This is a genomic window from Rothia sp. P4278 (assembly GCF_048512945.1).
Lineage (GTDB): Bacteria > Actinomycetota > Actinomycetes > Actinomycetales > Micrococcaceae > Rothia.
Genome location: NZ_JBLXXU010000002.1, coordinates 346030 through 461372, shown reverse-complemented (window position 1 = coordinate 461372; position 115343 = coordinate 346030). Strand labels below are relative to the sequence as shown.

Below are 115343 nucleotides of genomic sequence, written 5' to 3'. Positions count from 1 at the left end.
TAGGTGGTAGCAAGACAACCAGGCAAGACTGCAAACCCATCTGAATAGTAAAAAGAATCCCGTTATCCAAGAACCGGGCCAACATAATCGACAGGAACATCACTAAGCCAGCCTGCCAAATCCCTTGACCCAGAACTATCATCATGAGGTCACCCATCAAAATACCCAGCGTCACCCCAAAAGAAACCTCAAGGATACGGCGGGCATGCGTAGCACCCGTGATATAGCCCAGCGACACAATTGCAGCGGTCGCGGCAAAAATCGGTTGCCTATGGCCCAGAACTTGCTCAGCAAAGAGATAAGCGCCAATACCAGAGACCACAATCTGAAGGGACTGGAAGAACCCCTCCCTCATACGAATCACACCCAGGCGACCCCGGTGCGCTGCCTTCTTCCTGATGACACTAACCTGCTGACCAAAACACATGCCTACCATTCTAGTAGGAGCCCATCACCACCCCACCTTCCCAGTCTTAACGCCCACTGTGCGCCCTCTGTTCACCCACCGTTTACTCAGTGCTAGCCCACCTGCTACCTAAGCTCCCTAAAGTCGTAGACGTTAGATACCTGACCAACTGTTCAACGGTTGTCGGCCCCACTCAAACACGGTCGGCACAAGAGAGCACACAAACCAAAGGATCCTCATACCGTGAAGGCTAAGTCACTCGCTCGCTGGAGCTCACTTGCATTTGTTGGCGCACTCGCCCTCACCGCTTGCGGCTCAGATAACGCAACCGGAACCGGCTCCAGCGCCGGTGGTAGCTCGTCCTCCCTCCCCTCAAGCGCCCTGACCGGTGTTGGCGCATCCTCACAGCAGGCAGCCATCACCGCCTGGGAAACCGGCTTCGCCAACATCGGCGGTACCGTCCAGTACTCACCCGATGGCTCCGGTGCTGGCCGTGAGGCCTTTCTGGCTGGTGGCGCCGCTTTCGCAGGCTCCGACCGCGCCCTCAAGACCGAAGAGTGGGAAAAATCCAAGGAAGTCTGCGGCCCCGACGGCGCAATCAACATCCCGGTCTACATCTCACCCGTTGCTATTGCCTTCAACCTGCCCGGCATTGACTCCCTCAACCTCGATGGCGAAACCATGGCCAAAATTTTCAAGGGTGAAATCACCACCTGGAAGGATGCAGCTATCGCCTCCCAGAACGAGGGCGTCACCCTGCCCGACACCAAGATCACCGTGGTACACCGCTCCGATGACTCCGGTACCACCGAGAACTTCACCGAGTACCTGCAAGCCGCCTCCAACGGCGCCTGGGACGTAGAAGCAGACGGTAACTGGCCCTCCCAGTACTCCGGCGAATCTAACAAGGGCACCTCCGGTGTTGTCTCCACCACCTCATCTACCGAGGGCGCTATCACCTACGCTGATGCCTCCGCTATCGGCAACCTCGGCAAGGTAAACGTCAAGGTCGGCGATGATTACGTTGAGCTCTCCGCAGAGACTGCCGCAAAAGCCGTTGAACTTTCAGAGCGGGTAGGCGGCATGAACGAGAAGGACATGGCAATCCAGGTCAACCGCACCCCCGAAGACCCCACGGCCTACCCCGTAGTCCTGGTCTCCTACCACATCGTCTGCTCCGGCTACTCAGATGAGGACAAGGCAAGCCTAGTCAAGGCCTACGAGAGCTACGTCGTCAGCGAGCAGGGCCAGAAGGACGCCGCAGACGCAGCCTCATCTGCCCCTCTGACATCGGCGCTGAGCACTGATGCCCAGAAGGCAGTCGAGTCCATCACCGTTACTAAGTAACTCTCACCCCGCCAACGGTGCGGCTAGTTGTGATAACTAGCCGCACCGTCCCAGTAAGACAAGGCCAAAGGCTCAAATCAATTACTATGTCAACTACCGAAGTATCGCAGCATGGCCCAGCAGGTGGCCGCGCGAAAACTCAAGACCTGCCCGCTGTCGGCAACCCAGCGGCCGACAAAATTTTCTCGGGTATTTCCCTGGGTGCGGGTGTCCTAATCCTAGTCGTTCTTGCAGCTGTTGCTATCTTCCTGGTGGCTCAGGCTCTACCGGTCTTCACCTCTGACCCGGCTGAACTGCCCAGCGGTAGTTTTGTTCAGTACATCGGGCCGCTGGCTATCGGCACACTGATTGCCTCGGCTATCGCCCTACTCCTTGCCACCCCTATCGGTATTGGTGTAGCGCTCTTTATCTCCCACTACGCCCCGCGTAAGCTGGCCCAGAGCATCGGCTACGTCATTGACCTGCTAGCAGCTATCCCCTCCGTTATCTTCGGTGCCTGGGGCGCCTCGGTGCTAGCGCCCAAGATTGTTCCTTTCTACGACTGGCTAGCAACCTACTGTGGTTTCCTGCCCATCTTTGCCGGTCCCGCCTCGCAGACCGGTAAAACCATCCTGACCGCGGGCATCGTGCTGGGCATCATGATTCTGCCCATCATCACCTCCATGTGCCGTGAGATTTTTGTTCAGACCCCGCTCCTGCAACAGGAAGCCGCCCTGGGGCTAGGTGCAACTCGCTGGGAAATGATACGGATGACGGTCCTTCCTTTTGCCCGCGGCGGCATCATCTCATCGGTCATGCTAGCCCTAGGTCGCGCCCTGGGCGAAACCATGGCTGTGACCCTGGTACTAGCCTCCGGCCCACTGACCGCTTCACTCATCACCTCAGGTAACCAAACCTTCGCCTCGGAAATCGCCCTGAACTTCCCCGAAGCCTACGGGCTACGCATGTCAGAGCTGATTGCCGCCGGTATGGTGCTCTTCGTCATCACCCTCATGGTCAATATCATGGCCCGCATGATTGTGTCCCGCTACAAGGACTTCTCAGGAGCTAACTAATGTCTGTAGCTAGCAGCAAATCCCGCTTTACCAGCCGCCAGGCCCCCCGCTGGCTTGCTCCGGCTGTTGGTCTGGGCGCTCTTATCCTGGGCGCTGCAGCCAGCTCCCTCATGGGTTTCTCCATAGCAACCTTCGCTGTTTTCTCCGCGCTCATCTTTGTCCTGGCCGGGCCACTAGCCCTAGGCTCCATTGAAGGCAAACGAAAGGGTCAGGACGCCTTTGCCAGCTACCTGGTCTATGGCACCTTCCTTCTAGCTCTGCTACCCCTGGTGTCGGTTCTCTACACCGTACTCGCCCGGGGCATCCCCGGCCTCTCCGGTAACTTCCTGAGTACATCCATGAAGGGCGTCACCGGCGTCCACGACAACGCGGCAGCCGAGGGCACCGGACCGGTACTGGGCGGTATCTACCACGCCATCCTTGGCACCTTAGAGATCACCCTGCTTGCCACCGTGATCTCTGTGCCGATTGGCCTACTAACCGCTATCTACCTGGTTGAATACGGCCAGGGTAAATGGTTGTCCAAAGCAATTACCTTCTTCGTGGACGTTATGACGGGTATCCCCTCAATCGTGGCCGGTCTTTTTGCCGCCTCTTTCTTCGCCCTTATCTCGGGTGACCCTATGAACCGTATGGGTCTGGTCGCTGCGGTAGCGCTATCGGTGCTCATGATTCCCACCGTAGTTCGTAACGCCGAAGAAATGCTCCGAATCGTGCCCAACGAACTGCGTGAAGCGGCCTACGCGCTGGGCGTGCGTAAATGGCGAACCATCATGAAAGTCGTCATCCCTACCGCAATCTCAGGTATCGCATCCGGTGTCACCCTGGCTATCGCCCGAGTTATCGGTGAAACCGCCCCGATTCTGGTAACCGCAGGCTTCGTCACCTCCATCAACTGGAACGCCCTGGGCGGCTGGATGGCCACACTACCCACCTACATCTACTACCAGATCATGTCACCGACCAGCCCCACCGCAGCCGGAGTTTCCGAGACCCGCGCCTGGGCGGCGGCACTGATTCTGATTCTGATTGTGATGATCCTGAACCTAACAGCCCGCCTTATCGCCAAATTCTTCGCCCCCAAGACCGGGCGTTAAGCACCCGGCCCGAGCGGCCTCCCTCTTTAGAGACTTCATCTTGAAAAAGGAAAACACATGTCAAAGCGTATCGACGTTGAAAACCTGAACGTGTACTACGGTGACTTTCTCGCGGTAGAAGATATCACCATGGCCATTGAGCCACGAACAGTGACCGCCTTCATCGGCCCCTCCGGCTGTGGCAAGTCAACCTTCCTGCGCACCCTCAACCGCATGCACGAAGTTATCCCCGGCGCCCGGGTCGAAGGCAAGGTCCTGCTCGACGGGGACGACCTCTACGGCAAGGGAGTAGACCCCGTGACCGTGCGCTCGCAGATCGGCATGGTTTTCCAGCGGCCTAACCCCTTCCCCACCATGTCAATCCGTGAAAACGTCTTAGCAGGGGTCAGGCTCAACAACCGCAAAATTTCTAGGAGTGACGCCGATGAGCTGGTTGAGAGCTCGTTGCGCGGTGCTAACCTCTGGAAGGAGGTTAAGGATCGTCTAGATAAGCCGGGTTCCGGCCTGTCGGGCGGTCAGCAGCAGCGCCTGTGCATTGCCCGCTCCATAGCGGTCAAACCTGATGTAATCCTGATGGACGAGCCCTGCTCCGCCCTGGACCCTATCTCTACACTGGCCGTGGAGGATCTTATCAATGAGCTGAAAGAAGAGTTCACCGTGGTGATCGTGACCCACAATATGCAGCAGGCCGCTCGCGTCTCAGACAAGACCGCCTTCTTCAACATTGCGGGAACGGGTAAACCGGGCAAGCTCATTGAATATGCCCCCACCCAGGAAATCTTCAACAACCCCCGAGAAAAGTCCACCGAGGATTACGTCTCAGGCCGTTTCGGCTAAAAAATAAAAGAAGCCCAGCTCCCAGACGGGAGCTGGGTTCCTTTTTTACTCTCCGCGCATCTTGCGGCGTACCCAGCCGCGTAGAGTGGCGTTTTCTTCTGCCTCAATCAGAGAATCAGCCAGCTCCGCGTTCCTACGCTCGAGTTCATCGGCGCGGGCTTGGGCACGGTCGCGCTGGAGCAGACGCTGGTAGTCCCAGGAAAGCGCTCGGTCACTTTCAGCGCGAGCTAGGGAGGCTGCCAGCGAAATCTCGGCAATATCGTCACGAACCAGCAGATTAGTGAGATTCCATTCACCGGTAAAAAGCGTGGGAGTACTGTCTAGATTTTGGATAGTTGGGGCCAGATGGCTACTCTTGTGGGTTAAGACAGTGGATACGGCATCCCACCACTGAGCTGAGAAAGCACTCAGGCGGTTTGTGCGTGCTTGCAGGCTTGCAGAAAGCTCAGGGCGTAGCTGAACTACCTCGTGCAGTGCCTCAAGGGGGGCTGCTGAGTTTAAGAGGGCCAGGGGTATAGCGTAGTTCTCTGCACCGTACTGGCTCATCATTCCTCGTACCCGCATGTCGGTAAAAGCATCGGGTAGCAGGGCTACGAAAGGAATACCCGCTGAGAGGGAAAATACCCCGGGGTGGTAGCGGGTCGAAAAACCGATGTAAGCTCCCCTGTGTACCTGGACGGCGTCGTCTGCATGGACGACCGGTAGCTCAATTGGGTTCGAGAACATGTGTGAGGCAATCTCTCGGTGAACCGCTACATCGCCCTGTTGCTCCTGCTGGGGCTGGCCCATATGGGGCAGGAAGACGGTACCTAGGCCGTACTGGCGGTGCATATCGTCCAGAATCTGACCGATTATCCGGGACTGCCCGGAGTTCAAGCCGTTGAAGGTGGCACAGATATAGTTCTCGGGCAAATCAACAATCGGGCGTCCGGGTAGGGAACGTTGCTTATGCTGGTAGAAAGTAGCGTCATCTGCGATGAGGTTAGCTTTAAGACCGCGGGACAGGGCCCAGCTGTAGGAGCTAGATTCGCGCAGGCCAACGAGCTGGGCTATATCGAGCATCTCGTGCAGAACCTTTGCATCGGCTTCGGTAAGAACCGGTCCCAGAGACTGACCCGAAATAACCAGGGGTATTTGATAGGCCTGAGCGATCAGAGCATAGGCAACCCGCTCGTAGAGTAGCCAGCCATAGGTGGAGTTCATATTGCCGCCACCAGCTATAACTATGCCGTCTACTGCTGATACATTCCGCACAAAATCTGTGATTTCTGACCGTGCTGGTGCACCTGCTAAATGAGCGCGGAGCTCAGCAATATAAAGCTCACGTTCAGCAGGGGGCCAGGGTACCTGCAGAGTTGCCATATAGTCGCTTGCGGACCCAATATATTGCCTGGAATGTTCGACGTCACGGGTTGCGATGACAACATCGAACCCACGGCGGGTCAGCTCGTCAGCGGCTGCAATGCCCATAGCCTCGTCTCCCACATGGTACTGAACCTGCCCTAGATCGGCGAGCACAAGAATACGTGGCATGGTTAGCGGGTTCCTTTCACCAGGCGAGCCAGGCGGGATTTGAGCGAGAGCGCCCGCTCGATGCGGTTAAGCTGCTCTGTGGTGGTACGGGTTATTTCTTCTAACCGGTCCAGCTTACTGTTGATAGCTGCCAGCTCGTCAAGGACACGGTTGGTCAAATCAATATTATGCCCTACTCTGCCATCGACTTGATTTGCTAGGTGTGCCTGGAAGAGGTAGGAGCCTAACCGACCCTGCTGTGAGAGGTCTTCGCGGATAGCCCGCGCACGAACCTGCCCGTCGAAGATATCGTGGAGTATCTGCCCTGCATGGATGCTGTTGGCATTAGAACCATCTGCTTGGGGCCTCTTGGACCAGTGAGCGAGGTTCTGGTCGATAAAGTGTACCGGGTAGCGGGAGGCTACCCGGATATTGAACTCCCAGTCTCCGGTGACGGGTAAGGATTCGTCGTAGTAACCTAGCTCTTCGTGCAGACTCCGGCGGTAGAGGATAGAGATGGGGACAGCTCGGTTGATACGCATGAGGTCTTGAATCGTGATGTCGTTGAGGGAACCCCAGAAAGGCCGTGATTCGATGAATTCTAAGGTGCCCTGATCGGTGATACGTTCGAAATATTCATCAGTGCGTACGGTGACTATCTGCCCGTCGGTTTCTTCCAGGGCCGCTACGGTAGTTTCCAGGAAAGTTGGTTCCCAGAGGTCATCATCGTCATGAATGGCTATATAGGTCGATTCTGTGGCTTTGATGCCCAGATTAGATGCGGCCTCCATACCCTTTGATGAGCCCGAATGGATGACCTGGACCTCCCTAAGGCCCTGAGCTTCTGCCACCAGTTGCTCTACGACTTTACAGTCCCCACCGTCGTTAACGACTGCCACCGTGTAGTCCGTGTAGGTCTGTTCGGCGATATTAGCTAGCGCTCTCCTCAGAAAGAGAGGCCGATCTTTGGTGCGAACGATAATTGCAACTTTTGGCATGGCACTTTCAGCTTGTTTGGGGCGAGGTTCTCTTCCCAATATATCGAATGGTGACTGACTCCGCGATGTTGGGGTTTGCACCTGTTTATGGGGAAAGACCCTGAGCTAAAGCAGGGGTGAGAGAGCCAAGAACAAAACTGCTGAGAGTATGAAGCAGGCCGGCAGAGTGATGACCCATGTGAAAATAATGCGCACAACAATTTTGAGACGCACTGCTGCGAACCGCTGGTTAACCCCGGAGCCTAGAACTGCCGATGCTGATAGGTGGGAGGACGATACCGGAGTGTTCAGGAAGAACTGCAGAAGCACGAGCGCTAAAGCGGTGGAGCTTTGGGCGATAGCCCCTCGCAGGGGGTCAACTCTGACCATCTGGTGAGCGAAGGTGTAGCCGATACGGGAGCTTCCGCGGGCCGTGCCCAGGCCCAACACCATGGCCAGGAAAATCGCCGATATAACGTAGGTCGTTGGAGCGACATCCAGCCCTGCCGAGAGGAGTAGAACCGCGTATATCACCACAGCTCGCTGCCCCGTTTGTACGCCGTGCACCAGGGATATAAGGGAGTTCGCCAGGGACAGGATAATACGGGAGAATCTGTTGACGGTGGCGGGGTAGGTGCCTTGAAGTAACCCGTAGAAAGGGAAAACAGCGGCCCAGGAGAAACAGAAAAGGACAAGGGGAACCAGGATCAGGGGAATGATGAGGAAGGTGGTGAGCGGTTCAGAAAAGGGGTTAAAACGGCCAAGCCCTACTGTTTGTGCTGCCCAGGCAGCCCCCGCAAGGCCACTGATGAGCGCGTGGGTTGAGGACGAGGGCATACGGAACCACCAGGTGATGAGCCCCCACATGACTGCGGCGGTGAGGGTTGCCAGGATCATGCCCAGGCCGGTCTTGCCCTGGGGAACAGTAAGCCAGTGTGTTGTCACCGATCCCAGAGCAAGGCCGGTGAGGGCCATGCCCAGAAAGTTAAAGAGGGCGCTAGTGCGTAAAGCTACCTTGGGTGTGAGCGCTCGTGTCTTGACGGGGATCGCTGTTGCGTTGGGAGCATCGTGAAAACCTGTCACAAAGGTGAAGCCGATGAGGGCTATACAGCTAAGGGCGAAGAGAAGCAGGGTCACTAGGATTCCTGAACGATGATACGACCGATTTCTGTGGCGACGGTGCGCATGGCTTCGGAGGCTTCAACCAACTTATGGATAAACCGCCTAGTTTGCAGATAGCGGCTCTGCTTGTAGCGGCCCTGGATATCGGCATCGTACTCCTCCGCGATTCTTACGGCCTGTTTGGTGATGCGGAGCATGGTTATCCAGTAGTTGTCCATATCGCGCAGGGTGCTGAGTTTGGGGATGATGCCTGTGGTGAGTACGGCCTGACGCTGAATGAGGTCAAGAAGGGTCGCGGCCTTAGGAGAGAACCTGACAATGCCGTAGAGGTGAAGAATATTTGCGGCGGAGGTGAGCTTTTCAACGGCGGTGTTGAGAGAAACAGCGAGTGCGTAGATATCTTCGCGGGCAATAGGTGTGGAGAAGGAGCTACGGACCGCTGTCATGGTTGCTAGAAGCATGTCGAGTGTTTCAGCTTCGTGGGTGAGTGTTCTTTCGAGCAGTTCGGGGTAGCGGCCTTCGGGGGAACCCACCATTTCGGAGAGCAGGGCAGCGGAAGCTGAGACCTGTTCGGAGAGGCCGGCAAGGGCTTTTAGCGAAGTGTTTTCTTGGGGGAACATGCGCTGGAGCATTTGCCGTTTCTCCTGATGATGCTGTCTGGTCTGCTTGTGCTTATGGTACCGCCAGAAAGTTAACAAATGCTGGGGTGGCGCTACCCTTGGGCACGCAAAAGCCGGACAGCCAGCCCAAGAGGGTGGTGCCCGGCCTAAGCCGTATGAAAGTTGAGGGATGCCAGGCTGGGAGCGCCTCTCGGCGGTAGGCCGCTCGAAGCGGCTAAAGATTTGGAGCCCGGGGCTACCTTAGCAGCCTGACATCTTGTAATACATCTTTCTCCTCTGCGGTGCCTCTGTCAAGCTGTGTACGGGGTCTTTGTGGGGCCTCTAGTGAAAGCAGAAGCGGCCGCTTAGTGCAAGTTCTTCTCTCCTGTGTCACCAGTGTGTGGCGGGGGCTAAATATTTGGGTAATAAGCTGGGTTACTATTGACTAAGAATGTGATGTACGACATTGTTATTGTACGCTCGCACTTTTACACACCGTGAATCACTGATTCAAAGGAATCCTTCAATGAATGAAAAATACACACCCAAGAAGGTAGCTCGCGCCAGCGTGGCATCTGTCCTGGGCTTGGGTATGGCCCTAACTTTGGGTCTGCCCGCAGCAAGTGCCCTAGAAGATGCCCGGCTCTTCCAGGGCTCGGTAGACGATATGGTGCAATCTGGCCATCAGATTGGCGACCAGGTTATTAGTCCCTCCATGCAGGCCGCTGAAGGCCAGGTGAGCGTCTTCGTCCAGTTCCGCGGTAAGGGAGCTTACGAGAGTACTCAGCCGGACTCTGTTCTGCAGGGTGAGCAGGCAACTGCCGTTGACGCTCAGGCGCAGGTGCAGGCTATTGCCGCAGCTGTTGAAAAGCAGGGTCAGTCAGCTGCAGCTGCCGCAGGTGCAGATGTTATTTACACTGCCCACAACACCGTACGCGGTGTTGCCTTGCGCGGTGACGCCGCTAAGATTCGTGAGCTTGCCTCGCGTAGTGATGTAGTTAAGATTTCCCCCATCGTTGCCAAGTACCCTTCAAATGTCGGCTCAGCCATTGATACCAAGGCCATTGCCTCCTGGCAACAGACCGGTTTCACCGGTGAAGGTGTCAAGATCGCTGTGATCGATACCGGTATCGATTACACCCACACCCAGTTTGGTGGTCCCGGTACCAGCGAGGCTTACGCTAAGGCTTCAGCTTCGAGCGAGATGCCAGCGGCAGATTCTGGCCTCTACGACCCCGAGAAATTTATTGGCGGTTATGACCTAGCTGGTGATGACTACGGCAGTAAAACTCGCGTCCCTCAGCCAGACGGTAACCCCCTAGACTGCAAGGCCGCCGGTCACGGTACCCACGTTGCTGGCACTGCAGCTGGTTACGCGGTCAACCCCGACGGTAGCACCTTCAAGGGTGACTACACCAAGATCACAGAAGACCAGATGCGCGATATGAAGATCGGTGCTGGCACCGCTCCCGGTGCTCAACTTGTTGGGCTGCGTGTCTTTGGCTGTGAGGGCTCAACCGATCTGACGGGCCTGGCTCTTGACCGAGCATTGGACCCTAACGGCGACGGTAAATACGATGACCGTGTTGATGTGGTCAACATGTCACTGGGCTCCGACTTTGGTGCCATTGATGACCCTGAGAACGCCATGGTTGATGCTCTGACCCGCTATGGAATTCTAAGCGTTGTCGCCGCCGGTAACTCTTCAGCAGCTAAGGGTAATGGGGACACCTACTCTGTCTCCGGTAACCCAGCAAACGCTGTATCCGCCCTGGCGGTAGCCAACTCGATTGGTTCGACTACCTATGTGGATAAGGCAGAGGTAACGGCTCCTAGTGACCTTGCTGGCCAGGTAAAGGGCTCCTACTCGGTTAGTTTCGATTATGCCGCTGCTTCTGAGGAAGAGCTTAGCGGCACCGTTGTCGCAGCGCCCGAGAATAACAAGTTTGCCTGTGACGCATTCCCCGCAGGCACTGATTTTGGTGGCAAGTGGGTCTTTATTGATTGGACCGATAACTTCGAGACCTTCCCCTGCGGCTCTAAGGTCCGTTTCGACAACCTAGAGAAGGCAGGAGCCAAGGGCGTTGTCCTGGCTTCTAACCTGGAGATCGAAAATATCGGCATTGCCGGTAACGCAACAATCCCCGGTATCCGCCTCAGCAAGAGTGATGCCGAGAAAGTTCGCCCGGCAGCCCAGGCCGGCAACCTAAAAATTAAGCTCCAAAGCGACTGGGTGGGTTCTCTGGTTGTAGACTCAGAGCAGTTTGACCGGGTCAATGAATCCTCAGGTAGGGGCGTTCACGGCTCCCAGGGCTTCACCAAGCCCGATGTTGCCGCCCCCGGTACCAACATTGGCTCAGCAGCCGTGGGTAGCGGTAACGGTAAGGCTATTTTCACCGGAACTTCAATGGCTAGCCCCCACGTAGCCGGTATCGCCGCTCTGGTCTACCAGGCTCACCAGAACTACTCAGCTCCCCAGGTCAAGGCCGCGATCATGAACTCTGCTGTTCACGACCTGAAAACCGCTGACGGTGCTGTCCAGTCCGTTGAGCGTGTAGGCTCCGGCCGCGTTGATGCTCTCCAGGCCGTCAACCAGAATGTGCTGGTCTATAACTCAGACACCCCCGCGCAGGTTTCCGAGAGCTTTGGTGTGGTTGAGGTCCTCCCCACGGCCGGTGTTCAGAGCTACACCCGCGACCTGACCGTAGAAAACTACGACTCAGTAGCTCACACCTACGCACTGTCCTTCGAGGCTTCCTCAAAGACTCCCGGTGTCACTGTCTCTACCCCCGGTAGCGTCACCGTTCAGCCCGGCCAGAAGGCACAGGTAACTGTGACTGTGACTGTTGATCCTGCTCAGCTGGCTAAGACACTTGACCCGGCAAGTAGAGCTGAACAGCTTGATTTTGCCCGCCAGTATCTGAGCATTGAGTCAGGTCGCCTGCTCCTGACTGAAGGTGATCAGCAGACCCGTCTGCCTATTCAGATCGCTCCTAAGCCTGTTGCTGATATGAAGGCTGCATCCTCAAGCATTGAATTTGCTAACGATGCAAGCCAAGCAAAGATCGACCTTGAAGGTAGCCCTGTAGATCAGGGCGGTTACACCTCCCTGGTTGGTGCCTATCAGCTGGGCGCTAAGAGCGACCGTATTCAGAGCTCACGTCTTGGTGCTCTGACCAGCCAGCGCGTTGACCTGCAGTACGTGGGCGCTTACAGCAACGTTCCTGAGCTCGAGGCCTCCGGCGGAGATGTAGCCAAGGACGGCATCATGACCATCGGCCTTTCAACCTGGGCTAACTGGGAAAACCTCACTCCGACTACAGCAGTAGAAGTGGGAATCGATCTGGACGGTGATAACCGTGCTGACTACGTTGTGATGACACAGCGCCTCCCCGGCCTGGACTATCCGCTGGTTTACACCACCGGCTACGATAAGGGTCAGCTGACTCTGCTGGATGTTCAGCCCCTTAACGGAGCCTTAGGTGATGTTGATACCAACACCTTCGATAGCAACGTCATGGCGCTACCTGTTAAACTGTCGGCTATTGGTTTGGATGAAGCTAAGGCCAAGAACCTGCGCTATTCTGTCTCTACCTACTCCTGGTACGAACCATCCACCGTGGACCAGACCGACTGGATTAGCTACAACCCCTACTCACCTGAGCTCACTTTCTCTGGTAAGAGCTCAGATGCCCAGGGCCTGTTTGTCGATGCACCCGATGCCGACATCACCGTAGACCGCCAGGGTCCCGGTAGCGCTACAAACAATGAGGCCTTGCTCCTGCACTTCCACAACGCCAGCGGTGACCTAACCGGCACCAAGAGCGGTGAAGATGGCGCTAAGGCTGAGGTCCTCAACGTCACCGAGACTAGCCCCTCCGTAGTTGAGGGCAAGCCCCGTTTCACCGATGTGAAGCCCGGCGACCAGTTCTACAAGGAAATCTCTTGGCTGGCTGACCAGAAGATCACCACCGGTTACCCCGATGGCACTTTCCGCCCGCTGAACAAGGTTGAGCGCGGCGCTATGGCAGCCTTCTTCTACCGTATGGCTGGCTCACCCCAGTACACCGCACCCAGCGAATCACCTTTCTCTGATGTACCTACCAGCCATCAGTTCTACAAGGAAATCGCCTGGATGCACGATATGGGTATCACCACCGGTTACCCCGATGGCACCTTCCGCCCCCAGGCTAACGTCAACCGTGACGCTATGGCAGCCTTCTTCTACCGCATGGCCGGGGAACCTGCCTACGCGGCACCGGCTGATTCTAAGTTCAGCGATGTGAAGCCCGGTGACCAGTTCTACAAGGAAATCTCCTGGCTGAACTCGGTTGGCATCACCACCGGCTGGGAGGACGGTAGCTTCCGCCCCGTCACCCCGATTGCCCGTGATGCTATGGCAGCCTTCATCTACCGTTACGACCAGAACGTAGTAAGCCGCTAAGGCCGCCTAGGGGCTAGCCGGTAAAACTTTTACCGGCACCCCAGCAGGTAGATAGGTGAGGGGTCCCGGCCCGCTAGAAATAGTGGACCGGGGCCCTTTGCCGTGCCCAGAAAGTAAGCCAGGCAGAAGCTATTGCCTACAAGGTAGGGCGAACGGCTAGTCGAGGGTGCCCGCCCGCCAGAGCGCAGCGGCTTCTTCAAGTTCCCCTGCCGTACCCAGGAGCTTGCGGGCCGCGGTGCGGAGCCGCTGAGCTCGGCTTGCCCCTTCGGCTTTGACCTCGGGGGAGGGCAGATGGAGAGGATCTGCGCTGTGCCTGTGACCGTGGTCGGTAAGCGACTGTCCGTGCCTTAGTTCTAGGGCAATATCGTCCTGCCCCAAGGAGAGTACTCGGCAAAAAGCGGCAAAGCGTTCCAGCGCTATATCAAAATCACCGGTATAGGCACCGGCCAGAATGGCATCAACGGTGGAGCAGATTTCTTCGGCAGTCGGAGGTGAGGGCACACCAGCGAGGGCCTGGGCCAGGTAGTTGGAGTGCATACCGCGCTCGTAGTAGTAGCTCATGAGCTGAGCGTTTGCGCGGATGATGCCGCGTAGGGCGTAGATACGCCAGAGGGCCCCTGCCACCGTCACGGGTGCAGCTTGTGCCCAGAGCTGGGCGACCGCTTCGATGCCGAACTCGTCGGTAAAGTGCACCAGCCGTTTGGTGACGGAGGGGTCTTCGTTAGCCCGGCCGCGGGCAAGAAGAGCGCGGGCGGAGGCTTGGGCGGCGGCTGTGAGGTCTTCTGGGCTGGTGTCGCCTTGGAAGCGCTCGAATTTTTCGGTGGAGAACTTGATGGGGCGGTGAAAGCGGGCGGCTGACATAGCTGCTAGTTTAGCCCTAGTTGCTGGGTGCCTGCCGAGCGGATGGCCCAGCAGGTGAATAAGGTTTTGTGGGTACGGTGCTCAGCGTGTATAGTGGTAAGCGCTGAGTTCGTCTCAGTGGAGCGCCTTTAGCTCAGTTGGTAGAGCATCGGACTTTTAATCCGTGGGTCGTGGGTTCGAGCCCCACAGGGCGCACAGCTAAACCCCGGTCTTCCTAGGAAGACCGGGGTTTTCTTATGCTTGGGCTGGTAGTGCGCCTGTTCCTGGAGCTAGTTAGCTTTCAACACGCATTTTATCGCTCCACGGGGCGTACCCCCGCGGGGTCTTCTGCCCCGTACTCAGCCCAGGAACCGTCGTAGACGGCAATCTGCTGGTAGCCAGAAACATAGGCGGCCAGGGCATCCACGCAGGCGGTGACACCGGAACCGCAGGTGAAAATCAGTAGCTCTTTGCCATCGGCAACCTCATCGACAGCCTTTTTAACTTCATCGGGCTGACGGAACCTGCCCCGTTCATCGAGCAGGCTGGTGAAAGGTAGATTGACAGAACCGGGGATATGCCCGGCCCGTAAACCGGGGCGCGGTTCCGGTGCCTTGCCGGCAAAACGCTCAGCGCTGCGGGCATCAATAACCTGTGCTGAATCGTGACCCGCCATGGCCTTGGTGGTCAGGGCATCCACGAAAATCTCTCGGTCTTCTGCAAGGAAAGAGCCAGGGACGAAGGGGCCACGATCTAGAGGGAGCTGTTGGTAGCCAGCTTCTACCCAGGCGGGTAGGCCGCCGTCCAGAACAGCCACGTTGTCAAAACCCATGGCCACAAACATGAACCAACCACGGGCGGCAGAGAACATGCCCTGCCTGTCATAGACCACCAAAGCTGAGTCCTTGTTAATTCCCAGAGCCCGTGCCCTGTCTTCAAACTCGGGTGCACTGAGCATGGTGTGAACGCCTTGGGAGGCGCTGAATTGACCGTCAATATCGAAAGCGCGGGCACCGGGGATCCCCTCGCTTGCTCCTGCAAAGTCACCGACCGACGCGTCCAGAACAATCAGGTTAGGTGCCGTTAGATGAGCGGCAAGCCACTGTGCCCCTACGATAGGGAAGGTCAGCTTAAGAGGTGCAGTCGCTACAGACATAGTGTTCCTTTGCTCAGTGGAAAATCCTAGGGACCATACTACCGCCCCGAAAAGATAAAACCGTGGACTAGACTTTAATCCAGCAATTCCGCAACCCCCTTAGGCGTGCCAGAGTAAGAGAGCACGTCAGCACCAGTAGAAAGCCAATAGATGCCTATTCAGCACCCCAGCCATATTACCGTTCTGACTACCGGGGGGACCGTGGATAAAATCTACTCCCTAGAGGGGGAACTTATTATTGGCCCGCCCAGCGTTCCCGAGCTCCTGGGCCCTGTGCTCAGCGACATCAACTTCACGGTACAGAGTGTGCTGAAACTCGACAGCCTGGACATGACCGATCGGGACCGCGCAGTTCTTGCCTCCGCTCTCGAAGCGGTAGAGACCCAGCACGTCATGATCACCCACGGTACGGACACTATGCCCGAGACTGCTCGCTACCTGCAAGCGAACAAAAAGGCACAGGGCAAGGTCGTTGTGCTCACCGGGGCCATGCAACCGGCTTCTATGCGGGCCTCTGACGCCAGCTTCAACCTGGGGTCAGCGGTAACTGCCCTGGGGCTTTTAGAACCTGGTATCTACATTGCTATGAGCGGGCGAATCTTCCCCGCGACCACAGTCCTTAAAGATAAGGCGCGGGGAATCTTCACCCAGGGTAACTAAACCCTACCGGGGGCGTGGCCTAGACAGCCCGGCCCGGTGTCAGAATATTGTTGGGATCCAGCGCCGCCTTAATGGCGCGCTGGGCCGCAAGAGTAGCCGGGCTGAGCTGTTCGAGCATGCCCTGCATCTTCAGAGAGCCGATGCCGTGTTCACCGGTGACGGTACCGCCTAATTTGAGCGCTTCAAGGCCGATTCTGTCTAAGAGCTCGTGGGCCTGTGCCTGGCCTTCCTCCCCATCTGCTGAGTAGACAGCCGGGTGTAGGTTGCCGTCCCCTGCATGGGCAGAGATTGTGACTTTACGGCCGTACTCGGCTTCTAGCTCCCGGATTTTTGCTACGAAGAGGGAGAGCTTCTCTAGCGGTACGCCAGTGTCACCAAAGACCAGGTAGCCCTCTGCAATGGTGGCTGAATGAACCAGTCTGCGGGTTTCCATGAGATCTAGCCCGGGTAGAGCGGCAGTCTCAATCGCACCACCCTGAGCACACCGCTGTGCAAAGGCCTGAGCCTGTTCTAGGGCACGTGGCCCGGTGGTTTTACCCATGACGATAGCGGCCTTCGGAATGGTCAGACCCCTGCTGTGGTGCTTCTCAATCATGGTCGCTGTCTCGGCATCTACAAGTTCCAGGCTTTCGGGCTTCTCCTGGCTGGAGGCAATGGCAATGATGGTATCCGTGGCCTCTTCAAACGAATCAAAGTGTGCGGAGAAGGTTGCTGGCTCCCCCTCAGGAACAGGCTTGAGCCGGACCGTCGCCTGGGTAATAACACCCAGGGTGCCCTCCGAACCCACAAAGAGCTGGGTCAGGTTAAGGCCGGTGACATTTTTAGCTGTACGGGCACCGGTATGAATGACACTGCCGTCGGCAAGAACTACTTCAAGGGCTACAACCGAGTCAGCGGTAACACCGTGAGCAAGACAGCGCAGTCCGCCGGCGTTGGTGGCAATGTTACCGCCTACCGTTGAGATAGCCGCCGATGCCGGGTCCGGCGGGAAGAAGAGCCCGTGTTCCTGGGCAGCCCTATCTAGATCAGCTGTAATGACACCTGCCCCAACTACCGCCAGGCGGGCCAGCGGGTCAAGAGACAGGGAAGTCATTTTTTCCACCGAAAGCACCAGGCCGCCGGCGTAAGCAACTGCCCCACCCGCTAGCCCGCTACCGGCACCGCGGACCGATACCTTAACCCCGTGCCGGTTGGCCCAGGCCAGGGCGGCAGAAACATCCTGGGTGGACTCAGCCAGCAGGACGGCCAGCGGTAGCTCGGGTGTGGCTTCGGAGTCATCTTCCGGGTAGCGGTCAAAGTCAGTTGGGTCAGTGAGTACAGTACAGGAAACGGACTGAACTAATTCTTGGAGTAGTGCGGACATCTTTGTTCTTTCTCTCTTGGAGCTATATCACTCTTAGTGTAGGTTCTAAGAGGAAGCTTGTGCGCATATCCAGACCTTTATGACATGGTCCGGCCTAGCCCCTCGGTGCAGGTGCCGCCAGAGAATAAGGGAACAAGCAGAAAAGGAAGCTAAGGAGCAGACTCGATGTCAGATCAGCCTAACTACACCTACCCTAATCAGCCTCAGCCGCCCCAGTACACCGGCCAGTACCAGCAGGCCCCCCATACTGGGCAGTACCAGCAGGGGTCAGCTCCCGGCTACGCTCAGGCTTATGGCCAGCAGCTCCCCGAACACATGGAGAAGCCACTGGTTCCCAAGGTACTTAAAACTGCGGCTCTTCTGGTGTACTTCATGGCGGGCTTATCTATTATCTCTGAGCTGTTAGGTGTCTTCTTCTACCAGGAGATCCAGGCACAGGCAGCGGATCGTTTTGCCTCTCTCTTGGGCGTTACCGATTTCCAGAATGGGGTAGCATCACAGGACGCCTTTGAGACACAGGTACAAACGGTAGGCACGGTCATAGGGCTATCTTTCTCCCTACTTATTAACGGTGCGGTTGCCTTCATGGCCTACCTCATGGTCAAGGGCCATAACTGGGCGCGTATCGTACTGACCATCTACACCGCACTGACTGCTATGGAGGTCTTCGGTGTAATCCTGTGGTTCGTCTTCTTCCACTGGTCCATGCTCGTAAGTTTTCTGGCTGCTGTACTGGCAATCGCTGCCCTCTGCTTTTTCTGGCAACGCCCCGCGAACGAGTACATGCAGCGCAGCCGTATCTACAAGCAGTGGGTTCAGCAGCAGTCCTACCTTGCTTCTCGCCCCTAAAAGCAGCCCTGTTTGCTGTTAGGCAGGGTTGAAAGGCCAGGCGACCAGTAAACTGGTGGGGTAAGCTCCCAAGCATGTGCTCCTTCTGCCTGTGAGCGCGCTGGTATTTGCCAGCGTCAGACAGGGGAGCACAGTATGCTTGGGCACACCCCGGAGGCTAGTTCAAGAAGAACCGGCACCCCTACCAAGGAATCGAAAAGCGAAACGTAGCATGGGCAAGACGAGCAGGGTCATTTATCAACCGCGTGAGGCGGTGGATTATCGTCTCATCGATATGGCACCCTATATCCAGTCAGGACGACTCGTGCCCGTTGGTGCGCGAAGCAAACTGAGCCTCTACCTCAAAGACCTCTGGGGGCGCCGTAGCTATATCTGGTACGACTCCCGGACCAAGGTCAGGACCCAGAACAACGAGCACCGGCTCGGTACCCTCTGGCTTCTGGTCAAGCCCCTACTCGACATCGTTTTTTACGGCCTGCTCTTTGGTGTAGTGCTCAAAGCATCGCGGGGTATAGATAACTACCCGGCATACATCATCATCGGTGTTTTGATGTTCCAGTACATCTCAAGCGTTATGAATAACGCTGCCGGCGTGATGAACCAGAGCAAGCCCATGATGAGGGCTTTTTCCTTCCCCCGCATGGCGATACCGCTCTCGATGCTGGTGCGGCAGACTCTACAGATGGGCCCTATCCTTGCGGTTATGATTGTGGGTCTTATTGCTATCCCGCCCCACCAGTACCCCTCACTGACCTGGGCCATGTTTATCCCGGTTTTTGCACTTAACTCAGTCTTCCTTTTTGGGCTGTCGCTGATTATTGCCCGCTACGCATTTATTCTGCCCGATATTAAACAGCTCTTGAGCTTTGTGACCCGCGTACTCATGTACGGTTCGGGCATTATCTTCCCCATCGAACGGTTCGTGAACCACCCCGTTTTGGCCCAGGTAATTCAGGCCAACCCGGTCTACATTTTTATTGACCTGTACCGGCAGGTCCTACTCAACAACAGCTGGGGCTCACTTGAATCGTGGGCCGGTGCAGGTGCTTGGACGGTTGGCACCCTGCTGGTGGGCTTCTTCATTTTCTGGCGTGCAGAGGAGGTGTTCGGCCGTGAGCTCCGCTAACCAAGAGAAGCTGGGGAGCTTTGCCCCCGGTAAACCCTACGACGATGACCGCTTCCTGCAACCGAATATCGTGGTCAATAATCTTTCCGTTGATTACAAGGTATCGGCCGGACTTTTTGGCCGCCGCAAGCAAGAGACAGTACACGCCCTGCAACCCTTTTCTTTTGCGGCCTTTGAGGGCGAGTTCATCGGGCTGGTAGGGCGCAATGGCTCGGGCAAGAGTACCCTGCTCAGGGTTATTGCCGGCCTTGAATCGCCCACGACCGGCACGGTTTACGCTTCGTCTCGGCCTTCTCTTGTAGGTGTGAGCGCAGCCCTTAACCCGGAGCTAACCGGGCGGCAGAACATCATTCTAGGCTGCCTGGCTATGGGGTTGAGAAAGAATCACATTGATGAGGCCATGCAGAAAGTCATAGACCTAGCGGGCATCGGTACCGCTATCGACCGGCCCATGCGAACCTACTCATCGGGCATGGGCGCCCGCCTGCGCTTCGCTATTTCGCTGGCGGCCAAGCCCCGCATCATGCTGGTTGACGAAGCCCTCTCCACCGGTGATGCCGCCTACGCAGAACGCTCAGCCCAGGCCATGAAAGAGGTCCTCGACCAGGCTGGAACGGTCTTCCTGGTCACCCACGCTGCCCAGACCATTGAAGAGCTCTGCAACCGCGCTATATGGCTGGACTACGGCGAGTTCGTCATGGACGGTGACGCCCGCCAGGTAGCCCGCAAATACCGCTGGTTTGCTCACAACCTAGCTCAGGGAAACAAGGAAACAGCCGCCCAGCTCCTTGCTGAGGCCAAAGCTCTGGGAGCACAGGGGTATGTTGCGGATAGCCCCGAAGAGACAGACGAGCGCTAAACCGTCACAGATCCCCCCACCACCGGCAGATTACAAGGTAAAGAACCGATGTCCCCCCATACTATTATGACTATCTACGGCACCAGGCCCGAAGCTATCAAGGTTGCTCCCATCATTAAAGCCCTTGAAAGCTCAGCTGACTTTACCCCGGTGGTTGTTTCCACCGGCCAGCACCGGGACATGCTAGAGCAGGTGCAAGAGATCTTCCATATCAGGCCGGACTATGAGCTGGACATCATGCAACCTGGCCAGGGGCTGAACCAGATTGCCCAGAAGATTATGGGCGGGCTAGACCGGGTTCTTCAAGAGCAGAAGCCTGCGGCTATTATCGTCCAGGGTGACACCACCTCGGCCCTGTACGGCGCATTGGCGGCTTTTAACCTGCAGATCCCTGTGGTGCATATGGAGGCGGGCTTACGTTCGGGTGATCTGGCCTCTCCCTTCCCAGAAGAGGGGAACCGTAAGCTTATTAGCCAGATAGCATCGCTTCATCTGGCTCCGACCGATAGCGCCCGGCGGAACCTGCTCCATGAAGGTGTCGGGCAGGGCGACATCCGGGTTACCGGGAACTCCGTCATCGATGCCTTGCTGTCTGTGGTGGAGAGGGGCCAGCCCAGCAACCAGCAAGATATTGAGGGTGTCTTGAACTCGGGGCGCAGAATTATTGTGGTCACCAGCCACCGCCGGGAAAATTATGGCCGCCCCATGGAAAATATTGGCCGTGCCCTGGCCCGTTTGGCTCAGAGCTACCCAACCGACCTGTTTGTCTTTCCCGCCCATAAGAGCCCGGCCACCCGGCAGACCATCCTACCTCTGCTTGAAGACCTGCCTAACCTGATGGTGATTGAGCCACTGGACTACCAGGAGTTTATCTGGCTGCTAGAAGCCAGCTACCTGGTGCTCACCGACTCCGGGGGCTTGCAGGAAGAGGCTCCGAGCCTGGGTAAGCCGGTACTGGTCCTGCGGGAGACCACAGAACGCCCCGAGGCTGTTGAGGCTGGTACGGTGCTGCTTGTCGGTACCGGTGAGGAGGACATCGTTGCAGAGGCTTCAAAGCTCCTAGATTCTGAGGACACCTATCGGGCCATGGCTGTTGCCACCAACCCCTACGGTGATGGCAAGGCCGCTGAGCGAACTGTTCAGGCGCTCAGCTTCTTTCTGGGCCTGACCGACAGTGAACCCGAGGAGTTTGCTGTGGGTTTAGCGCCAGAGCCCTTTGGTGTCAATGACGGCTTTACCGGCTAAGGCTCTTGCGGGCACCTGCTTGAACCGGTCGTGGTCAACGAGCAGGAGCACCAGATCCGCCTGGGCTATGGCGGGGTCACAGTCTGTCAGCTCAACCTGCCCCAGCTGGCTGAGGTGGGCTGGGAGCCGGTCGATGTGGGGCTCAACTACCAGCAACCGTGCCCCCGGAATCTGGTGAGTCAGCTCCGTGAGGATTTCCAGAGCGGGGGATTCCCGCAAATCGTCAATGTTGGCTTTAAAGGCTAGGCCAAGTACGGCGATGGTGGGGCGATCCAGGTGGGCGCTTTCTGCCTGGACCTGCTCAATAACCCAGCCCGGTTTTGAGTCGTTGACCTGACGGGCCGTTCTAATCAGCCGCGAATTGTGGGGGTCGGCGGCAACAATGAACCAGGGATCGACTGCGATGCAGTGCCCGCCAACACCGGGGCCAGGTTGCAGGATGTTAACCCGCGGGTGGTGGTTGGCTAGGTCAATCAGCTCCCACACGTTCACACCAAGCTGGGCGGCAATCATCGACAGTTCGTTGGCGAAGGCGATATTGACGTCTCTGAAGGAGTTCTCGGTCAGCTTGACCATCTCTGCGGTGACATCGTCTGTGGCTAGGATTTGGCCGGTGCAGAACCGTGCGTAGATCTGCTGGGCCCGCTGGGTAGCGGTGGGGGTCTGCCCGCCGATTACCCGGTCGTTGCTGATCAGCTCTTGGAGTGCCTTACCGGGCAGGATACGCTCGGGGCAGTAGGCAAAGTAGATAACAGGTTTCCCCCCGGGGTTTTCCTGCCCATCTGCCACCAGGTCGGGGCGCAGCGAGATAATGTGCTGGGCCAGTTTCTGGGTGGTTGTGGGGGGAGAGGTCGATTCAAGAATAATCAGCTCCCCGCCCCTGAGCTGGGCAGCGATACTACTAGCGGCGGCCATGATGTAGCTGAGGTCGCCGTCTTTCTGCTCGGTAAAGGGGGTGGGAACAGCGATGATGTAGGTATCTGCCGGGGGAACTTGGGTGGTGACGGTCAGGTTGCCGCTTGCCAGGGCGCTTGTGAGGGCTTGGTCAAGACCAGGCTCCACAATGGTGACACGACCCTTGCTGATGCTCTCAACGGTTGCAGGGTTGATGTCCACGCCGATCACACGCGCCCCGCTTTGAGCTAGGACGACAGCTGTCGGCAGGCCAATGTAGCCCAGACCGATGAAGGCAATAGTGGGGGAATCCATGACTACTTATCAAAACTTTCAGAAGAAATCTTCGGTATTACACTTAATTTACCTCAGTGCAGTAGTTTATACCGTGGATGTCGGCTAAACCCCACAAGCAGCTCGTGAGATTACTTGGCGGCAGAGCTGTAGTATTAAACTGGCGATAACTCCACCCCGTAGCCTGGGGAAGAACCCCCATAAGGTTTCGATGCAAAAAACGAAGCAGCCAATGAGTAAGGAAGACTATGTCTGACCAGAGGAAAGTTCTCACAATTGTTGTGCAAGCAACCACAGCGTTGGATCCTGAGTCAGAGATATACCGCTATATCATGCGTGCTTCCTTGCTGTGGGAAAACAGCTACAGTATCGAGGTTGTAGACCAACAGCTGGATGTTCATCGGCTACGTGAACTGGTTCAGAGCCTCGACAGCAAATATGTTATTTTTATGGACTCGAGCCACATCATAAGGCCTGACTACCTGGAAAAGATGCTTGAGTACCTGAACCAGAACAGTGTATTCCTTGCAGAGCCTAAAATTTATACTGGCGCGCTACCCCAGACCGATATCATCAAAGAAAATGACTTGGATTATTACTACAGTCGAGACACAGATATCTTCGGCATAGCCTTCAACACAAGTCGTTTATCTCATATTCTAGATGTATTTCGCGATATTGATATACATTCCCTATACATTGCCTACCGCCTGTACTGGGGTATTGAAAAAATTACCCCTCTGGAAGCTGGTTACTCTGTCTCATCTGTTACTAAGGTAGCAAATGGTCTGAAGATAAACCGTGGAATAAAGAGAATTCTCCCCGTCGCCTCTACAGGCTCGCTGGAGATGCGACTGTATATACTTCGGTTGGTGATACTTTTCTTGCGGGGGGTCCGCCAGAAAAATTCAACCGATATATCTATCATCCATCTCAAGGAAATAATAAACTTTTATCGCCTGGATGAGATTTATAAGTATTCGGAAGCGTTACATTCATTTGAGACAGGTTTCTTGATCTGGCTTGCAGACTCCGTCCAGGACCAATATCTCTATAAGCAGCTATCAGACTCAGATATATATCTAGAATTCAACCGGAAAAACCCGGGCGAAGATAATTTCTTGCTCTATAGTCTTGATTTTGCTGGGAGTGAGGTTGAGGTCTATAAATCCTATCTTCCTAAAGAGCAAAGGGCATCTTTTAACAACCCGAAGTCGTATGATTTCTACTCTAGCCCCATAACCCCTGACTCAACAATTATCTTCTTTGATCGCCCAATGCAGGCTGATGATAATGCTGAGCACTTATACGCATACTTTATTAAAAACTACCCTAATTACCATAACGCATACTTCGCATTGAACCCCAAGTCCAAGGATTGGGAACGCCTGCTGTCACTGGGTTTCAATCTTATACCTATATTCAATGAGGAGTTTTACGAGAAGTTCCTTATCTCCGACCTGGTCGTTTCATCCCAGATCTACTCACTCAACTATAGAGGTAAGAGCCTGGCAAATTCACGTTTTGTCTACCTTCAGCACGGGGTGCAGCTCAACGATATGACTGACTGGGTTCTATCTAAGTTCTTTGATGTGTTTGTTTCTACGGGCAAGGTGGAATATGACTACCTCTCAGCTCTTGCTCCCAAAGAGACGATAAACTCTGGCCTCCCAAGGTTTGAAACTTTGGCTAAGAAGGTAGGGGAGACTAAGCATCTGCTATTTATGCCAACATGGCGTTTTAATCTGCAAAACAGCTCTACAGAGCAGTTCATGGAGTCAGATTATTTTAAATCAATCAATAATATTTTCACTGATGAAAATTTGCTAGAATTCCTTGAAGAAAACGATAAGGAACTAATAGTACAGCTACACCCTAATACCGCTAAAAGATCTGGTTGTTTCAATTTCTCAGATAGGGTCAAGCTGTCGGATTTGAGCTACAGCGACGCGATTTCAGCAGCTGAATTTATCTTTACGGACTACAGCTCAGCGGTCATTGATGGTACCTTCGTAGGAATCCCCATTGCTTACTACCAGTGGGATGCAGAGGAGTTCTTCAACGATCAGCCTTACGATGCACGGCTTAGCTACGAAGATGATGCGATGGGGCCTCTTTTCACCCAGCACCAGCAAATAATCAACCACATTATTTCAGGCAAATACAAAGAGATTGACCAAAAATATGAACAGCGACGAGCAGTATTTTTTGAGGGTGTAGAGCTATCCAAAATTAATTCTCGGATTGTCGAAAGGATGCTGAGTCTTTAAAAATGAATAAACGAGTACTTTTATACAAGAGGAAAATTAGGAACGCTGCCAAGAAGGTTGCTTTCTCTGACGTATCACGAAGCATCGCCCGGGAGATTTATTCCCTCTCGAGAAGAAGCGCTCTGGTCTCTGCCGGGATTGAACGGACTAACTCCTCAGAAATTTTTGGACGTCTCTCATCCGAGCGTCTTCCAGAGGGTAAGTACTTCGCAAAGCTGACTATCAAGGACTGGGAAAATCACCTTGACAAGAGATTTAAGCTTTTTCAAGGTAATAAGCTCATATACGGCAACCAAATTGAAAAGCCTGCCCGAGGTTTCCCCCTTGAATATAGAAATATAGTTGTTTCGTCCCGTAGGCTTGAGAACTTTAGCCTGTCTATAGACGCTCCGTTCACGTTAGCTATTAGCCAGGGGGCCTTCTCGACCCAGCAGCAGACTGACTATGACTTCAAGTATGGTGTAGAGCAACACGGGGACGTTTTCTACTCTCTCAGAGGAAATAAAGTTAATCCCCGAAAAATCATCATTACCTTCCCCGGTTTTGGGCCATCGACCACCAGAATCCCCTACTCTGTCAGTTATCTAAAGGCCTTGACAGATAAAGATCTCAAGGACACCCTGATGGTCTGTTTCCAGGATCGCTACATGGTTTCTGGTACTTACATGATTACCGACAGCGCCGGGCGACCTCTCTACAGTAGGGTCAAATCTGCCATAGATTCGCTTTTGCGTGAGTACAACTTGCAGGACCGAGATATGCTACTCTTCGGTGCCTCTAAGGGAGGGTCAATAGCTATTTACTATGCCCAGGAATACCCGTGTGCTCAGCTGGTGGTTGCTGTTCCGCAGATGAATCTGCCTTACTATATGAATAAACCTTTCTTTAGGAACAACTTATTCCTGGTTCCTGAAATTCACAATATTGAACAGCCAGAGAGTATTTTAAGAAGATACTTCCGTGAAGGTCGGAAAATCGACTATTTTTACACCAATTCTGATGAACTCAGTAACCACTCCCTCATCGAGTTTGCGCGTGATATTCCTGGTCTGACCAAACACAGAATCAACGGCAAGCATGGAGACGTAGCGAGAACAGCACTGCCCTCAATTCTCAATATCATGCGAGGTTTTCTTGGAGTCTCCACGGTCAAGGAGATTAGGGCTGAAACCCTGCGGACCTTCTCCGATGAATCCTTTATCTTTGGACAGGCCAGAATTCAGACAGGAATTAGCCGTACAGACCCTATCAATTGGTACCTGGAAGGCAACCTAGGGAGAAGCGTCTTTAGGGTTCTGCTAACGGATCATTCCTATGACTTTGTTAAATATTCTGACAGAAGCCAAAGAATTATCCCTGCCTATGACCCGGTTGAATCGATCAATACGATTGTTGGTTTGGGCGCAGACGGTTCCGTCTATAAGGGGCGGTTCCCTAACCATCTTGAACGCTCACCGGAGCATAGGAATAAGCTTATTTCAGAGTTTCAGCCCATATTGGATGATACTCAGGGGGTCGTCAAGGAATACGCCATAGTTAATGGGGCCACCTATAGTCGTTTCAAATATGTGGCTCAGCCGATTCAGGCTGATGGCAGGACTGTAGAAGTCCATTTTGTGGATGACATCACTAACATCGCAAAGATTAGAGCGGCGGCCAAGCAAACCCATCCCACTAAGACCCTCATTATCGTTGCGTCGCAGGACGAGATGACTTTTGCCAACCTATTTGCCCTGCGGTGTGTGATGACTCTCAAGGGTCAGCGCCTCCGGATCGTTCTCCATAACCGTAATCTTGATGCTACCCAGGTGAAAGCACTAGTTAAAACAGACTGGGTGCATGTTCAAGTGGTACTTGTTCACGCTGCTAGCAACCTAAACATCAGCCGTAGACCTTATAGCAACTGGATTAGAAAACGCCGTTTGAATGTTCTGCAGAGTGCCCAAAGAGAAATGCAGAGCCTTGAAGCTGTAGGCAACAGCCAGACTGATGGGAATATCTTGAGATTGCCTAAGGCTCCAGAGCATTTCAAGGCCGAAGAGGTGAGTCAGGGGAGGAGCCAGAGTCCGACTCTATCGGCTGGGACTGCCCCGAGAGTTGCTCTAGCTCAAACATCAAGCGATACCGTCGTAGCCACTGGGCAGGAAGGTCAACGGGCTAAGGAAAAAGTTGATGCTACTTTCTCAGCCAGAAAAAATAGTATTAGAAAATCGGGGAAGAAAAGTAAGCGGAAGTAACTGGATGCTGCAACCCTGAATGCCGTTTCTTATCGTAAAGATCATGAAGGAAACAGCGACTATTTTTTGATGCTACAACCGCTCAGCGGATTAGCTAGGCATATGACATCAAGGTCGTCATGCTGGCTTTGGCTGCGTTAAGAATTGCTGGTCTCTTGAGGATAGAGGAAAGTTATACCAACCCATGGGTTATAAACGAGTGATCAATTTCTGGGTAGATGAAAAAATGCAAGCTCCAGAACCTCCTCCCCGGGAGGTTTTGCGTCAACAGTTAATGGCACGCAAAGGAGGGGTTATTGGCACCCAGGGTCGAGGGGCGGTGGCTCTTCGTTTTGATGATGCTCCCTTTGCCTTCCGGCACAAGGTGCTACCTCTCATCGTTGAGCGCGGTCTGCCCTATACTCGCGTTACTACCTCATCGCACATCCATAAGGGGCAGATCAAGGAAAAAGAATTCCCCCTGATGCAGAAGCATGCAATTCGGTACGGGGGCGAAATCTGGAACCACGGAGCTACACATGGTGATGCCTCCGGGAGTAAGGGCATTTATCGGGAGCTTATTGCGCCGCTCTATCAGCTTCGCAGCTTGATGCCCCGCATCCCTATCGACTGTTTTGCCCCTCCGGGTGGTGCCCAGATTTCCTTCGACGGGTTTATGCCCTCTCACACTCCGCAGAACTGGGCTACAGAGGCGGGACGCTTGGTCCTAGCCCATCACAGTTTGGCTTCTGGCTACTTTAAAAATACTTTTTACAGGAGCCTGACAGGATCTCCTGTAGACGGACAGACCCATTACAGCCTCGATACTTACACCCTAGAAAGGGCCCAAGAACTGCTAGAGCGTGTGGCTCAATGGCAGGTAGGAACGGTCCTCATGTGGCACTCCAACAAGTTGGACAGCCCCAACTGTATGGATATCAAGACTTTTGAGGGGGTTCTTGACCATATTGTCGATTTGCGAGACCAGGGTAAGTTGCTTGTTCTCACCTGTAGTGGGCTTTCAGTAGCTGACAAAAGCTCCCAAAACCGTGATGATATCTTAACCAGCCACTCCGGCGATCCTTTCAACGAGCTCATAACTTACGGTGCTTTTCGGAGTAACGTCCCGGGTTCTACACGGGAGCTGGTGGCGGAGGTTGAAGCGCCACCTGGAAGCCAGGTGGTTTCAACCGTGGGCGAGTCCATAAGGAAGCACACCGTTCCAGACCAGGGGCTCTTACACCTTCGTCATGTGGTAACAATCCCTCTAGATATCAAGAATCTCCATGTTTCCATTGACGCTAAATCATCGGACGTTACCTTGCGAGCGGTTTAGTAGTAGCTGCGGGCTGAGGTAGGGCATGGCGATGAAGTAGCTGAGGTGGGACCTCTACCAGCTTGAGCGGTGGGGCAGCTAACTAGAGCCATAGTGAGAGGCTGCCTTGAAGGTTACTCAGTAAACTGCCACAGCTGTCTTTGCCAGGTTTGAGGGTCTTAGCTTTCCGGGCAGAACTGCCGGTAAGCAGGAAAGAAACTGCGAGCTCTTGCAGATTTTCAGGTCTGATGAGAGTCACGCCGGGGGTTTCTAACAGATTCCTGGCCCGCTTGAGCTGGGGGTCATCGGGCGCTACCACCAGCGCAACCGGCACACCCACCAGCAGGGCATCATCGGCTACGGACGAATAATCGGTCACCAGGGCACACGAGCGCACCAGCGCCTCCTGGAACTGGTGGCCAAAAACCAGCTCAACACCCAAACCCTCACCCAAGTGAGCCACCCGCTCCTCCATGTTGGGGTGCACAAAGAAGACCGGGCGCACACCGCGCTGGCCCAGCCGCTCACAGGCCTCAACCCAAGGCCCCACCCAGGAGCCTACCCAGGCCCGAACCTCATCATCTGTGGCGGTCACTAGGCTCTGCTGCCAGGTAGGGGCCACCAGCACCCTATCGCGCCGAACCTCACCGGCAGCTAACTCGTACAGGCGGTCGTGGCGGGGTAACCCCAGCTGCCAGACCTCCTGGCGGGTCAGCGTGTAGCAGGACCCATCACCCACAATGGCCTGGGTTTCGCTGTCCAAGGTAGTGAGCATAAGGTCAATCCGGCGGGGGTTGAGCCAACGCCAGTGATCGCGCCGCAAAATACCGTGCTGAAGAAAAATAAGCCGCTGATCAGGCCCTAAAGCAGCCAAAATAGGGGCTAACCTGGGGGCACTAATATCGCTGATCAGCAGGTTACTGGCTCGCCTGCCAAGCTCTTGAGCCTGGGCACTAGCCACCTCTACCAGGGTGAACCCCTCCTGCTCCAACCTGGCCCAGTCGGGGCTCTGCCTGCAGAGCAAGAAAACGTGCTCCACCTGGGGCGCGTGGGCGCTGGCGTAGCGGTAAAAAGCCTCCGCATTATCACCGGCCCGGTGCTCCCTATCCGCGTACACCCAGACCTGCCGCACCTGCGCGGGCTGAACCTGGCCCGGTGCGGCAGACCCTTGACCTGAACGGCTCGTGAGCGCCCGCTTGAGCCGCCACAGGCCCTTCTTAGCCTGCATGAGCAAGGACGGCCTCTCTGCCATCTCGGTAGAAGGCGGGGGAGTGGGCTGGGCAAGAGGCTGGGCAAGCTGACGGAGCAGAAGCGGTGTACCAGCGTAGGGGCTAACTTTTAGGTCAAACCCAGCGACCCGTATGCTAGGGGCCTGCTCAAACCAGAGAATACGTTCCCGCACGAACTCCACACCAAAGAGAGTGTGGCTCACCCACTTAGCGGTTACAGGTTCTACCGGCTGGCCCTGCACCATAAAGACTTCTGCGGGTACGTCCTGGCCTGCCGGGAGCGCATCGCCCCGGTAGAAATAGGTGAACTTCTGTACCGGGCGCCAGGACCGCTTAGCATAAGAGAACACCTGGCGGCTGGTCAGCGGTGCATAGGGCAGAGCATCCACCTGGGCAGAACGAGCCAGCAAGAGCTGCCTTCGGTCTAAGCCCAGGGGCAGAACCGCAAAGCCTTCCAGCAGGCTAGTGTCAATCTTCCCCAAGATCTGCTCTATGTAACCGGCGCAGGTTCTGCGGACCTGCCCAGGTAGTTCAAGGGCGGGCGAGAACACCTGACGGTCAATCTGTAGGTAGTGGGCCAGCTCGTAGAGGAGCTGGTTCTGCAACCACAGTGGCAGGGGCCTAGAGCTCTGTGACCAGGGCAGGTAAAAGCGCTCGAAGGGCAGGGTGTACTTGAGCGGAGCAGACCAGGCACCGCTGGTCAGGGAGCGCTGGTGCCCCACCCGGTAAAGATAGCGCGCACCCGCGCACACACCCACACCTCTTGCCCGGCAGGCCAGCAGGAGCCGAACGATAAAGTCAGAGTCCTCAGACCAGTTAACCCCCTCATCAAACCGCAGACCCGTAGTTGCAAGCACCTGCCGGTTGAAAACAGCCGCCGCCACCGAAGTACCAATCATGTGTGGCTCATCGGTCAGGCTCACCCACCGACTACCCTGCATAAACCGGTAGCGCAGGGGGTGAACCTCCTGGGGCTCAGCACCGTGTTCCTGCTGGTCCAAGCGCATAATCCTGGTGTGAATCAGCGGGCTGGACGAAAAATCCTGGTCGGCGTGCTGGGCTATCAGCTCACCGAGGGCTTCAAAGTAGCCTGGGGACACGGTGTCGTCCGCATCCAAGAAGGCCACCCAGTCCGTTGACTCAGCTACCGCCGCCCTCAGCCCCACATTGCGGGCGGCCCCAGCGCTACAGGCAAAAACATTCCCCTGCCCCGTCCTGAGCACCCGCACCTTGGTGTTGGTGGCAGCTAGCTCCCGCGTAGCTTCTAGAGCTTCTGCATTATCGGCCACCACAAAAATACGCTCCACCAGCGGCGAGCGCAGGCTCTCCAGAGCCTGGGCCAGGTAGGGGCCAGAATCGGCTACCGGAATAATGACCGAGAACCTAGCACTCACGCGCCCTCCACCCCGCAGATTGAGTTAGCCCACTCCTGGGCGACCTCCTGAAAGTCAAACCGGGTGGCGTAGGACTGCGCGGCGGCACTTTGGGCAGCCCACAGGGGCCGGGAGGTATGTTCTACGATGTAGTCCGCTATAGCCTCAGCTGAGGGGAAGACCCAGCGGTCCGAGAAAATATCGGTCACCCCCGTGCGTTCTAGGAAAAGGGGGACTGCGCCCGAAGCCATGCCTTCGGCAGCGGCCAGGTGGAAGGTCTCACGGTCACTGAGCGAAAGGATCCACCCGATTTTGCTGAACCAGGATTCCACGTTAGCGCCTTGGGTTTCAAAGACAAGGTGCTCCCGTAACTGGGGGGAACTACCGATGCGCTGGTAGAGCTGGCGGTAAGCATCCACTTCTGCCAGGTTCTTGTTCCACAGCCAGGAGAAGCGCCAGGGAGCGCGCCCGCGCAGGTGGAGCATGTAACGCTCATCGTGGGCGAGTAGATTCTCCAGGACCTCCACCGCTAGGTCAGGGCGTTTGAGGAAGGGCGTGAAACCGAGCATGCCCAGGTGGTAGGGCGCGTCCTGCCGCTTGGGGCGGCTGAAGGCATCAAACTCGATTGAGTTACCGATGACCTTGATTTTGTGCCGGTCCCAGCGGTGTAGGGAGAGCACCTGCTGCCGGTAGAACTCCGAGACCAGAATGAGCTGGTCTACCCGGCTGAAATTGAGGTCGGTAATCCAGGCGGCTTGAGCCTCAAAACCGTGCAGGCGAATGAGCAGGCGTTTACCGGCGGGCAGGTTGTGGGAGTACCAGATGGCGTTACGGCCAGCCCATTCGCAGAGCACCACATCGGCCCAGTCCATGAGTTCTTGGTGGTTGTGATCGGTAGGGGCAGCCTCTTCGAGTGCCCACTCTTGAAGCCTGACCTCCACCTTATTGGCTTTTTCGAGCATACGAACAATGCCGGGGGTGAACCGGAAGTCGTGGCTACTGATGAGGACCTTGAGCGGTGGGAAACTCAGGTCTTGGAGCTTGAGCATACGGAGTACCGGTTCAAGGTGTGCCAGAGTGCCCACCGAGCCGTCGGCCCCGGGCACTGAGTACTCAATGAGGGAGCGGGAGGCTGTGTCATTGACCAGTGTGTAGTCGGCCAGCCGAATGATGGTTTCTATATTTTGGCTGGTGCTGTCGTAGAGGGATTCGGTGTGGCTGGGAATATCGGGCAGAACCGCGACCAGGGGTAGCTGCCGGTTCCACTGCTGGGCCACCGCGAAAGCGGCGCTGTAACCGACCACAAACACCAGCTGGGCCTGGGTCTTGCCTGCCTGGGCCTGGACTTCATCGGTGATGGTAGCGAGCGGCTGCTCTTGGGCAAGGACGTGTGCTTCAAACCCTAGAGAATGCAGGTTTACTTGGAGCCTGAGCGCGGCCTGGTCAAGGCCAGAGAGATTCTTACCTCGGCCCCGGTAGATGAGAGCGGTGGTCATGGGCGGGCCTTCCTGTGGTCCTGCTGGGTGTAGGCCAAGAGCTGTTGGAGGAAGGGTGAGAGGGCGTAGTCGGCGCCCTGGAGGTCAGTTAGTTGGGCTGTCACCGCCTTGCGGAGCCGTTGGTGGGCGCTCAACAGCCTAAAGGAGGCCGGTGGGCCAGCGGGCACCCTTGCATTATCGATCAGTACGGGGGTGGTGTAGGAGCGCCTGGCCTGGGAAATCAGGGCCAGGAGCTCGTCGAAGAGGTGTTCGCCGCCTGCCTCTAGGGTTCCCGCCCAGCTCCCCTGAGTCAGGGCGCGGGTTTCTACCAGAAAGTAGCTGGCCTTGAGGGTGGGCGCTACCGCGTAGGCCCAGCCGGGGTTGAGCGCTACCAGGTTCTGCTTGCACTCCTGCGCGAGCGCGGGGGAAACTACCCCGTAGGCTTGTGCCTGTTTCCAGTGCGGGGGCAGGGCAGAGAGATCTTTGCCAAAGAGCATGCCCGCCAGAATCTGGGAGCCTGCCGCTACACGGTCCTCATCGACCTGGCTAATGACCCGGCCCAGAGCTACCTCGTCGGAGCCGGTGCTGATAGCGCCCCTGGTGTCGTCTTCGTTCAGGGAGCGCTGGGTGAACCGAAAGAAGCTAGAGAGACCAGCCATAGGTACCTTTCAGGGAGGGGACTGAGCCCGGGGGCTTTAGAAGAAGATGTGCTGCTGGCTGAGGCCGTAGTGGTGGAGCCGTGCCTGGGCCAGAACCCGGGAGTCGCTGATATCCCAGGTGTGCTTGGCTCCCTGCCCTGCTGCTCTGCGTACCTGCACAAAGTTGAAGCGGTCAGCGGAGTAAATACGCCCGCCAGCTTGAGCCACAGATTCTAAGAAGGCGGTGTCTTCGCCGGTGGAGACGTCCTCAAAGGGGTGGGCCTGGAAGATGCTACGGTAACCTAGCAGGGTCGGGCCTGCGACGAAGTCGGTGAAGCGGTGTTCGCGTTCTGCCGCCCGTACCACCGTTGCCTCAAGGCCTTGCAGGCGCATATAATATGCCTGTTTGCCAACCACATCGGCGCGGGAGAAGCGTAGGGCGTGCAGGGAGTCCTCCAGGTAGTGGGGGCCGTAGAGGTCATCGTCATCCATCTTGGCAAGGACTTGCCCCTGTGCCGCATCAACAAGCTGGTTCAGGCAGTAGCCCAGAGAGCGTTCACTACCTGCGGTCAGCAGGCGTGCCCGCTCAATCCCGGCCTGACGGGCACGGTCCTGGAAGGTGCGAGAATCGAGGGTGAAACCGTGGGTCAGCAGAACCAGTTCAGCTTGCACCGTCTGCTGGCCTACCTGTTCAAGGAGGTGCTCCACCTGTTCAGGGCGGCAGGTAGAGGCAATGACGCTGACACTCGGTTGCCCCAGGGCGAAGGGCCCGGTCAGCTTTCCTTGGCTTGCCAGCGCATTGAGAATGGTCAGTGCCCGGTGGGAATAGGTGTGCTGTGACCAGATGTGTCGCTGGGCCAGGTGAACCTGCCGGTCCCGGTACTCACCGCTTGCTAGTAGGGCGCGGGTTGCCTGACGCGCTTGGTCTTCGGTACCTGCCACCTGGATCATAGTCTCGTCAAAGTAGCTGTTAATAGCGGCTGAGGGGCTGGTCAGTACGGGTGTTCCGCTGGCTAGAATCTCAAAGATTCTGCGGGCGCACATGCTCGGGGAATCCACCACCGAATTGACGTTCAAGAAGACCTTATAGGCCTTATAGGCCACCAGCATCTGCTGGTAGCTCTGGCTGCCCACGACGTGCTCGGTGAGCGGCTGGGGGAACTGGTAGCGTTCGTCCTGACCTAAAAAGCGGGAGAAAATCTCAAAAGGCTCACCGGCCTGGGCCGCTCCGGTGCGGGCACCCTTGAGCAGGTAGTCCATCTGCTCGCGGCGCTCAGGGTATTTATGGGCAAAGTAAGAACCTGCAAAGGCCGCACCGCGCTCTGCTACCCCGTGGTGGGGGCGCACCGGGTTGTGCACTGCTGGCTGGGCGGCAAAAGCCAGAGGATAGACCCGTTCATGCCCCAGCTCTTGCTGGTAGCGGGTGACCATGTTGCTATCGGAGGTAAAAACAAAGTCAAAAAGCGCGGCAGTAGCAAGGAAGTCCTCAAAATGCGGGGGGTCCTCCTTGTTCCAGAAAACAGAGGGGATGCCTTCTTGCCGGGTGTAGGCCAGAAGCTCTTTGACGGCAGGGCGCGGGGCTGATTCCCCGGTTAGGTGGTACTGCCAGGTACCGTCGTTACCGGCCCAGGCAGACTCCACCAGCAGAAAATCAGGCTTCTCGCGTTCTAGGACCTCTCGCCAGTTCTCCGGGGTGATAGCTAAAGTGGTGAACTCAAAACCCCAGGCCAGCGCAGAAAAATCATCCAGAATAGTAGCCACTTTTAAGCCCTCAAAAACCGGAGGGTAGCTGGGGTAGTCTAGGGGCAGGAAGTCAAGACGGTAGCCAGCAGGGGTTTTTCGGTCCTTGCTGACCTGGGGGACCGCGCCGACGGCTTCCTCGCTGGCTAGGCCTAAACCTTTGCCCCCGCTGCGGGAGCGGGAACTAAAGGCCGCACCGCCAAAGTGGTTTGCCATGACCTGACGCCGCCTGAACTTACGGACCTGCCTCAGGCCTCCTCGGCGAAAGTGCCAGAGCGCGCGACGTAGTTCAGAGGGGGACAAAAGCTGGGGCACCGCTACTCCTTGACTCAAATAGGCAGATACAATAAACCTACCGCACCGTCAGCGGCGAATACATAAGGGAGAGCATGACAGTAGGAAATCAGGTACAGAGAGTCTTTATCTACGGCTCTTGTGTTGCCCGCGATACCGCTGAGTATTTGCCTGAAAACTATCGGGTAGTCGGCTACACCGCCCGGCACTCCTTGCTTTCGTGGGCTACCGATGCCAGCTATAAGCTCCCTGCAGACCTGGAGCTGAGCAATAAATTTCAAGATAAGATGCTTCGCGCCGACTGGGCCGGTCAATCCTTGGATTCCCTGCTAGAGACCGCAGACCAGTATGACCTGATCCTGTGGGATATCTTCGATGAACGTCACGGGGTCCACTGGTTTAGCACAGGTGAGGTTGTGACCCGCTCTATCGACTTGGTTGCCTCCAAGCCGGCTATGGGCCTGATTGAGGACGGCACCCACGTTGCCCTAGGCGCTGAAGAGCATTTCCAGAGCTGGTGCGAGAAAGCAGACGAGTTTATTGAGGCACTGACCGAACACGGTGCCCTTGCTAAGGTGCGCCTTCTGCGCCTGCCCTGGGCCGAACAGACCAGTGCCCATGAGCCCACCCCCCTCAGCATGGGAATTAGCGCCCAAGAAGCCAACCAGCTCACGGTGCCCTACTACGACTATGTGGCGCAGCGGGGCCTACCTATCATTGATGTTCCCGCAGACCTTGTGGTAGCTGACCCCGGCCACCAGTGGGGTCTGGCCCCTTTCCACTATGTGCCTGAGGTCTACCACTACCTGCGGGATGCGATCGTCAACCCCGCCCCGGAAAGCTAGGCTCTCATGACCTCCACCGCCAGTAGTGCACCCCTTAAAGAGCAGGCCCAGGACCTGCTCGCCCAGCTCACCGGCGCCCCTGAGGCCCGGTTCCACCCCGGCCAGTTTGAGGCTATCGAAGCGCTGGTAGAGCACCGCCGCCGCGCCCTGGTGATCCAGCGCACCGGCTGGGGTAAATCTGCGGTCTACTTCATCTCGGCCCTGCTCCTGCGCCGCCAGGGCAGCGGCCCCGCCCTGATTGTCTCCCCGCTACTGGCCCTGATGCGCGACCAGGTGCAGGCCGCCGCCCGCGCCGGTGTACGAGCCGCTATGGTCAACTCATCGAACGTGACCGAATGGGCGGCAATCCGCGCTGACCTGGCCGCCGGTGAACTAGACGTTTTGCTGGTGGGCCCCGAACGCCTGAACAACCCGGACTTCCGCCAGAACTGGCTCCCTGAGCTGGTGCGCGCCTGTGGCCTGTTGGTGATTGACGAAGCCCACTGTATCTCTGACTGGGGCCACGACTTTAGGCCCGACTACCGCCGAATCCGTGACCTTATCGCCAACCTGCCAGCGGGTGTGCCTGTTCTGGCCACTACCGCCACCGCTAATGAGCGTGTAGTTGAGGATGTTGCGGAGCAACTAGCAATCCAGCAGGGTGGGCAAGCCGGCCCTGACTCGGTCTTTATTCTGCGCGGCCCACTTTCCCGTGACTCTCTGCGGCTGGGCGTTCTGCATCTGCCCACCGCCACCGATAGGCTGGGCTGGCTAGCAACCCACCTGGGGAGCCTACCCGGCTCTGGGATCATCTACACGCTCACGGTGGCCGCTGCCGAAGACACCGCCGCTGCCCTGCGCGCAGCAGGCTACCCGGTACTGCCCTACAGCGGGAAAACCGATGCGGACGAGCGGGCAGAAGCCGAAGAAGCCCTCAAAGAGAACCGGGTCAAAGCCCTGGTTGCTACCAGCGCCCTGGGCATGGGTTTCGATAAGCCGGATCTGGGGTTTGTGATTCACCTGGGCGCACCCTCCAGCGCGGTTGCCTACTACCAGCAGGTCGGGCGCGCTGGTCGCGGTGCTATCAAGGCCGACGTACTACTTATGCCCGGTAGAGAAGACCGGGAAATCTGGGAGTACTTCGCAACTGCTAGTATGCCCACCCCCGAGAACACCGGTGCTGTTCTTGCCGCTCTTCGCCAAGCAAGCTCCGCGGGGCAGGAACTGACCGTCCCGGCGCTGGAAACTCGCGTGGATGTCAAACGTTCGTCCCTGGATCTGCTCCTGAAGGTCCTCGCGGTTGAGGGCGCTGTTGAGCGGGCCGAGAGGGGCTGGGTAGCCACGGGCGCTCCCTGGCACTACGATGCTCCCCGCTATGAACGTGTGCTCCAGGCGCGCCTGCGTGAACAGCAGGCCATGCTGGACTACCAGCGCACCAGCACCTGCCGTATGGTCTTCCTAGCCCAAGAGCTTGATGACACCACCGCCCAACCCTGCGGTATCTGCGATGTGTGCGCTGGCCCCTGGTACCCCAGCGACCTTGACCCTGCACTGACCGCGCAAGCAGGGATTACCCTCAACCGTACTGGTGTTGAAATTGAGCCGCGCGCCATGTGGCCTAGCGGTTTGGGCTCTCTGGTGTCTGAGGCAACCACGGACCATGGTAAGCCTCTTGGGGGCAGAATCGCCCTGCAGGAGCGGGCCCAAGCAGGCCGGGCCCTTGCCAGGCTCACTGACCTGGGCTGGGGCAATCGCCTGCGAGAAATCTTTGCCCCCGGCCCCGACGGCAGCCCTCTGGACGGGCCGGTACCCGTAGATCTAGGCCGTGCCAGTCTTCAAGTTCTTGCAGACTGGGACTGGGAACAGCGCCCTGTAGCTGTGGTGGGCTTGCCCTCCCCGGTGCGCCCTGCCCTGGCGTCCTCGCTAGCCCGTGGGCTAGCGGCCGCCGGTAAGCTCACCGACCTGGGCGATATGGAATGGGTCAAAGAGCCAGAGCACTTTGGTGGCAACAGCGTCTTTAGATGCGCCGGTGTGCTGGGTGCTTACCGGCTTCCCGACCGAGTGCAAGACTACCTTGCCAGTAGCCCCGGTCCGGTCCTGCTGGTGACTGACCGTATTGACTCCCGCTGGTCTAGTACGGTTGTTGCCCGTATGCTCCGCAAGGCTGGTGCCACCGCCGTGCTACCTTATGCCCTTGCTATTACCCATTAGAACCCCTTTTCATATGAGAGCCGGTGACCGTGCCCACTATCTTTAGCGACCGCCCCCGCAACCGCGACCACGAAGCCCTCATGCGCCTGGCCCTTGACCAGGCTCGTTGTGCCCTGGTCAGCGATGACGTCCCTATCGGGGCAATTCTTGTGGACGCCTCGGGGCAGGTAATCGGCCGGGGCTATAACCGGCGTGAAGCTGATGCTGACCCTACCGCCCATGCTGAGGTCCTAGCCATTCGAGAGGCGGCTGAGCACCTGGGGAGCTGGAGGCTTGAGGGGTGCACCCTGGTGGTTACCTTGGAACCCTGCCTTATGTGTGCTGGCGCAATTTTGCTGGCACGTATCCCTACCGTGGTGATGGGTGCCTGGGAAGAAAAAACCGGTGCGGCTGGGAGCGTCTACGATGTTCTGCGTGATCGGAAAGTCAACCACTGGGTAGAGCTCTACCCCGGTGTGCTTGAAACAGAGTGCGCTAGCTTGCTGACCACTTTCTTCCGCCAACAGAGGTAGTTAAGGTTACGCTATTCATGTGCTCGCAAGACCCTGTTTCTTGCCCACTATCCTGTATATTTGCAAAAGGTAACTGATTTTTTCAAATAAAAGAGGGGGCGGGTGTGAACAGCACTCAAGCGAACGCCATTGTTTATGCACACCAGGCACCTGTTGTCCAAGCCAGCACCCGCCGCCCGGGGCGGACCAACAAAACCCAGCTTAAGCTCTTTCAAGCTGCCATGGATATCATGAGCCAGGGCGGGCCTACAGCGACTACCGTTGAAGACATCGCTGAACGGGCCGGTGTTTCTAAAGGTACGGTCTACTACAACTTTGGGTCTAAGAAGACCATGATCGATCAACTTCTGCAGTACGGCGCTAAGCTGCTGCTGGCGGAAATGACAATGGCGAGCGATAGGGGGCTAGACCCCAAGGTCTCTCTCCGTCAGGCTCTTGAGGCGGCTATTGTCTACCTGCGGGAGCACCCCGGCTTTGCGCGCCTGTGGGTCTCGGAACTGTGGCGAGCTGGCTCTGAATGGTCGCCAACTACCGACCTGATCCGTGCCGATATTATGCGGTTTGTCCGTGAATTGATTAGTAGGCTTTCGACCCGCTACAGGGTGAATAAGGAGCGTTCCGTTGAGGGGCTTTCGCTGATTATATTCGGTGCTGTTTTCATGCTTTCGATGGACGAAACCCGCCACGGTGCCCAGCGCAGTGCCAGCGAAGCCGCAGACTTGGCTATGCTCACCGTCGACGGTTACATCCTGGGCCCTGCCTAGGCCACGAACCGGTCTTGGCCTGTGCTGGCACTGGCTCTAAGTTGAGGCGCTGGGGCATCTAGGGTAAACTTTCCAGAGTTTGGTGACGTGTCCGAGCGGCCGAAGGTGCAACACTCGAAATGTTGTGTACGGTAACCCCGTACCGAGGGTTCAAATCCCTCCGTCACCGCCACAAAGAAAAACCCGTTTAGACTAGTAGAAGCTAGGTTAGGCGGGTTTTTCTATGCCTTAAAATGTCTCTGTGATACTTGTTTGCCCAACAACTTGGCATCAAAGCAGGTGACAAGCAGACCCAGAGAAGCCTGCCCGGAGGCCAACAAGGGGGGCCTAGCTTAGAAGCCTGCGAGCGCCCCATAGTCAGGCAAGTTTCCGTTCAAAGTCAGGGAACAACTAAAACTTTCAAAGGCCCTAGCACCCTACACAGTCCGAGCGACAGATGAAAGAGGTCAAGGGAAAAGATCCCAGGGAGGTGGGGGTTTCTGGTGCCATGGTAGTCATGCTGGTATGCCTTCTAGCAGGCTAGGGGTTGGCAGTCTCCTTGCCAGATGTGCTTAGGCCTAGCCTTCAGGGTGAGGTGTGGCTAGAGGCTGATGGTGCCCTCCCCCAGGGCCTAGGAGCTGATAGGTTTTAACTATGCGTATTAAAGTTCTGGATCATCCCCTGGTCGATCACAAAATTACCGTCCTGCGAGACAAAAACACCCCCTCACCTATCTTCCGGCAGCTGGTTGACGAGCTGGTAACCCTGCTCGCCTACGAAGCCACCCGCGAGATCCGCACCGAACCCATTGAGGTTGAAACTCCCGTGGCTAAAACCGTCGGGTCGCACATCTCAACCCCGCGCCCGCTGATCGTCCCCATTCTGCGAGCGGGCCTGGGCATGCTCGAAGGTATGACCCGTCTTATCCCCACCGCCGAGGTTGGCTTCTTGGGCATGGCCCGCAATGAAGAAACCCTGGATATTGTCACCTACGCTGAGCGTCTGCCCGAAGACCTCACTGGCCGCCAGGTCTACCTGCTTGACCCCATGCTCGCTACCGGTGGCACCCTGATTGAGGCCATCAAGTTCTTGCGCGCTCGCGGGGCTGAGCGTATTACCTGCGTGTGCGTGCTGGGTGCCCCCGAAGGTATAGCCGCTCTGGAACGCGGTGTTGAGGGTATGGCCGATATTGACCTTTTCCTGGCCGCTCAGGATGAACGCCTCAACGAAAAGGCTTATATTGTTCCTGGTTTGGGTGATGCCGGTGACCGTCTCTACGGGGTAGCCGACTAGGGTGCGATAGTAAGAACAGTTGGCCTACGGGCCAAGGTGCCGCCCCTAGTTCTCACATATTAATCAGGCAGGTTGGCTTGGTTCTGCAAAGAACCGCTGACCTGCCTGAGCTGTCCCCACCCCTGAGCGCTGGATTCTGTGACTAGCGGCTTATGGGATAGAGAGGCCTTTCCACATCGATCTTATTGAGAACTCAGGGTATAAATTGGTGCTCGCAGGTCCCTGAACAAGGCCCTTTCCCTGTGAATACGGGTAGATTAGTTAAAAATTTATCTGAATGTTCCTTGCTTTAATTACAAATTCGGACAACGATTAAAGCTAGACAGCGACAACTCCCTCACGCACGGGATGTGCAGTCTAGCTGAGCCACACACTAGAATGCTCGATACACAGGGAGAAGGTAGGCAAATGTCAGGCGCACCGGGATATGTTCACATATCGCAACGCAATCGTTCTGCCGCACAGCGCCAGCAGGGCGCACCGAATCAAGGCCGAGCAATCAGGCAGCAGCCAGCTAATCTTCGCCCCATGACCTACAAGCCAGAACCCCAGCGAGCAGTAGCTCAAGAAAATGAGGCCCGTGGCTTCGTGATCTACGTTGGCCTAAGTGAGGAAGCCGCTGCAGCGCAGGGCACCTCACTGGTCCGCATCGTTCAGGACACCCGCGTCTACGTGCAGAACCAGGTCCCCGGCGCTGAATCTTATGCCGCCGTTGCCCTAGCCCCCTCCGATGCGCAGGGGAGCGACCTCGAAGTGGTTCGCAATGCTCTAGGCGACCCCACCGCAGTGCACTACCAGCCCGAAGCTGGCCAGCACACTAGCCACCACACGGCCGATGAATCAAAGCCCACCCACTCCGTCGGTGTACTCATTGACCTTTCCCGCCGTGAAGTTTACCTGGACGGTGAGATGCTCAACCTGACCTACAAGGAATTTGAGCTCCTCAACTACCTGGTAGAAAACGGCCAGCGCACCGTCGCCCGCGAAGAACTGCTGACCAGCCTGTGGCGAGATGCCGAGGAAGTCCCCAACGAGCGCACTATCGACGTTCATATCCGCCGTCTGCGTTCCAAGCTGGGTCGTCTCTCCAACACCGTACGCACCGTACGTGGCCAGGGCTACCGCTTCTACGAGCACCCCGAGGTCGTTGTCTGGGCCGCACCCGAGTACTCCATCTAAACGGATTTGCCAGCTGAGCCCAGCTCAGCCCAGAACCCTTTATAAGGGTAAGGCCACCCTTGCACCGAGCGGGGGTGGCCTTACCGTTTGTGGTGGTGCCGGGTGTGCCGCCCGATGGGGTTAAAGTAGAGGGTATGACTGCTTCTGTTCTTGCGACCACCGTCATCGGTTCAGGCCCCCTCAAAACCGTCTTTCTGCACGGCCTTTTGGGGCGGGGAAAGAACTTCACCGCTATCGCCAAAAACCTGGGCGAGGGTGTACAAACCCTGCTCGTTGATTTACCCAACCACGGCTCAAGCTACTGGACCGATAGCTTTGACTACCGGCAGATGGCTGACCTGGCCGCCCAAGCTGTAGCCGAGTATGCCGCCGGTGAGCCGGTGGTCGTCATGGGGCACTCCATGGGCGGAAAAATTGCTATGCTCCTTGCCCTGAGACACCCGCACCTGGTCAGCAAGCTGGTCGTTATTGATATCGCCCCCGGTGAGTCCAAGGGTAGCTTCGAGGTGCTCATGGACAGTATGCTGGCTCTACCCATCGACACCTACACCACCAGGGGACAGGCCGATACTGACCTGGCCCGCACCGTTCCTGCAGCAGGAGTGAGAGCCTTCCTGCTCCAAAACCTAAAAATGTCCAAGAGCGGCAACAGCTGGGAGCCCAACCTGGTCATGCTCCGTGAGCACCTAGCGCAGATTATGGGTTGGCCGGGAACAGAACAGCAGTACAAGGGCCCGGTGCTCTGGATCGCCGGTGGCGATTCCCCCTACATCACCCCAGCAGACTTTGAGCCTATGCGCCGGCTCTTCCCCCTGGTACGGCGCTCTGTGATTAGGGGAGCGGGCCACTGGGTTCATTCGGAGAAGCCCCAGGAGACTATCTACTTACTCAGAGGCTTCTTGGGCAACCGCGACTAGGATAGGTGTATGACCGATTTTGCTCTGCCCCGCCACGATGCCCGCACCCTCATCATCATGCGCCACGCCGAGGCTGATTGGGGGCTGGATGATTTCAACCGCCCCCTGACCCGGCGTGGCCACTCCCAAGCCCCTCGGGCCGGTGCCTGGCTGGTAGAGCAGGGCCTAATCCCCGAGATGATGGTCAGCTCAGCCGCCCTGCGTACCCGGCAGACCACCACCTGGGTTTCCGAAGCGCTGGGGGAGAAGGCGCCCACTGCTAGCCTGGATGAGCGCCTCTATAACGCGCCTGCCTCCCAGCTACTGACCACTATTAACCGCACCCCCGAGGCCGTGCATTCGCTGATGCTAATTGCCCACCTACCCGGTGTGCAGGACGCAACCCTGCAACTGGCCCGGCCCGACTCCGACTACGAGGCCCTCATGGATGCCTCCTACGGATTTGCCCCGGCCACTTTGGCTGTATTCCAGGTCCAAGGGGACTGGGGGCAGCTGGTGGACGGTGAAGCTCAGCTGATCCACTGCGTTAGCTTCTAAACCAGAGGCCCCGTGACTAGGGGGGGAGAGCAAACACGAAAAAGCCCGCCTACTCATCGAGTAGGCGGGCTTTAGAGCGGAGACGGGGGGATTTGAACCCCCGGTCGAGTTTAACCCCGACCCTTCATTAGCAGTGAAGTCCATTCGGCCGCTCTGGCACGTCTCCTAACGCTGCTCAGCTTAACCCGTCAACCTGGCTCAGCACCACAGCTTAGACCAGTCTAGCGACAAAAAGAAGCTTGGTCAAAACCTAAGCTTTAGTAGCCGGTAGATGAGCTAGCGGTCATGGCTAGGAGGACTAAGCCAACCAGGGCTATAAACCCCAGTACGTTGTAGATAAGAGCAATCCAGCCGGTGACCTTGCCAATAGTGGCAGCGCTGCCCAGGGATTCTGCCTTTTTAGCCTGCCAAATTGCCAGCGGCCCTAAAATAAAGCCGAATATTATGAGGCCGGCGATGCCAAGAATCGTAGAAGTCTGAGCGGCTTTGTCGGCCTCAACCTGCTGGGGGCTCTTGGTGTATACCTGATGATTGGGGTAGCTGGTCATACCGTTCCTTAGCGTCTGTTAAAGATAAAGCCCATCTCACGTAAGATACATAAGATGGGCTAGGTGCGGATGGTAAGGGATTTGAACCCTTGAGGCGGGGTTGCCGCCTACTGGTTTTCAAGACCAGCTCCTTCGGCCGCTCGGACAACCATCCAAATGTGCTCAAAGCACTCATCCCATGTTACACAGGCTGGAGCATAAAGCAAAATACTAGTTTCTGTGCCCTTGCTCTCGCTAGGGTAGTAAAGTCAGGCAATACCCACCGCACGATTTAGCTGAACCGCCTGCCTAGGGGCAGGAAAAAAAGGGGGAGAGCATGCAGGCCATTGTTGAATCTGAGCACGGAAGCCCCGAGGTTCTGTGCGTCAGCCAGATGCCGGTTCCTGAGCCAGGGCCGGGCCAGGTCCTCCTCAAAGTCGCCGCAGCGGGCATTAACCAGGCCGATCTTGCCCAACGTCGCGGCTTCTACCCGCCACCGCCAGGGGCAAGCTCCATCTACGGGCTAGAGGTATCTGGTGTCATCGAAGCGGTCGGACCCGGAGTGGATACGGCCCTCGTCGGGGAACCAAGAGTTGCCCTGCTTGCAGGAGGTGGCTACGCCCAATACGTCGCGGTGGACCTAGCGCACACTCTGCCCCTACCTGCCGGGGTCAGCTTAGGCGATGCCGCCGGCCTGATAGAGGTAGCCGCAACGGTCTACTCCAACCTGGTGCTCACCCTCGGGGTAGGCACCAGCCCCCAAACCAATCAAGGGGCCAGTCTGCTCATTCACGGGGGTACCGGTGGAATCGGCACCCACGCCATTGAACTAGCCCAGGCACTGGGCCTCACGGTTTTCGCAACCGCTGGCACCGACGAAAAGTGCGACTATGTTCAGAGCCTCGGTGCCCACCCCATTAACTACCGCACCGAGAACTTCCGCCAGATCGTGCGGCAGGCAACCGAAGAACGCGGGGCCAACTACATTCTCGATGTGGTGGGCGGTAGCTACCTCGAAGAAAACATCAAAACCCTGGCCCTGGGCGGTTCCCTCGCGGTGATTGGACTTCAGGGCGGCGCTAAAGGTGAGCTGAACCTGGGCTACATGCTACCGCGGCGGCTGAGCCTGCATGCCACCTCCCTGCGCTCACGAAGTGCCGACGATAAGGCGCGCATTGTGGACGGTGTGCACAGACTTGTCTGGCCCCTAATCGAGAGCGGCGCCATCAGCCTTCATACCGACTCTGTTTTCCCCTTGGAGCAGGCCGCCCAAGCCCATGCCCGTCTCGAATCCGGGGCTCACCGGGGTAAAATTCTCCTGGTCCCTGACGCATCAGCGCATGACTAAAGAGGGGTTACAGGTAGGTGCGCTCTAAACCAAATGTCACATGAGCGAAGCAGTGTGACCTATCACCCAAAGCTCGGTATAGTGTGAGCACGCACACCGCATTAAAACTGGCGGAACACGCACGATCACACTGGAGTGAGCCCATGACACAACAGAGTTCTTCAACTGCGGAGCAGGAACGCCCGCAAGCCTACATAGACCCCGAGGTGCTAGAGCAAGAACACCGCACCTGGACCCCCAAAACCATCGCTATCTGGGTACTGATTACTCTGCTTGGCGCAGTCAGTTGGTCCATGATCGCTATCTTCCGTGGCGAAACCGTGAACGCTATCTGGTTTGTCTTTGCCGCCGTCTGTAGCTACCTGATCGCCTACCGTTTCTACGCCCGGTTCATTGAAGCCAAACTGGCTCAGCCCGATGACCGCCGGGCAACCCCCGCAGAGTACGATGCTGACGGTAAGGACTACGCCGCCACCGACCGCCGCGTACTCTACGGGCACCACTTCGCCGCAATTGCTGGCGCAGGCCCCCTGGTTGGCCCCGTCCTAGCTGCCCAGATGGGCTTCCTGCCCGGGACCATCTGGATTATCGTCGGCGTTATTTTGGCCGGTGCAGTCCAGGACTACCTGGTTCTCTTCTTCTCAATGCGCCGCGGTGGACGCTCCCTAGGCCAGATGGCCAAGGAAGAGCTTGGCACCATTGGTGGTTACGCTGCGATTCTGGCAACCCTGGCCATCATGATCATCATTACCGCCATCTTGGCGCTGGTGGTTGTCAACGCCTTGGGTGAATCCCCATGGGGCGTATTCTCCGTGGGCATGACCATCCCTATCGCCCTCTTCATGGGTGTCTACCTGCGCTACATTCGCCCCGGCAAGGTCGGTGAGATCTCAATTATCGGCTTCGTCCTGCTCATGGCCGCTATTATCAGCGGCGGCTGGGTCAGCCACACCGAATGGGGCGCCCAATACCTGCACCTTGACCGGGTCACCCTGGCCTGGTGTGTCATCATCTACGGCTTCATCGCCGCTGTTCTGCCCGTCTGGCTCCTGCTGGCACCCCGCGACTACCTCTCCACCTTCATGAAGGTCGGCACCATCGTGCTCTTGGCCGTGGGTATCATCGTGGTCCGCCCCGAAATTACCGTACCCGCCGTCAGCGAGTTCGCCTCCCGATCAGACGGCCCGGTGTGGTCAGGCTCCCTCTTCCCCTTCCTCTTTGTCACCATTGCCTGCGGTGCGCTCTCCGGTTTCCACGCGCTCATCGCTTCGGGTACCACCCCCAAGATGGTTGAAAAAGAACGCCAGACCCGCTTTATCGGTTACGGCGGCATGCTCATGGAGTCCTTTGTCGCTATCATGGCCCTGGTTGCAGCTGTCACCATTGACCGTGGTATCTACTTCGCCATGAATTCCTCAGCAGGTGCCACAGGCGGCACCGTGGAATCGGCAGCTCTCTTCGTGAACTCACTGGGTCTAACCGGTGTGCAGGTCACACCCGAGCTACTACAGGGTACAGCTGATGCGGTGGGTGAGCATTCCATCGTCTCCCGCACGGGTGGCGCACCTACCCTGGCCGTGGGCATGGCATTCATTCTGGGCAAGATGCTCCCCTGGTTCGAACTGACTAGCTTCTGGTACCACTTCGCCATCATGTTTGAGGCTCTCTTCATTCTGACCGCTGTGGATGCCGGTACCCGCGTTGCCCGCTTCATGCTGTCTGATACCCTGGGGAACTTCTTCCCCAAGTTCCGCGACCACAACTGGCGGGCAGGTGCCTGGATTACCACCGCTCTTATGGTGGCAGGTTGGGGATCCATCTTGATTCTGGGTGTAACCGACCCCTTGGGTGGCATTAACACCTTCTACCCGCTCTTCGGTATCGCCAACCAGCTCCTGGCTGCCTGTGCCCTAGCTGTCTGCCTAGCGATAGCCGCTAACAAGGGCCGCTTCAAGTACCTCTGGATTATCGCCCTGCCTCTGGCCTTCGACCTGTTGGTTACCGTGGTCGGCTCTTACCAGAAGATCTTCTCCACCAACCCCGCAGTGGGCTACTGGGCTAATCACAACCGCTTCAAGGAGGCCCTAGCCGCCGGTGAAACCTCCCTCGGCGCGGCAAAGAACGTGGAAGCAATGGAAGCCGTTGTGCGCAACACTTTCGTGCAGGGCACACTCTCCATTCTCTTCGTGGTGCTGACCCTGATCGTGGTGATTGCCGCCGTCCTGGAGGTATTCAAGGCCAAAAACGGTCACGCCCAGAAGAGCCACGAGAACCCCTATGTCCAGTCCACCATCTACGCACCGGCTGGCCTCTTCGCCACCCCGGCCGAGCGTGAACTGGAAAAGGAATGGAAGGCCTTCTACGAGAAGTACCCCGACCAGATCAGCGGCTCAGCAAGCCACAGCGGCCACTAGGAGAGCCATGCAGAAGATACGGTATTTTCTCTCACGGGCTCGCTGGTTTGCCGGGGGAGTGATGGGCGCTGACAAGTACCAAAAGTACCTGGCCCACCACAGAGCAACCGGTTGCAACCAGGAGCCCATGACCGAACGCCAGTTCTGGCGGGAATACACCGACGGGTTGGACCGTAACCCCGGTGCCCGCTGCTGCTAACAAGTAGCCCAGAGGCCGTTACCCCACCAAAAGTTGGGGTAGCGGCCTCCCTGCATAGGCTGGTGACCAGCAGGCGAAAAAATTAGGGTAACCTAAGAAAGTAGGAACCGGTAAGAAAGGGCCAAGCAATGGGCATCAAAGACTTCTTGCAAAGCCGTCGTGACGACGCTGAGCTTGGGCAAGGCCTCTGGCGCAGAACCCACGACCGGTTCGTCCGAGGGCTTGACCGCTTTCACCAGATCCTCGAGCGCGTCCCAGCAGGCCCCACACTCGAAGAAATCGTGCCGCTTGCCAACGAGCTAGCTGACCTGCTCCCCAGGGTTCGAATCGTTGCCGCCGAAGCGCACCGGCTAGCTCCCAGCGACTCCCAGGACATCCCCGCCTCACCCACCGGCGTATATTCCGATCTGCACCGCGCACTCTCCCGAGCAGGCAACGCACTGGCCCTTACCGCTGAGGCCCTAGCCATGACCCGTTGCGCCGGTGACTGCCTGAACGGATGCACCCGAACTGAGAGCATCGCCCGCCGAATCGACACCGTCAAACAGCACATTAGCGATGCAGAAACCTACCTAGAGCAGGCACGCTGTGAAGCGCAACAAACAGCCTCTTAGCTTCTGACAGGGGAGAACTTTTTTACACTCCGGGATTTGTCGCCAAGACCGCGTAAATATCCCCTAAACCGTACCTATTAAGAAGACCAAAGTACAGGTAAAGTTAGCGCGCGTGCAATTACGCTTAAAGAAGGCACAATCACACACGCTTTTAGGGGAGAAGTAAGCCTATGAACCGCTACGCCCACATAGACGCCATGCGCGCCTTTGCGGTGCTACTTGTGGTCTTTTCACACGCAGGGCTAAAATTTGTGCCGGGCGGCTCCGGGGTAACCATCTTCTTTGCCATTTCAGGCTTCATCATCACCTACCTGCTTCTTCGAGAACGCGACAAAACCGGCAAATTCGATGTATCGGGCTTCTACATCCGCCGCTTCCTCAAAATTGCCCCTCCCCTTATCCTCGTCATAGTCCTGCCCACCATCGTCTACTGGGCGCTCGGCGGAACCCTTGACCCCCTTGACGTCCTGGGCCAGGTTTTCTTCTTCTTCAACCTGCGCTACCTGGACTCACACATCACCGTGCTACCCGGTAGCCACGTGATGTGGTCGCTCTCCATCGAGGAGCAGTTCTACCTGGTTTTTGCCATCCTCTGGCTATTCATGGTGCGCTGGCGCAACTACCGGAAGGCCCTGACGCTGCTGGGCCTATCCCTTATCTTGTACTCGGCCCTGTCACGGTGGGCACTGTTCGATGCCGGTGCCAGCAGCGACCGCATCTACTTCGGCACCGATACCCGCCTTGAAGCAATCGCTATCGGCATGCTCACCGCCCTCTGGTACCACCGATACAGCGACGATGAAATGGTCCGAGGACGCCACCTAGCAGGCAAGCACTACATGCCTTCCGGGGGCCTGACACGAGACGGGTACACTATCCCGCTCCTGGGCCGTAACTGGGTCTTCTTCACCGCCATAGGGGTCTACCTGATGACCCTGGTCATCCGCGATACAACCTTCCGCGAAACCGTGCGCTACTCGCTCCAGGCCTGGTCAGCTTCCACCATTATGCTCTGGGGGCTGGTAGCTTCCCGCCAGCCCCTGGGCGCGGCTATCCACCGCTTCTTAGCCTGGCGGCCCCTGCAACTCATTGGCCTGTCGAGCTACAGTATCTACCTGGTACACGATGTGCTGTTCAAAGCAATCGAAGGCCACCTGCAGGACCTGCCCCTTCTGGCCCAGGTTGCTCTTCTGGTGCCCCCCGGCCTTCTCGCGGGTGTACTGATTTACCTCATGGTTGAGGTCCCCGTCCAGCGCTTTAAAGACCGCCGCTTTGGGGCCAGCTGGAAGCAAGACCAGAAGCCAGCACCCGCTCCAGCTGACACCCCTGTTGTCATTCCCTGGAACAAGCAGAAGTCTTAGGCTTCTGCCCGAGAAGGTATCCACCCCGGCCTGCTTTGTGCCCGCCAAGGCCCTAGAAGACCAACCCCGAGCCAGTTGGCGGGGCACAAAGCAGGCCTTCCTCCTTACACGGGAGCTACCACACCCGCACCATACAACTAGATGAGGTTCTGCGCGCGTGCCGCCGCCACAGCGGCCGTGCGGTTATCCACACCCAACTTGGTGAAAATATGCACCAGGTGTGTCTTTACCGTGGACTGCGAAATAAAGAGCTTCTGCGCAAGCTCCTTGTTGGTTGCACCGGTAGAAACAAGCTCAAGAAGCTCAGTTTCCCGCGCTGAAAGAGTCACAGTAGGCCGTTGCATCCGGTCCACCAGCGCCGCCATGACCTCGGGCGAGAGCGTCCTCTGGCCCCGCGCCGTAGCTAGTACAGCCGTATGCACCTGCTCTGGCGGGGCGTCCTTGAGCAAATAGCCCAGAGCGCCGGCCTCAACAGCTGCCACAATATCGGCCTGCGTATCAAAGGTAGTCAGCACCAGCACTGGAGGACCCCCCATAGCCACCAGCAGACGAGTCGCCTCCACCCCGCCCATAGGTTTCATCTGAAGGTCCATCACCACCGCATCGGGGGCCTCGCCCCGTACGGTTAGCTCCTGTACAACCGAAACAGCCTGACCCCCATCGGAGGCTTCTGCCACTACCTCGATGTCGCTAAACCCGGCAAACAAGGCACCCAAACCAGCCCTGACTACCGGGTGATCATCGACCAGCACAACCTTAACAGTCATAGTTACCTCCAGAAGCCGGGGCAGCCAGTACACCCTCTACCGGTAAACGGACAGACAAGGCGGTACCAGCGCCAGGAGAACTTTCAATATTCAGGGTCCCACCCACCTGGTCTACCCGGGCAGTCAGAGAGATCAACCCATAGCCGGTGCTACCCTCCGCTAGGGCAACCTCAGCCTTATCCGTTACCGGTGAGAGCGCACGAACGTCAAAACCAACCCCGTTATCGCACACATCCAGTGCCACCTCACCCGGCCACAGGCTGAGCGTCATCACCGCCTGACTGGCCTGAGAATGGGCAGCAACATTCGCCAACGCACCCTGGGCTACCCGCACCAGGGTAGAGGCAATCGGCTCAGGCAGCCGGTTCACCGCAGACTCATCACCATCAACGGTCAAAGAGCACCGGAAGTCAAGACCCGCCGCCTGCTGAGTGGCCTGCGTCGAAGCGACCAAAGAGCTCAAAGCACCTACCACAGAACTATCCAGCGCGGGCGAAGCTAAGTCATGAATAAAACGGCGGGCTTCTGCCAGGTTAGTGGACGCGCTCTGCTCAATTACCTGCAATCGTTCCCTCCCCAGCGCAGTATCACCTGATGCCAAGGCATTTGAGGCCGCACGGGACACCAGAACAATCGACGATAGCCCCTGGGCCAAAGTATCGTGTATTTCCCGGGCAAGGCGCTCGCGCTCAGCAATCTTTCCAGCCCGGTACTGCTGTTGAGCCAGCTCGGCCTGCACCGCCCTGAGCTGCTCAGCTAGCCGAAACTGGTGGGCTGCATCCTGTCTCAGTGCCCGGTAGGTAAAAGAGATAACTACAGCCAAGATAGCCCCCAGCGTAGGGCCTACCAGGTACCCCGGAGTCAGACCCTCAGCCCGTAAACGATCCAGGCCGAACCCGGCAGGGCCCACCAAAGGCAAAGCAACCGCCAGAAGGCACAGCGCACCGGTAGCCAGCACCCCGGCTAGAGGTCGCAAGAGGTGCAGGTAGAGGAACATGACGGGGAAAACAGCCCAGGTAAACGAGCTATCCAAACACATCAGCGCCAGCCACAAACCTGTAATGACAAGCAACCAGAGATGAGCCGGGCTAAAAGGCAAAGTACCACCGGAGGCCAAGGGAAAACCTGCCAGCCTCAACCGCTGAGGTAGGCCGCGCCGCTTCTCATAGACCGTACCTGCCAGGTAGATAGCCCCCAGGGTAAGTGTCAGGACCCCGATAGCGGTGTGGCGGGGCTGGTAGACGCTGCCCACTAGAGCCAAAACAGCACCAAAAATGAGTAGGAAAGCGAACATGACGTGCAAGCTCACTCTCAGAGTAGTGAGCACCAGTAACGTCTGCCTGCTACCGCCAGAGGCAGCGGAGGCGGGTGGGGCAAGGGGCACGAGCATCCTTACTGAACTAAGCAAGTCTTACCCCAACCAGTCTAGCCCTCTCAGAGCCTCACCTCGCTTCCCCCGCTATCGTCCAAACGGTTGATTATAGGTTCAACCCTTACCCCGATGTAGTAAGGGTCGGTGAACTGGTCAGATAGATATAGCCCCTGATACGGGGATTGTCTTCTGAAAGGTAAAATCTCATGTTTGTTGGCTGGCGCGATATCCTCTTTGCTAAGGGCCGATTTACCCTTATTGGGGCAACGGTCACCCTCATTACCCTGCTCCTGGTTATGCTGACGGGGCTGACCGGGGGGCTGGGGCGACAAAACACCGATGCCCTCCAAAAAATGGGGGCCGACCGGTTTATTTTCGCCTCCGATACAGCCGGAGCTAAGGCTTCTTTCACTGACTCCAGTGTGACTACCAGTCTCACCCAGCAATGGCAGGAAGAGGCAGACAGGGTTACCCCGGTGGGCTTCCTGACGGCTAAGGTTGAGGGCAAAGGAGCCGCACCCATGACCCTCATCGCCACCCCCCAGGGTTCTCAGCTGCCCGCCTCCACCGCTCCCTTGCATGAGGGCTCTGAAGCAGCTGATGACCAGATCGTCCTCCCCCTGAGCCAGGCCCACGACCTAGGTGCAGGGGTGGGTGATACCGTGAGCGTGAATGGTACTGAACTCACTGTGACAGGTATCGCTGAAGACACCTACTACTCCCACACCCCCGCAGGCTGGATCACCACCAGCACCTGGCAGAAGCTCACCCACCAGAACCCAACCACAGGGCCAGATGCCGTACTGGGAACAGTGCTAGCAGTTCAGGGCGCTAGCCATGTAGATGCCACGGCCACAGCAACCAGAACCCAGGCACTGACCACCAAGCAAGCCTTTGCGGCCCTGCCCGCCTACTCATCAGAGCACGGCTCACTGACGACCATGCAGGGCTTCCTCTACGGTATTTCTGCCCTAGTCATCGTTTCCTTCCTGACTGTGTGGACCATTCAGCGCACTCGGGATATCGCCCTCATGCGAGCGCTAGGTGCTTCTCGTGCTTTCCTGACCCGTGATGCCCTGGCCCAGGCTGGCCTAATTCTGGCTTTAGGAACTCTCAGCGGTGCCCTAGCTGGCTGGGCGCTAGGGGCTCTCGTCTCGGGCACTGTACCCTTCCAGCTCTCACCCCTGACAGTTGCCGGACCAGCAGCTGGAATCTGGGCCTTAGGTATGGGCGGTGCCCTTATCGCTCTACGGCGTGTAGCAACCGTTGATCCCATGCTCGCCCTGGGTGGCAACTAATTAATTCTGATCTAATCCCGAAAGGTAAACCCATGACCTCTGTACTGCCAGGCTCTCTACCTACCCAAGCCGCAGCTGCCGCCGCCCTCGAGCTACGCGATATCACCCTTGACTATCCCGACGGGGTTGATAGCTCCGGAAAAACCCTGACCGCGCGCGCCCTGGACGGCATCAACCTGACGGTAGAGCGGGGTGACTTCTTTGCCCTGACCGGCGCATCTGGCTCCGGTAAATCCTCCCTGCTGTCTGTGGCGGCGGGGCTGATCACCCCTACCTCCGGTAGCCGCCTCATCAACGGTGTAGATACCACCGGCTACCGGGACTCCCAGCTAGCTGAACTCCGCCGCACCACCATCGGCATTATCTTCCAGCAACCCAACTTGATTGCCTCACTCACCGCTGCAGAACAGCTAGAACTGGTAGCACGCATTGGGGGAGCTCGAGGGGCAGAGCTACGGGCAGCTAGGTCACAGGCCCATGACCTTCTTGATCTGGTAGGGCTCTCTGCTGCCAGCCACCGCAAGGTGCACCAGCTCTCGGGTGGGCAACGTCAGCGAGTCAATATTGCTCGCGCCCTGATGAGCCAGCCAGCGCTTTTGCTGGCCGATGAGCCAACGAGTGCCCTAGATAGTGAGCGTTCGGAAGAGATTGTGCGACTGCTGGCACAGGTCACTGCCGAGTTCAATACTGCCACGCTCATGATTACCCACGATGCCGAGCAGGCCGCGCTGGCTACCGGCCAGTTACATATGGTGGACGGGCGTTTGCTCACACTCTAAGGCGGGCCGGGAAGAACCCGCAGCGGGTAGCTCTTGCGGGGGTAGACTTGAGAGGGTCAGACCCACCTTAACGAGGATCCCGTGATTAATTTCCACCGCAACGAACGCGCCGCATCTTTGCCCGCCCGACTTTCTCGATCCTGGCTTCTAGTATCAGCTGATGCAACCGAACAGACCATTGCAGCAGCCCTGGAATCAGAAGCAGATTCGGTCATCATTGACCTTGAGGACGGTTGCCCCGAGAAAGCCAAAGATGCTGCCCGTGAGCACATCGTTGCCATGCTCAATAAGGGGGCTTCGGCCTGGGTGCGTATCAACGCGATTGACAGTGAACACTGGTCTAAAGACCTTGAAGCGCTGAACCGTGCGGAGGGGCTCAAGGGGGTCATGCTTGCTATGACCGAACACCCTGACCATGTAACTCGTACCGCTATGATGCTCCCTGCCGGTACTCCGGTCATCGCGCTGATTGAGACCGCCCTGGGCATGGTGAATGTGGTGCGTATTGCCAAGGCTCCCGGTACCTTCCGCCTAGCTTTTGGTGTGGGTGACTACCGCCGCGACACCGGAGTTTCAGCCGACCCGATTGCGCTGGCTTATGCGCGGTCACAGCTGGTCTTGGCCTCCCGCGTGGGCGGGCTGGCAGGCCCGATTGATGGGCCTTCTGTGGGCAAGCACAGCGGGGACTTGCTTAAGGACTGCGCGGTGACCACCAGCCACGGCATGACCGGTAAACTGACCTTGGACCCGGCACAGACCGAGACTATCAATCTGGGGCTTGCCCCGAGCGCCGACGAAATTGCCTGGGCGCGGGAGCTTTTGCAGAAGAGCGAAGGCGATTCTGTACCCAAGGACGGTTCCTATCTGCCACGTTTGGCGCGTGCCCGAAAAGTATCATCACTTGCCAAGACCTATGGCCTGTGGCGTAGCTAGAGTTTTCCCTAGGTGAGCCAAGAAAGATAAGCACCGTGAAAAATTATTTTGGTTTTCAAGCCCGCAGAACCCCTCAGGGGGGCTACGCACCCGGGTTCTTGCGTCTCTTTGCGCTACTACTTGTTCCTTCGGCGGGAATCTGGTGGTTCTACCGGTGGATTTTTGACAATGACACCAGCCTGTTAGCGCTGTGTTTTCTGGTGCCGGTAAGCGCCTGGATGTGGGCTTATCTGATTGGCTACAGCACGGCTCATCACATTGACGAGGACCGGTCTTAGAGCTTTCTGCTAGCCGGGGCTGACCGAGCTGGTAGAGACAAAGGGCCGCTTCCGAGTGTTCTCGGAAGCGGCCCTTAGCCGTCTTATGGAGCCCCCAGTCGGATTTGAACCGACGACCTTTTCTTTACGAGGGAAATGCTCTACCCCTGAGCTATGGAGGCCAGCCGCGCCTGCGCGGACGAAGCAACTCTATCAGAAAGGCAAGGCTACCTGCCAGCTGTGATGCTGGGGCGTTCTCCCTGGGGCGCTGGTTGGTTAGAATTGGGTCTATGACTCAGATTACTCAAAATGACGGTGTGCGCCCCCGCCCCGTTTTCTCTCGACTCCCCAAGTACTCTGCCGGCAAGCCCCCTGCCACTGTGGAAGGGCTAGAACGGTTCAAGCTGTCCTCCAACGAAAATCCCTTCGGGCCGGTTGCTTCTGTCGCTCAGGTGCTTGCTGACTTTGACACTGCCCACCGCTACCCGGACCCGCTGTCAACCGCCCTACGCACCCGCCTGGGTGAGTACCTGGGGGTTGACCCCGAGGACATCGTGACCGGAGCAGGTAGCTTGGGTGCGCTCAACCAGATTCTGGCAACTTTCGCCGGTGCCAACGAAGACGGTACCCAGGACGAGGTCATCTACGCTTGGCGCTCCTTTGAGGCCTACCCCATCTGTGTGGGTCTCGCCGGGGCTAAGAGCGTCCAGGTACCCAACCTACCCAACGGCGCCCATGACCTTGACGCCATGGCGGCGGCTATCACCGACCGCACTCGCGTTATTCTCATCTGTACTCCCAACAACCCTACCGGCCCAGCAGTGACTGAAAGTCAGGTGCGGGACTTCCTCCGTAAGGTCCCTCAGGACCTGCTGGTGGTTATTGACGAGGCCTACTTTGAGTTCTGTGCCGCTTCTGAAATCCCTGAGGGCCAGGAGCCGCCCCTCAACGGCTTGGATATCTACCGGGACTACCCCAATGTGGTGCTGCTGCGCACCTTCTCCAAGGCACAGGGCCTAGCGGGCCTGCGCGTTGGCTACTCCATCAGCCACCCCGATATCACCGCCTACCTGCGGGTGGCTGCTACCCCCTTTGCCGTTACAACAATTGCTGAGCAGGCGGCTATCGCCTCCATTGAGCACGCCGATGAGGTCATGGAGCGGGTAGAGCACCTGGTAGCTGAACGCGAAAAAGTAGTGACCGGGCTCAAGGAGCTGGGCTACTGGGTTCCCGAAACCAGGGCTAATTTTGTCTGGCTACCCTTGGGTGAACACACAACTGCCTTTGCTCAGCAGGCCGAGGCACATGCTCTCTCGGTGCGGGCTTTTGCTGGTGAGGGCGTACGCGTCAGCATTGGTGAAGATCAGGCCAACGCCCGCCTGCTCACCCTTGCAGAAAAGTTCCCTCACCGTTCAGTAGCTCCTGCCCTCCAATAAGGGGATTTTTCCGGCGCTGGCTTCTCCCTGAAACCTGCGGGGTAGGGGAGGAGCCAGAGTCTGTGTAAACTCATTATTTGTAAAGAAACAGTCAAAAATTCTAAAAATAAGGCCCTGCCCTGCCGAGAGCGGGCGTAGGGTTAAACAAGAGAAAAAGACAGACCTGGACCCGGAGACACGCATGTCACAAACAAAAAGCCCCCAGAACCCCTGGGGGACCCCGGAGCGAATCCAACTTCTGGATGAAACCGGAACTACTAGCTCTCACGCTAGCTTTAGCTCCTTTGCCGATGAGCTCACCGGCGAAGATCTCAAAGACATGTACCGTACCATGGCGCTCACCCGCCGTTTTTGCAGTGAAATGACCTCCCTGCAACGGCAGGGTCAGCTAGCTCTCTGGGTTCCGTCTGTGGGGCAGGAGGCCGCCCAGATAGCCTCCGCCCGTGCACTGGCACCTAACGACTACATCTTCCCCTCATACCGCGAGCATGGCGTGCTCCTGGAGCGGGGGATTGACCCCACCGAAATTACCCCGCTCTTTACCGGCACCGGCACCCTGGGCTGGGACGCTAAAAAGCACAATGTGCACCCCTACACTCTGGTCCTTGCCGCTCAGGTTGTCCATGCCACCGGCTATGCCATGGGCCTTAACTTCGATGCCCAAATCCAGGCCGAAACCGGGCAGTACCAGACCGGACAGGGGCAAGCCACCGACCCGGCTACCGACCCCGAGAAACCTGCGGTTGTTGTCTACTTTGGTGACGGTTCCAGCACCGAGGGCGACGTCCACGAATCCATGATTTTTGCGGCCAGCTACAACGCCCCGGTCCTTTTCTTTGTGCAGAACAACCAGTGGGCTATCTCCGTACCCTTTAGCGTCCAATCCCGCGTGCCCATTTCAACCCGGGCCGCCGGCTACGGCTTTGAAGGTATCCGGGTAGACGGTAACGATGTGCTCGCCGTCTATGCCGCAACCCGCTACGCTATGCAAAAAATTAGGGCGGGACAAGGCCCCGTGCTGATTGAGGCTGAAACCTACCGCCTGGGCCCCCACACCACCGCCGATGACCCCACCAAGTACCGCGCCTCCGAGGACGAGGCCGCCTTCGCTCAGCTTGACCCTATGACCCGACTCGAAAAATACCTGCGCTCAGCCGGGTACGCGGACGACACCTTCTTCACTGAGGTCACTGACTTTGCTGACTCCCAGGTCAGGGGTGTACGTGACTTTGTGCTTGCTAGCCAGCCAGCAGACTTTGAAACCTACCTCAGCCGGGCCTACACCGAACCCCACCAGCAGGTAGAGGACGACCTAGCCTTCCACCGCGCCTACACCGAAGGGTTCGAAGAGGAATAAAGACATGACCGAGCAGATAAGAGAAACCCTCACCCTGGCCAAGGCTATTACCCGGGCCCTCCACGACGAGATGACCAGCAACCGCAAGGTGCTAGCCCTGGGCGAAGACATCGGAAAACTGGGCGGCGTCTACCGCGTAACCGAGGGGCTACAAGAGACCTTCGGCCCTACCCGTGTGATGGACTCACCCCTGGGTGAAGCCGGTATTATCGGCACCTCCATCGGCATGGCCCTGCGCGGCTACCGGCCCGTCCCCGAAATTCAGTTCGACGGCTTTGTCTTTCCCGGTTTTAACCAGATCACCTCCCAGCTCTCCAAGATGCACGGGCGAACCCACGGCCAGTACCAGGTGCCCGTGACCGTGCGTATCCCCTACGGCGGCATGATTGGCTCCATCGAGCATCACTCAGAATCACCCGAAGCCCTGTTCACCCACACCCCGGGCTTGCGCGTCATCACCCCATCTAACCCGCACGATGCCTACTGGATGCTCCGCACAGCAATCGCCCACCCCGACCCAGTCATTTTCTTTGAACCCAAACGCCGCTATTGGATGAAGGGCGAAGTCAATTTTGCTGACGCCAACTTTGACCCCTTTACCGCGCAGGTCGTCAGGGAAGGCTCCGAACTGACCATCGCCACCTACGGGCCACTTGTGCCCGTTGCCCTGGCCGCAGCAGAAGCTGCCGCCGAAGACGGACACGATATTGAGGTGCTGGATCTGCGCTCGCTGTCCCCGCTGGATGTCCCGACCATTGAGGCCTCTGTGCAGAAGACCGGCCGCCTGGTAGTAGCCCACGAGGCACCGACCTTTGGTGGCCTGGGCTCCGATATTTCTGCGGCAATCACCGAACGCTGTTTCTACCACCTTGAAGCACCCGTTATCCGCGTGGGCGGCTACCACATGCCCTACCCAGTCTCTAAGGTAGAAGAAGATTACGTGCCCGGCATCGACCGTATGCTCGAAGCCGTCGACCGTTCTTTGGCCTACTAGCCCCCACGAAAGGCACATACCATGTCACAGATTTTTAACCTTCCTGATGTGGGCGAAGGGCTCACCGAAGCAGAAATCCTGAGCTGGAAAGTAGCTCCCGGTGATCTTGTTAAGCTCAACGACATTATCGTTGAGATTGAAACGGCTAAGTCCGTGGTAGAGCTTCCCTCGCCCTACGATGGCAGGGTGCAGGACCTTCTGGTTGCCGAGGGGCAGAGCGTGGAGGTCGGCACCCCCATTATCGCTATTAGCGCTGAGGGCTCCGCTCAGGCGGTATCCGCTCCTGAGGCTAAGGCTGAGAAGGACCCCGGTGCCGGTGCCGCGCTGGTGGGCTCAGGCCCTAAGGCTGATCCCGTTAAGCGCCGTACACGCAAGAAGAATGCGCCTTCGCCAGCTCCTCTTGCCCCGCCTCCGGCGCCCCTGGCTGCTGCAGCACAGCTTGCTGAACAGCGCAAGCCCCTGCTGACTTCCCTGCCTGCTCGCGCAGGCAAGTTCTTTGAAGAGAGCGGCATGGGGGGAGTCTTGCGCCGTCTGGGCACAGCAGAACACTTGCCCGGGGCTGAACACTCTGAGGTTCCCCGCCGCCAGGCTCTTGCCAAACCTCCGGTGCGTAAGGCTGCCCAGGAAATGGGCATTGACCTGGCACAGGTGACCCCCACCGGCGACAGGGGACAGGTGACTAAGCGTGACCTGCTCAACTTTGCGGCCCACCTGAGCCTGGCAGAAACCGCTGACTTTACCGATAACGCCGACCCCACCAGCTTCTGGATTCCCGCCGGGGCCGGTGGTGACCGCATCGAGCGTATCCGGGTCAAGGGCGTTCGTAAGGCTACGGCCAAGGCTATGGTGGATTCCGCCTTCAAGGCCCCGCACGTTTCTATCTTTGTGGACGTGGATGCTACCCGCACCATGGAGTTCGTCAAGCGCCTCAAGAAGTCACCCCAGTTTGAGGGTGTTAAGGTAACCCCCTTGCTGATTCTTGCTAAGGCCGTTATCTGGGCGGCCTCGCGCACCCCGCAGGTCAACGCCACCTGGACCGACTCAGAGATTCAGATTAAGCACTACATGAACCTGGGCATCGCGGCGGCTACCCCTCGCGGCCTGATGGTACCGAACATCAAGGACGCCCAGAGCATGAATCTGCGTCAGCTGGCTGTAGCGCTGAATGACCTGAGTGCCCGGGCCCGCGAGGGTAAGACCCAGCCTGCTGAGATGCAGGAAGGCACCCTGACTATCACTAATATCGGTTCCCTGGGCATCGACACCGGAACGCCTATTCTGAACCCCGGTGAGGCCGCTATCGTGGCTTTCGGCACGATCAAGCAGAAGCCCTGGGTCGTGGACGGGGAAGTTATCCCGCGCTGGGTCACCACCCTGGGTGGCTCTTTCGACCACCGTGTGCTGGACGGTGACCTTTCGGCTAAGTTCCTGGCCGATGTTGCCTCTATCCTCGAAGAACCAGCCCTCCTCCTCGATATGTAGGGTAGAAATCTGCCAAAGACACTCAAAGGCTCAGCTGGCAGCATGCGCGGGCTGAGCCTTTTTGCAGGCGGTTTGATACCTCTTGCTCCCGAAAGGATTAAAGAGGCGAGGCCCCCACCCGAAACAGGTGAAGGCCTCACAACGCCAAGGTACGAAACCTGGAGCAGAATTCGAATTATCTCCCCCAAGAAATCCGAATCCCCGGACACATCGGTCCGGACAAGTTCAGGCCCCGTAGGTTACCTTATGCCCTTGACTTGCTGTTCTACATTTTCTGGATCAGTCCCCCAACGTCACCAGAAAGCTGAGTCCCCCGACTCATCGTTGAACAGCTATCAAGTTACTTAAAATCTTAGTCTGGGTAACCTCAGCTTGTATGTCCTCATATAGGTCTACGCTTGCCCTCAGAAAATTCTTTGAATAAGGCAAAGGTGCCTACAAAAGCCGGGGGGAGTGTCCCCGAGTAGGCTGGGGTTCTTAGAACCTTTCAACCAGGCCAGTCTGAGAAATTTCGATTGCGCTGGGCTCCTCATCCTCTGAGTTACCATCGTGCACCAGCATGACAGCTATCTGGTCATCAGCAGGGAAAGCACGAACCGTAATAGTCCCGCCCGAGGCCTTATCGAACAGGTCGACCGCGCACTGGGTCAGAATCATCGAGAGCCGGGCAGGTAGAGCGCTTCCTCGCTCGTCGAGAATATCTACCTTGACACCGCGCTGGCGGGCAAGCCAGGCCGCATGAAGAATTTCCTTATTGACGATATAGCGACCGCGGATAGTGTCACGCAGCTGAGCTTCGGTAAACCGAAACTCGTCCATTTCGTCACGGCTCACGGGTGATTCGTTGTAGGCAATACGGTGAAGCATGTCTTCAGTCAGAGTGCGCACTTCCTGCACACGCTGGGTTGCAATAGCACTCATATCTGCTTCTTCGGTACGGCCCGCATCGGCAATGATGCGCATACTGCGAGCCTGCCGGGTCTTAGAGACGGCCTGCTCAATCTGCTGAGGCACGATGGTGCAGACTACCATGAGCAGGAAAGGGATATAGAACTCGGTAGAAAGATTGATCCGGCTTAAGAAGTAGTTGCTGTGCCAGCTCAGCACCAGTAATACAAAACTTGCAAAGAAGAGCCAGCCGTAGAAAGTGTGCCTGCGGGAAACAAGACCCATAGCCAGCAGAGTATAGGCCATAAGCGGCCAGGAGAGGCTAGAGAAGGTGACTGAATGGCTCATAGCGCTCAAGGTTATATCCACGCTGTGTAGCCCCAAAATAGTAATAAGGGGAAGCATCGCATCGGGTAGAGCCAGCCGCTGAGTGGGCAAGAAGACCGGGAGCGTGGCAATAGCGTAGAGACTGATGATGGTAGCCCAGTGAGGAGCGCGGTTGGTGGTGTACTGGGAGTACCAGAAGAAGAAGGAGCCCAGAACCAGGAGAGTGACAGCGCTCAGAAGCAGAGTGAGCTGACGGGAACGATAGTACTTAACCAGCATCGGGGTCCTCATGGGGCCACTGGACAATGACAGTTGTTCCCTTTTCAGGGGCAGAAGTGATGGTGACCTTGCCACCTACTTCTTCCATGCTGCGGATCATAGAAACACGCACACCCAGGCGACGGAAATCAATATCTTTCATGGAGAAACCCTGGCCTCTATCCGAGATAGTGCAGAGCACATAGGGGCGTTCCTCATCGGACCGGGTCGAGTTGTAGGGTCTGCGCAGCTCGGTACGAATGGAAATCTGTGTGGTGCGGGTTCCTGAGTGCCGGGCGGAGTTCGAAACAGCTTCGGTGACCGCATGGGTAAAAGCGCGTGCCGCCGTATAGGGCAGCGTAGAGTCGGGGCTCGCTAGGGGGTACTTCTCCATGGAGTCTGAGATAAAGCGTAGGCGCTGGTTCCAGGGCTCAACGCCTTCAGCGATCTGTTCGGTCAGAGCCTGGAAGGTAATGGGGCGCTGGGGCTGAGACTTGAGGCTTTCCTCTTCAAGAACATCAATAGCTCGGCGTGCCAGCAGGCGGGTGCGCTGGGGGAGTTCCCCGGGGTTGCGGCTGGCATCGAGCAAGGCGGCCATCACATTATCGTGCACCAGCTTGTCAAAGTTCTGTAGCTCTTGGGAATAGTCACGTGAACGGTTGAGTAGAAGCTGGGCTGAGAGCGTCTCGTAGTAGGTCCTATCAGACTCCCTAACGGCTTTGAGCGCAAACCGCGCAAGACCTGCTAGCAGAACGCAGGTAAAACACAAATAGCAAGCTCGGATAATCAGCTCGGTGGGATTCAAGGGGACTCCGGTCAGAAGATGGGAAGCCACCGAGCTGATAATCAGTAGTGCGGGTAAAGCAATGCTGTGGGTAATGCCGTCCCGTGATTCTTCCTCAAAGACCGGAACCAGCATGGCGTAGATACCAAAAAGCCAGGACCAGGGGATAGCCGAATGCTGGGCACCGATACTCAAAGGCCACACTATATAGGTGCCGTAGGCAATGACAAGCATGAAATTAACTGTCCTGGCCGAAACCTCTTTACGCACACCGTTGAACATGAGCAAAGAGGCATGGGTGACTATCACAGGGATAATGGCCAGGTACCAGAGAGAGTCCCCGCCCCGGTTCTCGGAAATATTGGCCAAAGATTGCAGGAGCAGGCCGACCGCGATGAGGGAATAGACAATTTCTAGGGTGCAATAGAGACCAAAGGAGCTCGGCCCCATCAGTGGCTGTTGGCCGCTAGTGAGGTTGAGCGACTTCAGCGAGAAAGCGCGGAGTCGATTGACTCTTGAGGGTTGGAGAGCCTGGGCCAGGTCCTTAGAGGCGCCTCCGGTAACAGTAGACAGGTGCACAATCCTTAGGGGTACAGGGGTGAGCGAATTACAGGTGACGGTCTGCGGTGGAGGTGTCTTCCATGGTATCTACCAGGCCATCCTCAATAGCGCGGATACGCAGGTCAATCTTGGTGGGGGCCGGGCGACCAACACGAGCGTACTTTTCGCGGATACGGTCAATATTTGTTTTAACCGCAGACTGCTTAATGCCCATACGGCGGGCTACCTGAACCTGTGCAAAGCCGGAGGCATAAAGACGCAGGGTTTCCTGCTCTCGGGGGGAGAGATTAGCGCGAGAGAACTCCTGGTCACCGTCAATAGCGGCGGCAAGTTCCTTGGTAACAACGGCTTTACCGTCTGCGATATTCTTGGCCTCGGCCAGGGCATGTTCAAGAGGCTCAGACTTGCGAACCAGGCCCAGCGCGCCAGCTTTCAGGGCTTCGCGAATCAGGCCGGGGTTTTCTCCGATGCTGAAGATAAGAACCTTAATGCCTGCCCGTTGCAGGATATCAACATTCTCTGACGGGCGAGACTTATCCTGAAGTGAGAGGTCCAGAAGCACAACATCGCAGTCACGCTTCAGCTTTCCCAAATCAGCATGAGAGGGGTCATTGAGGTTGCGCCCCAAGGCTACCAGCAGGTCAGCTGCAGTGGGAGCAGCCGCTACCAGCTCAATTTCGCTAGCGCCGGCAGCGACTGCCCGCATACCTTCGCGGACTACCTCATGGTCATCGACAATGCCTACACGTACTACGCTCATATTTCTTACTTACCTTGTATGCTGTGCAACCCTCACCTGAGACGGTGGCTGCTCGGTGGTTGCATGGGTGCGATGAGCAGACTGTTTACATTACGAACATATTTTACAGCTAAAGCCCGGTTTAAGCCCTCTTAACCCCTCTTAACCCCTGGCTTTTAAGGTGACTTAGAGCCTTCCTAAGTTGATGCTATTTTAGGAATTTATACTTGTCAGGGCTCGACGATACCTCATTCCCAGAGCCGCGCCCAGCATTGAGCCGATAGCGGCGAGTAGCCCTGCGGCTAGCGCTGTGAGAGCCCCAAGGGCCAGATCGGGGGCCAGAAGCCGCTGAAAGGCAAAGCTGGGCGTAAGCGGTGACGGGAGCCAAGCGGAAGCCCATGTCACCAGGGTTGCAAGGAGAGCCGCAAGGAAGCTGACAGCAAGAACCCCCAGGGCCTGCCTGGTAGGTGCTACCGCAGCCATGCGGGTGGCAACATATCCTGCCCAGCCGAAGCTCAACAGCCATATAAGAGCACTTGCAACTACCCAAGGAATAGCCTGGCCCTGACTGGAAGCAACAGAAACGGCCAGAGCGCCTCCCGTCAGACTGCTATAGGTCGAGATACCAACAGCAGTGAAGACGGTTCTTACCAAGGCAAATAGCCCGGTGCTCAGAGCATAAGCCACGAGGCTACCGCTCATAGCCGGTAGGAACTGAATCCTGCGGTAGACAGCTACACGAGCAGACGGTAGGGGAGCAACCTCATGGTCCCAACCGGCCTCTGTTTGCTGATGGGGTAGGGGGAGTTGAGCGGTAGCAGGGTGCGCCTGTTGCCGGCCCACAGGGTAAGGAGCCTGCCCCGACCGGGTCGCTGAAAGGATCTCCTGCTGGTAGCTGCTAGTTTCAAGCAGCCTGGTATCTTCTTCAAGCCGGTCGGTGTAGTGGTGCTGCGAGGGAGAGAGCAAGCGTGTTGATTCTGAGTCCTCAAAAACCGCGTCCCAATCCTCAAAATCTTCCTGGCCGCTCTGCCGATGATCTGTACTGCTCATTGCCTGTAAACCTATCAAAAAAAGGGGGTACTTAGACCAGACTCAGAACCTCGACGCGCTCCTGATCCGGGCGGTAACCCATACCTGCTGTCATCTGCTCAAAGACACTCTTACGGTCCCTGCCGGGCTTCCACCTAGTTGCCACCCAAAAGGTACACCAACCCGATAATGACCAGGCCAAGAGCAATAGCTCCAAGCCCCACAAGTATCATGCGTTTGTTAATTTCTTTCATCAACTCCCGAAATTCTTCGGTCGTGATGTCTTTGTTTCCACGTTGCGCCATACCCCTTAGTATGTCAGCTCAAGCACCCCTGTGGCACAATCTTGTGTATGCATGTAGCCGAAAATAACGATACGACCGACACCTTCCCCCTGGCTCACCGCCCCTGGCAGAAGAACTACCGGCCCGAAACACACCGCGATGTGAAGCTGCCTGAAACCTCACTGAGCCACCTCATGGCAGAGGCTGTTCGCACCTCCCCCCAGAAAATTGCCCTCGAATTTTTCGGCTCCACCACCACCTATGCCCAGCTCGGTGACCAGATCCTCCGGGTAGCTGAAGGGCTCCGCAAAGCGGGTATCCAGCACGGGGACCGCGTAGCCATCGCCCTCCCCAACTGCCCCCAGCACATCGTTGCCTTCTACGCCATTCTCCGATTAGGCGCTATCGTCGTTGAGCACAACCCCCTCTACACCGAGGCAGAACTCCGCCACATGTTTGAAGACCACGGAGCAAAAGCCGCCATCGTCTGGGACAAAATCGCAGATAAAATAAGCTCCCTCCCCGCAGACATCCGCCCCCGTACCATCTACGCCGTCAACATGATCGAAGAGATGCCACTTGCCATGCGAGCAGCACTCAAACTCCCCATAGGCAAGATGAAAACCTCACGCGAAAAGCTCGAAGGAACCGCACGCGGCGCCACACCCTGGCGCCAGCTCATGAAGAACCAACCCCTAGCTGCCGACCACCACCGCCCCACCGCCCAAGACCTCGCCCTCCTCCAATACACCTCAGGGACAACAGGGCTCCCCAAGGGCGTCATGCTCACCCACCGCAACCTCGAATCAAACGGCAGAATGGGCGAAGAATGGATTCAACCCGGAAGTAACGAAGTCATCTACGCCGTGCTCCCGCTCTTCCACGCCTACGGCATGACACTGGGGCAGACCATCTCCGCTGTCTGCAAAGCACGACTGGTACTCTTCCCCACCGTGGACATGGACCTCATCTTCCGAGCCATGAAAAAAACCCCACCCACCATCCTGCCTGCCGTCCCACCTATCTACCGCCGCATGCTCGACGAAGCAAAACAGCGCAAAGTCTCGCTCCAGGGAATCCGCTGGTCAGTCTCAGGTGCCATGCACCTACCCACCGAACTGGTCACCGAATGGGAAGAAGCAACCGGAGGCATGCTTGTGGAAGGCTACGGGCTCTCAGAATGTTCACCCCTGGTGTCCTGCAACCCCCTCAACTCCACCCGCCGCGCGGGCTCCATCGGTATCCCCTTCCCCTCCACCGACATCCGCGTTGTTGACCCCGAAACCTTCCAAGACCTCGAACAAGGGCAGGAAGGTGAACTATTGGTGCGCGGACCCCAGGTGATGAAAGGCTACTGGAAACGCGCAGAAGATACCCGCAATACCTTGCTGGAGGGAGGTTGGCTACGAACGGGTGATATTGTCCGTCTCGATAAAGACTCCTTCATAGAAATCGTCGACCGGATTAAAGAAGTCATCATCACTGGTGGCTTCAACGTCTCCCCCTCCGAAATTGAAAACGTCCTTAAACAACACGACTCCGTAGCAGACTGCGCTGTCGTGGGTATGCCCGATGCTAGCGGAGGCGAAACTGTCACCGCCGCTATCGTCCCGGCCCAAGGATATGCATTAGACCCCGCAGAACTTAAAGAGCACTGCTACGCGCGACTGACCCGTTACAAGGTTCCTAAAAACTACTACGAGGTCGATGAACTGCCTCGCTCCATGCTGGGTAAGACCCTGCGCCGCAAGGTGAGGGAAGAGCTAGCTCAGCGTTAAGCAGGGTTTGCGGTAGCTGTCCCCCTAGGCGGTGTGTCCCTCTGTGTCCTTAGGCGGTGTGGTCGTCTGCACCCTGAAACGCCAGCCCCGAGCCAGCAGACGACCACACCACCTACAGGGCAGGAGCAAGGAGAGACAGCCCCCAACACCAACCCCAAGCCAGCAACTTCGCGGTGAGCCAGCTTTATCTACCCTGATGAGTAAAACCCTATCTACTTTTCTGACCTGAACCTCGGGGAATAATAATTATTAAAAATATTCCTTGCGAATTTTCAAATTTGTGTCACGGGGTGTCATAAACGCGCCCTCTGCCGCTTCTAGATATATTTTTCGTAAGATATTAATATGGAAATAATTATCTGTGATTCAAAGGATCAAGCCGGTGCCTACGCGGCGTCTTTAATCGCTATGGTGACGGAACGCAATAACCGCCAGGGTCGCCCAACGGTCTGGGGAGTTGCCACGGGATCATCCCCAGAGGCTACCTACCGCTATCTCGCAGAACGCGTAGAAGCAGGCCTAGACGTTAGCTCTGTCAGCGCTTTTGCCCTCGATGAGTACGTTGGCCTAGACCCCTCTCACCCCGAGTCCTACCGAAGCGTCGTCAACCAGCAAATTGTTGGGCGAATCGGACTCGACTCCCAGAAGGTGCATGTCCTCGATGGCATGGCTCGGGATATCAATGCTGAATGCGCTCGGTACGAAGAGAAAATCAAGACCGCAGGTGGAGTTGACGTGCAGATACTTGGTATAGGCGCCAATGGGCATATAGCTTTCAACGAGCCCGGTTCCTCGCTCGTATCACGCACCCGCATCAAGACTCTAGCACCTAAGACTGTGGCTGATAACGCCCGCTTCTTCGACGGCGATGCAAGCCAGGTGCCAGTACACTGCCTAACCCAGGGGATTGGCACCATCATGGAAGCCCGCAAGATTGTCCTGGTCGCAGACGGAGCCAACAAGGCAAGCGCAATCGCGGGCATGGCAGAAGGCCCCATCACCACCTTCTGCCCGGGGTCAATACTCCAGATGCACCCAGATGTCACCGTCGTGGTCGATGAGGCCGCAGCCAGCCAATTAAAAAATGCAGAATATTATCGTTTTGCGCAAGAAAATATCCCCGACTTCCAAAAGCCAGCTATATTTCTTGGATAAATAAAAATAGGTGGGGTTACTCGAAAGTAGCCCCACCTATTTTTATGCTTGGAGGGCGTCCTTAAACCATCCGGTAATAGAAATAGGGTGCGTAATAGCTGTGCCTACCACAACAGCGTGGGCACCAGCCTCCAGAGCCTGCCGAGCCTGAGCCGGGCTATGGATCCGGCCCTCGGCAATAAGCGGTAGCCCAAGATCCTGTGCGGCAATAGCTTCCAGGAGCTCAAGGTCGGGGCCAGCGGTCTTGGGGCGGGCATCGGTGTAGCCTGCCAGGGTGGTGCCGATAAAATCAGCTCCGGCTTCCGCCGCCGCAACAGCTGCTTCGAGAGAATCACAGTCTGCCATGACCAGTGATGGGCTCGACCCGTGTACCCCGTCAATTACCTCTTTGAGGCTGAGCCCGTCGGGCCGGTCACGCCTAGTGCCATCAAGCGCGACCACATGGGCACCCGCCTGGGCTACTGCCAGGGCATGGTGCAAGGTGGGGGTAATGAAAATACCCTCATGCCCGTCTTTCCACAGGCCAATGACCGGGACCTCAACGCTGGTGCGGGTGAACTGAATATCAGCCAACCCCTGTACACGGACAGCGGCCGCGCCTCCCATCACTGCAGAAGCCGCTACCTGCCCGGTTGTTCGGGGGTCGCGCATAGGCTCACCGGGGTAAGCCTGGCAGGAGACAATGAGCTGGCCTGCAAGCGAATCAATCAGTTCTTGAGCTGTAAACACGGTGAATCCTAACCTCCTGATGAGTCTCTGACAATGAAATCCGGGATCAGGCTTGCCGCCCCCAGAAGCGGGGCATCTGAACCTAGTGAAGCTGAGATAATGCGGGTTTCGGTAGCCTGTCCAAGTGCTGCCTGCTGGTAGGCCTGCACCATGCCCTGCCACCAGAGATCGCCCAGGTTAGTCACGCCCCCGGAGACAAGAATCAGGTGGGGGTCCAGGATAGTTGCCAGGTCACCGAGTGCGATACCCGCTGCCCGCGCACCTAGCGCAATAGCTTCTTGGGCATGAGTATCTCCGGTAGTAGCAAGTTCTTTTACCTCAACCAGGCTCTCAACCTCAGTAGGTCCGCCCAGCCTGCGATAGCTATTGACGATGCCGGTGCCTGAGGCGACAGCCTCCACATGCCCCACTCCTCCGCAGGTGCAGGCAATATCTAGAGCACAGGGGGATGAGAAGTGCCCCACATGTCCCGCAAGGGAATGCGCTCCGTGAAGTTGCTGGCCTCCCACAATATAGGAGCCACCCACACCTGTGCCAAAAGCCACCATGAGACTGCTTTCAGCATCGGCGGAAGCACCGAGCCAGGCCTCACCCAAGGCATGAGCGTGGACATCGTTCACCGCGTAGGCAGGCAGACCCGTCACATCACTGAGAATAGAAGCTAGGGGAGTGCCGCTCCAGCCCTTAATCAGGTTGGCAGCCGTGATGACCTGCCCCTCGGAGCCAATGACGCCAGCAGATCCAATACCCACCCCAAGGGGCTCATAGCCTAGCTCACGGGCAGTAGCACCCAGCTTTTTGAGCGCCTCAGCCGTGTGCCGGGCCAGCTCAGTACCACCAGCCTGAGCCAAAGTGGGTATCTGGTCACGGTGGAGAACCTGGCCTGTGCAACTGACAATGCCAAGCGCGGTTTTGGTGCCTCCTAGGTCAGCGACCAGGGCGACGTGTTGGGGGTTACTCATCCTTGTCCCTTCAGTGGGTGTGCTAAACCCGGCCTAGAGGAGCCCCGTTGAGGCAAGGATAGCGCGAATCCGCTCTGCCTCTTCGGACCCTAGTGTCTCCATGGGCTGAGACATTGTGTTTGATTCAATGACTCCCATGATCTGTAGTGCGGTCTTGAAAGCACCCAGGCCAGCCGCTCCGCCTGAGACGCTGGGGGTCTGAACGAAAACAATGTCAAAGAGCTTGGCTAGGCGGTCCTGCTCCTTGCGGGCGCTCTCCCAATCCCCGGCCTGAGCCGCATCAAAGAGACGACGGTAGCCTGCAGGGTCAACATTGCCTAGGCCCGGTACGAGGCCTGCCGCACCTGAGAGCAGAGCACCGTCGCAGACCACCTCATGACCTGTAAAGGCGGCGAAGCCCTCAATATCAGCGGTTGCAAGCGCGAGCTGGCGGAAAGCAACGTCATCACCGGATGAGTCTTTAACACCGGCAATTACGCCGTCCTTGGCCAGCTGAACCAGCAAGCCCAGGGGGAGCTTCTGCTTGGTGCGTACCGGAACGTCGTAGGCGAAGACCGGTACATCTACAGCATCAGCGATAGCGCGGAAGTGTCGGTCTTCTTCAAAGGTATTATCTACAGCGTAGAACTGGCTGGTGACCACAATCGCGTCGCCACCAATAGCAAGCAGGCGCTGGGCTTCGTCAATAACACGGGCTGTGGTCATGTCGTTAACTCCGACAATGAGAGGGACTCGCCCTGCAATGGTCTCTACACAGGTGCGGAGCACTTTTTCTCGCTCAGCATTGGTTAGGTAAAGCACCTCAGAGGATGAACCCAGGGCAAAAATACCGTGTGAACCGCCTTCGATCAGGTGGTTAATCAGTCGCTCCAGGGAGCCCAAATCGAGGGTGCCGTCGGCGGAACGGGGAGTTAGAAGTGGCGGGATAAGGCCGGAAAAAAGCGGGGAGCTCATGTGATTCTTCTCCTGGAATATTAAATTATTGAGTTGAAAGCCGCTGTCTCTTTTAGACGTGGAGCAGAGTGGGTGCAGCCCCTAAGAGGGTGCGGGTGTAATCCTGGCTGGGGGTATCAAAGACCTGTTCGGCGGTCCCCTCTTCGACGATGTTGCCCTTGTTCATGACGCAGATACGGTCTGAGACGTAGCGAACGGTCTGGATATCGTGGGAGATGAAGACCATACCCAAGAAGAGCTCTTCTTTAAGGTCTGAGAGCAGGTTGAGCACCTGGGCACGCACCGACACATCCAGCGCACTGGTGGGCTCATCGGCCACAATAATCTTGGGTTCCAGAGCCAGGGCGCGGGCAATTGCTACGCGTTGACGCTGACCACCAGAAATCTGGGAGGGCAGAGCATCGGCGGCGGAAACGGGTAGACCCACCAGCGCCAGGAGCTCACGCACTCGGCGGTCACGGCCTGACTTATCGCCAATGCCGTGCACATCAAGGGGATCCTTGAGGATGTCCTGGATGGTCATACGGGGGTTGAGCGCAGTGGCCGGGTCCTGGAAGACGATCGAGACATCGGAACCGAACTCTTTACGCAGGGCAGCATTGCGCTTGAGCACGCTCTTACCCTTGAAGAGGACGTCACCGCCGGTGGGCTTTTGCAGGCCCACAATCACAGAGGCCAGGGTGGATTTACCACACCCAGACTCACCGACCAGGCCGATGGTTTCACCGCGGCGAACCGTGAGGTTTACCCCGTCAACAGCCTTGACGATAGTGGGCTTGAGAATACCGCCACTACGGGCTCGGTAGTGAACCTGGACGTCCTTGAGCTCAATGATGGGCTCACTGACACGGCTCACTGCAGCCCGGCCGGTGGTATTGAGCAGGCTCTTGTCTGCGGGGGTTACAGCTGGGTTGCTCATGCTGTCTCCTGTGCGGTGGTGAGGTGGGATGCCCAGAGGTGGTCGCTGTCGCCTTCAACAGGCGTGAAGACCAGCTTCTGCTCGGGGTCGGCATCGGGTCGAAGTGAACGGGGTGCAAAGCGGTCCCCTGCTGAGAAATCTGAGGGTGAGGGCACGGTACCGGGAATCTGGTAGAGCCGTTCCGCCCCGGACTCGATAGAAAGCACTGCTCCCAGAAGGCCGCGAGTGTATTCATGCTGGGGGTTGGTCAAGAGCTGGCTGGTTGCGCCGGCTTCTACAATCTGGCCCGCGTACATAACCGAGATACGATGGGCTACCTGGGCTACCAAGGCCAGGTCGTGGGACACGAAGATCATGGCGAAGCCCAGCTGCTCACGCAGCTCATTGAGCAGGTCGATTACTTCTGCCTGCACGGTTACATCGAGTGCGGTGGTGGGCTCATCGGCAATAACCAGCTTGGGGGAGCGGGAGAGTGCCATGGCGATGAGAACACGCTGACGCTGACCACCAGATAGCTCATGCGGGTAGGAGGCTAGAGTACGCTCCGGGTCAAGTTTGACCAGGCGGAGGAGTTCTTCGGGGCTCTTGCGGCCGCCACGGCGGGTGAGCTGCTCCATCTGGTCCTTGATCAGCATGGAGGGGTTCAGAGAGCTCAGGGCGTCCTGGTAGACCATGGAAATCACGGCACCGCGGAGCTTCTGGAACTCGGCTTCGCTGGCACCGACCAGTTCCTGACCTTCAAAGAGGACGGAGCCGGTGATCTTGGCCTTACGGTCAAGTAAGCCGATGATAGCCAGTGAGGTGATGGACTTACCGGAACCTGATTCACCGACCAAGCCCATAGTTTGGCCTTCGGTGACGGTGAAGGAAACGCGGTCAACCACGGGGGTGTCGCCAAACCGCTCAGGGAAATAGATAGAAAGGTCTTTGACCTCAAGTATGACTCGAGCTGAAGGATCTGCCATGAGGCGGTCTTCCCTGCGGCTTTCAGTCATTTTGAGTTTTTGCAGAACAGTTTCAAGCTCAGCGCTAGCCTTGCGGTCACGTACGGTTAGGGCCGCAGATGCCGCTAGAGCCTGGGCGGTTGGCTGTTCATTATTTTCTTCGATCTTGACCTTACGGCGGAGTTTGGGGTTCACCATGGCATCGGTCATGCCCTCAGAGAGCACGTTAAGTGCCAGCACGGTGAGCAAGATAACGCCACCTGCGAAGGTGGTGGCCCACCAGCCGCCTGCTAGTACGATAGCGCGACCGTCTGCGATGACGTTACCCCAGGAAGGCTCAGGGGGGCGTACACCGGCGGAGAGGAAGGACAGCGAAGCCTCCAAGATAATAGCGTCGGCCACCATAACGGTTGCAAAAACAAGCACCGGGGCGATGGTGTTGCGTACCACGTGCTTGAGCAGGATGTAGAAGCGGGGGGCACCCATAACGCGCTCTGCACGGACGTAGTCCTCGTCCCAGGCTGCCAGCACCTGGGCGCGGACAACGCGGGCTAGCTGCGGGGTGTAGACCACCGCAATAGCGAAGATAATAGTCCCAACAGAGTTGCCCAGGGAGGCCAGCAAGACAGCGGCCAGAGCGATACCGGGGAAGGCCATGAGCACATCCATGATGCGCATGATGACTTCTGCAACAAATTTAGAGCTGGTTGCTGCAAGTGAGCCCAGGATTCCACCCATAATCAGTGCCAGGGCAACAGCACCGAGGCCTACCTGCAGGGAAGCGCGGGCACCGTACATGAGGCGGGAGAGAATATCGCGGCCCTGACGGTCGGTACCAAAGAGGTACTCAGAGTTGGGTGCACCAATCGGTGCGCCGGTGGAGGCTAGCGGATCGTGAGGAGCTAGCCAGGGTGCCAAGAGCGCAACCAGGGCAATAAGGGCGATGAATGTGAGAGCTAGCTTTGAGCTAGCGGGGAGCGCCTTGAATCGGATGCCCGGTGCTGAGAGGCGTTCTGCGAGTCCGCTACGCATGATTAGACGCTCCTGATTCGTGGGTTGATGAGCAGGTAGAGCAGGTCAACGACAATGTTGACCAGAACAAAGGTGATGGCGATGGTTAGTACAACGCCCTGGACAAGGTTGATGTCGTTACCGGTGATACCGATAAAGATGAGGTTGCCCATGCCATTGAGGGAGAAGATCATCTCGATGACGACCGCGCCGCCCAGGAGGTAGCCAATGCGCAGGCCCAGCACGGTGACCGGGGTGATGAGGGCGTTACGGAGTACGTTCTTGGTAATAACTTCCTTGCGGGGGACACCGTTACCGATAGCGGTGCGTACGTAGTCCTTGTCGAGTTCTTCCACCATGGAGGTACGAACGGTTCGGGTCAGCGATGCGCTGACGGGCACAGCAAGAGCCACTGCCGGAAGGAACATGTGCAAAAGCCAGGTGCCAAATCCGCTACCTGCCGGTGCGGAACCACCTGTGGGGAACCAGCCCAGGCCCAGAGCAAAGTACTGAATCATGAGGATACCCAGCCAGAAGGAAGGAGTGGCGATGGAGGCCATGGACAGCACACGGATCAGCTGATCGGGCCAGCGATCGCGGTAAAGGGCGGCAACAACGCCAAGGACCAAGGAAGCCACAGCAGCGATGATAACCCCCAGGAAGGTCAACTGCAAGGTTGTGGGGAAAGCGACCTTAATCTGGTCAATAACAGGCTGAGCGGGTGGGGTAGTCATACCCAAATCAAAGTGAGCTAGCCGTGCCAGGAAGGCAAAGTACTGGACATAGAGCGGGTCATTGAGACCGTGCGAGTCTCGGTAGGCTTCTTTAGCTTCTTCCGATGCGCCTTCGCCCAGGGCAATAGTGGCGGGGTCACCAGGAGTGAACTGGAGAATGATGAAGACAAGAAGGGTAACGCCCAAAATCATGATGGGCAGGGCTACCAGGCGTCTGCCGAGGAGCCTAAGAAAGTTTGACACGGAGAGTCACTCCCTGCAAGAGAAAGAACGAGGTGGGTGTGGCTAGCGCACGGTGAGGCGCCAGGGCTGGCTGAGCCTGCCCGCTACCGGCCTAGGGGCCGGGCGGGCAGGCAACCAGGTGCTCAATGAGCGATTACTGTGAGCGGTTCAAATCATGTGTGGAGGGGGAGCCCGCTCACGGATCCCAGGCTAAGCCTGGGTGGTGCCGACATTCAGGAATGACAGGCCGGTCGTGGGGAGCGGCTTGAAGTCAACCAGGCTGTCGGTAGCCCACGCGGTGGGCAGCTTGCGGTGGAAGAGGGGGTAGAGGGGTACATTCTCTGCCACGATGTCCAGGCAGGCCTTCCAGTCGGGCTTCTCTGATGTGACCGCGGCAGACATTGCGCTCTGCAGGGCGGCGTATTCAGGGGTGGAGGACCAGCGGAAGCGCTTCTCAGGCCAGGTAGCACCGCGGTACCACCAGGACAGAAGCAGGTCGGGGTCATTGCCGAAGACCGAGGGATCGCCGGGGGCCAGGACCACATCGAAGTCGCCGCTATCGACAAAGTCGGAGTAGAGGGAGGAAGACTGTGAGTCTTCTAGGGCAACCTCAATACCGGCATCTTTGAGGGATTCCTGAACCAGCTGGGCGCACTGCTTGACCCAGTCGTGGTCGGTGGTGCGCAGGGTGATGGAGAGCTTATCCACACCTGCATCCTTAAGGAGCTGCTGGGCCTTGGCCTTGTCGTAGGTGTAGACGGTGGAAGCCTCAACATAGTCGGGGTGCTCCTTCTGCAGGAAGGAGGTGGCTGCGGTGGCGTTGCCCAGCAGACCGGTGGAGATGACCTTGTCCATGTCGATTGCGTAGAAGAGTGCCTGGCGGACTTCCTTCTTGTCGAAGGGAGCCTTTTGGCAGTTGAACATCATGAAGAGCAGACCGAAGGACTGAACTGACTCCACGGTAACGCCGTTGGTCTTTTCCAGGACCGGGATATTGTCGTAGGGCACTGACTCGATAGCCTGAACTCGCTGTGAGCTCATGGCGGTGACGCGGGCTGAAGATTCAGAAAGAATGAGCCACTTCATGGTCTTAGCCAGGGCAGGGCGGGGGCCGTTGTAGTCGTCGTAGCGTTCAAAGGCAATGTGGTCACCCTTGGTAGCTGAGACAAACTTGTAGGGGCCTGAGCCAATGGGCTTAGCACCGAATGCTTCAAGGTCGGCACTAGCGCTGGCCGGCATGATGTTAACCAGGGAGATACGGTCAGCAAAGAGGGGGAAAGCCTGGTTGAGCTTGAACTCTACGGTGCTGTCATCGACTGCGGTTACTCCGTCGATGAAGTAGAGGAACTGGCTAAAGAGAGATTCCTCGGAGGTGTAGAGCTTAAAGGTTTCAACGACATCCTTGGCAGTAACTGCTGCACCGTCGTGGAAGGTAGCACCCTCTCGGAGGCTGACGCGATAGGTGGTTTCGTCAACAACTTCGGGGTCACCGGTTGCTAGTGCGTTGTAGCGTTCACGGGTTGCCGGGTCCAGACCGTAGAGGCCTTCGAAGATGTGCAGGTTGGCTGCGAAGGGAGCCGCACCCGATGCCTGAGAGGGATCGAAGGTGGTGGACACATCGTAGGCAATTGCTGCGGTGATGGAGCCGTCTTTGTTTTCTTTGCCAGCGGCTGAGCCGGATGATTGGCTAGATGAGCCACCGCATGCGGCAATGGATGCGGCGAAAGCTGTTGCTGCGCTGATTCCACCGGCGATTTTGAAAAAGCTACGGCGGGAGGTATCAAATTCTTTTACCTGGGTGAGCTGTGACATCTATGTCGCACTCCTTCGGGCTGCGCTCCTGGTAGGGAGGGGGTGATAAAAATAAGGTAGAGGTAGGATGTCCTACCTATATCTTGTATGGTAGTGATGGGTATCCAAATCGGTCAAGCTGGGCAGGAAAAGTCATCAAAATATGACGCCACCCTCTTACCTTGCGGATGGAAACTGTCCCTGGGTGGCAAGGGCTCCTACAGTAGTAGAAGGATCCGGTGGAAGTAGTCCTGCCGGATAGTGTTTTGGGTGCCCTCAATATCAACACACTGAAAAGAGCACGTTATGAACAGCCACGACTCTCTTCCTCCCGCCCCATACGTCCCTGACCTTGGTTTTCTCCACCCTGAGGGGGTGCACCGCAGCGCCGCGCAGAAACGCCAACAGCAGCTCCAGAATGAGATAATTTCGCTAATTTTTAAGCGGCAGTTAGGCCAGGGGGACCCCCTGCCCAGCGAACAGGAACTGATCGATGAACTAGGTGTGGGGCGAAACTCCATTCGTGAAGCTCTTAAGGTTCTAGAAGCGCTGGGGATTGTGGAGGTTCGCCACGGCTTTGGAACCTTTGTCGGTGGTCAGGTCCTTATTTCTATGGCGCGAGGCCTGAGCTTTCGAGGCTGTTTAGCGCTCTACCACGGTGGCCAAGAGGCTCTGGAACTGGTGGAGGTCCGGGAGGCTCTTGAAGTTGGATTGTTACGCGCCGTTATTCCGGTGATGACCGAAGAACAGCTCCAACGTGTCAAACAGTCCTATGACGCAATGGAAGAAAGCGTCCACAACGGGGTCTGGCTGGCAGAATCAGATCAGTCTTTCCATGCTGCTATCTTTGCGCCCTTGGGTAACGAATTGCTGTCCAAACTACTGGATATCTTCTGGCAGGTTTACAACAATATTGCCGGCCTACTCGATACCGTTGCCCCACTGGATGAAGCACAGACCTGCACCCTGCTGGAAGCCCACCTGCGGCTCTATGAAGCTATTAGGGACCGAGATGCCGATGCGGCAACCGAACTGATGAGAGAGCACTTTGTGGGTATCCGCGAGAGACTGACCTCTTGGCAGGCCAACTGGTTGGCAGAAGGCTAACTCCTATATACCTTTTATGACGCACTGTTACGGTGTAACTTTTTGTTGCTTACAGATAGGTGAAATATGACCCAATTTTGGGCTGATTTCTAGCCTGACCATTGTGGAGTGTTCTAATAGAAGAGTCGCTGAAACCAGCGTCCGAAACCACATCAGCCAACAGCCCCCGGTAAAACGCTGAATCGTGGCCGCACCCATCAATTTTCCCAACAGAAAGATTCATAGCCGTGAAGAAATTTGTTGCCACTTTGGCTCTCGTACCCCTCGCATTTGGTCTTGCAGCCTGCGGCTCATCATCAGACTCAGCGTCTCCTGCCTCCGCTTCATCAGCCGATGATGTTATCAAGATCGGTGTTGTCGGCGCATCTGACTCCAACGCCAAGCTGGTCGAAGTGGCCAAGGCTGAGGGCATCAATATCGAGATTATTGAGTTCTCCGATTACACTCAGCCCAACCCCGCGCTCAGTACCGGTGAAATTGACCTCAACTGGTTCCAGCACATCGCTTACCTCTCCAACTACAACGTTGAGGCCAACGACAACCTGCAGATTGTTGGCCCCACCGTGATCTACCCCATGGCTCTCTTCTCTGAGAAGCACGATTCCATTTCTGCACTGCCCCAGGGCGCTGAAATCGCTATCCCCAACGACACCGTTAATGAAGCTCGCGCTCTTCTTCTGCTTGAGGCTAACGGTCTTGTGTCCTTCACCAAAGACACCGATTCACCCACCGTGGACGATGTAGACACCGCTGACTCTAAGGTTAAAGTCACCCCCGTTGATGCCGCTCAGACCGTTCTTGCTCTCAAATCAGTGGACGGTTCGGTCATCAACAATGACTTCCTGAAAGATGCTGGGCTTAACCCCAAGGACGCTCTGGCTCAGGACGACCCCGCTAACGACAGCGCTCGCCCCTACGTCAACCTCTTCGTCTCCCGCGCAGATGACGCTGATAACGAAACCTACAAGAAGATCGTAGAACTCTTCCACAGCGATGAGGTTCTGGCAGCTGTCCAGGAAGAGACTGAGGGAACCGCAGTTGAGGTTAACACCGATTTGGCAGACCTGCGTTCAACCCTTGCCGACCTGGAAGCTAAGAAGCGTAAGCAGTAGTCCTCGGTTTTAATCACACAGCGTGATGCAGGCAATAAGGGCGGCAACCAACTTGGGGTAGGCTAGACTTTTTGCCCCTCCGGGGCAGAATGTTGGACTAGGCTAGGGCGGTTGCCGCTTTACCTATTCCTGTTTCCCCTGAGGTTTCTCCGTGATGGGGTAGCTGCCCTCCCAAACCTTACAAAGAAGAAGAGATGACCCAACAACGAGCAGTACCAGACAACCAGGCCTCCGAGCCTATGGTTGTGCTGAAGAAAGTGACCAAAGAGTTTAAGGTCGGTAAGAAGACCGTTACCGCAGTAGACGATGTTGATCTGACCATCAACAAAGGCGAAATCTTCGCCATCATTGGTTACTCCGGTGCCGGTAAATCGACCCTTGTTCGCCTGATTAATGGCTTGGAAAGTATCACCAGTGGTTCTTTGACCGTGGATGGTCTAGAGATTGCCGGTAAGCGTGAGTCCCAGCTCCGCCAGGCCCGAACCAACATTGGTATGATTTTCCAGCAGTTCAATCTCATGCACTCTCGCACGGTGGCGGGTAACGTCGAGTTTCCCCTGATCGTTGCGGGCTGGGATAAGGCTAAGCGTACTACCCGTGTAGCGGAGCTCCTAGAGTTTGTGGGTCTTTCGGATAAGGCTAAGAACTACCCCGATCAGCTTTCAGGCGGTCAGAAGCAACGTGTGGGTATTGCCCGTGCTCTAGCGACCTCTCCCTCACTTTTGCTGGCTGACGAGTCAACCAGCGCCCTCGACCCTGAGACCACCGCTGAGGTCCTTGAGCTGCTCAAGAAAGTCAATAGGGAGCTGGGTATCACCGTTATTGTGATTACCCACGAGATGGATGTTGTCTCATCTATCGCTGACCGTGTGGCTGTCATGGAGAAGGGCAGGGTCGTTGAAAGCGGCAATGTCTACGACGTTTTTTCGGCTCCTCAGACCGTCACCGCCCAGCGTTTTGTGGGTACCGCGGTCAAGTCTCTTCCCGTTGGTGCCCAAGCCGCTGAACTTAAGAAGCGTCACCGCGGGTACCTCATTAACATTGAAATTACTGAGGGTAATAAGGGTATCGGTAAGGTCCTTTCTTACCTGGGGAGCCGCAATGTTTCCTTCAACATTGTGCAGGGTGGATTGGAGACCTTGCAGGGTAAGAGCTACGGCAACCTAACTCTTGAACTTCTTGGCGATGTAACCAGCTTGGACGCTGTTATCGCTGAACTTAAGACCGTCACCCGTGTGCAGGAGGTCCGCTAGCATGGACGCAACATTTATTAACAGCAAACTGCTCCCTGCCCTGGGTGATACCCTCTACATGGTCAGCTTCACCATGCTGGTGGCCGGTGCGCTGGGCCTCTTCTTTGGGGTCTTGCTGTACACCACCCGCCAGGGCAATATCTTGGCTAACCGCTGTGTCAACATTGTGCTGAATATTGTGGTGAACGTTGTCCGCCCTATTCCCTTCATTATTCTGTTGGCGGCTTTGGGGCCGCTCACTCAGGCTATCGTGGGGACCCGCTTGGGCGTGAACGCCGCTATCTTCGCTATGGTCTTTGGCGCAACTTTTGCTATTGCCCGTATCGTTGAGCAGAACATGGTCTCTATTGATCCTGGCGTGATTGAAGCGGCCCGTGCAATGGGGGCATCAAAGCCCCGTATCTTGCTGACCGTGATGATTCCCGAGGCTCTTGGCCCCCTGATTCTGGGTTATACCTTCTTGGTGATTGGCGTGGTCGATATGTCGGCTATGGCCGGTTACATTGGTGGTGGTGGCCTGGGTAAGGTTGCCCTGGTCGATGGTTACCAGCGCTTCAACGAGGTTGTGACCTGGAGCGTTGTTGCGGTCATTATTATTCTGGTTCAGCTTATTCAGCTGGTTGGTAATATGCTGGCCCGTAAAGTCATGCGCCGATGAGCTTGCCGGTCGTGAACAGGTAAGCGCCTGAGAAACGGCCAGCTGAGCCTCTTCTAAGCCGAGTGCCAGCCTGCTGACAGGCGCAAGAAACCCTAACCGTATATCTACCCCGCACCTCGGTGCGGGGTAGATATTTTTAAAGGTGCGTCTTACTTTTTACCGCTAATCCACGACGAATCGTAGAGATCTCCTGGGCCTTTGCCCCGCTTGTGCTCTATCTCTTTTTCCCAGAGCTGCTCGGCGTAGTCGGTGGGGCGAATGAGCCTGTCGTCGTCTACATCATCGTGATCACTCCAGGCGGCCAGCGCAAAAATACCGTAGAGCAGGGCGGCAAGGAGCAAGAAGAACATAGCCAGCTCAGCCCACAGGATGACGTAGTTGCGGCGAAGGTCAGCACTTACATGGCTGTAGACTTCGGGGATGACCAGGAAGGAGATGAGCCCCAAAACGACGGCGATAGCGGTGAGTAAATGGGGCGCCCAATACCAAGGGTTTTTGGTGCGGGGCTTAGCCTGCCGGGCAGGTTTAAGCGGGGGCAGCTGCTGAGCCGGGGGAGTGGGGGTGGCCTGCGGGGGGAGGAACTCCCGATAGTAGGCGCGCTCGTCTTCGGAGAGGTCCTCAAGCCGCCTACCGTAGCGGGAGGGCTTGCTCTGGGAATCCTTGTGGTTCATGACCTGCTCCTTGCGCTGGCGGGCAAAAGTGTTGGCTCTAGTTTACTGAGGTGACCCGGTAGAAAACCAGCGCTCTACCTGCGCCAGGAGCTGGGGGTCGGTGAAGGAGTCGCAGCGGCCCACACCGGCGGTAAGCAAGAGCGGTTTATCGGTGGGTTCACCCAGGTAGACAAGGGGCTGAGTACCTGCGGCAATAGCTGCGGTGAGGCCTGCAACGGAGTCTTCAAGGGTGAGGGTCAGCTCTGGCCTTCCACCCAGACGGCGGACAGCTTCCAGGTAGATGTCGGGCGCTGGTTTGCCCTTGGCCACGTCGTCGGAGGAAACCCAGGTGGTGAGGACATCTGATAGGCCTGCGGCCCGGATTTTTGTTTCGAGGACTGGTGCTGTTGAGTTGGAGGCTACCGCTACGGGAATGTGCTGAGCCAGTTTTTTGATCAGGGCAATGGCTCCGGGAATCTCATCGACTCCGGCTTCGATGGTGGCACGTTCGGTGGCTAGGAGATCGGTGAGTACCTGCTGGTAGTGCTCCTGCTTACCCAGGTCTGTGAGGCCTGCAGGTTGGGAGAGTTCTGCTAGGCGGCGGGCAACGTCGTAGGCAGTGTAGCCGACCAGGGAAGCTTGAAGCTCAGGGGTGTAATCGACTCCCCAGCCTTTAAAGACCTGGCCTTGGATCTGTCCCCATGTGGTTTCGGAATCCAGAATGACGCCGTCACAGTCAAAGACAGCACAACGCGGTGCCCAGTCGGGGCTTAAGGAGAACTCAAACATAGTTCCATGCTCTCACATTGCTAGGCCATGGTGACAGATGGCGTACCCCAGCCATCCGGAGATATGAAAGAAAAACATGTAGAAATATTGCGTAAATCACTTTTGTTTGTTATTTTTATCTCACGCATGGTGTTGTTGTCTCACTGTTGATCACAAGGAAGTGATCGTTATGAGGAATAAAATGTTGAAGGCTACCGCAGGAGTGGTGCTTGCAGTGACGGCTATGATGGGTGCCAGCACTGTAGCTGAAGCGGCTACTGTTTATTACAAAGGTAGCGCTGTGAGCTGGGATCATGGTCGTAGCTGGGGTGTGAATAGCTATTCCAATGTGCAGAGTGGAGTGTATGACCACTCAGCGACTGCTAATACCACTTTTTCAGGGTGGAAGAGGCCTGGTGTGCTTGCCTCGGCGAGCCAGTATGTTGGTCTTGGTCAAGCAACTGCTTATTGGAATTGTCGCGGCTAATTAAATAGTACAAGGAGATAATGACACCATGCGGCATACTCTTAAATATTGTGCTTGTGCTCTTGTGCTCTTACTGGCTGTAGCCAGCGCCGCCCTTTTCGCCTTGGTGAGAGCAGATGCCTATACCGCTACTCTTGAAGGCTATCTAGCTGAGGGAAAACACTTTACTCTTTCCGGTGTTAGTTCTGGAAACACTGCTGTCGTACAGAGCTACCTAGAGACAGAAACTACTCGCCGGCAGGCTTTTCTGGTACGGGCCGATGACAAACTCTCAGCGGTGGACGGCTCAGCGGCGGGCACCCATTGGGGTGTCCTGGCTGATAGAGCTCATCTAACTTCTGTACCGGAACTGGACTACCTGGGCATCAGTATTTTAAACAGGGAAAATCTAACGGAGCTTCTGGCCGCAGAAGAGGGAAAAACTCTGGGTCTCTATAAGGTTTCAGAAGATACTCTGGAGACTTTACCCGAGGTCACCTTTGCTCCCGGTTTTAGCCTGGGGAAGCTGAGCGACCTAGTGGAAGAAACCGGTACTATTAACGGCTCTTATACCGTGTATGGCCTCGGTGAAGAGGAATTTGCTGATTTTGTGAGCGGTCTTTCTACCCTCACCGGTAGTAGCGAAGAAAACCTGCTGACCCCACTATCTGGTCATGCTAAGGACGCAGGTCTTCTACCTGTATTCGTTACCCTTGCGGTGCTGTCCTTAGCTCTTTTGCTGACCCTGGTCTTTTTCATCTATGTCACCCAGGGAGCAAAAGAACTGGGTACCTACCTCATTCTGGGCTGGTCAAAAACTGATTACCTGATTAATCTCTTCAAACCCATCCTATACTGCCTCCTCCCAGCCTTACTGATTACTCTCTTCGGTAGCTGGCTGACCCTCCACAGCTTTGGATTTAGCGTGGAGATGCTCCCTGCCCTCTTTTACCCCTTTGGAGCTACGGTCTTTATCACGGTCTTGAGCTTTTTGCTCTCCTCGCTGGTAGTTATTGGCATGAAGCCCATCCATGCGGTTCGGGGCTACACACCGCAAAAGCTTTTTGCCTTCATGCTGGCAGGGGCTTTTGTCGCTACCAGTGCAGGGCTTTATATCACAGCTTCCTACCTTGATGGTCCTCTCAAAGAAGTAGAGAAGACTGCTACGGTGCAGAGGGAATGGGGCCGGGTTGCCGATGAGTATATTCTTTACTCCCAAAGCGCGGGCTCTGACAGTACGAGCTTTACCGGTCAGTCCACCGAATACGCTGCAGATTTTTACCGTTGGTATGCATCGATAGAGAACGAAAGCGGTGTTTCATTGGTCAATACCTACTACGTCGATCAGCAGTTGCTTCAGCAATGGAGAGAACTTGGGGAAGAAGTACCCACCAGAGAATTCTGGTACATGGCGGCTTCCCCGAGCTACCTGCAGAAAATTGGCCTTCAGATACCGGCAGAGACTTTAGAGCGTGCCGAAGCGGGGCAACAGGTTTTTCTCCTGCCGGATCACTTTAATCAGGAGGACCTAGCTTCAATTAGCGGTTGGCTGAAAGCCGAAGCTCTGAGGAAGGGGCAAGCAGAGCAAGATATCAGCACGCCTTTTACCCAGAACCCGGTAAGTTATCTCGACAGCTATTCTCCCGGTGAGGGACTCTTTACGTGGAGCGCCGACCCCCGGCAGGACTTTCGCAGCCGGGACGTAGTGATTTACGTGGCAACCGCAGCAAATATGACCTATTTCGAATCAGAAAGTTTGGCAGCCTCCGGCCTGGCAGATAGCTATGTGAAATTGTCAGAAGAAGCCGTTAACCAGTACACATCAGCGGCCTATCTATCACGGTATGGTCTGGCAGATAATCAGCCGGTCTTTATCTCTTCTGAGAGCTTTGTTGCCGGTCTGCAGAAAAGCCTTCGGCAGTACCTTCAGCTGTTCGGCACAGTGACCTTGCTGCTGGTTCTTTTGGTAGCTGTGGCTTTGAGTGCCTTTACCGGCATTTACTCACTTCTTAACAGGAATAAGATAGCGGTGCTACGACTGCTGGGGCACTCCCTCCTCGCTTCCTTCAAACCTGCCTATCTACTGGTTATCTTGACCAACCTTGGGGGTCTAGCGGTAATGGTGTTGGCCTCCTCCCAAGTGGGTATCATTCTGGCGCTCATCATGCTGCTTGGTCAGCCGGTACTCCTCTACCTACTTGCTCAAAAATTCGCTTACTCAAACATGGTGAGCCTCATTAAAGAATCATAGGAAGGTGAACTATGGAAAACTTTGTGGAAGTCTCCAATCTTTCTAAAACCTTTGGCGACCGAGTAGTGCTGAACAGCATCTCCTTACATGTCGCTGAGGGTACCTCACTAGCAATTGTGGGAAGATCAGGCTCCGGTAAATCGACCCTGCTGAATATCATTGGGTTACTCGAAACCGCTACCTCCGGCAATCTGACAATTGCCGGTCGCCCCGCTCCCGGTGTCCGTACCCGCCAGGCAATGATGCTCCGTCGCAACACCATTAATTACCTTTTTCAAAGCTTCGCCCTTATTCCTTCCCAAACTGTTATACAGAACATTCTGCTCGGTATGGAATACGTCAAAGAGCCCCTAACAGAAAAACGTGAGCGCATTTCAGATACTCTTGCCAGGCTTTCTATCGGCCATCTTGCTAATCAGAAGGTAGCTACCCTCTCGGGCGGGGAGCAACAGCGTGTGGCGCTGGCCAGATGCCTACTTAAGCCGGGAGACCTCATCCTTGCTGACGAGCCCACGGGCTCCCTTGATAAGGAGCTGGCGCTTGCCTCTATCTCTGAAATGCTTCAGCTACACCGTGAATTTGGCAAAACACTGATTATTGTGACCCACGATCCGGATGTAGCCCAACGCTGTGACAGGGTCTTTGATCTCAGCGCAAATTAGGTGAATGTCCTGTGAAGACCAGCCTTGTTACATTTTCTGAATTAAATGCTAGTAAATGTAACAAGGCTTAATACCTGGGCCGGAGTCTAGAGCAAGCTAACACCGGATAAAACCTGCTGGGATCGCTCACACCTGAGATAATGGGAGCCATGCTTAGCGTACTTATCAGACACGGACAGACCGATTGGAACCTAGAGCGCCGCTTGCAGGGTTCTAGCGATATACCCCTCAACGACACCGGTCGTGCCCAGGCCCAGGAGGCTGCCCTCAACCTGCGTGAGTACGCCCACATCCAGCAAGAAACAGACCCCGGCTTCACCTGGCACGGCGTAGTCACCTCACCCCTTTCCCGTGCCGCAGAGACCGGGCAGATTATTGCCGATGAGCTGGGCCTGCCCGTACTGGGCTCCTACGAGGGTCTAGCAGAGCGCTCCTTTAAAGACCTCGAAGGCATCAAAAACTACCCTGAGCTATGGGAAACTGTCGAGAACGAAACCGCCGATATTGAACCCCTGGGGGACTTCCTCAACAGGGTAGAGCAGGCCCTGGAACAGGTAGAAGCTGACTACCCGGGTAAGAACCTGATTATCGCCGTTCACGGTATGCTCATCTCCCGCCTGATGAGCTCACGCACCGGCCAGAAAGTCCCGGTTCCCGACAACGGCACGGTTACCGAGTTAGCACCGGCTCGCCGCGCCAGCTCCATTATGCTGATCCGCCACGGTCAGACCGATTGGAACAAGCTCAGCCTCATGCAGGGATCCAGCGACATTCCCCTCAACGATACCGGCCGATCCCAGGCCCGTGACACCGCCCGCTCCCTGATTGAGCGCGGCTTCACCTTTGATGTGGTGGTCTCGTCCCCGCTTTCTCGGGCCCAAGAAACCGCCGATATTATGGCTGCTGCCTTTGGCCTGACCCTTGCAGGCACCTACGAGGGGCTGGTGGAGCGTGGCTACGGTCAGGCAGAAGGGCTCGATATTTCCGCTGAGGCCCGCAGGGAACCCGATGCCTACTACGCCGGGGTTGAAAGCGAACGCTCTGTCTACACCAGGGGAATCGAGACCCTGCGTCAGATCGCCCGGGACTACCCCGGTCAGCGGGTACTTGCGGTGTCCCACGGTTCCCTGATTCGCCGGGCACTTTCTGCCACCCACGGCTACGAATTTGGAACCATCGCTAACGCTGAACCCTTTCAGGTAGATCTGGTGGGGCTGGCCCGTTGGAACGAGAATGCTGAGCCCCTGCTGAACGGCAAAATCTAGTGGCTCGCTACCCTAAAGCCCTGGGGTGGGCCCTGGTAGGTCTTTACCTTGCCGCTGTAGCCTTTATGGTTTTCTGGCCTGTACACGTTGACTCGGGCGATACCGGCCAAACTCTAGCCCGCCTGCTGGCTCATGCTCACGCCCAGGGGTGGCTACCTGCCTGGTTCGGCTACGGGCAGGTTGAATGGCTTTCCAACGTGGTCATGTTCATCCCCGGCGGCCTACTTTTTACCTGTCTCCTGCGCCCCGAACGCCTCTGGCTCATTCCCCTAGGCGGGCTAGTCTCTACCCTTAGCATTGAGAGTATCCAGCACTTCATGCCGGGGCGAACCAGCTCACCGCTGGATGTTTTAGCCAATTTTTTAGGCTGTGTTATCGGTTGGGTTTTCGCCTTAGGCTTGCTCAAAACGAGAGCAAAACGCAACAAAAAGAGCGATTGAAGCCCTTTTTTCTAGGGGTTTACATTGACTTACCCACAAAAACCCACATAAAATCAACTAATAATAGGGTTATTTAGCCCATCTCAATCTTTAAGGTGATAAAGACATGTTCGCTGAAGAACGACGTGCCGAAATAGCAAAGCTGGTAGCTTCAGCACGCCGTGTCAACGGCGCAGACCTGGCTAGACGCTACGAAGTCACGATGGAAACAGTCCGTCGTGACCTCGCCGCGCTCGAAGCCGATGGAAAACTGCGCCGAGTACACGGTGGTGCTGTAACTGTAGAGCAGTCAACATCCGTTGAATCCTCCATAGCCTTGCGCCAAAACATGAACACCCCCGAAAAGCAGAAAATTGCTCTGCGTGCCTACGAGCTACTGCGCGATTCCGATGCCGGGGCCGTTGTTCTTGATGCAGGTACAACTATCGAAATTTTAGCTGACCGTATCGCGGCCGCTGATTTTTCTCTTAAATCTGGTGCCGACCGCCTGATTATTACTCATGCGCTTCACATCGCCGTGAAACTTGCTGAGGCTGATGGCATCGTGCTCGATATGGTGGGTGGGCAACTCCGCAAAATGACCTGGGCCGCTGTAGGAACCCGTGCCGCCGCCCACTTCGAAACGATCCGCCCCGATATCGCCTTCATCGGTGTGAACGGGCTGGACGCCGAGTTTGGGCTCAGTACCCCCGGCTTGAACGAAGCTATCGTCAAAACCGCCATCGTTAAATCTGCCCGTCGCGTCGTCCTACTGTGTGACTCCGCAAAGTTCGGCCAGGAATCCCTGGTCCGGTTCGCAGGTCTAGGCGATATTGACACGCTTATTACCGATAAAGCGCCCGACGGTGAACTTGCTGCCGCGCTTGAAGAATCCAATGTAGAGGTGCTTATCGCATGATCGTAACCCTAACCGCTAACCCCAGTATGGACCGCACCGTGGAGCTAGACCACCAAATTAAGCGCGGAGCCGTTCAGCGCGCCAGCGGGGCGGCCTCCGACCCCGGCGGCAAAGGCGTAAATATCGCGCGTGCTCTCAATATCTCCGGTTTTGAGACCGTTGCGGTACTCCCCGGCGACGCTGAGGACCCCGTCCTGGCCGGTCTCAAAGACGAGGGTGTTCCCTTTGTGAATATGCCGATTGGCTCGCCCATCCGGTCCAACATCACCGTTGTTGAGCCCGATGGCACCACCACCAAGATTAATGCGCCCGGTCAGCCACTGAATGACGTTGCCCAGCAACAGCTCACCCGTCTGATGATTAAAGAAACCATTGACGCTTCCTGGCTGGTTCTGGCGGGTTCATTGCCTGCCGGTGTGCCCACCGACTACTACGCGGTCGTGGGTCGCTCTATCCGCGAATCCCTGGGCGAAAAAGCACCCCGAATAGCTGTCGATACCTCTGGCGCGGCCCTGCGTGATGCGCTGGTTGGCCTGGACGGTATGCCCAACCTCATTAAGCCCAATTCCGAGGAACTGGCCGAACTGGTCGGCAAGCTAGAGATGGCCGACGAACTGGAAAAGAACCCCGAGCTGAGCGCCGCTACCGCCAAGGAACTGGTAGACCGCGGTGTCGAAATGGTCCTGGCCACTCTGGGCGGGGCCGGCGCTGTACTGGTAACTGCTGAAGGTGCCTGGCACGCAGTCCACGAGCCGGTGAAAGTTCGTTCCACCGTCGGGGCAGGGGACTGCTCCTTGGCAGGTTTTCTCATTGCCCACGAAGAGGGCAAAACTCTGCCTGAATGCCTGGTCCAGGCAGTAGCTCACGGCTCAGCCGCCGCTTCTTTGCCCGGTACCCAGGTGCCTACTGTGGAGTCAACTGCACCTGCACTGGTGACCCTGCGCCAACTGGTTCTGTAGATAACTCCAAAAGACACATCAGTATTACTCACCCACCCATACCCCGAGGAGGAGCACATGTCTGCTCTGATCACTGCGGACCTCATCAGCCTTGATGAGGACCTCGGAAACTCCCGCTTTGAGGTTATAGCGCATCTGGCTAAGCTGGTCACCGCAGCTGGCCGGTCCACCGACTATGACACCCTCTACGCGGCGGCCCGCGCCCGCGAAGAGAAAACCGACACCGGTATTCCCGGCGGTATCGCCATTCCTCACTGCCGGAGCCAGGCCGTTACCCAACCCACCCTTGCAATGGCCCGGCCTAGACCCGCCGTTGACTTTGGTGCCCAGGACGGACCCGCTGACCTCATTTTTTTCATTGCCGCGCCGGCAGACGGGGATGAAGCCCACCTGAAGATTCTTTCTCAGATGGCCCGCTCACTGATGAAAAAGTCCTTTACCGCTGCACTGCGCGAAGCAAAAACCGCCAGCCAGGTCCTTGCCTTGGTTGAGGATGCTCTGGGCGTGCGCGAGAAAGCACCCCAAGCTCCCTCAGCTACCCCCGTGGCAGAAGCCGCTACCGAGTCTTCTGCCCGCCGTAAGAAGATTGTGGCTGTGACCAACTGCCCCACCGGTATCGCCCACACCTATATGGCAGCTGACGGCCTCAAATACGCCGCCGAAGAGCTGGGCTATGACTTCAAGGTGGAGACCCAGGGGTCCTCCGGCGGTGAAAAGCTGACCCAGGCTGAAATTGATCAAGCAGATGCCGTTGTCTTTGCTGTAGCTCTGCCCGTTCGCGGTCGTGAGCGCTTTGCCGGCAAACCCTTTGTTGAGGGGGCTGTTAAGCGCGCTATCGACGAACCCAAGGTCATGCTTGAAGAGGCCCTGGCCGAGGCCGCTAGCCCCAGCGGTAAGCGCCTTGCTGCCCCTAGCTCCGCCGACTCCTCCGAATCAGCCGATGAGGGCGGCCCCTGGGGTAGTCGCATCTATAAGGCACTGATGACCGGTGTCTCCTACATGATTCCTTTTGTGGCCGCTGGCGGCATTATTCTGGCTATCGGCTTCATGCTCGAAGCAGTAACCATGCCCAACCTAGGTGATGTTGATCCTCAGCTTATCCTGGGGCTTAAAGATGATTCAGTTACACATCCCAGCCTCTTGAACCTTGATGGAGTGCCCCTATCTCTCTATCTAGGGGCATCATTACACCTGATTGGGGCCTTTGGCCTGAACGCTATGGTTCCGATTCTGGCGGCCTATATCGCCTACGGTCTGGCCCAGCGCCCCGGTATCGCACCGGGCTTCATTGCCGGGTCTGTTGCCGTGCTTGTTGGTGGTGGTTTCTTAGGCGGTATCGTCGCAGGCCTGCTAGCCGGTCTGTGCGCCTACTGGCTCTCCTTGCTGAAGCTACCTCGCTGGATGGCATCCATGATGCCCGTGGTGATTACCCCGCTGGTCGCTACTCTCTTTGCAGGCGGTCTGATTTTCTTCCTGCTCGGTACACCCCTGGCCTGGATTACCAGCTCACTGACTGAGTGGCTGAACTCCATGACCGGTGCTTCTGCCCTTCTGCTGGGCCTTATCCTGGGCGCCATGATGGGCTTTGACCTGGGTGGCCCCGTTAACAAGGCCGCCTACCTCTTTGCGACCGCAGGCCTATCCGCCGGTACCCTGGCCTCCCAGCAGGTCATGGCCGCTGTCATTATCTCCGGTATGGTGCCGCCGTTGGCTATGGCTCTGGCAACCACTGTTCGTCCCAAGCTCTTTAGCGCCCCTGAGCGCGAGAACGGTAAGGCCGCCTGGTTGCTGGGTGCCTCCTTCATTTCCGAAGGTGCCATTCCTTTTGCGACCGCTGACCCCCTGCGCGTAATCCCCTCATCGATGGTTGGTGCCGCTGTTGCCGGTGCTATCTCCATGGGTGCTGGTGTTGCTTCCCCTGCGCCTCACGGTGGTGTCTGGATTATCGCTCTTGTGCAGAATCCGGTCATGTTCCTTCTTGCGGCTCTGGCAGGCACTATCGTCGGCTCTGTCATGTATATTGTTCTCAAGTCACTTGCCGGTCGTCAGGCCGAGGCAACTGCCTAAACCCCTCCAACACTAAGGAAAACACTATGACTACCTACACTGGCGTCGGCGTCTACGCCGGACGCGTCATTGGCAAAGTTTTGCAGATGCCTGAACCTATCAAGGCCCCCTCTTCATCTCTGAAGCTGTCAGCTGAGGAGACTGCCGAGCAGGCTGCTGAACGTATTAAGGCCGCTGCCCAGACTGTCAAGAACGGTCTGCTAGAGCGTGCTGAAAATGCGGGCCGTGACGGCAAGGCAGTGCTTAAGTCCACGTCACAGATGGCAACTGACCGCGCCCTGCTCAAGAGCGCAATCCAGATTGTGGAGAAGCAGGGTAAGGCACCTGAACTCGCTGTATGGGAAGCCGCATCGGCTTTTGCTGACCAGATGGCTGCCCTGGGCGGCTACATGGCTGAGCGTGTGACCGACATCCACGATGTTCGCGCCCGCATCGTTGCTGAGCTGACCGGCCAGCAGGCCCCCGGTATTCCGGTGTCATCTGAGCCTTTCATCCTAGCTGCTATTGACCTGGCACCGGCTGATACCGCAACCCTGGACCCTAAGCAGGTGATCGCTCTGATTACCTCTGACGGTGGCCCTCAGGCTCATACCGCTATCCTGGCCCGAGGCCTGGGTCTGCCCGCTATCGTTGCCGCTAAGGGGGTTACCGAGATTGAAAACGGTACCGAGGTTTACATCGACTCTAACGAAGGCGTCGTTGAAACCGAGGTCACCGCTGAGCACCGCGACCTGGCGCAGAAGTACGCTAACCGCAAGGAACTAGCAGACTTCGACGGTCTTGGGGTGATGGCCGACGGTACCCGCGTACCCCTCTACGCTAATGTCGGTGACGGCAAGAGCGCCGAGAAGGCAGCCGGCCTCAAGGCAGAAGGCGTTGGCCTGCTCCGCACCGAGTTCGGGTTCCTGGGTTACGATGCCGAGCCTTCGGTGGAGACCCAGACCGAAACGTACAAGTCTGTTTTTGATGCCTTCCCCGGCAAGCACATCGTAGTCCGCACTCTCGATGCTGGTGCCGATAAGCCCCTGCCCTTCCTCAACGTCAAGGAAGAAGAGAACCCCGCGCTGGGTGTTCGCGGCTTCCGCACCGACTGGACTGTGCCCGGTGTTCTTAAGCGTCAGCTTGAGGCTATTAAGGCAGCAGCTGACGGCACCGAAGCTGACATTTGGGTCATGGCTCCGATGATTTCAACGACCAGCGAAGCCCGTAACTTCAAGAACATGCTCGATGAGGTTGGTCTGAAGACCCGCGGTGTCATGGTAGAAACCCCTGCCGCCGCTGTAAACGCTGAGGCTATCCTGGGTGAGGTTGATTTCGTATCTATCGGTACCAACGACCTGACTCAGTACACCATGGCCGCTGACCGCCTGCTGGGCGACCTGGCTCACCTGAACAACCCCTGGCAGCCTGCCGTCCTGAAGATGATCAAGCTAACTGTTGAAGGCGCCAAGCGAGCCTCGGCAGCTGCCGGTAAGAAGAAGTACGTCTCGGTCTGTGGCGAAGCTGCCGCTGACCCCGCACTGGCTGTTGTCCTGGTTGGTCTGGGTGTTGATACCCTCTCCATGAATGCTGGCGCTATGGCCGCTGTTTCCGCTGTGCTCAAGTCGGTTACCCCCGAGAAGGCACAACAGATTGCTCACAAGGCACTGAGCCAGATCTCATCGGCTGAAGCCAAGGCGGCAGCTCGCTCTGAACTGCCCATCCTCGATGAGCTCGGTCTGTAAGTTAAACCAACTCGTTCATTGCTGAATAAAAGTCGTCAAAATCAGGGGTAACACGCCCCAAAGGTGCTGCCCCTGATTTAGACTCAGTAGTGGACAACAAATCCGCACTCTTTATAAGGAGAATCCCATGGCAGAACGTATTGCCACCATCGCAAGCCGTGTTGGCCTGCACGCCCGCCCCGCAGCGATTTTTGCTGAAGCAGCAGGTGACCTCCCCGTTGAAGTTACCATCGCCGCTGAAGGTGAGCCCGCAGACGAGGCAATGGACGCAGCTTCCATTCTCTCCCTGATGTCACTCGGTGCTAAGCACGGCGACAAGGTCGTTCTGCGTGCAGAAGGCGAAGGCGCTGAAGAAGCACTCGACAGCCTGGTTAAGATCCTCGAGACCGACCACGACGCCGAGTAATTATCTGAAGTAGTTGTGTGTCATCGTGGTCGGTTACGGGGTTCGCTTCGCTCACCGCACCACTTTCACCAGCTCCCAAGTCACCGTGTACGGTGACTTGCTGGCTGATTACGATTCCAAGTAATTAAAGCTTCACGGCGACGATATACTGTGTCGCTAACTGATTTACATGTCTGGCCCCCGCCCCGTATGGAGCAGGGGCCAGGCTGTGTTTTAGCATAAAACACGCACCCTACCCGCCTTGCGGGCTACACGGGTTAGCGACAAGTCGATAAACTGGAACACTGAACCTAGAATTTTTCGCGTTCACCCGCGTACCCAACCTGAAAAAGAGGGACCTTGCGAGACTTCACCGCCCGCTTCGCCACAGACACCGAAATCGCCCAATGGGATGAACACGTCATCGCCAGCCCCGGCGGCGGTAACCTGTTGCAGTCAGCTTCCTTCGCCTCGGTCAAAGCCAAGCACGGCTGGAAGCCCCTCTACCTGGTCTACGAAGGCACCACCGTCCTGAACGGTGAGAGCGCTCCCTTCGCCAGCTACAACCTGATTCTTGAAAAGTCTGTTCCTGCCCTGGGCAAGATCTGGTACATGATCAAGGGTCCCGGCGTGAACTCTGTTGAAGAGATCCCCGCGATCCTGGACGCTAACCGCGAATTCGTCACCCGCGAAAAGCTCGGCGTTTTTGCTATCAAGATTGAACCCGATATTATCGCTGACGAAACCACCAAGGCTCTCATGGCTAAGAGCGGCCTGGTCAAGAGCTGGAATATTCAGCCCAATGACTCCACCGCTATTCTGGCAACCGATAAGAGCCAAGAGGAGGTCCTCAAGTCGCTCTCCTCACGCGGTCGTAATGCCGTGCGTCGTTCACTGCGCGAAGGTTGCCAGGTGGAGCGCGTGCCGCTAACTGAAGAGAACATGAAGAAGATGTACGCCCTCATGGACACTGTGGGCCAGGGCAACGCCCAGGTGAACCTGCGCTCCTACGACTACTACCGTGACTTCTGGACCACCTTTGAAAAGGCCGGGCAGGGGCGCCTCTACTTCACCTATGAAGACGGTGAACCTTCCGTGGGCGCTTATGTCATTCGCTACGGGGAAAAGGGAACCTACAAGGACGGCGGTTCCAAGCCCCGGCGTAAGCAGTACGGTGACTCCCACCAGGTGCAGTGGACTGCGCTGACTGACCTCATGAAAGAGTTCGGTATCAAGAGCTACGACTTCTGCGGCACCCCGCCAAAGGACCAGCTGAAGAACAAGGAACACCACCACTACGGCCTGGGTCTCTTTAAGACCTCCTTCACCAAGGAGGTCATCGACTACGTTGGTGTCTGGGACCAGGTGCTTTCACCGTTCAAATATAAGGCCTGGAACACCAGTGTTGAGAAGGTCATGCGTCAGCTCTGGGTTCGTAAGACCGGTCAGCCTTTCTACTAAACCAGCACGAACCGCTTTGGCGGTTATCTTGAACTTTCACCGATGAGGCGGAAGGAGTATCCCTTTCAGTGAGCAAGAGCTCTACCGGCTTGCAGCAGAAGGCTTACCCTTCTGCCTCTGCATTTGAAACAGGTATTGATAACACAGAAGATAGCGGTGCCTTTGGACAAACCGGGCTTCTGCCCCGTGCCGACACTGCCGTATCTGTGCTACCCGCTACGGGGCAGATGGCTGCCCAGGACTCGGAGGCCCCCCGGTCGCTAGGTGGTGCGCTTCCGGTAGTGTCCCTGGCTCAGGTGCGCGATCCCAAGCTTCGCGATGCCCTGGCTCATCTGGGGGATGCCCCCAGCTCACCGGTGCAGGGGCAGGATAGCCCTACCGCAAGCCCCGCTCCAGCATCTGCCTTTGACCAGTTAGCACCGCCAACCTATCAGGTACCTTCCGCATTTGGGCCGGCCACTGACCTGAGTCTCAACCAGGCCCAACCGCCCAGCACGGAAGCAACACCTCCACCAGTCGATGATAGGCCCACAGCGTCAAGGACGGGCGGACTCCAGAAGGCTTTCTACCCCTCGGTAGCGGGTGCTCATACCGTGGCACGGCCCCTGACTGCACCCAAGCGGCCTTCGCGTATGCGTTCGTCGCTTAAGTCTTTTGTGAGCACGGACCAGTCCCTGACCAAACCGATGCGCGGCATCGCCCGCCTGGCCCAGCGCCCTTTCAATATCGCCTCCGCCCACCGGGCCGAGTATGTGCGCGAGAAAGAAGAAGCGCGTGAGGTCCTCAACTTCTCCCTGCGACTGGCTGAGACCATGTTCCACTACGGGGCAGATACGGTTGATGTGGACTCCGCAATCGTTGCGGTGTGCGCCGCCTATGGTCTGGAAGACGTTGAAATCGACATCACTAACCAGTCGGTTATTATCAACTACGTCTCCGATATTGATGAGGTTGATGATCAGACCCGGGCAATTGACTTCTCCGGCTCTGGAGCCATGTCCTCGAGCAAAGAACGCTTTAGCCACACGGTATTGCGCGTGGTTCGTTCCTGGTCCGAGAACTATGCGGCCCTAGATGACATTTATAAGCTAATCACCGAGATTACCGCCGGCAATCTGCCACGGCATCGGGCTGAACGCCGCCTGCACCGCATTAATACTGCTAAGAAGCCCTACTCGCCCATGATTATCATGCTGGCTAACATGCTAGCGGCTTTCTCCTTGGTGCTGGCTCTGGGCGGTTCGCTGGCGGCGGGCGCTGTAGGCGGTATCGTCTTTTTGGCCATTCACTTTGTGAACAGTGTGATTTCACGTCTCAAGATGCCCAGCTTCTTCAACATGGCTGCGGGCGCGGGCGTCGTAACGTTCGCATCTATTCTTATTTCCGATGACTCGTCTATCTTCTCCCAGCTGGGGCTCCACGTGAGCGCACCGCACATTGTGGCTGCGGGCCTGATCATGCTTCTGCCTACCGCCCGGTTAGTATCAACAGTCCAGGACGCCCTCAACGGTTTCCCGCTGACCGCAGCAGGTAAGTTCGTCTCGACGGGCATGTCATTTTTGGGTATTGTGGTGGGGCTTGCCTCAGCGGTGGCAGTCCTGACAGCTCTAGACATTAGAGAACTAGATATTACCGAGACCCGCTTTGTGGGGGCCTCTTTGGGGGTAAGCTACCTTTTCTTTATGCTAGCTTCCCTGGCTTTTGCGGTCACAACTCACGCCCGCTGGCAGACACTCTTATGGAACTTACTGATTGCTACCAGTGGTTTTTGGGTCTACCAGGGCTACACTTTCCTTTTTGGGGCTGGTGCAGGACGTGCCAATACCGCTTTTGCGGCTCTGGTCATTGGCCTCATGAGCACCTTCTTGGCTTACCGCTTGCAGGCCCCAGCCTCTATCTTTTATGTACCGGCCCTAACTTTTCTCCTGCCCGGTCTTTCCATTTTCCGGGGCCTTTATATCTTCACCGTAGAGGCTAATCCTTCGACTGGTGTGCCGGGGATGGTTGCGGCAATTTCAATTATCCTTTCTATGGCGTCCGGGGTGGTCCTCGGTAGCTACCTGATGCAGTACTTTATTCAGCAAGCGTCGGGTCAGCTCCAAACAGAAAAACAAGATCCGAAAGATACTCGGGACCGCTAAAGTGAGCCCAGATCTTCCCCTATCATTTAGGAGCCGGCCAGGGGTGGCATTCTCAGCTGCCGCCTTGAGTGGGATAGATAACTGAGACCGGTAGATTTTCCGATCTGCTTCAGGGCTTTAGAGAGCCCAGTTCACCGGGGAGGCCCCCTGAGCGAGCAAGAGCTCATTGACGCGGCTAAAGGGTCGAGAGCCAAAGAAACCCCGCGAGGCAGAGAGCGGCGAGGGGTGCGGTGACTCCACGCAGGGGTAGCCACCCAGTAGCGGTTTGCAGGAGCGGGCATCTGCGCCCCACAGTAGCCCTACCAGCGGCCTGCCCCGGGCTACCAGGGCTTGAACAGCGGCGGTAGTGACCTGTTCCCAGCCCAGGTTGCGGTGGGAACCTGCGGCCCCAGCACCCACCGAAAGAACCCTATTGAGGAGCATGACCCCCTGCTGGCTCCAGGCCCGTAAATCCCCGTGATCCGGGGGCGTGATGCCCAGATCGGTGTTGAGCTCTTTGTAGATATTGTGCAGGGAACGTGGCACCGGCCTGACCTCGGGACGTACAGAGAAACTTAGCCCCATAGCGTGCCCGGGGGTAGGGTAGGGGTCCTGACCCAGCACCAGAACCTTGACCTGGCTCATGGGGTAGGTGAAGGCCCTAAAAATATCCGGGCCAGGGGGCAGGGTGGCCCGGCCAGCCTGATGCTCGGCCCGCAAAAAATTACCCATAGCCCTAATCTGAGGCTCCACGGGTGCCAGGGCCTGCGCCCAGTCCGGGTCCATAATCTCGTGTAGGGGCTGAGCAGGCACGGCGCTTGTTCTCCTCTTGTATGCGGTATTCTCCCTATAAGACTAGACCACCGAAAGAAGACCCATGAACATGCCAGCCGGTTCACCCACACCAGAGTCTCAGACTAGCTCTACCCACCGGCTTACCGAGCAGGAGCGCGCCATCTTAGATATGGAGAAAAAACGCTTCAAGTACCAGGGAAGTAAAGAACAGGCCATCAGCAAAGACCTGGGGCTGAGCCCGATTGCCTACTACCAGCAACTCAATGCACTGATCGATAATCCGCGCGCTATTGCCGCTGAACCGGCCCTTACCCGCAAGCTCCGGCTCACACGCAACCGACTCACCTAAAACAGGGCGGGGGAGTGTACCCTAGAAGCTGACCCCCGTAGCAACCGTGCACCGAAAGAGGCGACCAGTGAACACCTACCCCCGTGACGAGTTCGATGATGTCGAAGAAAACTCCTCCCGGCGGGGTGCCTACCGCGGACGAGTCACCGACACCTCAACCTCACGGGCTGGCCTGCTGGCTGTCATCATCAGCGGTATTCTCGCCCTCCTGGTGGGCGGCATCATGTACGTGGTTTCGCCCCGGACTGCTGGCCCGGGTACCACAACCGCGACCGCATCGGCAAGAGCCACCGCAACAGCTACCGCCGATGCCAGCCCCAGCACCAACCCAGCTAGCGTTACCGTAGCGGTCTATAACTCAAGCGCCCCCGAAGGCTCAGCCAGCACCGCCGCCAGTGTCTTGCAAAAAGCAAACTACAAGATTACTGAAACCACCAACTGGACCGGTACCTATGCCACCGAGTCCATGGTTTACTTTGCTACCGGGGCCTCATCAGAAGCCAACGAAGTCGCTGACCTCTTAGGTATTGCCTACATCAACCAAGACTTCCAGGCCGAGACCGGTGAGGTCTATGTGGTGCTCGGAGCAGACTTCGACCCCACCGCGCTCGCAGAGCAGACCCAAGTGGCCAGCGCGGATGCTGCCACCTCGACAGCAACAGGGGATAGCCAGCTTTTCTACGTCTATGACCCGGTGAACGGGACTTACACCGCCACTAGCAAGACAGAGGCCCTGGCCTCGGGTAAGGTTCTCTACCGTGTGGACCCCGCTACCGGTGCCTACGTTGAATACTCCGGAACTGATGCCAGTTCACCAGCCTCAGCGACTACGGGAACCGCTACCCAGAACACCCAGCGCTACAGCCTGGACCCTGCTACCGGCACCTATGTACTGAATCCTGCCGGTGCCTATATCTACGATTCTGCTACTGGAACATACACACAGGGCTAAGCAAGATCTAAGCCCGGGAGCTGTAGCTTTGTGCGCTGTTGGCGATTAAGGCTTCTCAAAGCGAATAATAGGTTTGCGCGCTCTGGGCTCAGGTGCCAAGATTGTAGTTAGCACTCAGAGGCTTGGACTGCTAAATCATGTGCTAGATTCTGCACCCGGGTGGCTCTGAGTAAAACACCTGAGCGATTTCTTGGTGAGGTCCTCCCCGTGCCGCCCCTATGGCGGCCCCGGTAGCGCCGTCCGTCGCGGGCACCGACTAATCGCGCTCACACCTAATGTTCCAGAAGGAGCGAAAGCCATATGGCAAAGCTGATTGCTTTTGATGAAGAAGCACGCCGCGGTCTTGAAAAGGGCCTCAACACCCTCGCAGACGCAGTAAAGGTAACTCTCGGCCCCCGCGGTCGTAACGTTGTCTTGGAGAAGGCCTGGGGCGCCCCCACCATCACCAACGATGGTGTTTCCATCGCCAAGGAAATCGAACTTGAAGACCCCTACGAGAAGATTGGCGCTGAGCTGGTCAAGGAGGTCGCAAAGAAGACTGACGACATTGCCGGTGACGGTACCACCACCGCAACCGTTCTAGCTCAGGCTCTCGTCCGCGAAGGCCTGCGCAATGTTGCCGCTGGCGCTGACCCCCTCTCCCTCAAGCGCGGTATCGAAAAGGCTGTAGAAGCTGTTACCGCTGAACTGCTCGCTTCTGCCAAGGAAGTTGAGACCGAAGAGGAAATCGCCGCAACCGCATCTATCTCCGCTGGTGACCCCGAAATCGGTAAGCTCATTGCCCAGGCTATGGAGAAGGTCGGCAAGGAAGGCGTTATCACAGTTGAAGAGTCCAATACTTTCGGCCTGACCCTTGAACTGACCGAGGGTATGCGCTTTGATAAGGGCTTCCTCTCTGGCTACTTCGTTACCGATGCTGACCGTCAGGAAGCTGTCCTTGAGGACCCCTACATCCTGATCGTTAGCTCCAAGATCTCCAACGTCAAGGACCTGGTTCCCGTTCTGGAGAAGGTCATGCAGGCCGGTAAGCCCCTGCTGATTGTTGCCGAGGATGTTGAGGGCGAAGCCCTGGCCCTGCTGGTTCTGAACAAGATGCGCGGCTCCATCAAGTCTGTTGCCGTTAAGGCTCCTGGCTTTGGCGACCGCCGGAAGGCTCAGCTGGCTGACATCGCTATTCTGACCGGTGGACAGGTTATTACCGAAGAGGTTGGCCTGTCACTTGATACCGCAACCATCGACCTGCTGGGCCAGGCCCGCAAGGTTGTTGTCACCAAGGACGAGACCACCATCATCGAAGGCGCAGGTGACCCTGAGGCCATCGAGGGCCGCGTTGCTCAGATCCGTGGCGAAATCGCTAACTCTGACTCTGACTACGACCGCGAGAAGCTGCAGGAGCGTCTGGCTAAGCTTGCCGGTGGTGTTGCTGTGCTCAAGGCCGGCGCTGCTACCGAGGTTGAGCTCAAGGAACGCAAGCATCGCATCGAGGACGCCGTCCGCAACGCTAAGGCCGCTGTTGAAGAGGGTATTGTTCCCGGCGGCGGTGTTGCCCTGATTCAGGCTGGCGTGAAGGCTTTTGAGAAGCTGGAACTGACCGGCGATGAGGCAACCGGTGCCAACATCGTCCGTGTTGCCATCGACGCTCCCCTCAAGCAGATTGCTTTCAATGCTGGCATGGAGCCCGGCGTCGTCGTCGATAAGGTCCGTCACCTCTCTGCTGGTACCGGCCTGAACGCCGCAACCGGTGAGTACGAGGACCTGATGGCCGCCGGTATTAACGACCCCGTAAAGGTCACCCGCTCAGCTCTTCAGAATGCAGCGTCAATTGCCGGTCTCTTCCTGACCACCGAGGCTGTTGTTGCCGATAAGCCTGAGCCTGCTGGTGTGGCACCGGCTGCCCCCGACATGGGTGGCATGGGCGGCATGATGTAGTCTGCCGCTTGCCTGGTAAGTAGCCGCTCTTTGAGCTGAGAACTCCGCCTGCCCCGTTTGGGGTGGGCGGAGTTCTCTTTTAAGGACGCTGACTAAAAAATGCAGATAAGGGTATTGTGGTTCACACTTATTGGGAGTATTCTTTAAATCACTTAAGAGGTTTCCTCTAAGTTTTACTCATCAGTCTCAAAGGCGAAACTGAAAGGTGTGAGGCTCATGGCCACGCTCGTGGATCTTGTTCTCTACGCAATTATCGTAGGCTTGCTGGCTCTCTTGCTGGGTGCCTACCTAGCAGATGGGTGGACCAAGCTGGAGAAGAAGAGCAATGAGGCCCTTCGCCAGGATGTTGCCTTTGGGACCGGTGGCTAAAAGTTAATAGTGATTGTGTTTTCCTTTTGAGCCGGCACCCCGGAACGGGGTGCCGGCTTTTATCTTCCGTTACCGCCTGCTTACAGGGGGCGGTAAGATAGTCACGCTATGCAATGCCACTATTACGATGCCAGCCTGTGCCGCTCCTGCTCACTAATTCTTACCCCTTACGCACAACAGCTTGAGGGGAAGCAGAGCGATGCCCGCAAACTGATGGCACCGTGGCCCGGTATCGAGTGGCTAGCACCGGTGGCGAGTGCTGAAACCGGGTTCAGGAACAAGGCTAAGCTGGTGGTGGGTGGAAGCGTTCAGGAACCAAGGCTCGGTATCTTGAGCCGGGACGGTGCGAGTGTAGACCTGAGCGACTGTCAGCTTTACACCGCACCTGTAGCAGATACATTCCCGGTGCTCAAGGAGCTAATTAGCCGGGCGGGGCTTACCCCCTATAGCGTTGCCCGGCGTAAGGGCGAGCTCAAAAATATTCTGGTGACGGCCTCTGAGGCCGGTGAGCTTCTCATTCGCTTTGTGCTTCGTTCCAAGAAACTACTGGTACCTATCCGGCGCGAGCTTGACTGGCTCCACACCCAGCTCCCTCAGCTCGCGGTTCTTAGTATTAACCTGCTCAGGGAACATATCGCCTTGGTGGAGGGCGACGAAGAAATCATCCTGAGCGAACGCCAGACCCTACCGATGCAGGTCAACGACCTAACGCTCCACCTACGCCCGCAGAGCTTCTTCCAGACCAATACAGCGGTCTCAGCAGCTCTCTACCGCCAGGGGCAGGAATGGGTAAAGGAGTCCCAGCCCAATACCCTCTGGGACCTCTACTGCGGTGTGGGCGGCTTTGCCCTCCACGCGGCGCAGGTCATGCCCGAAGAGGCCAAAGTTACCGGTATAGAAATCAGCCCTGAGGCTATCGAGTCAGCCCGCCGGGCGGTGGCCGAGTACGACCTAACCGGTATTGAGTTTTCCGCTCAGGATGCCAGGGCTTATGCTCTAGAAAGCGGTCAGGTACCCGACCTGCTGGTGCTTAACCCGCCCCGTCGCGGCCTTGGCCCTGAACTTTCGACCTGGATTGAGGCCAGCGGTATCGAGCGGGTTATTTACTCAAGCTGTAACCTAGCTACCATGGTTAAGGACCTGCACCAGATGCCTTCGATGCAAGCGGTCAAGGGCCGGGTTATGGACATGTTCCCCCACAGTAGCCACTACGAGACAATTGTGCTCTTGGAGCGCTATTCGCTCAGCTAGCATAGGCTTCAGAGAGCTCAGGCTGCACTGGTCAGGTCACCAAGAGCCTCACACTAGTAGGGGCAGAAATGAGCCAGGCCAGGCGTTTGACTCTTGGCAGTTTCTCTGACTGATTGACTAGAGGCTCCGATGAAGGTCTGTCTTTAAAGCGGGGGTGTGAGAGCCCGCTTGACCATATAGGGAGCGGTTACCTTCTGTGCTTCTAGATGGTGAGGTCCCTTACTAGCAACAGCTACGAGATGGGTGTCCTCGTAGACCTGCCAGGTAATCCAAAAAGGTACCGCTTCTGCCTGCTCCGGTAGGTAGGCTTTGGCACCTGCTGTGAGCCCGTGGACGCTACCGATATCGGTGGGTAGGGGCGGTAGCGCTAGCATCACCTGGTTAGGTTTAACAGATAGTCCGTGTCCGCTGGCCTTGAGAACTGCTTCTTTAGCGCACCAGAGCATCTGGCGTACCAGCCGGGCCTGATCCGGTAGGAGCGAATCCACGACACGTTTTTCGTAGTCAGCTAGTGCAATACGGTCAAAGCCGTCAAAGTAGTGGTCTCTTACCGTAATCAGGTCAATTCCAAGGGCAGTATCGGATGCTGAGTACACACCGGCTGCCAGGCCAAGGGCGCGCGCCATGTTCAGGTTTACTCCCTCAAGGCGGGGTTTTCCGTGGCTTGCTGACTTCAGGCAGAGATTGCAGGAGCGGTCTACGGGAATCTGTGAGGCTTCTGCATCCCTTACCCCGAGTACGGTAGCAGCGATACAGCGCATGAGGGTGTGCTGGGCCGCGTAGCTCATGGCCTCTTCGGGGCTTGCATACTCTGCGGCTCGCTTCTGCTCTGTCATACCGACGTAGGCCAGCCAGCTGACACCGTGCCCGCTCCGCAAGGTCTCCGGGGGCATCAGAAAGAGAGCCAGTCGGGTGTGACTTGCCCCGTCAACTATTGAAGCGTGAACCATGCTCCTATTCTAGCTGTGCCTACCCTCTTATAGCCGGGCGTAGAATGGAATGGCTAGTCCGTAGGAGGGTAGAGGAACCATGACCGAGAAAATAATTGCTGCTGCCGATGGATCTGCCCTGGGCAATCCCGGCCCCGCAGGCTGGGCCTGGTACATTGACGAAACCCGGTGGGCCGCCGGAGGGTGGGCTCACGGGACAAATAACATGGGTGAACTCAAAGCTGTTCTGGACCTCTTCGAGGCTACGGCGCACCTTCCTGAAACCCATCTGCACATTATCTGCGATAGCAAATACACCATTGATTCTATTAGCCGCTGGTTGCCGGGGTGGAAGAAGAAAGGCTGGAAGAAAGCGGACGGTAAGCAGGTACAGAATCTTGACCTCATGCAGGCACTGGATGCCGCCATTGAGGGCCGCTCCTATTCTTTTGAGTGGGTCAAGGGCCACACCGGCCACCCCCTCAATGAGGCGGCTGATCGGAGAGCTAATGAGGCTGCCCAAGCCTACCGCGATGGCGTGGAACCTCTGACCGGGCCTGGCTGGGGTAAGGGTGAGAGCTCGCAAGAGTTTCCTGATGACTCCGCGGCAGATACCCCTGACCCTGAGACTCTAGCGCCCACAGAGCAGGTAGCTGATGACGCGGTGGAAGAGGCCCGTAGCTGCGAACTGCAAACGCTGAACCCCTCAATCTATGGGTCTGAAAAGCTACTGGGCAGCTTGCTTCACCCGGAGCTAGCCTGGGTTGTTCCAACAGGCCAGGTAACTGACCGCGATACGGTCCTTCACTACCGTCTGCGTGCTTGTGCTAGTAGCGGGCCTGTCGAGGAAGTCTTGGCAACTGAGTTAGGTACTGAGGCAACCCTGCTAGTAACCAGAGTGCCTACGGATAAGGGCCTGCTGATCCGTTCAAGTACCTGGGTGCTTACTGGCGGTAGCTGGAAGCTCCGCTACCGCCAGGACACCCGAGCCTAGCCGACAAACATTGAGGCGTTAGCCAGTTCGGTATCGGAGTAGTTGATGCCGGCCCGTGATAGGGCCTCGTTGATTTGGGCAATGGACTCTTCGACTTGTCGCTGGGTATTGCGCCAGTTAGTTAGGACCCCCTGAAAGTTGGCAGAGGCTGAGCCGGTCCATGATCCCTGCAGATTCTGGAGGGAGGTGGTGAGCGCATTGACCTCTGAAACGATGGTATCTACCTGGCCGCGGGCTTGGGCTGACTTGCTGGCGATGAGGTCTGCATCGACGTTGAACTGTGCCATGGGAGGCTCTCCTTTTGCATAAAGATTGGGTCGTTGGCTACCGGTGCCGGTGTCTAACTGGCTACCGGTGTTTTGACACTAGCCCCCTCACCTGGCGCGGACTACCCCCGTGTGCTGGTGTGGAAAACCCCGGTTCGGGTGGGCCACCTAAACCGGGGTGTTTAACGTCAATCGTAAGCCCAAAATGATGTAAATGCGTCTGCAATATGAAGCTCGCCCGGCATTTATACACAAGTGTTCTCCCGGGGCAAGACCGCCTATTTTTGCCGGGCGAGAGCAACCGGGCCTGTATGGGTGCTGTACTGGGGGAGCCTGATAGTGAAAGTGGCACCGCCGCCTTCGGTTTCTTCAATACTGATTGAGCCATCGTGCTGGCTAACAATAGCCGCTACAATCGCCAGGCCCAGGCCAGTCCCGCCTGTCTCCCTGGTCCGGGAGGTATCTGCCCGGTAGAACCGTTCAAAGACGCGTTCGGCATCCTCACCGTGGATGCCCGGGCCGTGATCTCGCACCTGGAGCATGGAGGTCCAGCTACCGTCGATACCGGGAACAGAACCCACCGCTATTTCAATGGGGGAGCCGGCGGGCGTGTAACGCAGGGCATTGGTCATGAGGTTGGCTAGCACCTGGCGTAGCCGTTGCTCATCGCCCCAGACCAGGGCCGTAAGCGCCTCTGCGCCTTCGAGGCCGACTACCTCAATGGTTCGGTCGGGTTCAGAAGCAAAGGCGTCGTTGGCGGCATCCTGGGCTAATCTGAGCAGGTCTACCTGAGCGTTCTCTGTCACTCGCCGTTCGTCTAGCCGTGCCAGGGTCAGGAGATCTTCTACCAGCTGGCCCATGCGCTTTGACTCGGATTCAATCCGGTCCATAGCCATAGCAACAGCCTCGTCGTTAGGTAGCCCGCCCATACGGTAAAGCTCAGAGTAACCACGGATGGACACCAGTGGGGTTCTGAGCTCATGCGAGGCATCGCCTACAAAGCGCCTCATTTTAACTTCAGAGCGTTTTTGCGCGTCAAAGGCCTCCTCAATATGGGAGAGCATGGTGTTGAGTGAGGTAGTGAGATGGCCGATTTCGTTGTAGGGGCTGTAGTTCTCGATACGCTGAGAAAGATCGCCTGCCGCAATCTGGGCGGCGGTCTGTTCTACCCTTGCCAGCGGCTCAAAGGCTCGGGTGACAATGACCCAGGTCAGGGCTATGGAGGCAAGCAAAGTAGCCACGCCAAAGAGTAAGGTCAGGCCGCCTACGATGGCTACGGTCTGGTTGATCTGGGTGAGCGGCGCTGCAATGACCAGGGTCTGATGGGTCTCCTCCACAGGGAAAGCAATCAGGCGCCACTCGGTGTGCCCGCTTGACGAGCGGACCGTCAGCGCTGCCTTGTTGTATTTTTTGACGTTTTCAGCGGTCAGCCCAGAGATCAGGGGCGAGGAGGTTTCGTCGGCCAGAGTGGCTACCGGGCGCACAATCTTTCCGTCGCTATCAAGTAGGTAGGCCTCGTAGGGTATAAAAGTTCCCTCTGTTTGAGAGAGCTGCTGGTCTGCGTACACTGCGGTGACCAGGTAGCTGTAGCTGGCCTCAATCTCATCATCGAGCTGGTCCATCATCTTGGCTCGAATGGCAGAAATAGCGACCAGAGACATGACCGAAATGGCTAGGGCCAGGAGCATAGACGTTAAAAGCACCAACTGGGTCCGCAATGAAAGCGAACCCAGCCGGTGCACAGAGAGACGAGAGCGCAAACTCTTACCCCTTAATTTTTGTTAGCTGTCCGTAACAGGTAGCCCACGCCACGCTTGGTGTGAATGAGCGGGGGGAGCTCCGGATCGTTGTCAATTTTGCGGCGCAGGTAAGAGATGTAGGACTCCACGATAGAGGCGTCGCCGTTGAAGTCGTACTCCCACACATGGTCAAGAATCTGCGCTTTGGAGAGCACCCGGTTGGGGTTGAGCATCAGGTAGCGCAGCAGCTTGAATTCGGTGGGGGAGAGGTCGATTTCGCGGTCGCCACGGAAAACCTCGTGGGCATCGTCATCAAGAATTAGGTCATCAACCCGCAGGCGTGAATCTTCTTCGTGCTGGGGCTGAGTGCGTCGCAGCACGGCGCGGATCCGAGCTACCACTTCATCAAGGCTAAAGGGCTTAGTGACGTAGTCGTCACCGCCGACGGTAAGGCCGGTGACCTTGTCCTCGGTGTCGTCTTTAGCGGTGAGGAAGAGCACGGGAAAGAGGCGGCCGGAGCTACGCAGCTTACGGGTGACAGTAAAGCCATCCATATCAGGCAACATGACGTCAAGGACGGCCAGGTCGGGGGACTCAGTTTCGGCCTTATCAAGGGCTTCACGCCCGTTGGACGCCGTAACAACCTCAAAACCTGCAAAGCGCAGGGAAGTTGCCAGCAACTCTAAAATGTTGGGCTCGTCATCGACGACCAATAATTTTGCTTCAGGTTCTTTGATGTTCACAGTTCTATTGTGCGCTTATTACCTGTGCGCTACCTGTGCACAGCTGGGCGCTTTGCTGGGTATTAGGGAAAGGTTGGGTCTGATGCGCGCAGAAACGCGAGCCGAGAGGGACAGCTCTAGTCTAGCTTGTTCGGCGGCGAAGCAGAGTAAAGAAAAGAGCCGCTAATAAGGCCATAAAAGCGACCGGGAGCACCATCAGCGGGATAATACTCAGGATATGGGGAGCTGAGCCGGTCGCCCATTTAAGCAGAAGCATAGCCAGCCCAGAGATAGCACCCAGAATCATGAGGGCAAGAGAGCTCACCCCCAAAGAACGGATGGTCTTGCCGTAGGGGAGCTCGGGGGTTTCAGAAAAGTCAGAGTCCATACCCAATAAGGTATCAAGATTAGGCCGCCTCGGAGGGCACGTTCTGAGAAGGTAGTGGGAGGGAAACCCCACAACTCGCGCTAGCCTGCTTTAATAGAGGGTATGACTGAAGTGGTAAAAGACGGGCTCCAAGAAACCGGTAGCGATAAGTTCTTGCTACCCCCTGCCCCTGATTCTTCTGCGGAGCAGGGTTTAGGGCTTGAAAAGGACCAGGCACCGGCTCCCGAGCCGACCCTGGGCCTACCTACCCGCCGGCGTCGAACCAGCAAAGTTGATGCCGTCCTTGCCGCCGCTAAAGATGTAGCTCTTGCGGGGCTGGCTGACATTGCACCCGAAAACTCTATTGGCCCGGTCCACCACCTGCGCGGTGAAGAAGAGCGGCTCACCACCCACCTCTTTGAATGTGACCTCCCTGGCTACAGGGGCTGGTTCTGGTTTGCCACGCTCTCCCGCGCCCCGCGTTCTAAGGTCGCAACCGTCTGCGAAATTGGGCTGATACCGGGTGACGATGCTCTTCTTGCCCCTGCCTGGGTTCCCTGGGCTGACCGCCTGCGCCCCGAAGACCGCGAGGACCTTGATTACGATCAGGAAATACCCGAAGGCGACGCGGCAGACTTTGAGGGCGAATATGCCGAGAGTAAGTCAGCTTCAACCCCGGTGGCCGCTACCCAAGAATGAGTGGGCTGTTGCAATCAGGGCCTCCACCTGTGACCGGAAAGCCTAGAACTTTCCGGTCACTGTGGATTTTTAACTACCGAATCTGGTTTATCGGTGCCCTAATTTCTAATATCGGCACCTGGATGCAACGTACAGCCCAGGACTGGCTGGTTTTTAACGACCTGTCCAGCCATGACTCTACCCAGATGGGTATTGTGATAGCTCTCCAGTTCGCCCCACCGCTTTTGCTGTCCCCCTACGCCGGTGCACTAGCTGACCGGGGTAACCGCCGGAAAATTCTGATGTGGACCCAGGGCCTTATGGGGCTTCTTGCCCTCGGCCTGGGCCTACTGGTGCTCTCTGGGCATGTTGCTATCTGGCAGGTCTACCTTTTTGCGCTCGCCCTGGGCCTGGTTTCTACCCTTGACGCGCCGGTACGTTCCACCCTGGTTTCTGAATTGGTATCGGATAAAGACCTACCCAACGCCGTTGCCCTGAACTCCATGTCCTTTAACGTGGCGCGCATGATTGGCCCGGCCTTCGCCGGTTTGCTGGTGGTTCTTGTGGGTACGGGGCCGGTCTTCTTGATTAATACCTTCTCTTTTGCTGCCATGATGGCAGCTATTCTCGCTCTGCGTACCTCGGAGCTAAGGCCTCTGCCCCGTTCATCGGCGGCCCAGAGCCGTATTCGTGACGGCTTTGGCTACCTTAGGTGCCGCCCCGACATCGTTGTGGTGATGGTAGCGGCCTTCCTCATCGGCACTTTTGGCCTTAACACAGCCCTCAACATTGCTGCCATGGCAACCACCGAATTTGGGCAGGGTGCCGGGGAATTCGGTGTGCTGAACTCGGTGGTAGCTATCGGCTCGGTAGCCGGTACACTCTTAGCTGCTCGGCGAGATACCCCACGGATGCGGTTCATGTTCGCATCCTGCCTGGGGTTTGGCGTGGCTACAGCGCTCGCGGCGCTAGCTCCCAGTCTCTGGCTCTTTGCTCTGGCACTGATTCCTCTGGGGTTGATGGCGCTGACTATTATTACTTCTGCCAACGCCTATGTGCAGGTGACCACCGAGCCTGAAATGCGCGGGCGGGTTATGAGTATCTATATGGCTGTCTTTATTGGTGGAACCCCTATCGGTTCTCCCTTGGTGGGGCTGGTTAACGATATCTTTGGGGCGCGTTGGGGGCTGGGTGTGGCCTCTGCGTCGGGTTTCCTGGCCGCTCTCCTGGGGCTGGTATGGATTATGAAGTACCGGCACCTGCACCTGCGCTATGACCGCTCATTACCTACCCGCCTGGTTCTGCGCGCTCAGCAAAGCCCCGCTGCTGAGGGCACTGAGCCGCCGCCTGTGACAGCTGCAATTGATATCCAGGAGCCACGCTAGACTTTCACGTGGCATAAAAAGCCGCCCCGCACTGCCTCTAGGAGGTGAAACGGGGCGGCCCGGTCTTAAGGGCCGGAAGCTTTTTAGCCCGCGGTCTGCTCGACCAGGTAGTCGATACAGTTCAGCAAAGCTGATACATCGTCGGGGTCAATCGCGGTAAAGGTCGCAATGCGGAGCTGGTTGCGGCCCAGCTTGCGGTAGGGCTCGGTATCGACGATACCGTTAGCACGTAGCGCCTTAGCGATAGCTGCCGCGTCAATGCTGTTATCAAAGTCCACGGTGGTAATCACGTTTGAGCGCTCTGCCGGATTGGCTACAAAGGGGCTGGCAAAGTCTGACTCTTCTGCCCAGCGGTAGACTCTGCCTGCTGAGTCAGCGGTACGGGCCGATGCAAAGGCTAGACCGCCTTGTTCATTGAGCCACTTGAGCTGTTCGTTGAGCATGATCAGGGTGGCCAGTGCGGGGGTGTTGTAGGTTTGGTTCTTGCGTGAGTTATCGATAGCGGTTACCAGGTTGAGGGAGTCAGGAATCCAGCGGCCTGAGTCCTGAATCCGCTGTGCCCGTTCCAGGGCGGCGGGTGACCAGAGCCCCAACCAGAGGCCGCCGTCGGAGGCAAAGTTCTTCTGGGCTGAGAAATAATAGACATCAGCCTGCGAGATATCAAGGTCAAGGCCTCCTGCGGCGCTGGTTGCATCGATGAGAACCAGGGCGTTTTCACCGGCGCCTTGGGGGCGGCTGACGGGTGCGAAAACACCGGTTGAGGTTTCGTTGTGAGGCCAAGCGTATACATCAACACCTTCCTCAGCGTGGGCAACCGGCCTAGTTCCTGCAGGGCTGGTCAAGACGGTAGAGTCTGCCAGGAAAGGAGCGGCCTGGGTGGCGGCTGCGAACTTAGAGCCGAACTCACCAAAGGTGAGGTGCTGGGCTTTGTTCTCGATTAGCCCAAAGGTGGCGGCATCCCAGAAAGCAGTAGCTCCGCCGTTACCAAGAATTACCTCGTAGCCCTCGGGCGCAGAGTAGAAAGAACGCAGACCCTCACGGATTTCACTGACCAGGTTCTTGACAGGGGCCTGTCGGTGGGAGGTTCCCATAAGATGCTGGGCTGCCGCTTGAACAGCGGCAAGCTGTTCGGGGCGAACCTTTGAAGGGCCGGCACCAAAACGGCCATCGGCTGGGAGCATATGGGATGGAATGGTGGGGAAGTCGGTCACGGTGTCTCCTCGTAAAAAGTAGGGGCTAAGCGCAGATAGCGGATGCGTGGAAAGGGGGAGGGTGCTATCTGCTGTCCTACTCTTTCTATTGTGACGGTGATAGGGGTGCTTGTCGGCTAGGGCGGGGCAAGAACCGCAAAAGAGGGGCTGAAATTTACAGAGTGAGAAGTAAGAGGGTAGAACTGTGCAAACCTGATCGGGTAGGGTCACACCCAAAAGCCTGGGCACGGCATACAATTAATGATAATGACTGCACTGTTTGCCTAGCCCTAGCGGGGTGGGCTCGGAACGAGAGGAGAAGGCATGACTGACCTGATTGATACTACTGAGATGTATCTGCGAACTGTGCTCGAACTTGAAGAAGAGGGTATTACCCCTATGCGAGCTCGAATCGCCGAACGCCTTGAACACTCTGGGCCTACCGTCTCCCAGACTGTTGCCCGTATGGAACGACACGGCCTGTTGACTGTAGCGAGCGACCGTTCTCTTCAACTCACCGATGAAGGCCGCCACAAGGCTGTTGAGGTAATGCGTAAGCACCGTCTTGCTGAACGCCTACTGGCCGATGTGATTGGTTTAGAAATGGAGTACATCCACGAAGAAGCCTGCCGCTGGGAGCATGTGATGAGCGAGCGAGTGGAACGTCGTCTCCTGGAACTCCTCAACGAACCTAAGTTCTCGCCTTACGGTAATGCTATTCCTGGTTTGGAGGAGCTGGGTGCACAGAGCCAAGAGAACGATGGACGTACAGTCACCATGTCGATTGCGGCTAAAGATTCCGATGAGGATGACCGGTTTACCGTCTCTCGTCTGCCAGAGTTTATTCAGACAGATGTTGAGCTATTAAAGCGCTTAGGTGATGCAGGAATTGTCTACGGCGCAACTGTTTCTATTGTGGGGCGTAAGGACGGCTCCGTTCTGGTGCACGCCGATGGTGAAGATGAGTCCTTGATCCTGAACGCTGAGGTAGCAGAAGCTATCGTCGTCAAAAGGTAACATCTTGGTAACAGAAAAGAGGCTTGGGCGAGCGCCTAGGCCTCTTTTTTGTTATCAAACTGTTATATTCACTGCTTCCGGGAGGCGGTAGGGGGCACGGTGATGGGTCCTGGGGCCCTCAATAGTACCGTCCAGTGAAGTTTTTTAATTAAGTGGCGGGTTTCTCATTGGTGCCCCCTGATGGGAGGGTGCGGTGGCTCCTGGGGTAAAAAACTCTTCTTTATATGACCCCAGTCACCATAATTTCAGCTTGTCAGAACGGGTTTTTTGATAGCTTTCAGAGCTTTGTTCCCGAGGTGTGACCTGTAGGCAATAGGTAACCCTGCTTACTTTCTAGGGTTGGAAGCCGCGACTTTTGTAATCAAAACGTGACAATATCTGAAAGTGTGTGTAGTGTTTTGATTTGTGCTCATCACTGGTCGGATTAGCACCCTGCGGACTGAACGCCTAGTTCTGCCACGGTTCACAGGTTCACTCACAAACATCATCAGGCAGAAGCGGGGGACCCAACTTTGGGATCCTGTACTAGGAGCCCTTGGGGTTAAGTTACCTTCACCGGTAGCCGAGCGTACTTCATGTTCGAACCCGACAGCTCACCTCGTCCGGCAATGGAGGAAAACACAATGACTAAGTCAACTATCATTCGCAATGCAGGTATCGTTGCAGCTTCAGGTGCCATGCTGGCCGCTTCAGTTGCTCCCGCAAACGCTTTTGCAGTAGCAGAAACCGCTACCGCTCCCGTTCAGTCCGCTCCTGCGCTGGCTGTATACGACAACCAGGCTTACAACTCCTACAGCTACAACTACGAAACCGTTGCCCCTGTAGAAAATACCTCTGTTGTAACCACTCAGTCCAACACCGTCGCTGAGCTTCCCAGCAACGTCGATCTCTCCACCGCTCGTGAAACCGTTCTGGCAGCTGCTTACGACGGCCTCGGTGGCGCCTACGTATGGGGTGGCAAGTCCTACAAGGCTTGGGACTGCTCAGGCTTCGTATCCTACGTTTACGCTCAGGCTGGCATCAACCTGACCGCCTACACCTACGCTATGGCAACCCAGCTCACCCCTACCGCTAACCCCCAGCCCGGTGACATCGTTTTCACTAACGGTTACGCACACGTTGGTATCTACGTTGGCAACGGCCAGATGATCTCAGCGCTGAACCCCTCACAGGGCACCATGCTGACCGCTGTTGACGGTGGCGGCTTCATGCCTGTTGACGGTTACTACACCGCAGGTATCTAATAAGACTTCACCCTAGGGTCCTGCCAAGGCGAATAGCCTCGGCTTCCCTGAGGTAGTCCAACCACAGTTTTCCTGGTCGTAAGAGAAAGCTGTGAGTATTAAAGAATTCCTACCACACATCACACGGTATGGATCCCCCCAGTAGGCCTAAGCCTGCTAATGCGCACCAGACGACCAGCTGGGGCGCATTTTTTATCCCCTTTTTCTATTCCCTTACGCGCAGCTAGGATATAGCCTATGGCACCTCAATTTGAAAGCCCCAGGAACGCATCGGATCAAGAGTTTACCTATATGGCTGTGGGTATGATTGCCGGGGCGGTCCCCGGAATTGTTATTGGTCTGCTTATCGCCCTTTTGGTTGGCCACGCTGCTATGTGGGTATCGATTACCGGTGGTGTGGGTATCGTCATCGGCTTGTTGATCTCGCGTGCCCTCTACCGTAAAAAGCAGCAGAAGCTCCCTTAGGAAAAGGGCTGCTAGGGCTATAAAAAGAATGTTCATTCTCTCATAAGCTGAGGTCTAAACGCGAAAAACCCACCTACCAGAGTAGGTGGGTTTCTCTGTCTGTGCCCTCGAATGGATTCGAACCATCGACACCCGCTTTAGGAGAGCGGTGCTCTATCCCCTGAGCTACGAGGGCAGGCAACCCCATCAGTTTACAGCATTGAGGAGCTAACTCTAAATACAGGCCGTGTGTGAGCTCGTCATTCAAAGCCCCTTGCCGGGGTACTCCTTGACCCCGAACTCAGGCTTATGACTGGCCGGGTAGCTCACCGCGTGAGAAAGCATCAACCTTAGAGCGGACAAGACGTACAGCCAGATACCCTAGCTGAAGCAGGCAGAGTACAAAGAGTCCCCAGCGAAGTGCTATGAGCAAAGAAGCCAAAGCTGTAGCGGAGCTGAGCGGGTTGGCAATAGCCTGATCCAGCGCAAAACCGCCGGCCATAAATACACCGGCGTAGGCAAGAGGAAGGGCGAGCATCAGCCGGCCCAGAAGCAGCTCAAAGCGGGAAGCCCTAACCATATTCCACCAGGTAAAAGCAAAAATGAGGGGTAAAATCAGGCCCGTTGAGCGGTGCACAATCTGGTAGCTACGGATACCTTCTTCGCCCAGGCCAGATGCCAGAGCCTGTAGGTGCTCAGCATCAAAGCTAGCCATGAGTTCAGGGGCAGTCACACCTGCAACTGTCGAAATACCGGGCAATAAGATGAGGTAGTAGTAGAGAAGGAAGAGGGCTGTGACCGCGAAAGCCACTCCCACAAAGATATAGGAGCCGCCGCCTTTTTCCGGTTGGGCAGCTAACTCCGCTGCGCTGTAGTCGGTGATAACCCGCGGTTCTGCCTGTGCCTTTAGTCTGGACCGTGCTGCAGGCGGAGAGGGAGCAGGGGAGTGCACTTGTGTATTCTCGCCATAGAGGCGCTTCTTCTGACCTTTTGAAAGACCCATACTGTCTATCTTATCTGTCAGCTAAAAGCTGGGGCCTCGAAAGTATGTTCGCCTAAAATGGTTATTTGACGGTTGAATCAGGAAAAGAGCCCACCATGTTTGATGACGATGATTTTATGCCCACCTCTCGGGCACCCAGGCCTCAGGGCGAAAGCGCAGAAGAGGCCCCGCCTATGGGCCAACCTGGGGGAGGGTACTACGATGAATCCGACTGGCTCCCTAGTCAAGAGCCTGCACCGGTTCCCACCGCCCCAGCTGATCTGGCTGAGCTCGACTTCCTGCCACCCTCCTACCAGATGGGTGGTGCTCAGTTGGGTGGTCCTTCCCGTCAGCCCGCTTGGCAGGTCCAACCGCATAGGCTCCTTGAAGGCCTGAACGAGCACCAGGCTGCAGCCGTTGAACACGCTGGCTCGCCTCTGCTCATCGTTGCTGGTGCAGGATCCGGTAAAACCCGCGTCCTCACCCACCGTATTGCCTACCTGCTGGCGACCGGGCGTGCTCACCAGGGTCAGATCCTGGCTATTACCTTTACCAACAAAGCGGCCGCAGAGATGCGTGAACGTATTACCGACCTCGTTGGGCCAAAAGCTCAAAATATGTGGATTTCCACCTTCCACAGCTTCTGCGTGCGTCTACTTCGCCGTGAAGCTAAGAACCTGGGCCTTAAAACAACTTTCTCAATCTACGATTCTGCCGACTCCCAGCGTCTGCTAACCCTGATTATCAAACAGCTCAACCTGGACACTAAGAAGTTCACCGCTAAGGCCGTGGGCAACCGAATCTCCAACCTGAAGAATGAGCTGATGACCGCCCAGCAGT

The 115343-nt window shown here is 56.9% G+C and carries 101 protein-coding genes, 6 tRNA genes and 1 riboswitch (2 of these 108 only partly in view); of the genes, 65 read left to right on the top strand and 42 right to left on the bottom strand.

All coding sequences use genetic code 11. From position 1 onward, the window contains the following. On the bottom strand, positions 1–427 hold the beginning of the coding sequence (locus ACN085_RS06185) for an FUSC family protein (RefSeq protein ID WP_419110929.1). It extends 1007 nt beyond the left edge of the window; the window shows 427 of its 1434 coding nt (coding positions 1–427); the start codon lies at positions 425–427; its stop codon lies off the left edge, out of view. Positions 428–649: 222 nt separating this feature from the next. Here ACN085_RS06185 and pstS point away from each other — a divergent pair, with 222 nt between their 5' ends. The 4 genes from pstS to pstB all read left to right on the top strand — a co-directional run bounded on the left by pstS (position 650) and on the right by pstB (position 4742). Then, the gene (gene pstS / locus ACN085_RS06180) at positions 650–1753 is read left to right on the top strand and encodes a phosphate ABC transporter substrate-binding protein PstS (RefSeq protein ID WP_419110928.1); all 1104 of its coding nucleotides are present in this window, start codon (positions 650–652) and stop codon (positions 1751–1753) included. 86 nt (positions 1754–1839) lie between these two features. Beyond that, positions 1840–2808, top strand: coding sequence for a phosphate ABC transporter permease subunit PstC (gene pstC, locus ACN085_RS06175; protein WP_419099031.1), 969 nt, complete (start codon positions 1840–1842; stop codon positions 2806–2808). Further along, on the top strand, positions 2808–3905 hold the full coding sequence (gene pstA / locus ACN085_RS06170) for a phosphate ABC transporter permease PstA (protein WP_419110927.1): 1098 nt from the start codon (positions 2808–2810) through the stop codon (positions 3903–3905). Before pstC ends, pstA begins: the two co-directional genes overlap by 1 nt. A gap of 57 nt (positions 3906–3962) precedes the next feature. Beyond that, the gene (gene pstB, locus ACN085_RS06165; RefSeq protein WP_419099033.1) at positions 3963–4742 is read left to right on the top strand and encodes a phosphate ABC transporter ATP-binding protein PstB; all 780 of its coding nucleotides are present in this window, start codon (positions 3963–3965) and stop codon (positions 4740–4742) included. Positions 4743–4787: 45 nt separating this feature from the next. Here the strand turns inward: pstB and ACN085_RS06160 are convergent, their stop codons facing one another. The 4 genes from ACN085_RS06160 to ACN085_RS06145 all read right to left on the bottom strand — a co-directional run bounded on the left by ACN085_RS06160 (position 4788) and on the right by ACN085_RS06145 (position 8985). Next, entirely contained in the window at positions 4788–6275 is a 1488-nt protein-coding gene (locus ACN085_RS06160) for a polysaccharide pyruvyl transferase family protein (protein WP_419110926.1), read from the bottom strand. A gap of 2 nt (positions 6276–6277) precedes the next feature. Next, positions 6278–7252 (bottom strand): glycosyltransferase family 2 protein, encoded by a 975-nt coding sequence (locus ACN085_RS06155; protein ID WP_419110925.1) that lies wholly within the window; start codon positions 7250–7252, stop codon positions 6278–6280. A 105-nt stretch (positions 7253–7357) separates the two neighbouring features. Further along, a complete protein-coding gene (locus tag ACN085_RS06150) occupies positions 7358–8368 on the bottom strand; it encodes an inorganic phosphate transporter (RefSeq protein ID WP_419110924.1) in 1011 nt (336 codons plus the stop codon). Beyond that, positions 8368–8985, bottom strand: a complete 618-nt coding sequence (locus ACN085_RS06145) for a DUF47 domain-containing protein (protein ID WP_419110923.1) — start codon at positions 8983–8985, stop codon at positions 8368–8370. Before ACN085_RS06145 ends, ACN085_RS06150 begins: the two co-directional genes overlap by 1 nt. A 493-nt stretch (positions 8986–9478) precedes the next feature. Here ACN085_RS06145 and ACN085_RS06140 point away from each other — a divergent pair, with 493 nt between their 5' ends. After that, positions 9479–13396, top strand: coding sequence for a S8 family serine peptidase (locus tag ACN085_RS06140; protein ID WP_419110922.1), 3918 nt, complete (start codon positions 9479–9481; stop codon positions 13394–13396). Between the two features lie 156 nt (positions 13397–13552). On the opposite strand, the gene ACN085_RS06135 is transcribed toward ACN085_RS06140, so the two are convergent. Then, on the bottom strand, positions 13553–14257 hold the full coding sequence (locus ACN085_RS06135) for a histone acetyltransferase (RefSeq protein ID WP_419110921.1): 705 nt from the start codon (positions 14255–14257) through the stop codon (positions 13553–13555). Positions 14258–14379: 122 nt separating this feature from the next. Here ACN085_RS06135 and ACN085_RS06130 point away from each other — a divergent pair. After that, a tRNA-Lys gene (locus tag ACN085_RS06130) sits at positions 14380–14452 on the top strand. A gap of 97 nt (positions 14453–14549) precedes the next feature. On the opposite strand, the gene ACN085_RS06125 is transcribed toward ACN085_RS06130, so the two are convergent. Next, positions 14550–15392 (bottom strand): sulfurtransferase, encoded by an 843-nt coding sequence (locus tag ACN085_RS06125; RefSeq protein WP_419110920.1) that lies wholly within the window; start codon positions 15390–15392, stop codon positions 14550–14552. A 150-nt stretch (positions 15393–15542) separates the two neighbouring features. On the opposite strand from ACN085_RS06125, the gene ACN085_RS06120 reads away from it, so the two are divergent. Beyond that, a complete protein-coding gene (locus tag ACN085_RS06120) occupies positions 15543–16052 on the top strand; it encodes an asparaginase domain-containing protein (protein ID WP_419099044.1) in 510 nt (169 codons plus the stop codon). 19 nt (positions 16053–16071) lie between these two features. Here the strand turns inward: ACN085_RS06120 and ACN085_RS06115 are convergent, their stop codons facing one another. Next, on the bottom strand, positions 16072–17415 hold the full coding sequence (locus ACN085_RS06115) for an FAD-binding oxidoreductase (RefSeq protein ID WP_419110919.1): 1344 nt from the start codon (positions 17413–17415) through the stop codon (positions 16072–16074). A 165-nt stretch (positions 17416–17580) separates the two neighbouring features. Between ACN085_RS06115 and ACN085_RS06110 the strand changes: the two genes are divergently transcribed. From ACN085_RS06110 to wecB, 4 genes are all read left to right on the top strand, one after another. Continuing rightward, entirely contained in the window at positions 17581–18264 is a 684-nt protein-coding gene (locus tag ACN085_RS06110; protein WP_419110918.1) for a hypothetical protein, read from the top strand. 211 nt (positions 18265–18475) lie between these two features. Beyond that, positions 18476–19390: an ABC transporter permease gene (locus tag ACN085_RS06105; protein WP_419104184.1), complete on the top strand. Its 915-nt coding sequence runs from the start codon at positions 18476–18478 to the stop codon at positions 19388–19390. Further along, positions 19377–20249 carry an ABC transporter ATP-binding protein gene (locus tag ACN085_RS06100; protein ID WP_419110917.1) on the top strand — a complete coding sequence of 291 codons (873 nt, stop codon included), beginning with the start codon at positions 19377–19379 and terminating at the stop codon, positions 20247–20249. Before ACN085_RS06105 ends, ACN085_RS06100 begins: the two co-directional genes overlap by 14 nt. A gap of 48 nt (positions 20250–20297) precedes the next feature. Continuing rightward, positions 20298–21494, top strand: coding sequence for a non-hydrolyzing UDP-N-acetylglucosamine 2-epimerase (gene wecB / locus ACN085_RS06095; RefSeq protein WP_419110916.1), 1197 nt, complete (start codon positions 20298–20300; stop codon positions 21492–21494). On the opposite strand, the gene wecC is transcribed toward wecB, so the two are convergent. Next, positions 21450–22703: a UDP-N-acetyl-D-mannosamine dehydrogenase gene (wecC, locus tag ACN085_RS06090; protein ID WP_419110915.1), complete on the bottom strand. Its 1254-nt coding sequence runs from the start codon at positions 22701–22703 to the stop codon at positions 21450–21452. The genes wecB and wecC overlap by 45 nt on opposite strands. A gap of 227 nt (positions 22704–22930) precedes the next feature. Here wecC and ACN085_RS06085 point away from each other — a divergent pair, with 227 nt between their 5' ends. From ACN085_RS06085 to ACN085_RS06075, 3 genes are all read left to right on the top strand, one after another. Then, complete coding sequence (locus ACN085_RS06085) at positions 22931–24952, top strand: CDP-glycerol glycerophosphotransferase family protein (protein WP_419110914.1); 2022 nt, start codon at positions 22931–22933, stop codon at positions 24950–24952. A gap of 2 nt (positions 24953–24954) precedes the next feature. Beyond that, positions 24955–27189, top strand: coding sequence for a hypothetical protein (locus ACN085_RS06080; protein ID WP_419110913.1), 2235 nt, complete (start codon positions 24955–24957; stop codon positions 27187–27189). Positions 27190–27508: 319 nt separating this feature from the next. Then, entirely contained in the window at positions 27509–28504 is a 996-nt protein-coding gene (locus ACN085_RS06075) for a hypothetical protein (RefSeq protein ID WP_419110912.1), read from the top strand. 82 nt (positions 28505–28586) lie between these two features. On the opposite strand, the gene ACN085_RS06070 is transcribed toward ACN085_RS06075, so the two are convergent. The 4 genes from ACN085_RS06070 to ACN085_RS06055 are packed head-to-tail and all read right to left on the bottom strand — an operon-like array spanning position 28587 to position 35253. After that, positions 28587–31106, bottom strand: a complete 2520-nt coding sequence (locus ACN085_RS06070; RefSeq protein ID WP_419110911.1) for a bifunctional glycosyltransferase/CDP-glycerol:glycerophosphate glycerophosphotransferase — start codon at positions 31104–31106, stop codon at positions 28587–28589. Further along, positions 31103–32581: a hypothetical protein gene (locus ACN085_RS06065; RefSeq protein WP_419110910.1), complete on the bottom strand. Its 1479-nt coding sequence runs from the start codon at positions 32579–32581 to the stop codon at positions 31103–31105. The genes ACN085_RS06070 and ACN085_RS06065 overlap by 4 nt, the downstream gene beginning before the upstream one ends. After that, a complete protein-coding gene (locus tag ACN085_RS06060; RefSeq protein ID WP_419110909.1) occupies positions 32578–33219 on the bottom strand; it encodes a hypothetical protein in 642 nt (213 codons plus the stop codon). The genes ACN085_RS06065 and ACN085_RS06060 overlap by 4 nt, the downstream gene beginning before the upstream one ends. 36 nt (positions 33220–33255) lie before the next feature. Beyond that, on the bottom strand, positions 33256–35253 hold the full coding sequence (locus ACN085_RS06055) for a glycosyltransferase family protein (RefSeq protein ID WP_419110908.1): 1998 nt from the start codon (positions 35251–35253) through the stop codon (positions 33256–33258). Positions 35254–35327: 74 nt separating this feature from the next. Here ACN085_RS06055 and ACN085_RS06050 point away from each other — a divergent pair, with 74 nt between their 5' ends. The 9 genes from ACN085_RS06050 (at position 35328) to ACN085_RS06010 (ending at position 43448) form a co-directional block, all read left to right on the top strand. Further along, positions 35328–36077 carry a DUF6270 domain-containing protein gene (locus tag ACN085_RS06050; protein WP_419110907.1) on the top strand — a complete coding sequence of 250 codons (750 nt, stop codon included), beginning with the start codon at positions 35328–35330 and terminating at the stop codon, positions 36075–36077. A gap of 6 nt (positions 36078–36083) precedes the next feature. Continuing rightward, entirely contained in the window at positions 36084–38267 is a 2184-nt protein-coding gene (locus ACN085_RS06045; RefSeq protein ID WP_419110906.1) for a RecQ family ATP-dependent DNA helicase, read from the top strand. A gap of 38 nt (positions 38268–38305) precedes the next feature. Further along, positions 38306–38779: a tRNA adenosine(34) deaminase TadA gene (gene tadA / locus ACN085_RS06040; RefSeq protein ID WP_419099443.1), complete on the top strand. Its 474-nt coding sequence runs from the start codon at positions 38306–38308 to the stop codon at positions 38777–38779. Between the two features lie 104 nt (positions 38780–38883). Then, a complete protein-coding gene (locus ACN085_RS06035; RefSeq protein WP_419110905.1) occupies positions 38884–39543 on the top strand; it encodes a TetR/AcrR family transcriptional regulator in 660 nt (219 codons plus the stop codon). An 81-nt stretch (positions 39544–39624) separates the two neighbouring features. Then, positions 39625–39715: transfer RNA gene (locus ACN085_RS06030), tRNA-Ser, on the top strand. 461 nt (positions 39716–40176) lie between these two features. Next, the gene (upp, locus tag ACN085_RS06025) at positions 40177–40815 is read left to right on the top strand and encodes a uracil phosphoribosyltransferase (protein WP_419099061.1); all 639 of its coding nucleotides are present in this window, start codon (positions 40177–40179) and stop codon (positions 40813–40815) included. A gap of 408 nt (positions 40816–41223) precedes the next feature. After that, on the top strand, positions 41224–41994 hold the full coding sequence (locus ACN085_RS06020; RefSeq protein ID WP_419110904.1) for a winged helix-turn-helix domain-containing protein: 771 nt from the start codon (positions 41224–41226) through the stop codon (positions 41992–41994). Between the two features lie 134 nt (positions 41995–42128). Further along, the gene (locus tag ACN085_RS06015; protein WP_419110903.1) at positions 42129–42911 is read left to right on the top strand and encodes an alpha/beta fold hydrolase; all 783 of its coding nucleotides are present in this window, start codon (positions 42129–42131) and stop codon (positions 42909–42911) included. Positions 42912–42920: 9 nt separating this feature from the next. Continuing rightward, entirely contained in the window at positions 42921–43448 is a 528-nt protein-coding gene (locus ACN085_RS06010; protein WP_419104199.1) for a SixA phosphatase family protein, read from the top strand. Positions 43449–43525: 77 nt separating this feature from the next. On the opposite strand, the gene ACN085_RS06005 is transcribed toward ACN085_RS06010, so the two are convergent. The 3 genes from ACN085_RS06005 to ACN085_RS05995 all read right to left on the bottom strand — a co-directional run bounded on the left by ACN085_RS06005 (position 43526) and on the right by ACN085_RS05995 (position 44150). Further along, positions 43526–43614: transfer RNA gene (locus ACN085_RS06005), tRNA-Ser, on the bottom strand. A 91-nt stretch (positions 43615–43705) separates the two neighbouring features. Next, a complete protein-coding gene (locus ACN085_RS06000; RefSeq protein ID WP_419110902.1) occupies positions 43706–43996 on the bottom strand; it encodes a hypothetical protein in 291 nt (96 codons plus the stop codon). 66 nt (positions 43997–44062) lie between these two features. Then, positions 44063–44150 (bottom strand) — tRNA-Ser (locus ACN085_RS05995). Positions 44151–44312: 162 nt separating this feature from the next. On the opposite strand from ACN085_RS05995, the gene ACN085_RS05990 reads away from it, so the two are divergent. From ACN085_RS05990 to ACN085_RS05970, 5 genes are all read left to right on the top strand, one after another. Further along, positions 44313–45323: an NAD(P)H-quinone oxidoreductase gene (locus tag ACN085_RS05990; RefSeq protein WP_419110901.1), complete on the top strand. Its 1011-nt coding sequence runs from the start codon at positions 44313–44315 to the stop codon at positions 45321–45323. Between the two features lie 143 nt (positions 45324–45466). Beyond that, complete coding sequence (locus ACN085_RS05985) at positions 45467–47737, top strand: carbon starvation CstA family protein (RefSeq protein WP_419110899.1); 2271 nt, start codon at positions 45467–45469, stop codon at positions 47735–47737. 7 nt (positions 47738–47744) lie between these two features. Next, positions 47745–47936 carry a YbdD/YjiX family protein gene (locus tag ACN085_RS05980; protein ID WP_419110898.1) on the top strand — a complete coding sequence of 64 codons (192 nt, stop codon included), beginning with the start codon at positions 47745–47747 and terminating at the stop codon, positions 47934–47936. 128 nt (positions 47937–48064) lie between these two features. Next, on the top strand, positions 48065–48550 hold the full coding sequence (locus ACN085_RS05975) for a dehydrogenase (protein ID WP_419110897.1): 486 nt from the start codon (positions 48065–48067) through the stop codon (positions 48548–48550). Between the two features lie 170 nt (positions 48551–48720). Continuing rightward, positions 48721–49911: an acyltransferase family protein gene (locus tag ACN085_RS05970; protein ID WP_419110896.1), complete on the top strand. Its 1191-nt coding sequence runs from the start codon at positions 48721–48723 to the stop codon at positions 49909–49911. Positions 49912–50048: 137 nt separating this feature from the next. Here the strand turns inward: ACN085_RS05970 and ACN085_RS05965 are convergent, their stop codons facing one another. Continuing rightward, entirely contained in the window at positions 50049–50678 is a 630-nt protein-coding gene (locus tag ACN085_RS05965) for a response regulator (protein WP_419110895.1), read from the bottom strand. Continuing rightward, positions 50668–52062 carry a sensor histidine kinase gene (locus ACN085_RS05960; protein ID WP_419110894.1) on the bottom strand — a complete coding sequence of 465 codons (1395 nt, stop codon included), beginning with the start codon at positions 52060–52062 and terminating at the stop codon, positions 50668–50670. Before ACN085_RS05960 ends, ACN085_RS05965 begins: the two co-directional genes overlap by 11 nt. 194 nt (positions 52063–52256) lie before the next feature. Here ACN085_RS05960 and ACN085_RS05955 point away from each other — a divergent pair, with 194 nt between their 5' ends. From ACN085_RS05955 to ACN085_RS05940, 4 genes are all read left to right on the top strand, one after another. After that, entirely contained in the window at positions 52257–53348 is a 1092-nt protein-coding gene (locus ACN085_RS05955) for an ABC transporter permease (RefSeq protein WP_419104206.1), read from the top strand. Positions 53349–53380: 32 nt separating this feature from the next. Then, complete coding sequence (locus ACN085_RS05950; protein ID WP_419110893.1) at positions 53381–54127, top strand: ABC transporter ATP-binding protein; 747 nt, start codon at positions 53381–53383, stop codon at positions 54125–54127. An 81-nt stretch (positions 54128–54208) separates the two neighbouring features. After that, the gene (locus tag ACN085_RS05945; protein ID WP_419110892.1) at positions 54209–55060 is read left to right on the top strand and encodes an HpcH/HpaI aldolase/citrate lyase family protein; all 852 of its coding nucleotides are present in this window, start codon (positions 54209–54211) and stop codon (positions 55058–55060) included. Between the two features lie 35 nt (positions 55061–55095). Beyond that, a complete protein-coding gene (locus ACN085_RS05940; protein WP_419099075.1) occupies positions 55096–55338 on the top strand; it encodes a hypothetical protein in 243 nt (80 codons plus the stop codon). A gap of 86 nt (positions 55339–55424) precedes the next feature. Here the strand turns inward: ACN085_RS05940 and ACN085_RS05935 are convergent. Then, a tRNA-Thr gene (locus ACN085_RS05935) sits at positions 55425–55499 on the bottom strand. A gap of 108 nt (positions 55500–55607) precedes the next feature. On the opposite strand from ACN085_RS05935, the gene ACN085_RS05930 reads away from it, so the two are divergent. The 4 genes from ACN085_RS05930 (at position 55608) to ACN085_RS05915 (ending at position 60586) form a co-directional block, all read left to right on the top strand. Continuing rightward, a complete protein-coding gene (locus tag ACN085_RS05930; protein WP_419104207.1) occupies positions 55608–56753 on the top strand; it encodes a histidinol-phosphate transaminase in 1146 nt (381 codons plus the stop codon). A 181-nt stretch (positions 56754–56934) separates the two neighbouring features. Then, the gene (locus ACN085_RS05925; protein WP_419110891.1) at positions 56935–58110 is read left to right on the top strand and encodes a thiamine pyrophosphate-dependent enzyme; all 1176 of its coding nucleotides are present in this window, start codon (positions 56935–56937) and stop codon (positions 58108–58110) included. Between the two features lie 4 nt (positions 58111–58114). Beyond that, positions 58115–59104, top strand: coding sequence for an alpha-ketoacid dehydrogenase subunit beta (locus tag ACN085_RS05920; protein ID WP_419099078.1), 990 nt, complete (start codon positions 58115–58117; stop codon positions 59102–59104). A 21-nt stretch (positions 59105–59125) separates the two neighbouring features. After that, positions 59126–60586, top strand: coding sequence for a dihydrolipoamide acetyltransferase family protein (locus ACN085_RS05915; protein WP_419099079.1), 1461 nt, complete (start codon positions 59126–59128; stop codon positions 60584–60586). Positions 60587–61063: 477 nt separating this feature from the next. On the opposite strand, the gene ACN085_RS05910 is transcribed toward ACN085_RS05915, so the two are convergent. From ACN085_RS05910 to ACN085_RS05890, 5 genes are all read right to left on the bottom strand, one after another. Then, positions 61064–62080: a hypothetical protein gene (locus tag ACN085_RS05910; protein WP_419110890.1), complete on the bottom strand. Its 1017-nt coding sequence runs from the start codon at positions 62078–62080 to the stop codon at positions 61064–61066. Then, positions 62070–63422 (bottom strand): sensor histidine kinase, encoded by a 1353-nt coding sequence (locus ACN085_RS05905; RefSeq protein ID WP_419110889.1) that lies wholly within the window; start codon positions 63420–63422, stop codon positions 62070–62072. Before ACN085_RS05905 ends, ACN085_RS05910 begins: the two co-directional genes overlap by 11 nt. 28 nt (positions 63423–63450) lie before the next feature. Further along, complete coding sequence (locus ACN085_RS05900) at positions 63451–64164, bottom strand: LuxR C-terminal-related transcriptional regulator (RefSeq protein ID WP_419099082.1); 714 nt, start codon at positions 64162–64164, stop codon at positions 63451–63453. 192 nt (positions 64165–64356) lie between these two features. Next, the gene (locus ACN085_RS05895) at positions 64357–65193 is read right to left on the bottom strand and encodes a hypothetical protein (protein ID WP_419110888.1); all 837 of its coding nucleotides are present in this window, start codon (positions 65191–65193) and stop codon (positions 64357–64359) included. A gap of 134 nt (positions 65194–65327) precedes the next feature. Beyond that, positions 65328–65477, bottom strand: coding sequence for a hypothetical protein (locus ACN085_RS05890; protein WP_419110887.1), 150 nt, complete (start codon positions 65475–65477; stop codon positions 65328–65330). A 47-nt stretch (positions 65478–65524) separates the two neighbouring features. Between ACN085_RS05890 and ACN085_RS05885 the strand changes: the two genes are divergently transcribed. After that, positions 65525–67234 carry a long-chain-fatty-acid--CoA ligase gene (locus ACN085_RS05885; RefSeq protein ID WP_419110886.1) on the top strand — a complete coding sequence of 570 codons (1710 nt, stop codon included), beginning with the start codon at positions 65525–65527 and terminating at the stop codon, positions 67232–67234. Positions 67235–67579: 345 nt separating this feature from the next. Then, the gene (nagB, locus tag ACN085_RS05880) at positions 67580–68389 is read left to right on the top strand and encodes a glucosamine-6-phosphate deaminase (protein ID WP_419099086.1); all 810 of its coding nucleotides are present in this window, start codon (positions 67580–67582) and stop codon (positions 68387–68389) included. Positions 68390–68431: 42 nt separating this feature from the next. On the opposite strand, the gene ACN085_RS05875 is transcribed toward nagB, so the two are convergent. The 7 genes from ACN085_RS05875 to ACN085_RS05845 all read right to left on the bottom strand — a co-directional run bounded on the left by ACN085_RS05875 (position 68432) and on the right by ACN085_RS05845 (position 76676). Next, on the bottom strand, positions 68432–69118 hold the full coding sequence (locus ACN085_RS05875; RefSeq protein ID WP_419104212.1) for an N-acetylmannosamine-6-phosphate 2-epimerase: 687 nt from the start codon (positions 69116–69118) through the stop codon (positions 68432–68434). 8 nt (positions 69119–69126) lie between these two features. Beyond that, positions 69127–70080, bottom strand: a complete 954-nt coding sequence (locus ACN085_RS05870) for an ROK family protein (protein WP_419110885.1) — start codon at positions 70078–70080, stop codon at positions 69127–69129. Between the two features lie 33 nt (positions 70081–70113). Further along, entirely contained in the window at positions 70114–71034 is a 921-nt protein-coding gene (locus ACN085_RS05865) for a dihydrodipicolinate synthase family protein (protein ID WP_419099089.1), read from the bottom strand. Between the two features lie 52 nt (positions 71035–71086). Next, a complete protein-coding gene (locus tag ACN085_RS05860) occupies positions 71087–71953 on the bottom strand; it encodes an ATP-binding cassette domain-containing protein (RefSeq protein ID WP_419110884.1) in 867 nt (288 codons plus the stop codon). Beyond that, a complete protein-coding gene (locus tag ACN085_RS05855) occupies positions 71950–73929 on the bottom strand; it encodes a dipeptide/oligopeptide/nickel ABC transporter permease/ATP-binding protein (protein WP_419099091.1) in 1980 nt (659 codons plus the stop codon). The genes ACN085_RS05860 and ACN085_RS05855 overlap by 4 nt, the downstream gene beginning before the upstream one ends. A 2-nt stretch (positions 73930–73931) precedes the next feature. Then, a complete protein-coding gene (locus tag ACN085_RS05850; RefSeq protein ID WP_419110883.1) occupies positions 73932–74885 on the bottom strand; it encodes an ABC transporter permease in 954 nt (317 codons plus the stop codon). 189 nt (positions 74886–75074) lie between these two features. Continuing rightward, entirely contained in the window at positions 75075–76676 is a 1602-nt protein-coding gene (locus tag ACN085_RS05845) for an ABC transporter substrate-binding protein (RefSeq protein WP_419099093.1), read from the bottom strand. Between the two features lie 285 nt (positions 76677–76961). Between ACN085_RS05845 and ACN085_RS05840 the strand changes: the two genes are divergently transcribed. The 4 genes from ACN085_RS05840 (at position 76962) to ACN085_RS05825 (ending at position 80785) form a co-directional block, all read left to right on the top strand. Beyond that, on the top strand, positions 76962–77762 hold the full coding sequence (locus tag ACN085_RS05840; protein ID WP_419099094.1) for a FadR/GntR family transcriptional regulator: 801 nt from the start codon (positions 76962–76964) through the stop codon (positions 77760–77762). A gap of 227 nt (positions 77763–77989) precedes the next feature. Continuing rightward, positions 77990–78874, top strand: coding sequence for a MetQ/NlpA family ABC transporter substrate-binding protein (locus ACN085_RS05835; RefSeq protein WP_419099095.1), 885 nt, complete (start codon positions 77990–77992; stop codon positions 78872–78874). A gap of 194 nt (positions 78875–79068) precedes the next feature. Then, on the top strand, positions 79069–80127 hold the full coding sequence (locus ACN085_RS05830; protein ID WP_419110882.1) for a methionine ABC transporter ATP-binding protein: 1059 nt from the start codon (positions 79069–79071) through the stop codon (positions 80125–80127). A gap of 1 nt (position 80128) precedes the next feature. After that, a complete protein-coding gene (locus ACN085_RS05825) occupies positions 80129–80785 on the top strand; it encodes a methionine ABC transporter permease (RefSeq protein WP_419099097.1) in 657 nt (218 codons plus the stop codon). 149 nt (positions 80786–80934) lie between these two features. On the opposite strand, the gene ACN085_RS05820 is transcribed toward ACN085_RS05825, so the two are convergent. Together ACN085_RS05820 and ACN085_RS05815 are read right to left on the bottom strand one after the other, a co-directional pair. After that, on the bottom strand, positions 80935–81456 hold the full coding sequence (locus ACN085_RS05820) for a hypothetical protein (protein ID WP_419099098.1): 522 nt from the start codon (positions 81454–81456) through the stop codon (positions 80935–80937). A gap of 42 nt (positions 81457–81498) precedes the next feature. Continuing rightward, complete coding sequence (locus ACN085_RS05815) at positions 81499–82224, bottom strand: HAD family hydrolase (protein ID WP_419110881.1); 726 nt, start codon at positions 82222–82224, stop codon at positions 81499–81501. Positions 82225–82718: 494 nt separating this feature from the next. Here ACN085_RS05815 and ACN085_RS05810 point away from each other — a divergent pair, with 494 nt between their 5' ends. The 11 genes from ACN085_RS05810 to ACN085_RS05760 all read left to right on the top strand — a co-directional run bounded on the left by ACN085_RS05810 (position 82719) and on the right by ACN085_RS05760 (position 96922). Next, on the top strand, positions 82719–84920 hold the full coding sequence (locus tag ACN085_RS05810) for a hypothetical protein (RefSeq protein WP_419110880.1): 2202 nt from the start codon (positions 82719–82721) through the stop codon (positions 84918–84920). An 11-nt stretch (positions 84921–84931) separates the two neighbouring features. After that, positions 84932–85582: an ABC transporter ATP-binding protein gene (locus ACN085_RS05805; protein ID WP_419110879.1), complete on the top strand. Its 651-nt coding sequence runs from the start codon at positions 84932–84934 to the stop codon at positions 85580–85582. 149 nt (positions 85583–85731) lie between these two features. Continuing rightward, entirely contained in the window at positions 85732–86847 is a 1116-nt protein-coding gene (locus ACN085_RS05800; protein WP_419110878.1) for a histidine phosphatase family protein, read from the top strand. Further along, positions 86847–87287, top strand: a complete 441-nt coding sequence (locus ACN085_RS05795; RefSeq protein WP_419110877.1) for a VanZ family protein — start codon at positions 86847–86849, stop codon at positions 87285–87287. The genes ACN085_RS05800 and ACN085_RS05795 overlap by 1 nt, the downstream gene beginning before the upstream one ends. Before the next feature lie 106 nt (positions 87288–87393). Beyond that, positions 87394–88185, top strand: a complete 792-nt coding sequence (locus tag ACN085_RS05790) for a DeoR/GlpR family DNA-binding transcription regulator (RefSeq protein ID WP_419104803.1) — start codon at positions 87394–87396, stop codon at positions 88183–88185. After that, positions 88182–89144 (top strand): 1-phosphofructokinase family hexose kinase, encoded by a 963-nt coding sequence (locus ACN085_RS05785; RefSeq protein ID WP_419099105.1) that lies wholly within the window; start codon positions 88182–88184, stop codon positions 89142–89144. The genes ACN085_RS05790 and ACN085_RS05785 overlap by 4 nt, the downstream gene beginning before the upstream one ends. A gap of 57 nt (positions 89145–89201) precedes the next feature. Then, positions 89202–91211, top strand: a complete 2010-nt coding sequence (locus ACN085_RS05780; RefSeq protein WP_419110876.1) for a PTS fructose transporter subunit IIABC — start codon at positions 89202–89204, stop codon at positions 91209–91211. A 26-nt stretch (positions 91212–91237) separates the two neighbouring features. Beyond that, entirely contained in the window at positions 91238–92935 is a 1698-nt protein-coding gene (gene ptsP / locus ACN085_RS05775; protein ID WP_419110875.1) for a phosphoenolpyruvate--protein phosphotransferase, read from the top strand. 127 nt (positions 92936–93062) lie between these two features. After that, the gene (locus tag ACN085_RS05770) at positions 93063–93341 is read left to right on the top strand and encodes an HPr family phosphocarrier protein (protein ID WP_168614631.1); all 279 of its coding nucleotides are present in this window, start codon (positions 93063–93065) and stop codon (positions 93339–93341) included. 339 nt (positions 93342–93680) lie between these two features. Then, complete coding sequence (locus tag ACN085_RS05765; RefSeq protein ID WP_419099108.1) at positions 93681–94781, top strand: lipid II:glycine glycyltransferase FemX; 1101 nt, start codon at positions 93681–93683, stop codon at positions 94779–94781. A 68-nt stretch (positions 94782–94849) separates the two neighbouring features. Then, complete coding sequence (locus ACN085_RS05760; protein WP_419099109.1) at positions 94850–96922, top strand: threonine/serine exporter family protein; 2073 nt, start codon at positions 94850–94852, stop codon at positions 96920–96922. A gap of 117 nt (positions 96923–97039) precedes the next feature. Here the strand turns inward: ACN085_RS05760 and ACN085_RS05755 are convergent, their stop codons facing one another. Continuing rightward, positions 97040–97714 (bottom strand): uracil-DNA glycosylase, encoded by a 675-nt coding sequence (locus tag ACN085_RS05755; RefSeq protein WP_419110874.1) that lies wholly within the window; start codon positions 97712–97714, stop codon positions 97040–97042. A 64-nt stretch (positions 97715–97778) separates the two neighbouring features. On the opposite strand from ACN085_RS05755, the gene ACN085_RS05750 reads away from it, so the two are divergent. From ACN085_RS05750 to rlmC, 5 genes are all read left to right on the top strand, one after another. Further along, the gene (locus ACN085_RS05750; protein ID WP_419104799.1) at positions 97779–98045 is read left to right on the top strand and encodes a DUF3263 domain-containing protein; all 267 of its coding nucleotides are present in this window, start codon (positions 97779–97781) and stop codon (positions 98043–98045) included. Positions 98046–98112: 67 nt separating this feature from the next. Then, on the top strand, positions 98113–98997 hold the full coding sequence (locus tag ACN085_RS05745; protein WP_419110873.1) for a LytR C-terminal domain-containing protein: 885 nt from the start codon (positions 98113–98115) through the stop codon (positions 98995–98997). A gap of 300 nt (positions 98998–99297) precedes the next feature. Then, positions 99298–100926 carry a chaperonin GroEL gene (groL, locus tag ACN085_RS05740; protein ID WP_419110872.1) on the top strand — a complete coding sequence of 543 codons (1629 nt, stop codon included), beginning with the start codon at positions 99298–99300 and terminating at the stop codon, positions 100924–100926. Between the two features lie 216 nt (positions 100927–101142). After that, positions 101143–101295, top strand: coding sequence for a hypothetical protein (locus ACN085_RS05735; RefSeq protein ID WP_419110871.1), 153 nt, complete (start codon positions 101143–101145; stop codon positions 101293–101295). Positions 101296–101403: 108 nt separating this feature from the next. Continuing rightward, a complete protein-coding gene (gene rlmC, locus ACN085_RS05730) occupies positions 101404–102546 on the top strand; it encodes a 23S rRNA (uracil(747)-C(5))-methyltransferase RlmC (protein WP_419110870.1) in 1143 nt (380 codons plus the stop codon). 143 nt (positions 102547–102689) lie between these two features. On the opposite strand, the gene ACN085_RS05725 is transcribed toward rlmC, so the two are convergent. After that, positions 102690–103496: a 4'-phosphopantetheinyl transferase family protein gene (locus ACN085_RS05725; RefSeq protein WP_419110869.1), complete on the bottom strand. Its 807-nt coding sequence runs from the start codon at positions 103494–103496 to the stop codon at positions 102690–102692. Between the two features lie 79 nt (positions 103497–103575). On the opposite strand from ACN085_RS05725, the gene ACN085_RS05720 reads away from it, so the two are divergent. After that, a complete protein-coding gene (locus tag ACN085_RS05720) occupies positions 103576–104469 on the top strand; it encodes an RNase H family protein (RefSeq protein ID WP_419110868.1) in 894 nt (297 codons plus the stop codon). On the opposite strand, the gene ACN085_RS05715 is transcribed toward ACN085_RS05720, so the two are convergent. The 4 genes from ACN085_RS05715 to ACN085_RS05700 form a co-directional block, all read right to left on the bottom strand. Next, complete coding sequence (locus ACN085_RS05715; RefSeq protein ID WP_419110867.1) at positions 104466–104756, bottom strand: WXG100 family type VII secretion target; 291 nt, start codon at positions 104754–104756, stop codon at positions 104466–104468. The genes ACN085_RS05720 and ACN085_RS05715 overlap by 4 nt on opposite strands. A 257-nt stretch (positions 104757–105013) precedes the next feature. Beyond that, positions 105014–106423, bottom strand: coding sequence for an ATP-binding protein (locus ACN085_RS05710; protein WP_419099444.1), 1410 nt, complete (start codon positions 106421–106423; stop codon positions 105014–105016). Positions 106424–106506: 83 nt separating this feature from the next. Continuing rightward, on the bottom strand, positions 106507–107217 hold the full coding sequence (locus ACN085_RS05705) for a response regulator transcription factor (protein ID WP_419099119.1): 711 nt from the start codon (positions 107215–107217) through the stop codon (positions 106507–106509). Between the two features lie 121 nt (positions 107218–107338). After that, on the bottom strand, positions 107339–107584 hold the full coding sequence (locus ACN085_RS05700) for a hypothetical protein (protein ID WP_419099120.1): 246 nt from the start codon (positions 107582–107584) through the stop codon (positions 107339–107341). A gap of 102 nt (positions 107585–107686) precedes the next feature. Between ACN085_RS05700 and ACN085_RS05695 the strand changes: the two genes are divergently transcribed. Together ACN085_RS05695 and ACN085_RS05690 are read left to right on the top strand one after the other, a co-directional pair. Next, entirely contained in the window at positions 107687–108262 is a 576-nt protein-coding gene (locus ACN085_RS05695) for a DUF3027 domain-containing protein (protein ID WP_419110866.1), read from the top strand. A gap of 29 nt (positions 108263–108291) precedes the next feature. After that, complete coding sequence (locus ACN085_RS05690; protein WP_419110865.1) at positions 108292–109626, top strand: MFS transporter; 1335 nt, start codon at positions 108292–108294, stop codon at positions 109624–109626. 83 nt (positions 109627–109709) lie between these two features. Here the strand turns inward: ACN085_RS05690 and serC are convergent, their stop codons facing one another. After that, entirely contained in the window at positions 109710–110807 is a 1098-nt protein-coding gene (gene serC, locus ACN085_RS05685; RefSeq protein ID WP_419111049.1) for a phosphoserine transaminase, read from the bottom strand. A 333-nt stretch (positions 110808–111140) separates the two neighbouring features. Between serC and ACN085_RS05680 the strand changes: the two genes are divergently transcribed. The 3 genes from ACN085_RS05680 (at position 111141) to ACN085_RS05670 (ending at position 113542) form a co-directional block, all read left to right on the top strand. Continuing rightward, a complete protein-coding gene (locus ACN085_RS05680) occupies positions 111141–111833 on the top strand; it encodes a metal-dependent transcriptional regulator (protein ID WP_419099123.1) in 693 nt (230 codons plus the stop codon). Between the two features lie 458 nt (positions 111834–112291). After that, a riboswitch (cyclic di-AMP (ydaO/yuaA leader) is annotated at positions 112292–112452 on the top strand. A gap of 4 nt (positions 112453–112456) precedes the next feature. Beyond that, a complete protein-coding gene (locus ACN085_RS05675) occupies positions 112457–113077 on the top strand; it encodes a C40 family peptidase (protein WP_419099124.1) in 621 nt (206 codons plus the stop codon). A 237-nt stretch (positions 113078–113314) separates the two neighbouring features. Beyond that, on the top strand, positions 113315–113542 hold the full coding sequence (locus ACN085_RS05670; RefSeq protein WP_419110864.1) for a hypothetical protein: 228 nt from the start codon (positions 113315–113317) through the stop codon (positions 113540–113542). A gap of 102 nt (positions 113543–113644) precedes the next feature. Here the strand turns inward: ACN085_RS05670 and ACN085_RS05665 are convergent. Both ACN085_RS05665 and ACN085_RS05660 read right to left on the bottom strand, forming a co-directional pair. Next, a tRNA-Arg gene (locus ACN085_RS05665) sits at positions 113645–113717 on the bottom strand. A gap of 111 nt (positions 113718–113828) precedes the next feature. Further along, positions 113829–114524, bottom strand: a complete 696-nt coding sequence (locus ACN085_RS05660) for a hypothetical protein (protein ID WP_419110863.1) — start codon at positions 114522–114524, stop codon at positions 113829–113831. Between the two features lie 95 nt (positions 114525–114619). On the opposite strand from ACN085_RS05660, the gene pcrA reads away from it, so the two are divergent. Beyond that, a protein-coding gene (gene pcrA / locus ACN085_RS05655; protein WP_419110862.1) for a DNA helicase PcrA crosses the window boundary here: on the top strand, positions 114620–115343 show its start. Its footprint extends 1988 nt past the window's final position; the window shows 724 of its 2712 coding nt (coding positions 1–724); its start codon is at positions 114620–114622; its stop codon lies beyond the right edge, outside the window.

Bases quoted from the DNA above. Each gene is read 5' to 3' on its own strand.
- ACN085_RS05870 (WP_419110885.1), bottom strand. From the start codon at position 70,080: ATGAGTAACCCCCAACACGTCGCCCTGGTCGCTGACCTAGGAGGCACC.
- ACN085_RS06115 (WP_419110919.1), bottom strand. From the start codon at position 17,415: ATGTCCGCACTACTCCAAGAATTAGTTCAGTCCGTTTCCTGTACTGTA.
- ACN085_RS05725 (WP_419110869.1), bottom strand. From the start codon at position 103,496: ATGGTTCACGCTTCAATAGTTGACGGGGCAAGTCACACCCGACTGGCT.
- ACN085_RS05920 (WP_419099078.1), top strand. From the start codon at position 58,115: ATGACCGAGCAGATAAGAGAAACCCTCACCCTGGCCAAGGCTATTACC.
- ACN085_RS05660 (WP_419110863.1), bottom strand. From the start codon at position 114,524: ATGGGTCTTTCAAAAGGTCAGAAGAAGCGCCTCTATGGCGAGAATACA.
- ACN085_RS06045 (WP_419110906.1), top strand. From the start codon at position 36,084: ATGACCTCCACCGCCAGTAGTGCACCCCTTAAAGAGCAGGCCCAGGAC.
- serC (WP_419111049.1), bottom strand. From the start codon at position 110,807: ATGCTCCCAGCCGATGGCCGTTTTGGTGCCGGCCCTTCAAAGGTTCGC.
- ACN085_RS06010 (WP_419104199.1), top strand. From the start codon at position 42,921: ATGACCGATTTTGCTCTGCCCCGCCACGATGCCCGCACCCTCATCATC.
- ACN085_RS05670 (WP_419110864.1), top strand. From the start codon at position 113,315: ATGGCACCTCAATTTGAAAGCCCCAGGAACGCATCGGATCAAGAGTTT.
- pstC (WP_419099031.1), top strand. From the start codon at position 1,840: ATGTCAACTACCGAAGTATCGCAGCATGGCCCAGCAGGTGGCCGCGCG.
- ACN085_RS05715 (WP_419110867.1), bottom strand. From the start codon at position 104,756: ATGGCACAGTTCAACGTCGATGCAGACCTCATCGCCAGCAAGTCAGCC.
- ACN085_RS05925 (WP_419110891.1), top strand. From the start codon at position 56,935: ATGTCACAAACAAAAAGCCCCCAGAACCCCTGGGGGACCCCGGAGCGA.
- rlmC (WP_419110870.1), top strand. From the start codon at position 101,404: ATGCAATGCCACTATTACGATGCCAGCCTGTGCCGCTCCTGCTCACTA.
- ACN085_RS05930 (WP_419104207.1), top strand. From the start codon at position 55,608: ATGACTCAGATTACTCAAAATGACGGTGTGCGCCCCCGCCCCGTTTTC.
- ACN085_RS05900 (WP_419099082.1), bottom strand. From the start codon at position 64,164: ATGAGCGTAGTACGTGTAGGCATTGTCGATGACCATGAGGTAGTCCGC.
- ACN085_RS05865 (WP_419099089.1), bottom strand. From the start codon at position 71,034: ATGAGCTCCCCGCTTTTTTCCGGCCTTATCCCGCCACTTCTAACTCCC.
- ACN085_RS05840 (WP_419099094.1), top strand. From the start codon at position 76,962: ATGAACAGCCACGACTCTCTTCCTCCCGCCCCATACGTCCCTGACCTT.
- ACN085_RS05950 (WP_419110893.1), top strand. From the start codon at position 53,381: ATGACCTCTGTACTGCCAGGCTCTCTACCTACCCAAGCCGCAGCTGCC.
- ACN085_RS06110 (WP_419110918.1), top strand. From the start codon at position 17,581: ATGTCAGATCAGCCTAACTACACCTACCCTAATCAGCCTCAGCCGCCC.
- ACN085_RS05830 (WP_419110882.1), top strand. From the start codon at position 79,069: ATGACCCAACAACGAGCAGTACCAGACAACCAGGCCTCCGAGCCTATG.
- upp (WP_419099061.1), top strand. From the start codon at position 40,177: ATGCGTATTAAAGTTCTGGATCATCCCCTGGTCGATCACAAAATTACC.
- ACN085_RS05975 (WP_419110897.1), top strand. From the start codon at position 48,065: ATGGGCATCAAAGACTTCTTGCAAAGCCGTCGTGACGACGCTGAGCTT.
- ACN085_RS06120 (WP_419099044.1), top strand. From the start codon at position 15,543: ATGCCTATTCAGCACCCCAGCCATATTACCGTTCTGACTACCGGGGGG.
- ACN085_RS05965 (WP_419110895.1), bottom strand. From the start codon at position 50,678: ATGACTGTTAAGGTTGTGCTGGTCGATGATCACCCGGTAGTCAGGGCT.
- ACN085_RS06135 (WP_419110921.1), bottom strand. From the start codon at position 14,257: ATGTCAGCCGCCCGCTTTCACCGCCCCATCAAGTTCTCCACCGAAAAA.
- ACN085_RS05675 (WP_419099124.1), top strand. From the start codon at position 112,457: ATGACTAAGTCAACTATCATTCGCAATGCAGGTATCGTTGCAGCTTCA.
- ACN085_RS06050 (WP_419110907.1), top strand. From the start codon at position 35,328: ATGACAGTAGGAAATCAGGTACAGAGAGTCTTTATCTACGGCTCTTGT.
- ACN085_RS06060 (WP_419110909.1), bottom strand. From the start codon at position 33,219: ATGGCTGGTCTCTCTAGCTTCTTTCGGTTCACCCAGCGCTCCCTGAAC.
- ACN085_RS06015 (WP_419110903.1), top strand. From the start codon at position 42,129: ATGACTGCTTCTGTTCTTGCGACCACCGTCATCGGTTCAGGCCCCCTC.
- ACN085_RS06020 (WP_419110904.1), top strand. From the start codon at position 41,224: ATGTCAGGCGCACCGGGATATGTTCACATATCGCAACGCAATCGTTCT.
- ACN085_RS05750 (WP_419104799.1), top strand. From the start codon at position 97,779: ATGAACATGCCAGCCGGTTCACCCACACCAGAGTCTCAGACTAGCTCT.
- ACN085_RS05915 (WP_419099079.1), top strand. From the start codon at position 59,126: ATGTCACAGATTTTTAACCTTCCTGATGTGGGCGAAGGGCTCACCGAA.
- ACN085_RS05955 (WP_419104206.1), top strand. From the start codon at position 52,257: ATGTTTGTTGGCTGGCGCGATATCCTCTTTGCTAAGGGCCGATTTACC.
- ACN085_RS06140 (WP_419110922.1), top strand. From the start codon at position 9,479: ATGAATGAAAAATACACACCCAAGAAGGTAGCTCGCGCCAGCGTGGCA.
- ACN085_RS05855 (WP_419099091.1), bottom strand. From the start codon at position 73,929: ATGCGTAGCGGACTCGCAGAACGCCTCTCAGCACCGGGCATCCGATTC.
- groL (WP_419110872.1), top strand. From the start codon at position 99,298: ATGGCAAAGCTGATTGCTTTTGATGAAGAAGCACGCCGCGGTCTTGAA.
- ACN085_RS05695 (WP_419110866.1), top strand. From the start codon at position 107,687: ATGACTGAAGTGGTAAAAGACGGGCTCCAAGAAACCGGTAGCGATAAG.
- ACN085_RS05800 (WP_419110878.1), top strand. From the start codon at position 85,732: ATGCTTAGCGTACTTATCAGACACGGACAGACCGATTGGAACCTAGAG.
- wecB (WP_419110916.1), top strand. From the start codon at position 20,298: ATGTCCCCCCATACTATTATGACTATCTACGGCACCAGGCCCGAAGCT.
- ACN085_RS05790 (WP_419104803.1), top strand. From the start codon at position 87,394: ATGTTCGCTGAAGAACGACGTGCCGAAATAGCAAAGCTGGTAGCTTCA.
- ptsP (WP_419110875.1), top strand. From the start codon at position 91,238: ATGACTACCTACACTGGCGTCGGCGTCTACGCCGGACGCGTCATTGGC.
- ACN085_RS05710 (WP_419099444.1), bottom strand. From the start codon at position 106,423: ATGCTCCTGGCCCTAGCCATTTCGGTCATGTCTCTGGTCGCTATTTCT.
- ACN085_RS06160 (WP_419110926.1), bottom strand. From the start codon at position 6,275: ATGCCACGTATTCTTGTGCTCGCCGATCTAGGGCAGGTTCAGTACCAT.
- ACN085_RS05885 (WP_419110886.1), top strand. From the start codon at position 65,525: ATGCATGTAGCCGAAAATAACGATACGACCGACACCTTCCCCCTGGCT.
- ACN085_RS05980 (WP_419110898.1), top strand. From the start codon at position 47,745: ATGCAGAAGATACGGTATTTTCTCTCACGGGCTCGCTGGTTTGCCGGG.
- ACN085_RS05990 (WP_419110901.1), top strand. From the start codon at position 44,313: ATGCAGGCCATTGTTGAATCTGAGCACGGAAGCCCCGAGGTTCTGTGC.
- ACN085_RS06105 (WP_419104184.1), top strand. From the start codon at position 18,476: ATGGGCAAGACGAGCAGGGTCATTTATCAACCGCGTGAGGCGGTGGAT.
- ACN085_RS05720 (WP_419110868.1), top strand. From the start codon at position 103,576: ATGACCGAGAAAATAATTGCTGCTGCCGATGGATCTGCCCTGGGCAAT.
- ACN085_RS05780 (WP_419110876.1), top strand. From the start codon at position 89,202: ATGTCTGCTCTGATCACTGCGGACCTCATCAGCCTTGATGAGGACCTC.
- pstA (WP_419110927.1), top strand. From the start codon at position 2,808: ATGTCTGTAGCTAGCAGCAAATCCCGCTTTACCAGCCGCCAGGCCCCC.
- ACN085_RS06145 (WP_419110923.1), bottom strand. From the start codon at position 8,985: ATGCTCCAGCGCATGTTCCCCCAAGAAAACACTTCGCTAAAAGCCCTT.
- ACN085_RS06155 (WP_419110925.1), bottom strand. From the start codon at position 7,252: ATGCCAAAAGTTGCAATTATCGTTCGCACCAAAGATCGGCCTCTCTTT.
- ACN085_RS05680 (WP_419099123.1), top strand. From the start codon at position 111,141: ATGACTGACCTGATTGATACTACTGAGATGTATCTGCGAACTGTGCTC.
- ACN085_RS05845 (WP_419099093.1), bottom strand. From the start codon at position 76,676: ATGTCACAGCTCACCCAGGTAAAAGAATTTGATACCTCCCGCCGTAGC.
- ACN085_RS05815 (WP_419110881.1), bottom strand. From the start codon at position 82,224: ATGTTTGAGTTCTCCTTAAGCCCCGACTGGGCACCGCGTTGTGCTGTC.
- nagB (WP_419099086.1), top strand. From the start codon at position 67,580: ATGGAAATAATTATCTGTGATTCAAAGGATCAAGCCGGTGCCTACGCG.
- wecC (WP_419110915.1), bottom strand. From the start codon at position 22,703: ATGGATTCCCCCACTATTGCCTTCATCGGTCTGGGCTACATTGGCCTG.
- ACN085_RS05860 (WP_419110884.1), bottom strand. From the start codon at position 71,953: ATGAGCAACCCAGCTGTAACCCCCGCAGACAAGAGCCTGCTCAATACC.
- ACN085_RS05910 (WP_419110890.1), bottom strand. From the start codon at position 62,080: ATGCTGGTTAAGTACTATCGTTCCCGTCAGCTCACTCTGCTTCTGAGC.
- ACN085_RS05825 (WP_419099097.1), top strand. From the start codon at position 80,129: ATGGACGCAACATTTATTAACAGCAAACTGCTCCCTGCCCTGGGTGAT.
- ACN085_RS06000 (WP_419110902.1), bottom strand. From the start codon at position 43,996: ATGACCAGCTACCCCAATCATCAGGTATACACCAAGAGCCCCCAGCAG.
- ACN085_RS05770 (WP_168614631.1), top strand. From the start codon at position 93,063: ATGGCAGAACGTATTGCCACCATCGCAAGCCGTGTTGGCCTGCACGCC.
- ACN085_RS06080 (WP_419110913.1), top strand. From the start codon at position 24,955: ATGAATAAACGAGTACTTTTATACAAGAGGAAAATTAGGAACGCTGCC.
- ACN085_RS05700 (WP_419099120.1), bottom strand. From the start codon at position 107,584: ATGGACTCTGACTTTTCTGAAACCCCCGAGCTCCCCTACGGCAAGACC.
- ACN085_RS06125 (WP_419110920.1), bottom strand. From the start codon at position 15,392: ATGTCTGTAGCGACTGCACCTCTTAAGCTGACCTTCCCTATCGTAGGG.
- ACN085_RS06065 (WP_419110910.1), bottom strand. From the start codon at position 32,581: ATGACCACCGCTCTCATCTACCGGGGCCGAGGTAAGAATCTCTCTGGC.
- ACN085_RS05805 (WP_419110879.1), top strand. From the start codon at position 84,932: ATGGAAAACTTTGTGGAAGTCTCCAATCTTTCTAAAACCTTTGGCGAC.
- ACN085_RS05970 (WP_419110896.1), top strand. From the start codon at position 48,721: ATGAACCGCTACGCCCACATAGACGCCATGCGCGCCTTTGCGGTGCTA.
- ACN085_RS05890 (WP_419110887.1), bottom strand. From the start codon at position 65,477: ATGGCGCAACGTGGAAACAAAGACATCACGACCGAAGAATTTCGGGAG.
- ACN085_RS05735 (WP_419110871.1), top strand. From the start codon at position 101,143: ATGGCCACGCTCGTGGATCTTGTTCTCTACGCAATTATCGTAGGCTTG.
- ACN085_RS06085 (WP_419110914.1), top strand. From the start codon at position 22,931: ATGTCTGACCAGAGGAAAGTTCTCACAATTGTTGTGCAAGCAACCACA.
- ACN085_RS05895 (WP_419110888.1), bottom strand. From the start codon at position 65,193: ATGAGCAGTACAGATCATCGGCAGAGCGGCCAGGAAGATTTTGAGGAT.
- ACN085_RS05785 (WP_419099105.1), top strand. From the start codon at position 88,182: ATGATCGTAACCCTAACCGCTAACCCCAGTATGGACCGCACCGTGGAG.
- ACN085_RS05985 (WP_419110899.1), top strand. From the start codon at position 45,467: ATGACACAACAGAGTTCTTCAACTGCGGAGCAGGAACGCCCGCAAGCC.
- ACN085_RS05810 (WP_419110880.1), top strand. From the start codon at position 82,719: ATGCGGCATACTCTTAAATATTGTGCTTGTGCTCTTGTGCTCTTACTG.
- ACN085_RS05820 (WP_419099098.1), bottom strand. From the start codon at position 81,456: ATGAACCACAAGGATTCCCAGAGCAAGCCCTCCCGCTACGGTAGGCGG.
- pstB (WP_419099033.1), top strand. From the start codon at position 3,963: ATGTCAAAGCGTATCGACGTTGAAAACCTGAACGTGTACTACGGTGAC.